The 110658-nt window shown below is 64.9% G+C and carries 107 protein-coding genes and 2 tRNA genes (2 of these 109 only partly in view); 56 read left to right on the forward strand and 53 right to left on the reverse strand.

What is annotated here, in order from left to right; translation table 11 throughout:
• From ACXAJV_RS04245 to phoB, 6 genes are all read left to right on the forward strand, one after another.
• Positions 1 to 397 carry the 3' end of a sensor histidine kinase gene (locus tag ACXAJV_RS04245; RefSeq protein ID WP_475082301.1) on the forward strand. It extends 998 nt beyond the left edge of the window, so only the last 397 of its 1395 coding nucleotides appear in the window; its start codon lies off the left edge, out of view; it ends in the stop codon at positions 395 to 397.
• A gap of 136 nt (positions 398 to 533) precedes the next feature.
• Complete coding sequence (gene pstC / locus ACXAJV_RS04250) at positions 534 to 2234, forward strand: phosphate ABC transporter permease subunit PstC (protein WP_475082303.1); 1701 nt, start codon at positions 534 to 536, stop codon at positions 2232 to 2234.
• Complete coding sequence (gene pstA / locus ACXAJV_RS04255; protein ID WP_475082305.1) at positions 2227 to 3972, forward strand: phosphate ABC transporter permease PstA; 1746 nt, start codon at positions 2227 to 2229, stop codon at positions 3970 to 3972. Before pstC ends, pstA begins: the two co-directional genes overlap by 8 nt.
• Positions 3973 to 3976: 4 nt before the next feature.
• Complete coding sequence (pstB, locus tag ACXAJV_RS04260) at positions 3977 to 4792, forward strand: phosphate ABC transporter ATP-binding protein PstB (RefSeq protein WP_475082307.1); 816 nt, start codon at positions 3977 to 3979, stop codon at positions 4790 to 4792.
• A gap of 28 nt (positions 4793 to 4820) precedes the next feature.
• On the forward strand, positions 4821 to 5507 hold the full coding sequence (gene phoU / locus ACXAJV_RS04265) for a phosphate signaling complex protein PhoU (protein WP_475082310.1): 687 nt from the start codon (positions 4821 to 4823) through the stop codon (positions 5505 to 5507).
• 25 nt (positions 5508 to 5532) lie between these two features.
• On the forward strand, positions 5533 to 6222 hold the full coding sequence (phoB, locus tag ACXAJV_RS04270; RefSeq protein ID WP_271185596.1) for a phosphate regulon transcriptional regulator PhoB: 690 nt from the start codon (positions 5533 to 5535) through the stop codon (positions 6220 to 6222).
• On the opposite strand, the gene ACXAJV_RS04275 is transcribed toward phoB, so the two are convergent.
• Positions 6198 to 7109, reverse strand: coding sequence for a LysR family transcriptional regulator (locus ACXAJV_RS04275; RefSeq protein ID WP_475082312.1), 912 nt, complete (start codon positions 7107 to 7109; stop codon positions 6198 to 6200). The two genes, phoB and ACXAJV_RS04275, sit on opposite strands and share 25 nt — an antisense overlap.
• A 110-nt stretch (positions 7110 to 7219) precedes the next feature.
• Between ACXAJV_RS04275 and ACXAJV_RS04280 the strand changes: the two genes are divergently transcribed.
• The 4 genes from ACXAJV_RS04280 (at position 7220) to ACXAJV_RS04295 (ending at position 10839) form a co-directional block, all read left to right on the forward strand.
• Positions 7220 to 8194 (forward strand): cyclase family protein, encoded by a 975-nt coding sequence (locus tag ACXAJV_RS04280; RefSeq protein ID WP_475082314.1) that lies wholly within the window; start codon positions 7220 to 7222, stop codon positions 8192 to 8194.
• Positions 8195 to 8197: 3 nt separating this feature from the next.
• Positions 8198 to 9085, forward strand: a complete 888-nt coding sequence (locus ACXAJV_RS04285) for an EamA family transporter (RefSeq protein ID WP_475082316.1) — start codon at positions 8198 to 8200, stop codon at positions 9083 to 9085.
• A complete protein-coding gene (locus ACXAJV_RS04290; protein WP_475082318.1) occupies positions 9082 to 9726 on the forward strand; it encodes an NAD(P)-dependent oxidoreductase in 645 nt (214 codons plus the stop codon). Before ACXAJV_RS04285 ends, ACXAJV_RS04290 begins: the two co-directional genes overlap by 4 nt.
• 75 nt (positions 9727 to 9801) lie before the next feature.
• Positions 9802 to 10839, forward strand: a complete 1038-nt coding sequence (locus tag ACXAJV_RS04295; protein ID WP_475082320.1) for a glycoside hydrolase family 5 protein — start codon at positions 9802 to 9804, stop codon at positions 10837 to 10839.
• An 88-nt stretch (positions 10840 to 10927) separates the two neighbouring features.
• Here the strand turns inward: ACXAJV_RS04295 and ACXAJV_RS04300 are convergent, their stop codons facing one another.
• A complete protein-coding gene (locus ACXAJV_RS04300) occupies positions 10928 to 11467 on the reverse strand; it encodes a GcrA family cell cycle regulator (RefSeq protein WP_271185607.1) in 540 nt (179 codons plus the stop codon).
• A gap of 205 nt (positions 11468 to 11672) precedes the next feature.
• Here ACXAJV_RS04300 and ACXAJV_RS04305 point away from each other — a divergent pair, with 205 nt between their 5' ends.
• The 3 genes from ACXAJV_RS04305 to ACXAJV_RS04315 all read left to right on the forward strand — a co-directional run bounded on the left by ACXAJV_RS04305 (position 11673) and on the right by ACXAJV_RS04315 (position 14689).
• Positions 11673 to 12485 carry an ABC transporter permease gene (locus ACXAJV_RS04305; RefSeq protein WP_475082324.1) on the forward strand — a complete coding sequence of 271 codons (813 nt, stop codon included), beginning with the start codon at positions 11673 to 11675 and terminating at the stop codon, positions 12483 to 12485.
• Positions 12486 to 12552: 67 nt separating this feature from the next.
• Positions 12553 to 13737: an acetylornithine transaminase gene (locus ACXAJV_RS04310; RefSeq protein WP_475082327.1), complete on the forward strand. Its 1185-nt coding sequence runs from the start codon at positions 12553 to 12555 to the stop codon at positions 13735 to 13737.
• Between the two features lie 28 nt (positions 13738 to 13765).
• Positions 13766 to 14689: an Hsp33 family molecular chaperone gene (locus ACXAJV_RS04315; protein WP_475082329.1), complete on the forward strand. Its 924-nt coding sequence runs from the start codon at positions 13766 to 13768 to the stop codon at positions 14687 to 14689.
• Between the two features lie 107 nt (positions 14690 to 14796).
• Here the strand turns inward: ACXAJV_RS04315 and ACXAJV_RS04320 are convergent, their stop codons facing one another.
• Entirely contained in the window at positions 14797 to 16251 is a 1455-nt protein-coding gene (locus ACXAJV_RS04320) for a TrkH family potassium uptake protein (RefSeq protein WP_475082331.1), read from the reverse strand.
• Positions 16252 to 16285: 34 nt separating this feature from the next.
• Complete coding sequence (apaG, locus tag ACXAJV_RS04325; RefSeq protein ID WP_475082334.1) at positions 16286 to 16678, reverse strand: Co2+/Mg2+ efflux protein ApaG; 393 nt, start codon at positions 16676 to 16678, stop codon at positions 16286 to 16288.
• 160 nt (positions 16679 to 16838) lie between these two features.
• On the opposite strand from apaG, the gene ACXAJV_RS04330 reads away from it, so the two are divergent.
• Entirely contained in the window at positions 16839 to 17852 is a 1014-nt protein-coding gene (locus tag ACXAJV_RS04330; RefSeq protein ID WP_475082335.1) for a 2'-deoxycytidine 5'-triphosphate deaminase, read from the forward strand.
• 6 nt (positions 17853 to 17858) lie between these two features.
• Here ACXAJV_RS04330 and ACXAJV_RS04335 read toward each other — a convergent pair whose 3' ends face one another.
• Complete coding sequence (locus ACXAJV_RS04335) at positions 17859 to 19175, reverse strand: dicarboxylate/amino acid:cation symporter (protein ID WP_475082337.1); 1317 nt, start codon at positions 19173 to 19175, stop codon at positions 17859 to 17861.
• A 153-nt stretch (positions 19176 to 19328) separates the two neighbouring features.
• Here ACXAJV_RS04335 and ACXAJV_RS04340 point away from each other — a divergent pair.
• A tRNA-Gly gene (locus ACXAJV_RS04340) sits at positions 19329 to 19402 on the forward strand.
• 354 nt (positions 19403 to 19756) lie between these two features.
• Here ACXAJV_RS04340 and ACXAJV_RS04345 read toward each other — a convergent pair.
• Entirely contained in the window at positions 19757 to 21331 is a 1575-nt protein-coding gene (locus tag ACXAJV_RS04345; RefSeq protein WP_475082339.1) for a glycosyltransferase, read from the reverse strand.
• Positions 21332 to 21494: 163 nt separating this feature from the next.
• On the reverse strand, positions 21495 to 21983 hold the full coding sequence (locus ACXAJV_RS04350) for a SixA phosphatase family protein (protein ID WP_475082341.1): 489 nt from the start codon (positions 21981 to 21983) through the stop codon (positions 21495 to 21497).
• A gap of 127 nt (positions 21984 to 22110) precedes the next feature.
• Here ACXAJV_RS04350 and ACXAJV_RS04355 point away from each other — a divergent pair, with 127 nt between their 5' ends.
• From ACXAJV_RS04355 to ACXAJV_RS04370, 4 genes are all read left to right on the forward strand, one after another.
• A complete protein-coding gene (locus tag ACXAJV_RS04355; RefSeq protein ID WP_475082343.1) occupies positions 22111 to 22746 on the forward strand; it encodes a peroxiredoxin in 636 nt (211 codons plus the stop codon).
• A 140-nt stretch (positions 22747 to 22886) separates the two neighbouring features.
• Complete coding sequence (locus ACXAJV_RS04360) at positions 22887 to 23147, forward strand: hypothetical protein (protein ID WP_475082345.1); 261 nt, start codon at positions 22887 to 22889, stop codon at positions 23145 to 23147.
• Positions 23144 to 23536, forward strand: coding sequence for a hypothetical protein (locus ACXAJV_RS04365; RefSeq protein ID WP_475082347.1), 393 nt, complete (start codon positions 23144 to 23146; stop codon positions 23534 to 23536). Before ACXAJV_RS04360 ends, ACXAJV_RS04365 begins: the two co-directional genes overlap by 4 nt.
• Positions 23533 to 23733, forward strand: a complete 201-nt coding sequence (locus tag ACXAJV_RS04370) for a helix-turn-helix transcriptional regulator (protein ID WP_475082349.1) — start codon at positions 23533 to 23535, stop codon at positions 23731 to 23733. The genes ACXAJV_RS04365 and ACXAJV_RS04370 overlap by 4 nt, the downstream gene beginning before the upstream one ends.
• A gap of 252 nt (positions 23734 to 23985) precedes the next feature.
• Here ACXAJV_RS04370 and ACXAJV_RS04375 read toward each other — a convergent pair whose 3' ends face one another.
• The 5 genes from ACXAJV_RS04375 to ACXAJV_RS04395 form a co-directional block, all read right to left on the reverse strand.
• Positions 23986 to 25092: an ABC transporter permease gene (locus ACXAJV_RS04375; protein ID WP_475082351.1), complete on the reverse strand. Its 1107-nt coding sequence runs from the start codon at positions 25090 to 25092 to the stop codon at positions 23986 to 23988.
• A complete protein-coding gene (locus ACXAJV_RS04380; protein ID WP_475082353.1) occupies positions 25089 to 26015 on the reverse strand; it encodes an ABC transporter ATP-binding protein in 927 nt (308 codons plus the stop codon). The genes ACXAJV_RS04375 and ACXAJV_RS04380 overlap by 4 nt, the downstream gene beginning before the upstream one ends.
• On the reverse strand, positions 26012 to 26953 hold the full coding sequence (locus ACXAJV_RS04385; RefSeq protein WP_475082355.1) for an HlyD family secretion protein: 942 nt from the start codon (positions 26951 to 26953) through the stop codon (positions 26012 to 26014). The genes ACXAJV_RS04380 and ACXAJV_RS04385 overlap by 4 nt, the downstream gene beginning before the upstream one ends.
• Positions 26954 to 26958: 5 nt before the next feature.
• Positions 26959 to 27591 (reverse strand): TetR/AcrR family transcriptional regulator, encoded by a 633-nt coding sequence (locus ACXAJV_RS04390; protein ID WP_475082357.1) that lies wholly within the window; start codon positions 27589 to 27591, stop codon positions 26959 to 26961.
• A gap of 69 nt (positions 27592 to 27660) precedes the next feature.
• Entirely contained in the window at positions 27661 to 28011 is a 351-nt protein-coding gene (locus ACXAJV_RS04395) for a winged helix-turn-helix transcriptional regulator (protein ID WP_475082359.1), read from the reverse strand.
• 73 nt (positions 28012 to 28084) lie between these two features.
• Between ACXAJV_RS04395 and ACXAJV_RS04400 the strand changes: the two genes are divergently transcribed.
• Complete coding sequence (locus ACXAJV_RS04400) at positions 28085 to 28642, forward strand: carboxymuconolactone decarboxylase family protein (protein WP_475082362.1); 558 nt, start codon at positions 28085 to 28087, stop codon at positions 28640 to 28642.
• A 70-nt stretch (positions 28643 to 28712) separates the two neighbouring features.
• On the forward strand, positions 28713 to 29168 hold the full coding sequence (locus tag ACXAJV_RS04405) for an ABA4-like family protein (protein WP_475082364.1): 456 nt from the start codon (positions 28713 to 28715) through the stop codon (positions 29166 to 29168).
• Here the strand turns inward: ACXAJV_RS04405 and ACXAJV_RS04410 are convergent.
• Positions 29165 to 29647 carry a hypothetical protein gene (locus tag ACXAJV_RS04410; RefSeq protein WP_475082366.1) on the reverse strand — a complete coding sequence of 161 codons (483 nt, stop codon included), beginning with the start codon at positions 29645 to 29647 and terminating at the stop codon, positions 29165 to 29167. The two genes, ACXAJV_RS04405 and ACXAJV_RS04410, sit on opposite strands and share 4 nt — an antisense overlap.
• 508 nt (positions 29648 to 30155) lie before the next feature.
• Between ACXAJV_RS04410 and ACXAJV_RS04415 the strand changes: the two genes are divergently transcribed.
• The 5 genes from ACXAJV_RS04415 (at position 30156) to ACXAJV_RS04435 (ending at position 35007) form a co-directional block, all read left to right on the forward strand.
• Complete coding sequence (locus ACXAJV_RS04415; protein WP_475082368.1) at positions 30156 to 30572, forward strand: MAPEG family protein; 417 nt, start codon at positions 30156 to 30158, stop codon at positions 30570 to 30572.
• An 80-nt stretch (positions 30573 to 30652) separates the two neighbouring features.
• Entirely contained in the window at positions 30653 to 31723 is a 1071-nt protein-coding gene (prfA, locus tag ACXAJV_RS04420; RefSeq protein ID WP_475082370.1) for a peptide chain release factor 1, read from the forward strand.
• 70 nt (positions 31724 to 31793) lie between these two features.
• Positions 31794 to 33149 carry an alpha/beta hydrolase family protein gene (locus ACXAJV_RS04425; protein ID WP_475082372.1) on the forward strand — a complete coding sequence of 452 codons (1356 nt, stop codon included), beginning with the start codon at positions 31794 to 31796 and terminating at the stop codon, positions 33147 to 33149.
• The gene (gene prmC / locus ACXAJV_RS04430) at positions 33146 to 34105 is read left to right on the forward strand and encodes a peptide chain release factor N(5)-glutamine methyltransferase (RefSeq protein ID WP_475082373.1); all 960 of its coding nucleotides are present in this window, start codon (positions 33146 to 33148) and stop codon (positions 34103 to 34105) included. Before ACXAJV_RS04425 ends, prmC begins: the two co-directional genes overlap by 4 nt.
• Positions 34106 to 34320: 215 nt before the next feature.
• A complete protein-coding gene (locus ACXAJV_RS04435) occupies positions 34321 to 35007 on the forward strand; it encodes a DUF4167 domain-containing protein (RefSeq protein ID WP_475082376.1) in 687 nt (228 codons plus the stop codon).
• 283 nt (positions 35008 to 35290) lie between these two features.
• Here the strand turns inward: ACXAJV_RS04435 and ACXAJV_RS04440 are convergent, their stop codons facing one another.
• Positions 35291 to 36694 carry an MATE family efflux transporter gene (locus ACXAJV_RS04440; RefSeq protein WP_475082377.1) on the reverse strand — a complete coding sequence of 468 codons (1404 nt, stop codon included), beginning with the start codon at positions 36692 to 36694 and terminating at the stop codon, positions 35291 to 35293.
• Positions 36695 to 36872: 178 nt separating this feature from the next.
• Entirely contained in the window at positions 36873 to 37646 is a 774-nt protein-coding gene (locus ACXAJV_RS04445) for an MOSC domain-containing protein (RefSeq protein ID WP_475082379.1), read from the reverse strand.
• Between the two features lie 155 nt (positions 37647 to 37801).
• Here ACXAJV_RS04445 and clpB point away from each other — a divergent pair, with 155 nt between their 5' ends.
• Positions 37802 to 40414 carry an ATP-dependent chaperone ClpB gene (gene clpB / locus ACXAJV_RS04450; RefSeq protein ID WP_475082381.1) on the forward strand — a complete coding sequence of 871 codons (2613 nt, stop codon included), beginning with the start codon at positions 37802 to 37804 and terminating at the stop codon, positions 40412 to 40414.
• Positions 40415 to 40456: 42 nt separating this feature from the next.
• On the opposite strand, the gene ACXAJV_RS04455 is transcribed toward clpB, so the two are convergent.
• Both ACXAJV_RS04455 and ACXAJV_RS04460 read right to left on the reverse strand, forming a co-directional pair.
• Positions 40457 to 40891 carry a glyoxalase superfamily protein gene (locus ACXAJV_RS04455; protein ID WP_475082384.1) on the reverse strand — a complete coding sequence of 145 codons (435 nt, stop codon included), beginning with the start codon at positions 40889 to 40891 and terminating at the stop codon, positions 40457 to 40459.
• Between the two features lie 238 nt (positions 40892 to 41129).
• Positions 41130 to 42614 (reverse strand): peptidoglycan DD-metalloendopeptidase family protein, encoded by a 1485-nt coding sequence (locus tag ACXAJV_RS04460; protein WP_475082387.1) that lies wholly within the window; start codon positions 42612 to 42614, stop codon positions 41130 to 41132.
• A 232-nt stretch (positions 42615 to 42846) separates the two neighbouring features.
• On the opposite strand from ACXAJV_RS04460, the gene chpT reads away from it, so the two are divergent.
• The 6 genes from chpT to ACXAJV_RS04490 all read left to right on the forward strand — a co-directional run bounded on the left by chpT (position 42847) and on the right by ACXAJV_RS04490 (position 49336).
• Positions 42847 to 43518: a histidine phosphotransferase ChpT gene (chpT, locus tag ACXAJV_RS04465; protein ID WP_475082389.1), complete on the forward strand. Its 672-nt coding sequence runs from the start codon at positions 42847 to 42849 to the stop codon at positions 43516 to 43518.
• Positions 43519 to 43650: 132 nt separating this feature from the next.
• Positions 43651 to 46437: a hybrid sensor histidine kinase/response regulator gene (locus ACXAJV_RS04470; RefSeq protein ID WP_475082391.1), complete on the forward strand. Its 2787-nt coding sequence runs from the start codon at positions 43651 to 43653 to the stop codon at positions 46435 to 46437.
• The gene (locus ACXAJV_RS04475; RefSeq protein WP_291883243.1) at positions 46434 to 46919 is read left to right on the forward strand and encodes a chemotaxis protein CheW; all 486 of its coding nucleotides are present in this window, start codon (positions 46434 to 46436) and stop codon (positions 46917 to 46919) included. The genes ACXAJV_RS04470 and ACXAJV_RS04475 overlap by 4 nt, the downstream gene beginning before the upstream one ends.
• A 13-nt stretch (positions 46920 to 46932) precedes the next feature.
• Positions 46933 to 47307 carry a response regulator gene (locus ACXAJV_RS04480; protein ID WP_291883240.1) on the forward strand — a complete coding sequence of 125 codons (375 nt, stop codon included), beginning with the start codon at positions 46933 to 46935 and terminating at the stop codon, positions 47305 to 47307.
• Positions 47308 to 47318: 11 nt separating this feature from the next.
• A complete protein-coding gene (locus tag ACXAJV_RS04485; protein ID WP_475082396.1) occupies positions 47319 to 48497 on the forward strand; it encodes a protein-glutamate methylesterase/protein-glutamine glutaminase in 1179 nt (392 codons plus the stop codon).
• A gap of 2 nt (positions 48498 to 48499) precedes the next feature.
• The gene (locus ACXAJV_RS04490) at positions 48500 to 49336 is read left to right on the forward strand and encodes a CheR family methyltransferase (RefSeq protein WP_475082398.1); all 837 of its coding nucleotides are present in this window, start codon (positions 48500 to 48502) and stop codon (positions 49334 to 49336) included.
• Positions 49337 to 49481: 145 nt separating this feature from the next.
• Here the strand turns inward: ACXAJV_RS04490 and ctrA are convergent, their stop codons facing one another.
• A complete protein-coding gene (gene ctrA, locus ACXAJV_RS04495) occupies positions 49482 to 50177 on the reverse strand; it encodes a response regulator transcription factor CtrA (RefSeq protein ID WP_475082400.1) in 696 nt (231 codons plus the stop codon).
• A 527-nt stretch (positions 50178 to 50704) separates the two neighbouring features.
• On the opposite strand from ctrA, the gene fliI reads away from it, so the two are divergent.
• Together fliI and fliJ are read left to right on the forward strand one after the other, a co-directional pair.
• Entirely contained in the window at positions 50705 to 52048 is a 1344-nt protein-coding gene (gene fliI / locus ACXAJV_RS04500; protein ID WP_475083285.1) for a flagellar protein export ATPase FliI, read from the forward strand.
• The gene (gene fliJ / locus ACXAJV_RS04505) at positions 52045 to 52461 is read left to right on the forward strand and encodes a flagellar export protein FliJ (protein ID WP_475082402.1); all 417 of its coding nucleotides are present in this window, start codon (positions 52045 to 52047) and stop codon (positions 52459 to 52461) included. Before fliI ends, fliJ begins: the two co-directional genes overlap by 4 nt.
• Before the next feature lie 373 nt (positions 52462 to 52834).
• On the opposite strand, the gene ACXAJV_RS04510 is transcribed toward fliJ, so the two are convergent.
• Positions 52835 to 54919, reverse strand: coding sequence for a TonB-dependent receptor domain-containing protein (locus ACXAJV_RS04510; protein WP_475082404.1), 2085 nt, complete (start codon positions 54917 to 54919; stop codon positions 52835 to 52837).
• A gap of 128 nt (positions 54920 to 55047) precedes the next feature.
• On the opposite strand from ACXAJV_RS04510, the gene ACXAJV_RS04515 reads away from it, so the two are divergent.
• Positions 55048 to 56052: a DUF6607 family protein gene (locus tag ACXAJV_RS04515; RefSeq protein WP_475082406.1), complete on the forward strand. Its 1005-nt coding sequence runs from the start codon at positions 55048 to 55050 to the stop codon at positions 56050 to 56052.
• 3 nt (positions 56053 to 56055) lie between these two features.
• Here the strand turns inward: ACXAJV_RS04515 and ACXAJV_RS04520 are convergent, their stop codons facing one another.
• The 17 genes from ACXAJV_RS04520 to ACXAJV_RS04600 all read right to left on the reverse strand — a co-directional run bounded on the left by ACXAJV_RS04520 (position 56056) and on the right by ACXAJV_RS04600 (position 76095).
• The gene (locus ACXAJV_RS04520; RefSeq protein ID WP_475082409.1) at positions 56056 to 57018 is read right to left on the reverse strand and encodes a LysR family transcriptional regulator; all 963 of its coding nucleotides are present in this window, start codon (positions 57016 to 57018) and stop codon (positions 56056 to 56058) included.
• A gap of 36 nt (positions 57019 to 57054) precedes the next feature.
• Complete coding sequence (locus tag ACXAJV_RS04525) at positions 57055 to 58284, reverse strand: hypothetical protein (RefSeq protein WP_475082410.1); 1230 nt, start codon at positions 58282 to 58284, stop codon at positions 57055 to 57057.
• A 109-nt stretch (positions 58285 to 58393) separates the two neighbouring features.
• Positions 58394 to 59251 carry an outer membrane lipoprotein-sorting protein gene (locus ACXAJV_RS04530; protein WP_475082412.1) on the reverse strand — a complete coding sequence of 286 codons (858 nt, stop codon included), beginning with the start codon at positions 59249 to 59251 and terminating at the stop codon, positions 58394 to 58396.
• The gene (locus tag ACXAJV_RS04535; RefSeq protein ID WP_475082415.1) at positions 59220 to 61571 is read right to left on the reverse strand and encodes an efflux RND transporter permease subunit; all 2352 of its coding nucleotides are present in this window, start codon (positions 61569 to 61571) and stop codon (positions 59220 to 59222) included. Before ACXAJV_RS04535 ends, ACXAJV_RS04530 begins: the two co-directional genes overlap by 32 nt.
• A gap of 307 nt (positions 61572 to 61878) precedes the next feature.
• Positions 61879 to 62202, reverse strand: coding sequence for a hypothetical protein (locus ACXAJV_RS04540; RefSeq protein WP_271185661.1), 324 nt, complete (start codon positions 62200 to 62202; stop codon positions 61879 to 61881).
• 38 nt (positions 62203 to 62240) lie between these two features.
• Positions 62241 to 63041 carry an AAA family ATPase gene (locus tag ACXAJV_RS04545; RefSeq protein WP_475082417.1) on the reverse strand — a complete coding sequence of 267 codons (801 nt, stop codon included), beginning with the start codon at positions 63039 to 63041 and terminating at the stop codon, positions 62241 to 62243.
• Positions 63038 to 64033, reverse strand: coding sequence for a flagellar biosynthesis protein FlhF (locus ACXAJV_RS04550; protein WP_475082419.1), 996 nt, complete (start codon positions 64031 to 64033; stop codon positions 63038 to 63040). Before ACXAJV_RS04550 ends, ACXAJV_RS04545 begins: the two co-directional genes overlap by 4 nt.
• Positions 64034 to 64066: 33 nt before the next feature.
• Positions 64067 to 66121 (reverse strand): flagellar biosynthesis protein FlhA, encoded by a 2055-nt coding sequence (gene flhA / locus ACXAJV_RS04555; protein WP_475083288.1) that lies wholly within the window; start codon positions 66119 to 66121, stop codon positions 64067 to 64069.
• A gap of 90 nt (positions 66122 to 66211) precedes the next feature.
• Entirely contained in the window at positions 66212 to 67582 is a 1371-nt protein-coding gene (gene flbD, locus ACXAJV_RS04560) for a sigma-54-dependent transcriptional regulator FlbD (RefSeq protein ID WP_475082422.1), read from the reverse strand.
• 24 nt (positions 67583 to 67606) lie between these two features.
• On the reverse strand, positions 67607 to 67879 hold the full coding sequence (gene fliN / locus ACXAJV_RS04565) for a flagellar motor switch protein FliN (protein ID WP_348509235.1): 273 nt from the start codon (positions 67877 to 67879) through the stop codon (positions 67607 to 67609).
• 101 nt (positions 67880 to 67980) lie between these two features.
• Positions 67981 to 68631, reverse strand: a complete 651-nt coding sequence (locus tag ACXAJV_RS04570) for a FliH/SctL family protein (protein WP_475082425.1) — start codon at positions 68629 to 68631, stop codon at positions 67981 to 67983.
• 14 nt (positions 68632 to 68645) lie between these two features.
• Positions 68646 to 69668 carry a flagellar motor switch protein FliG gene (fliG, locus tag ACXAJV_RS04575; RefSeq protein WP_475082427.1) on the reverse strand — a complete coding sequence of 341 codons (1023 nt, stop codon included), beginning with the start codon at positions 69666 to 69668 and terminating at the stop codon, positions 68646 to 68648.
• Between the two features lie 8 nt (positions 69669 to 69676).
• The gene (gene fliF / locus ACXAJV_RS04580) at positions 69677 to 71293 is read right to left on the reverse strand and encodes a flagellar basal-body MS-ring/collar protein FliF (RefSeq protein WP_475082429.1); all 1617 of its coding nucleotides are present in this window, start codon (positions 71291 to 71293) and stop codon (positions 69677 to 69679) included.
• A 214-nt stretch (positions 71294 to 71507) separates the two neighbouring features.
• Entirely contained in the window at positions 71508 to 71777 is a 270-nt protein-coding gene (gene sciP / locus ACXAJV_RS04585) for a CtrA inhibitor SciP (RefSeq protein ID WP_271185670.1), read from the reverse strand.
• Positions 71778 to 71978: 201 nt separating this feature from the next.
• Positions 71979 to 73370, reverse strand: coding sequence for a flagellar hook-basal body complex protein (locus tag ACXAJV_RS04590; protein WP_475082432.1), 1392 nt, complete (start codon positions 73368 to 73370; stop codon positions 71979 to 71981).
• A gap of 114 nt (positions 73371 to 73484) precedes the next feature.
• Positions 73485 to 74162, reverse strand: coding sequence for a flagellar hook assembly protein FlgD (locus ACXAJV_RS04595; RefSeq protein ID WP_475082435.1), 678 nt, complete (start codon positions 74160 to 74162; stop codon positions 73485 to 73487).
• Positions 74163 to 74175: 13 nt separating this feature from the next.
• The gene (locus ACXAJV_RS04600; RefSeq protein WP_475082437.1) at positions 74176 to 76095 is read right to left on the reverse strand and encodes a flagellar hook-length control protein FliK; all 1920 of its coding nucleotides are present in this window, start codon (positions 76093 to 76095) and stop codon (positions 74176 to 74178) included.
• Positions 76096 to 76600: 505 nt separating this feature from the next.
• Between ACXAJV_RS04600 and flgK the strand changes: the two genes are divergently transcribed.
• Genes flgK through mnmA form a run of 3 tightly spaced genes read left to right on the forward strand, consistent with a single transcriptional unit; the run spans position 76601 to position 80946 of the window.
• The gene (flgK, locus tag ACXAJV_RS04605; protein WP_475082440.1) at positions 76601 to 78742 is read left to right on the forward strand and encodes a flagellar hook-associated protein FlgK; all 2142 of its coding nucleotides are present in this window, start codon (positions 76601 to 76603) and stop codon (positions 78740 to 78742) included.
• 14 nt (positions 78743 to 78756) lie between these two features.
• The gene (locus ACXAJV_RS04610) at positions 78757 to 79671 is read left to right on the forward strand and encodes a flagellin (protein ID WP_475082442.1); all 915 of its coding nucleotides are present in this window, start codon (positions 78757 to 78759) and stop codon (positions 79669 to 79671) included.
• Between the two features lie 57 nt (positions 79672 to 79728).
• A complete protein-coding gene (gene mnmA, locus ACXAJV_RS04615) occupies positions 79729 to 80946 on the forward strand; it encodes a tRNA 2-thiouridine(34) synthase MnmA (protein WP_475082444.1) in 1218 nt (405 codons plus the stop codon).
• Positions 80947 to 80949: 3 nt separating this feature from the next.
• On the opposite strand, the gene ACXAJV_RS04620 is transcribed toward mnmA, so the two are convergent.
• The 3 genes from ACXAJV_RS04620 to ACXAJV_RS04630 are packed head-to-tail and all read right to left on the reverse strand — an operon-like array spanning position 80950 to position 82462.
• Positions 80950 to 81132, reverse strand: a complete 183-nt coding sequence (locus ACXAJV_RS04620) for a hypothetical protein (RefSeq protein ID WP_475082446.1) — start codon at positions 81130 to 81132, stop codon at positions 80950 to 80952.
• Between the two features lie 45 nt (positions 81133 to 81177).
• Positions 81178 to 82002 carry a hypothetical protein gene (locus ACXAJV_RS04625; RefSeq protein WP_475082449.1) on the reverse strand — a complete coding sequence of 275 codons (825 nt, stop codon included), beginning with the start codon at positions 82000 to 82002 and terminating at the stop codon, positions 81178 to 81180.
• A 31-nt stretch (positions 82003 to 82033) separates the two neighbouring features.
• Positions 82034 to 82462 carry a CPBP family glutamic-type intramembrane protease gene (locus ACXAJV_RS04630; RefSeq protein WP_475082451.1) on the reverse strand — a complete coding sequence of 143 codons (429 nt, stop codon included), beginning with the start codon at positions 82460 to 82462 and terminating at the stop codon, positions 82034 to 82036.
• A gap of 116 nt (positions 82463 to 82578) precedes the next feature.
• Between ACXAJV_RS04630 and ACXAJV_RS04635 the strand changes: the two genes are divergently transcribed.
• A complete protein-coding gene (locus tag ACXAJV_RS04635; protein ID WP_475082454.1) occupies positions 82579 to 83769 on the forward strand; it encodes a thiolase family protein in 1191 nt (396 codons plus the stop codon).
• 67 nt (positions 83770 to 83836) lie between these two features.
• Here the strand turns inward: ACXAJV_RS04635 and ACXAJV_RS04640 are convergent, their stop codons facing one another.
• Complete coding sequence (locus ACXAJV_RS04640) at positions 83837 to 84208, reverse strand: hypothetical protein (RefSeq protein WP_475082456.1); 372 nt, start codon at positions 84206 to 84208, stop codon at positions 83837 to 83839.
• Positions 84209 to 84223: 15 nt separating this feature from the next.
• Positions 84224 to 84595 carry a hypothetical protein gene (locus ACXAJV_RS04645; protein ID WP_475082458.1) on the reverse strand — a complete coding sequence of 124 codons (372 nt, stop codon included), beginning with the start codon at positions 84593 to 84595 and terminating at the stop codon, positions 84224 to 84226.
• 47 nt (positions 84596 to 84642) lie between these two features.
• Between ACXAJV_RS04645 and ACXAJV_RS04650 the strand changes: the two genes are divergently transcribed.
• Positions 84643 to 85218 carry a TetR/AcrR family transcriptional regulator gene (locus ACXAJV_RS04650; RefSeq protein WP_475082460.1) on the forward strand — a complete coding sequence of 192 codons (576 nt, stop codon included), beginning with the start codon at positions 84643 to 84645 and terminating at the stop codon, positions 85216 to 85218.
• A gap of 34 nt (positions 85219 to 85252) precedes the next feature.
• On the opposite strand, the gene ACXAJV_RS04655 is transcribed toward ACXAJV_RS04650, so the two are convergent.
• A complete protein-coding gene (locus ACXAJV_RS04655; protein ID WP_271185685.1) occupies positions 85253 to 85732 on the reverse strand; it encodes an Lrp/AsnC family transcriptional regulator in 480 nt (159 codons plus the stop codon).
• A gap of 188 nt (positions 85733 to 85920) precedes the next feature.
• On the opposite strand from ACXAJV_RS04655, the gene ACXAJV_RS04660 reads away from it, so the two are divergent.
• The 5 genes from ACXAJV_RS04660 to ACXAJV_RS04680 all read left to right on the forward strand — a co-directional run bounded on the left by ACXAJV_RS04660 (position 85921) and on the right by ACXAJV_RS04680 (position 91634).
• On the forward strand, positions 85921 to 87150 hold the full coding sequence (locus ACXAJV_RS04660) for a thiamine pyrophosphate-dependent enzyme (protein ID WP_475082462.1): 1230 nt from the start codon (positions 85921 to 85923) through the stop codon (positions 87148 to 87150).
• Between the two features lie 3 nt (positions 87151 to 87153).
• Entirely contained in the window at positions 87154 to 88167 is a 1014-nt protein-coding gene (locus ACXAJV_RS04665; protein ID WP_475082464.1) for an alpha-ketoacid dehydrogenase subunit beta, read from the forward strand.
• Between the two features lies 1 nt (position 88168).
• Positions 88169 to 89425 (forward strand): dihydrolipoamide acetyltransferase family protein, encoded by a 1257-nt coding sequence (locus ACXAJV_RS04670; protein WP_475082467.1) that lies wholly within the window; start codon positions 88169 to 88171, stop codon positions 89423 to 89425.
• Positions 89426 to 89437: 12 nt separating this feature from the next.
• Positions 89438 to 90865 carry a dihydrolipoyl dehydrogenase gene (lpdA, locus tag ACXAJV_RS04675; RefSeq protein ID WP_475082469.1) on the forward strand — a complete coding sequence of 476 codons (1428 nt, stop codon included), beginning with the start codon at positions 89438 to 89440 and terminating at the stop codon, positions 90863 to 90865.
• Positions 90866 to 91139: 274 nt separating this feature from the next.
• The gene (locus tag ACXAJV_RS04680; protein WP_475082472.1) at positions 91140 to 91634 is read left to right on the forward strand and encodes an acyl-CoA thioesterase; all 495 of its coding nucleotides are present in this window, start codon (positions 91140 to 91142) and stop codon (positions 91632 to 91634) included.
• Here ACXAJV_RS04680 and ACXAJV_RS04685 read toward each other — a convergent pair whose 3' ends face one another.
• On the reverse strand, positions 91635 to 92105 hold the full coding sequence (locus ACXAJV_RS04685) for a MarR family winged helix-turn-helix transcriptional regulator (RefSeq protein ID WP_475082475.1): 471 nt from the start codon (positions 92103 to 92105) through the stop codon (positions 91635 to 91637). It lies immediately after the preceding gene.
• 155 nt (positions 92106 to 92260) lie between these two features.
• On the opposite strand from ACXAJV_RS04685, the gene ACXAJV_RS04690 reads away from it, so the two are divergent.
• Positions 92261 to 92686 (forward strand): organic hydroperoxide resistance protein, encoded by a 426-nt coding sequence (locus ACXAJV_RS04690; protein ID WP_475082477.1) that lies wholly within the window; start codon positions 92261 to 92263, stop codon positions 92684 to 92686.
• 46 nt (positions 92687 to 92732) lie between these two features.
• On the opposite strand, the gene ACXAJV_RS04695 is transcribed toward ACXAJV_RS04690, so the two are convergent.
• Positions 92733 to 93800, reverse strand: a complete 1068-nt coding sequence (locus ACXAJV_RS04695; RefSeq protein WP_475082480.1) for a malate/lactate/ureidoglycolate dehydrogenase — start codon at positions 93798 to 93800, stop codon at positions 92733 to 92735.
• A gap of 329 nt (positions 93801 to 94129) precedes the next feature.
• Here ACXAJV_RS04695 and ACXAJV_RS04700 point away from each other — a divergent pair, with 329 nt between their 5' ends.
• From ACXAJV_RS04700 to ACXAJV_RS04720, 5 genes are all read left to right on the forward strand, one after another.
• The gene (locus ACXAJV_RS04700; RefSeq protein ID WP_475082483.1) at positions 94130 to 94465 is read left to right on the forward strand and encodes an energy transducer TonB; all 336 of its coding nucleotides are present in this window, start codon (positions 94130 to 94132) and stop codon (positions 94463 to 94465) included.
• A gap of 130 nt (positions 94466 to 94595) precedes the next feature.
• Positions 94596 to 96653: a methyl-accepting chemotaxis protein gene (locus ACXAJV_RS04705; RefSeq protein ID WP_475082486.1), complete on the forward strand. Its 2058-nt coding sequence runs from the start codon at positions 94596 to 94598 to the stop codon at positions 96651 to 96653.
• Between the two features lie 95 nt (positions 96654 to 96748).
• A tRNA-Met gene (locus ACXAJV_RS04710) sits at positions 96749 to 96825 on the forward strand.
• Between the two features lie 344 nt (positions 96826 to 97169).
• Entirely contained in the window at positions 97170 to 97601 is a 432-nt protein-coding gene (locus ACXAJV_RS04715) for a carboxymuconolactone decarboxylase family protein (protein WP_475082489.1), read from the forward strand.
• Between the two features lie 94 nt (positions 97602 to 97695).
• Positions 97696 to 97950 carry a hypothetical protein gene (locus tag ACXAJV_RS04720; RefSeq protein WP_475082492.1) on the forward strand — a complete coding sequence of 85 codons (255 nt, stop codon included), beginning with the start codon at positions 97696 to 97698 and terminating at the stop codon, positions 97948 to 97950.
• Between the two features lie 113 nt (positions 97951 to 98063).
• Here ACXAJV_RS04720 and ACXAJV_RS04725 read toward each other — a convergent pair whose 3' ends face one another.
• Positions 98064 to 99692, reverse strand: a complete 1629-nt coding sequence (locus tag ACXAJV_RS04725) for an ATP-binding protein (RefSeq protein ID WP_475082495.1) — start codon at positions 99690 to 99692, stop codon at positions 98064 to 98066.
• Positions 99693 to 99786: 94 nt separating this feature from the next.
• Entirely contained in the window at positions 99787 to 100116 is a 330-nt protein-coding gene (gene cutA, locus ACXAJV_RS04730) for a divalent-cation tolerance protein CutA (protein WP_475082497.1), read from the reverse strand.
• A gap of 35 nt (positions 100117 to 100151) precedes the next feature.
• On the opposite strand from cutA, the gene queC reads away from it, so the two are divergent.
• Together queC and queE are read left to right on the forward strand one after the other, a co-directional pair.
• Positions 100152 to 100865, forward strand: a complete 714-nt coding sequence (gene queC / locus ACXAJV_RS04735; RefSeq protein WP_475082499.1) for a 7-cyano-7-deazaguanine synthase QueC — start codon at positions 100152 to 100154, stop codon at positions 100863 to 100865.
• Positions 100862 to 101491: a 7-carboxy-7-deazaguanine synthase gene (gene queE / locus ACXAJV_RS04740; protein WP_475082502.1), complete on the forward strand. Its 630-nt coding sequence runs from the start codon at positions 100862 to 100864 to the stop codon at positions 101489 to 101491. The genes queC and queE overlap by 4 nt, the downstream gene beginning before the upstream one ends.
• Before the next feature lie 21 nt (positions 101492 to 101512).
• Here queE and ACXAJV_RS04745 read toward each other — a convergent pair whose 3' ends face one another.
• The 7 genes from ACXAJV_RS04745 to ACXAJV_RS04775 form a co-directional block, all read right to left on the reverse strand.
• On the reverse strand, positions 101513 to 102055 hold the full coding sequence (locus tag ACXAJV_RS04745) for a hypothetical protein (protein ID WP_475082504.1): 543 nt from the start codon (positions 102053 to 102055) through the stop codon (positions 101513 to 101515).
• Between the two features lie 231 nt (positions 102056 to 102286).
• Positions 102287 to 102787, reverse strand: coding sequence for a DUF3313 domain-containing protein (locus tag ACXAJV_RS04750; protein WP_475082507.1), 501 nt, complete (start codon positions 102785 to 102787; stop codon positions 102287 to 102289).
• 100 nt (positions 102788 to 102887) lie between these two features.
• The gene (locus tag ACXAJV_RS04755; RefSeq protein ID WP_475082509.1) at positions 102888 to 103070 is read right to left on the reverse strand and encodes a hypothetical protein; all 183 of its coding nucleotides are present in this window, start codon (positions 103068 to 103070) and stop codon (positions 102888 to 102890) included.
• Positions 103071 to 103140: 70 nt separating this feature from the next.
• Positions 103141 to 105201, reverse strand: a complete 2061-nt coding sequence (locus ACXAJV_RS04760; RefSeq protein WP_475082512.1) for a glutamine amidotransferase — start codon at positions 105199 to 105201, stop codon at positions 103141 to 103143.
• The gene (locus tag ACXAJV_RS04765) at positions 105198 to 107918 is read right to left on the reverse strand and encodes a DUF4159 domain-containing protein (RefSeq protein WP_475082514.1); all 2721 of its coding nucleotides are present in this window, start codon (positions 107916 to 107918) and stop codon (positions 105198 to 105200) included. Before ACXAJV_RS04765 ends, ACXAJV_RS04760 begins: the two co-directional genes overlap by 4 nt.
• A gap of 5 nt (positions 107919 to 107923) precedes the next feature.
• Positions 107924 to 108820 carry a DUF58 domain-containing protein gene (locus tag ACXAJV_RS04770; protein ID WP_475082517.1) on the reverse strand — a complete coding sequence of 299 codons (897 nt, stop codon included), beginning with the start codon at positions 108818 to 108820 and terminating at the stop codon, positions 107924 to 107926.
• A gap of 3 nt (positions 108821 to 108823) precedes the next feature.
• Positions 108824 to 109822 (reverse strand): AAA family ATPase, encoded by a 999-nt coding sequence (locus tag ACXAJV_RS04775; RefSeq protein WP_291883081.1) that lies wholly within the window; start codon positions 109820 to 109822, stop codon positions 108824 to 108826.
• Between the two features lie 84 nt (positions 109823 to 109906).
• Here ACXAJV_RS04775 and ACXAJV_RS04780 point away from each other — a divergent pair, with 84 nt between their 5' ends.
• Both ACXAJV_RS04780 and ACXAJV_RS04785 read left to right on the forward strand, forming a co-directional pair.
• A complete protein-coding gene (locus tag ACXAJV_RS04780; protein ID WP_475082519.1) occupies positions 109907 to 110470 on the forward strand; it encodes a DUF1285 domain-containing protein in 564 nt (187 codons plus the stop codon).
• On the forward strand, positions 110470 to 110658 hold the beginning of the coding sequence (locus ACXAJV_RS04785; protein WP_475082521.1) for a CoA pyrophosphatase. It continues 438 nt past the right edge of the window; only the first 189 of its 627 coding nucleotides appear in the window; the start codon lies at positions 110470 to 110472; its stop codon lies off the right edge, out of view. The genes ACXAJV_RS04780 and ACXAJV_RS04785 overlap by 1 nt, the downstream gene beginning before the upstream one ends.

Below are 110658 nucleotides of genomic sequence, written 5' to 3' on the forward strand. Positions count from 1 at the left end.
GGAAGGCTCTGCCGTGCAGATCGAGATCGCCGGACCGCTGATGCGCGACGAGGCCGAACGTCCCGAGCTGGTACTGGGCGCGCAGGCCAGTCGCCTCACACTGGCCGCTCCGGCCTCGGAGCCGCGCGAACGGTATTTTGCGATCCGTATTCGCGACGAGGGCAAGGGCATAGAACGCCGCAACCTGCCGCGTTTGTCCGAGCGATTCTATCGCGTCGATGGCCAGAAAAGCGGTCCGAAGGAGGGAACCGGGCTCGGGCTGGCCATCGTGAAGCATATCGTGAACCGCCATCGTGGCGGCTTCACGGTCGAGAGCGCGCCGGGCGAAGGGTCTGTATTCTCCGTCTTCTTGCCGGTCCCCGCCGCCATGCGCGAGCAGGCCTGCGAAAGCGTCTGAAGCTGGCGCCTGCAAACTGGCCGTGCGTTGTCACAAAACCGTAGCGACTCTGTCATAAACGGGGGTCGCGACACCCAGTATCTGTCACGCCTGCCGCGCAGCCAGCCCGAAGCCGGACGTCCGAAGGACACCTTGAATGTCAGTGATCGCCATCGTTGCTCTCATGGTCATCGTCATGCTGGCGGGCGGATTCTATGTCGGCCGGGCGCGGGCGATCGGCGCGGTGAAGGGCAATACGGTCCGTCTGCACTCGCTACCGAATTATCATGGCTATTATGTCGCGATCTGGACCGGTCTGCCGGCTTTCCTGCTGCTTGCGGCCTACAGTGTTTTCGGCGGACAGGTCGTCGAGCGCCTGACCTTCTCCGAGCTTCAGCGCGAGGCCAGCGCTCTGAACGCCCGTGTTGACGAGCGCCTTCTGTCAGATGCCGAATATGAGGAATTTCGTGGTGCCGCCCTGCAACTGCGTGAACGTGTCAACGCCATCGGCGATGACATGCAGCGTCTGCGCAGCGCCCGTGGCGATGAGCGCGACCCTGCCCGTTTCGAACAGTTACAGCAGGACCAGCGCGAGACGCTGAATGCCGCAACCGCGGCCGAAGAGGCTGCGATCGCCCGGCGCGCCGAACTGGTCGCAGCCGTTGGAAGCGAGGCCGAGGCAGCGGGCGCGTCGATGCGCCAGCTTGCCGGTTTCGAGCTCGTCCAGGCGCCGCGCGAGCAGCGCCAGCTCTTCCTCTCGGATGCCATGCAGATCGCCAACGGGGCACTGTCCAGCCGCGAGAGCGCCGAGCTGAACGCCGCCGCCCGTATCGTCGCCCGCTACCAGGACCGTATCCGCTATTTCGTGGCCGTTCTGGCGCTCGTTTTTGCTGCCGGTGGCCTGCTGCGCACGCGCAACCAGGTCATCCCCGAATTCCGTGCCCGCAATCATGTCGAGCGGCTGATCACTGGCCTGCTCCTCCTGTCGTCCGTGCTCGCAATCCTGACCACGGTGGGCATCGTCTTCTCGCTGCTGTTCGAGAGCATCCGTTTCTTCTCAACCGTTCCGATCTCTGAATTCCTGTTCGGCCTGCAGTGGTCACCGCAGATCGCACTGCGTGCCGACCAGGTTGGCCAGTCCGGCGCGTTCGGGGCTGTGCCGCTGTTTGCCGGTACGGCGCTGATCACGCTGATCGCGATGGCGGTGGCCGTGCCGATCGGTCTTCTGTCGGCCATCTACCTGTCCGAATATGCCGGTCCGCGCTTCCGCGCGACGGCCAAGCCGGTACTGGAGATCCTCGCCGGCATCCCGACCGTGGTCTACGGCTTCTTTGCGCTGCTGACGGTGGGCCCGGCGATCCGCGGCCTGTTTACCTGGATCGGTTTCGACGATGTGGTGACCCAGAGCGCGCTCTCGGCCGGACTGGTGATGGGTGTGATGATCATCCCCTTCATCTCCTCGCTGTCCGACGATGTGATCAATTCCGTGCCGCAAACACTGCGCGACGGCTCCTATGCCATGGGCGCGACGCGTTCGGAGACGATCACCCGCGTCGTGATGCCGGCCGCTCTGCCGGGTATTGTCGGCGCGATCCTGCTGGCCGTGTCGCGCGCTGTCGGCGAGACGATGATCGTCGTCATGGCGGCGGGGCAAGGCGCCAATCTGACCGCAAATCCGCTGGAATCGGTGACGACCATCACCGTGCAGATCGTCATGCTGCTGACGGGCGACCAGGAATTCGACAGCCCCAAGACCCTGTCGGCCTTTGCGCTGGGGCTCGTCCTGTTCGTCATCACCTTGATCATGAATGTCATCGCCCTGCGCGTGGTGCAGAGATACCGGGAAAAATATGACTGATACGTCCGACACCACGTCCATTCGCGATGCGGTGAGCCGTCAATTGCCGCGGCGCTACCGGGCCGAGCTGCGCTTCCGCGCGGCCGGACTGGCAGCCGTGGCGTCGGCTGTGGGCATCCTGGTAATTCTGCTGATCTCGATCCTGTCCCAGGGGCTGCCCGCTTTCACCGTCAACCAGCTGGTCCTGCCGGTGCATCTCGACCGCTCCGTGGTCGATCCGGAAGGCGATGCCAGCGAAGCCTCACTGCGTCGCGGCGCCTACAGCCGCGTCCTTCAGGACGCGATCCGGGCCGAGTTTCCCGAGGTCACGGCGCGCCGTGACCTGCGCGCCCTGTTCGGACTCTATACGCCGCTCAACGCGACCCGGTTGATGGATGCCGTGCTCGCGGATCCGTCTCTGGCAGGTGAGACTTACACGTTCCGCATGCCGATCGCCGATGATCTTGATCTCTATCTCAAGGGGCGGCTCGTCGAGGACCGGACGCTTTCGACCGACGGTCTCCTCACGATCGAAGGTGCGGCCGACGGTTTGGTGCTGCGCTCAAGCGCGCCGGACTTCTCCAGTCTGGTCGAGGACGCGATGGCGACCATGCGGGCCGAAGCCACGGCGCTGGATGCGCGGGCCGAGCGGGCGCGCAATCTGGCGGCCGAGCTCGAAGGAAGCGACGCCGAGGATGCGGTCTACGAAGCCGAGCGCCTGTCGGCCCAAGCCCAGGCGTTGCGCGAGGAGCTGGTGGAAAATGACGGCCGGATCGAGCTGAACCGGGACCTGCCCACCATCCTCGTCGAGTTGAGCGGCGTCGCCGTCCGGTTGACCGCGCTGGACGCAAACGGGCGCTCCGCCAGCGGTGAAGCGATGCTGGGGGACGCTGCAGGCATCTCCGGCGCGTCGGACTGGACACTTTACGTGATCGATACGCCGGAAAGCCGCCGCCGGGTTTCCGACCAGTCAATCGTCTGGACGCGGGCGCTGGAGGCACGCGGCCTCGTGCGTACCGACTTCAACACCTATCTCTTCAGCAATGCCGACAGCCGCGAGCCGGAACTGGCAGGTGTGAAGGGCGCGCTGTTCGGCTCGATCCTGACCATGCTGATCGTTATCTGCCTGTCGGTGCCGGTCGGTGTGTTCACCGCGATCTATCTGGAAGAATACGCGCCGAAAAACCGGCTGACCGACCTGATCGAGGTCAATATCAACAATCTGGCTGCTGTCCCCTCCATCGTGTTTGGCCTTCTGGGCCTGGCGGTCTTCATCAACGCGTTCGGATTGCCGCGTTCGGCGCCGCTGGTTGGCGGCCTGGTCCTTTCGCTGATGACGTTGCCGACCGTGATCATCGCGTCGCGCGCTGCCCTCAAGGCCGTGCCGCAATCGATCCGCCAGGCGGCGCTCGCTGTCGGTGCCTCCAAGACGCAGTCGGTGTTCCACCATGTGCTGCCGCTGGCTGCGCCGGGCATTCTCACCGGTTCCATTATCGGCTTGGCCCAGGCGCTGGGTGAAACCGCGCCGCTGCTGATGATCGGCATGGTCGCCTTTATCGCCGACGCGCCCACGCTGGGCCTTGAAGGCTTGACCCAGCCGGCGACGGTGATGCCCGTTCAGGTCTTCCTGTGGTCCGACGGTGCCGAGCGGGCCTTCGAGGCGCGCACTGCGGCCGCTATTCTTGTTCTTTTGGCGCTGATGATCGGCTTCAATGCCCTGGCGATCTATCTGCGCCGCCGTTTCGAGCGGAGATGGTAACCCCATGCCCGACAACCAGCCCCACACCCTCGACCAGAATGCCGGCTTCGGCGAAACCGAGCCGCCGATCAAGGTGGTCGCGCGGGATGTCTGTGTTGCCTATGATGGCAAGCAGGCTCTGAACGATGTCTCGATCGACATTCCGGACCGCTCGGTGACGGCCTTCATCGGTCCGTCCGGGTGCGGCAAGTCCACTTTCCTGCGCTGTCTCAACCGCATGAATGACACGATCGAGGGGGCCCGGGTGACCGGCTCGCTGAAGATTGACGGCGCCGAGGTGAACGACAAGTCGATCGACCCCGTTGTGCTGCGCGCCAGCGTCGGCATGGTGTTCCAGAAGCCCAACCCGTTTCCCAAGTCGATCTATGACAATGTCGCCTATGGTCCGCGCATTCACGGCCTGGCCCTGTCGCGTGACGATCTGGACGGGATCGTCGAGGGCAGTCTGAAGAAGGCCGGTCTGTGGGACGAGGTGGCCGATCGCCTGAATGATCCGGGCACCAGCCTGTCCGGCGGCCAGCAGCAGCGCCTGGTGATTGCCCGCGCGATCGCGATCAATCCGGAAGTCATCCTGATGGACGAGCCGTGTTCGGCGCTCGACCCGATCGCGACGGCCAAGATCGAGGAACTGATCGACGAGCTGCGCGAGAATTACTGCATCATCATCGTAACCCACTCGATGCAGCAGGCCGCCCGCGTGTCCCAGCGAACCGCCTTCTTCCACATGGGCACGCTGGTCGAATTCGGCCGCACCGAGGACATCTTCACGAACCCGCGCGATCCGCGCACGCAAGACTACATCACGGGGCGTTTCGGCTAGGGCCGACGCCAGATGAGGAGGTAGCGCAATGGCGCTGTCCAGGACCGCACATATCGTCACCGCCTATGGCGAGGAGCTCGACCAGCTGGCCGACGAACTCGCCCGCATGGGCGGCATGGTGGAAACCCAGCTGGAAACGGCGCTTGCTGCCATTGTCCGCCGTGATGCCAGCCTTGTTGCCGGCGTGCGCGAGCGCGAGAAGCAGGTCAACGCGATGCAGGACGATGTCGAAAAGCGCGTGCTGCGCCTCTTCGCCCTGCGCCAGCCGCTGGCCACAGACCTGCGCATGACGATTTCCGCGCTGAAGGTCGCCAGCGATCTCGAACGCGTCGGTGATCTCGCCAAGAATATCGCCTATCGGGCGGAGGACCTGGCCGAATACGCGCCGCTCTCCCTGCTCGACCAGGTCGAGCGGCTCGGTGCGATTGTCGTGAAACAGCTGCACGAAGTGCTCGATGCCCTGTCGTCGGCCGATGTCGAACCGGCGATCCGCGTTTGGCGCACCGATGACGAGGTCGACGAACGCTACAACGCGCTGGTGCGGCAGATGCTGATAAGCATGACCGAAGACCCGGGCCAGGTAGAGCCGGGTGTTCACATCCTTTTTGTGGCGAAGAATCTCGAACGTATCGGCGACCACGCGACGAATGTCGCCGAGGCTGTACACTTCATGGTGACAGCCGGGCCGCTCGAGCCAGACGACGCCAAATCTTGATGACCTTGATCGTGGAGATGGAACGATGAAGCCTCAAGTTCTCGTGGTTGAAGACGAAGACGCCCTCGCCACCCTGTTGCAGTATAATCTGGAAAAGGAAGGCTATCAGGTCTCCGTCGCCGGTGACGGTGAGGACGCCCTGATCCAGGCCGAGGAGACCACACCGGATCTGGTGCTCGTCGACTGGATGCTGCCCAAGGTCTCAGGGATCGAGGTCTGCCGCCGCCTGCGCGGCCGCCAGGAAACTGCCAATGTGCCGATCATCATGCTCACCGCCCGCGGCGAGGAGACCGACCGGGTGCGCGGGCTCGATACCGGCGCTGACGACTATGTCGTCAAACCCTTCTCGATGACCGAGCTCTTTGCCCGGATCCGCGCCGTGCTGCGCCGGATCCGCCCGGGCCTCGCCGAGGATGTGATCACCGCCGGTGACATCACGATGGACCGCGTTGCGCACCGCGTGAAACGCTCCGATCGCGAGATCCATCTCGGCCCGACGGAGTTCCGCCTGCTGGACTACCTCATGCAGCATCCCGGCCGGGTCTTCTCGCGCGAGCAATTGCTCGATGCGGTCTGGGGTTCGGATGTCTATGTCGAGGCGCGCACGGTGGACGTTCATGTCGGCCGCCTCCGCAAGGCGCTGAACACCAAGGAAGAGCGCGATCCCATCCGCACCGTCCGCTCCGCCGGCTACGCTTTCGACGTCAACGCCTGACCATCTGCGTATTCGGCGACCAGAAAGTCGATGAGCGCGCGCACTTTCGGCGCGCGCTCGCGATGGGCGGGATAGACGGCGTGGATATGCTGGTCGTCGACATGCCAGTCCGGCAGGATGCGCTGCAGCCTGCCGGCGGCCAATGCTCCACTGGCGACGAAGTCCGGCAGAAGGACAATCCCGCACCCGGCGATCGCTGCCGTGCACAGCGCAATTGAATTGTTGATGCGCTGATTGCCGGCGACGACAATCTCGACGGGTTCGTCGCCGCGCCGGAAGACCCAGTTGTTCGGCTGTGCCGCCATTGTGAAGACGAGACAGTTATGGCTGGTCAGCGCGTCCGGCGTTTCCGGCGTTCCGTGGCGGGCCAGATACGCGTCTGAAGCACACAAGAGCCGGTGCAGCGGGCGCAGACGCCGCGCTTTCAGGCTGGAATCGGGCAGGGAGCCGCTGCCGCGCAGCGCGACATCGAACCCGTCTTCCAGCAGGTCGGCTTGCCGGTCGTTGAACTCGACATCCAGGATCAATTCCGGATAGCGCTGCTGGAAGCGCGGAAGCCGTTCGGCCAGGTCTGTGAGGCCAAATGACATGGGGGCGGAGATGCGCAGCCGCCCGCGCGGCGACGCATCGGATCCGCTGGCGGCTTCATCCGCGTGAGCAAGCGCTTCCAGGATCTCCACCGCCCGGTCGTAATAGGCCTGCCCGGTATCGGTGAGCCGGAGTTTCCGCGTGGTGCGCACGAGGAGCTGGGCGCCGAGTTCCGCCTCCAGGGCGCTGACGGTCTTGCTGACCCCGGCATTGGACAGATCGAGATCGCGCGCCGCTGCGCTGAACCCGTTCAGCTCCACCACACGGCGGAAAACCTGCAAGGCGCGAAACTTGTCCATTCTTCACTCTCGGTAAAAAGAGTTCTCGATAATGCCATCTTTGTCTTCCCCTGTGAACGAATAAATACGGGAGCGCCGGATCGGTCCGGCGACAAATCCCGGAGGACGACATGAGACATTTCCTGATCGCCAGCCTGCTGGCCCCGCTGACAGGCCTGGCTCCGGCCCTGGGCCAGGATAGCGTCGGCACCAGCCCCTGGGGCCCCGATGACGAGCTCGGGCGCCTGAACCTGATGACCGACGGCAGCCGTGCAGCGATCCTGGGCCGGATCGCCGGCGGCCGCGCCTATGACCTGTCGGTCGAGTATTTTATCGGCATGCCCGGCTGGCACGCGGCCGGCGACCCCCGTTACCAGATCTGGATGACCCACACGCCGCGCGGCACCGCGGTCGACGATCCGCTGGGCGTTGGCGACGCACAGAACGGGCATGTGTCCTACACGGGCGCCGCGGTCTCGATGTACACCCACACCGGCACGCATATCGACGCGCTCAACCATTTCGGTGTCGACGGGCGGATCTGGAACGGCTTTTCGGCCGACGAGCATCTCGGCGACCGCGGTTGGCAGGTGACCGGCGCGGAAACCATTCCGCCCATCATCGCCCGCGGCGTGATGATCGATGTCGCCGCAGCGCTCGGCGTCGAGCGGCTGGAGGACGGCTACCGCATCACGCGTGCCGATCTGCAGCTGGCACTGGAGCGGCAGGGCACGCCGCTGCACGAAGGCGATGTGGTGCTGATCCGCACCGGCCGCATGCAGGACTATGAGACGGCGGCGCGCTATATGCACAATCCGCCGGGCCTGGGCATGGGTGCGGCGCGTTTCCTGGTCGAGGAGGGCGGTGCGATGATCGTCGGTGCCGACAATCTCAGCCTGGAAGCCTTCCCGTCCGAAGTGCCCGGAAACTATGTTCCGCTGCACACCTACCTGCTCGCCCAGCACGGTGTTCCGATCATGGAACTCGTCAATCTGGAAGGGCTCGCCCGGGACGATGTTCACGAGTTCGCATTCATCGGCGGATCGCTGAAATTGCGCGGGGCCGATGCCGCGCCGATGCGTCCCGTCGCCCTGCCGGTGGAGTAGTTCATGCCCCGTACCTTTGACATTCTCTTGACGGCGTTGGCGCCGGCGATCTGGGGCAGCACCTATCTGGTCACCACCCAGTGGCTACCGGACGGATACCCCGTCACCCTCGCCCTGCTGCGGGCCCTGCCCGCCGGGCTCCTCTTGCTGCTGTTCGTGCGCCGACTGCCGGCCGGCGTCTGGTGGGGCCGGGCCTTCGTGCTCGGTGCGCTGAACTTCACGGTGTTCTGGATCTGCCTCTTTGTGGCCGCCTACCGCCTGCCTGGCGGGATCGCCGCCACCGTCGGTGCCGTCCAGCCGCTGATCGTGCTGGGCCTGGCCCGGCTGGCACTGGGCACGGCCATCCGCCCGCTCGCCGTGATGGCGGCCGCTGGGGGGCTGGCCGGCGTGGCCCTGCTCCTGGCATCGCCGCAGGCCGGCTTCGACCCGATCGGGGTGCTTGCGGCCCTGGGCGGCGCGGGGTCGATGGCTGCAGGGACCGTGCTGACCCGGCGCTGGGGCCCGCAGGTTCCGCTGCTCACCCTGACCGCGTGGCAACTGACCGCGGGCGGGCTTCTGCTCCTGCCCCTCGCCCTCCTTGTCGAACCGCCGCTGCCCGCGCTGGACGCCGGGCATATCGCCGGTTTCGTCTATCTGGCCGTGATCGGTGCGGCGCTGACCTATGTTCTGTGGTTCCGCGGCATTGCCCGGTTAGGCCCGTCGGCCGCAACCATGCTGGGCTTTTTGAGCCCGGTCAGCGCGGTCGCACTGGGCTGGGTGGTGCTGGGCGAGCGGCTGGATGCGGTCCAGTTCGCCGGCGCCGGTCTCGTTCTGGCCAGCATCTGGCTCAGCCAGCGTGCCGCCCGTGCCCCGGCCGTGGCCTTGTCTGCAAAGCAGGGAGGCGCAGCATGAAGCGGATCGCTGTATTCGGTGCGGCCGGGTCTGTCGGGCGCTGTGTCGTGAAGGAGGCGCTCGAGCGGGGCCATGAGGTCACCGGTGCCGTACGCAACCCTCAGCGCGCGGCCGGCTTGCCGGGGCTGACAATTCCCGCCTTTGCCGAGGCGAGCGACGGGGCGGCGATCCGGGCCGTTCTGCGCTCCCAGGATGCCGCCGTCATGGCGCTGCGTCCGCCTGCCGGACGGGAAGCTGAACTGGTTGGCTATACCCGCACACTGCTCGATGCGGCTCTGGAGACCGGCGTGCCGGTGGTGATCGTGGGCGGGGCGGCAAGCCTGCGCTTTCCGGACCAGCCGGCCTGGACCGTGCTGACCCGGCCGGGCTTTCTGCCCGATGCCGTGCGGCCCATCGCGCAGGCCTGTCAGGCCCAGCGTGAGGCGGTGCTGTCGACGGGCGGTGAGGGGTGGTCCCATATCTGTCCGCCTGCCAGCCTTGAACCGGGCCGCCGTACGGGCCGCTACCGGCTGGGAACAGACATGCTGGTAACAGGAGAAGACGGCCGTTCCGCCATCTCGGTCGAGGACTTCGCCATTGCCATCGTCGACGAGGCCGAAAGCCGCGCTCATGCCGGGCGCAGCTTCACGGTCGGCTGGTAGAGGTGCCGGGCGGGCTTATCGACAGCCCGCCCGGCTGGCTCTAGGTTCGCTCCTGTGTTCGGCAAAAGGTGCGCGATGAAGGCGGGTTGGTTTTGTACTGCGGCAATCGCGATTGCGCTTTCGGCCTGTGATGGCGGTGCCGGGTCGGCCGCGCTGGAGCTTCCGGTGGGTGGGCACAGGGACGCGCTTGTTGTCGACGCACCGCCGGTCGCGCGCTGCATGAATCTGTCCGGGGCACTGGAAGCCGAATACGAGGGCGCCTGGGGTTATACGATCGAGTTCGATCATATCGACGCGATCGCCGGGGCCGGTTTCGACACGATCCGTCTGCCCGTGCGCTGGTCGGCGCATCTGGACGCAGGTAACCGGATCGATCCCGCCGTTCTGGCCCGGGTCGATGCGATTATCGATCATGCCCTCTCGCGCGGGCTGACCGTGATCGTCGATGTCCACCATTTCGACGCCCTGATGCGCGATCCCGAGGGCCGTCTGCCGCAACTGGCGGCGATCTGGCGGCAATTGGCCGAACACTATGCCGGTTATCCCGAGACGCTGATCTTCGAACTGCTCAACGAGCCGACCGACCGCGTCAGCGCGGCCCAGGTCAATGCCATCAATGCGCACCTGCTCGACCTGGTCCGTGCAGTCTCGCCGGAGCGGTGGGTGATCCTGTCCTCGGCCCGCTGGAACAATATCGAGGGCCTTGTGCAGACCGAGGTGCCTGCGGACGATCCGCGGGTCATGACGACGGTGCACTATTACTCGCCGTTCGAATTCACCCACCAGGGCGCGCCCTGGTCCAATCAGTCGCGCACGGGTGTCGAATGGGGCGGTCCGGCCGACGAGGCGGAACTTGCCCGCGATTTCGACATCGTGGCGCAGTATGCGCAGGCGCAGAACGTGCCGGTCCTGGTCGGCGAATTCGGTGTTTATTACGAAGTGCCCGAACATCTGCGCGCGCGCTGGGTGGGGGCGGTGCGCCACGCCTCGGAAGAGCGCGGCTTTGCCTGGTGTCACTGGGGTTTCGCCACCACCCTGCGGGCCTATAACCGTCGTACGGACAGCTGGATCCCCGAAATGCGCGAGGCGCTGGTGGGCGAGCGGCGCGACTGATCTTTCATTCGGGAGCGCGAAAAGAAAACGGCCGCCCCGAAAGAGGCGGCCGCATTACCGGACCCGAGGGTGAGGGCAGGGCCGGTTATCAGAAATTATAGCGCCGGGTTGCGGCGATCGCGTCGAGCGCGGCACCGGCATCGCTGGTGCGGCGGCGGCGTTTTGCGCTCGGCTGGTAGGCCATCGAGGAGTGGGCCTCGCAATAGGCATTGCCGCCGGCGGTCTTGCGGCCGCAGAAGCGGAACTCCGCCTGGGCGGGGTCGCCGATCGGCCACTTGCACATCGAGTCACGCAGGGTGAGCACGGTGGCAAACTCGCCAGACGGCAGGACGGCAGGCTCCACCGGCGCCGGCTTGGGAGCGGCCGGGGTCGGAGTCGAGGGGGAGGGACGCGACACCGGGCGCTGGGCCGGCGCGGTGGAAGCCGTTGTGGTGCGCGGACGGGAGGGTTTAACAGTGCGGCGGGCCGGGCGCGACGGGGTCGCGCGGCCTGACAAACCGAGGCGGTGGACCTTGCCAATCACGGCATTACGGGTCACACCCCCCAATTGTTTGGCAATCTGACTGGCGCTCAGGCCTTCCGACCAAAGCTTCTTGAGTTGCTCGACGCGTTCGTCAGTCCAGGCCATCGCACTCATCTCCTGAGTTGGATGCGCTTCATTGCCTTGAATGTCGGCTGGGAGCGCATATCTCAATTCATGTTTAATTACACTAGATATTGTACCCGCGCTAACTGAGGCCACAAGATCGGGGGATGACCATTCCTGTGGAAAGCTCACTTGCACGCCTAATCGTTAACGCGGATGGTTACCGGGATCTTAAGGGTAATTCGATATGAGTAACGCCAGTTTAACCGGCCTTAACGAGCCCAGAAAATTCGGCTTTATCAATTGGTTAGGTTTGTGGACGCTGTACAAGAAGGAAGTGCGGCGTTTTCTCAAGGTTTACACCCAGACGGTCGCTGCACCGGTCGCAACGACGCTGCTTTACATGACCGTCTTTGCCGTCGCGATCGGCTCGCGGCGGGGTGATGTGAACGGTATCCCCTTCATCGAATTCCTCGCGCCGGGCCTTATCCTGATGGGCCTGTTGAACAATGCCTTCGCCAATTCGGGCTCGTCTATCCTGGTGTCCAAGGTGCAGGGCAATGCGGTGGACTTCCTGATGCCGCCGCTGTCGGCGCTGGAATTGTCGATTGGCTTCATTGCTGGCGCGATGACGCGCGGCATCATGGTGGCGGGGGTGACGGCGGTGACGCTGATCCCCTTCATGAACATCATGCCGCAGCACTGGTGGGCGGTTCTCTATTTCGGGATATCGGCCTCGGCCATGCTGGGCATGGTCGGTGTGATCGGCGGTCTGTGGGCCGAGAAGTTCGATCACATGGCGGCCGTGACGACCTTCGTGATCACGCCGCTCACCTTCCTGTCGGGCACTTTCTATTCGGTCACGGCGCTGCCCGAGCCGATCGCCACGATCAGCCATTTCAATCCCTTCTTCTACATGATCGACGGCTTCCGGTACGGCTTCACGGGCCATGCCGACGGCGACCTCGCCATCGGCGCGGTGCTGGTGCTCGCGATCAACCTTGCACTGGCCGCGGCCTGTTATCTGCTCTTGCGAGCAGGCTGGCGCTTGAAGAGCTGAGCGCGGAGGCCTAGACGAGTATCAAAGGCGTCCGAAAACGGGCGCCGCGATGCTTTTGGAGGACCGTATGCCCGCCCCGATGATGGACACCTATTCGCCGCCCGATCTCGTGTTTGACCACGGTAAGGGAACCCGCCTGTATACCGAGGCTGGCGATGCCTATCTGGACTTCATTTCGGGCATTGCGGTGAACTGTCTGGGCCATGCCCATCCCAAGGCTGTCGCCGCCCTCAACGAGCAGGCCGGCAAACTCTGGCACCTGTCCAACATGTTCAAGGTGCCCAAGGGTATCGAACTGGCCGAGAAGCTGTGCGCGGCGACTTTCGCCGACCGGGTCTTCTTCACCAATTCCGGTGCCGAGGCGATGGAATGCGCGCTCAAGACGGCGCGCCGCTATCACTTCGTGAACGGCAATCCGCAGCGCTATCGCATCATCACCTTCACCGGCGCCTTCCACGGCCGCACTTTCGGCGCGATCAATGCCGGCGGCAATCCGAAATACCTCGAGGGCTTCGGCCCGGCGATGGAAGGTTTCGACCAGGTCGAATTCGGCGATCTGGATGCCGTGAAGACTGCCGTCACCGAAGAGACCGCGGCGATCTGCGTCGAACCGGTGCAGGGCGAGGGCGGTGTGCGCGCACCGGAAGACAGCTTCCTGCGCGGCCTGCGCCAGATCTGCGACGAGCACGGCCTGATGCTGATCTTTGACGAGGTCCAGTCGGGTGCCGGCCGGACCGGCAAGCTGTTCGCCCACCAATGGGTCGAAGGCGCCGAGCCGGACATCATGGCCGCAGCCAAGGGCATTGGCGGCGGTTTCCCGATGGGCGCCTGCCTGGCGACGGAAGCGGCCGCGGCCGGCATGGTTGTTGGCACACACGGCTCGACCTATGGCGGCGGCCCGCTGGCCATGGCGGTCGGCAATGTCGTGTTCGACGAGCTGACTTCCGACGGCTTCATGGATCATGTGGTCGAGGTCTCCAACTATCTGAGCCAGCAATTGCACGGCCTCATGGATCGTCATGGCGACAAGATCGCCGAGATTCGCGGCAAGGGTCTGCTGGTCGGTGTGAAACTGAAAGACGGTTTCGACCCCAAGAAGCTTGCGGGACTGGCTCGCGATCGCCATCTCCTGGTCGGCGCGGCGGGTGACAATGTCTGCCGCATGGCGCCGCCGCTGATCATCACCAAGGACGATGCCAGCGAGGCGGTGGCCGTACTCGACGAAGCGCTCGGCGCACTCGAGGCCAGCTAGTCCAACCCTTGCCGAACGGAGAAACGGCGTGAGCGATCCGCTTGGAGAGCATGATAATATCGTGGCCGGTTTCCAGGTTGAGGGACGGGCCGTGCGCGGCCGTGTCTGCCGTCTGGGCTCAACGCTGGACGCGATCCTGTCGGCGCACGCCTATCCCGAACCGGTAGCCCATCTGCTCGGCGAGGCGGTGATCATCGCCGCCCTCGTCGGCGATGCGCTGAAGTTCAACGGTCGGCTGATCGTGCAGGCGAACGGGTCGGGTCCGATCCGCTTTATCGTGGCTGAATATGTCAGCGGTGAGGGCGTGCGCGGTTTTGCCAAGATCGACCGCGAGGGCGTCGAGGCCGTGCTGGCCGAAAATCCGCCCCGCGATACGCTGATGGAGCGTCTCCTGGGCAAGGGCGCTTTCGCGATGACGCTCGACTATGGCCCCGACAAGGACCAGTACCAAGGCGTCGTTCCGCTCGAGGGCACGTCCCTGTCGCAGGTCGCGGAAGGCTATTTCGCCCAGTCCGAACAGACACCCACCCGCCTGCGGATCGCCATCGGCGAAAGCTGGAAGGAAGGCGAGGCCCGTACCTGGCGTGGCGGCGGAGCCATGCTGCAACAGGTCGCCGGCGACGACACCCGCGGCTCGGCCCAGGAAGACTGGGATCATGTCCGCGCGCTCTACGAGACTGTCGAAGACGCTGAGCTCCTCGATCCCGACCTCTCGGCCGGCAAGCTTCTCTATCGCCTGTTCAACGAAGATGGCGTGCGCCTGTTCGAACCCGCGCAGATCGCCCGGCGCTGTTCGTGCGAACGCGAGCGCCTGCTCGGCATCGTCGCCAGCTTCCCGCCGGAAGACCGCGCGGAAATGGAAACCGGCGGCGCCATCGTGATGACCTGCGAGTACTGCAACAAGGACTGGGGCTTCGGCCTCGAAGAGGTTGCGGCTGCGGCTGGTCGCTAGCGCATTTCCTAACCGCGAAACCGGTTCCCACTTTCGCTGGAAATGCCGGTCTCCAGTGGTCGCATTTCCGGATCACGAAACCGGTCCCACTTTCGCTGGAAATGCTCCTAGTTCCGCCAGAAGCGCGGGCTGAGGAAGACCAGGACCGCGATCACTTCCAGCCGGCCGATGAACATGTTGAAGGTCAGGAGCCATTTCTCCGGATCGGAGAGGGGCGCGAATGTCCCTGACGGACCGATGATCGGACCCAGGCCCGGACCGGTATTCGTCAGGCTGGTCGCGGCACCCGACAGCGCCGACACCGTGTCCATCCCCATCGCCGACAGTATTGCGGCGGTGATCGCGTAGACGGCGAAGAAGACAAAGAAGAAACCGAGCACCGAGTGGAGCGTTTTTTCATCCACTATGCGGCCGTTATAGTGCATCGGTATCACCGCATTGGGACGCAGAAGTTTCGCCAGGTAACGCCGCATCGCAGTGCCGGCGATCTGGTAGCGGAAGATCTTCACCGAACAGGTTGTTGAGCCGGCACAGCCGCCGATGAACATGAAGACGAAGAAGGCGGCCTGGGAGATCGGCCCCCAGGCGCCATAGTCCGCCGTGGCAAATCCGGTCCCCGTGATGATCGAGACCGAGTTGAAGGCCGCCTGCCGGATCGCGCCGCCTTCCTCGTGCGCGCCCGTCATCCAGAGCAGGACGGCCAGGAAAGCTGTCGCAACCGTCACCACAAGCAGAAAGCCGCGCACCTGGGCGTCGCGCCACAGGGCGACGGGCTTGCCGCGGATCGCCACGATGAAGAGGACGAAGGGCAGCGAGGCCAGGATCATGAAGACCGTGGTGATGATGTCCGCGCCCATGTGCACGTAATTGCCCATGGAATTGTCCGACGCCGAAAACCCGCCCGTCGAGATCGTCGACATGGCGTGGCAGAGCGCGTGCAGCCAGTTCATGCCAACCGCGATGAAGGCAAAGAAGCAGACAAGCGTCAGGACCAGGTAGATCAGCGAGATGCTGGCAGCGATCTGGGTTGCCCGCGGCAGGATCTTGTCGGACTTGTCGCCGGTCTCCAGCTGGAAGAGCTGCATGCCGCCAATGCCCAGCATCGGCCAGAAGGCCATCGCTGTCACAATGATACCGATCCCGCCGATCCATTGCAGGATGGCGCGCCAGAGCAGCAGGCCTTCCGGCCGGTAGTCGAGTCCGGTGATCACGGTCGCCCCGGTCGTCGTCAGGCCCGAGACCGCTTCGAAAAAGGCGTCGGTCCAGCTCAGCCCCTCGCCGGCGAGGCGCAGCGGCAACGCGGCACAGACGGACAGCGCCAGCCAGGCGCCGACTGTCAGGACAAAGGCCGTGCGGGGTGTGATCGAGTCGACCGGGCCGCGATTGACCAGCGCCGTGGCGCCGCCGATGAACATGCCCAGGATCGAGGAGATGAAGAAGGCGCTGGCGCTCTCCCCGTCGCCTTCGGCCGCATCCAGCATGGCCGGAAAGACCATCGCGGCCGCCAGCACGGCGACCATGATGCCGACCATGAACAGGACTTGTCGCAAGGATGTGGTCACGGCGAACCCCAGGAAACCGGCCGGTACTGCCGCATCAGTGCAGCTGGACCCGGTCGGTCGGCCGGTCGAGCGAGAAGCCGGGGATGATCGCGGCAAAACTCTCGCCATTGCGGCGGCGCATCTCATAACTGCCCTGCATGAAGCCCGACGGCGTGCCCAGCGGTGCGCCGGAGGTATAGCGGAAGCATTCGCCCGGCTCGATGACGGGCTGTTCGCCGACGACGCCTTCACCCTGGACATGCTCGGTACGGCCCATGGAGTCGGTGATTATCCATTTGCGGGCAAGCAGCTGCACGGCTTCATGGCCGGTATTCTCGATCTCGATCGTGTAGGCCCAGACATAGCGGCCCTCATCCGGATCGGATTCATCCTCCAGATAGTCCGGCATCACGCTGATCTTCACGCCGCTGCTCTCGTACTCGTACATGCTGCGCTTCCGCCCTCACTGCGCAGCCTTCAGGCGCGCTCCGGCGCGCATAATCCTCTTCGCGCGGGTCCGGCTCAACCCCCACGGTCAGCGCGTCTGGACAGGGCGCGGCAGATGGGGGACATGTGGTCGTCCCCGCTCGGTAACCGCACGGACGATCATGACCGCCTCCGGAATCCTGCCCGACCACCGGCTGAAAACCCTGTTCGACATTGGCGTGATTTCCGCTGACACGCCTGCGGCAGAGGGCCAGATCCAGCCCGCCAGTATCGATCTCAGACTGGGCAGCCATGCCTGGCGGCTGCGGGCGAGCTTCCTGCCCGGGCCGGGCAGGACCGTGTCGGACCGGCTCAATGAAGACGTCGTCATGCACACGGTCGATCTGACCAATGGAGCGGTGCTGGAGACAGGCTGTGTCTATCTCGCGCCCCTGCAGGAGCGGCTGAAACTGCCGCCGGGCCTCAGCGCCGCGATGAACCCGAAGAGCTCGACCGGCCGGATCGATGTCTTCACGCGGGTGATCACCGATCATGGCGTCGCCTTCGACCAGGCGCCGGCGGATTATGACGGCCCGCTGTATGCCGAGATTTGCCCCTGTACCTTCTCCATCCTTGCCCGCACGGGCGACCGGCTCAGCCAGATCCGCTTCCGTGAAGGCGCCCATGTGCCGCTGCGCGATGTGACGGTCAGCGTCGATCTGGCTGGTTTCGAGGACGGGATTGTGGGCTATCGCGCCCGCCGCCATGCCGGGCTGGTCGATCTGGCAAAGATCGGCGCGCATGAGCGCACGCGGTTCTGGGAGCCGATGTATGCGCCGGACCGCCGCTTGATCCTGGATCCGGGCGAGTTCTACATCCTGGCGTCGCGTGAAGCCGTGTCGATCGGCGCGGAAGAGGCGGCGGAGATGGCCCCCATCGCCACCGAGATCGGCGAGTTCCGCGCTCACTATGCCGGCTTCTTCGATCCCGGCTTCGGCATTGCCGAGGCGGGCGGGACCGGCTCGCGTGCAGTGCTGGAAGTGCGCGGCCGCGACGTGCCCTTCATTCTCGAACACGGTCAGCCGATCGCCCGGCTGGTCTACGAGCCGATGCGCGAAGCGCCTGAAATCCCCTATGGCCGCGTGGCCTCGAACTATCAGGCCCAGGGACTGAAACTCTCGAAATTCTTCGTCTGAGCCGCGTCAGCCCGTTTCGGTATCGTCCAGGGCGCCGGCGAGCCAGCGGTCCATCACGACGCAGGCAACGAGATCACCGGTGACATTGATCGCCGTGCGGCACATGTCGAGGATGCGGTCGACGCCCAGCAGGATGGCGACGCCGGAAGCCGGTATGCCCAGCGAGTGCAAGATGCTGGCCAGAATGATGATGCCGACGCCTGGTGTCGAGGGGCTGCCGATCGAGGCCCCGACCACCGTCACCACCAGCATGATGAAGCCCGGCGCGCTGAGTTCGACCTGGTAGATCTGGGCGATGAACAAGGCGGCGATCACCTGGTAGAGCGCGCTCCCGTCCATGTTCACCGTCGCGCCCAGGGGAATGACGAAGCGGGCGACGGCGGGGTGGACTTTCAGCCCCTGCTCGGCGGTTTTCAGCGAGAGCGGCATGGTGGCCGCCGAGCTGGAGGTCGAGAAGGCCAGCAGCTGGGCGCTTGCGACCGTGCCGACAAAGGCCAGCGGCGAGCGGCGGCCGAATATCGCCACGATCAGCAGATAGACGCCCAGCAACGCCAGCAGTCCGCCGACGACACAGAGTATGTAGACCGACATGCCCAGAAGGGCGGAAATGCCGATCCGCATGACAAAGTCCGAGATCAGGCCGAACACGGCAAATGGCGCCAGCCGCATGGCCCAGCCGACGATCGTCAAGGAGGCATCCTGTACCAGCTGGATGATCTGGATCAGCGGGGCGGCGCGACCAAGGCCAAGAGAGGCGAGCGCGGTACCGCCGATCAGGCTCGCCACCACGATCTGGAACATGTTCGCGTTCAGCGTCGCTTCGGCGAGGCTGGCCGGAATGATGTCGGCGATTGAGCCAGCCAGGGTGGGCGCCGGTGTCGCGGCAAGATCGACATCGCCGGCCGGCTCGGCGGCCGGTGCAACGTCGCTCAGGCTGATGAAACTACCGGGCTCGACCAGTGTTGCGATGACATAGCCGATCAGCACGGCAATGGTCGTCGTCATCAGGAAATAGGGTGCGATACGCCCGGCGACGCGTGCCAGCATGTTGGCGTCGCCGCTGGAGGTGATGCCCAGAATGATTGATGTCGAGACCAGGCCGATCACCACCATCTGGATCAGGTTCAGAAAAATCTGGCCCGGCAGGCGCAGCCATTCGCCGACCACGGCGACGGTATCGTCCGGTACGGCGAGGGGGGAGCCGAGATCCGGCGATAGCAGGAGGCCGGTGCCGATCGCCAGCAGCATGGCTGCAAGTATCTGCGCCCAGAGCTGGCTGCGCATCAAACCGCGTACGCGGATCATGTAAAGCCGCTGGACCATAATTCCCCCACCCCGATACCGGCCCGGAGGGGATAGCGGATCGGCGCAGAGAACGCGACAGCGACAGATTGTCCGGGCCAGCAAGGCTGCTCGCCTGCCGTCGAGACCGCTTGCGTGCGTGGTGCGGGTCGCGGTATTCAGGTGATACAGAGTGCGGGTGTAGCTCAATGGTAGAGCAGAAGCTTCCCAAGCTTACGACGAGGGTTCGATTCCCTTCACCCGCTCCACTGGATTTGTTGCCTCCAGACCGGGCGTAGTTGCGGTTCAGCTCGGGATCATTGCGGGTCAGCGTTGAGGCGCAAATTCGACTTGAGGCCTTTACCAAGCTCGTCCCCCTTCCGCCTGGAACTTCTTGTTTTCACAGCAGGCGTGACAGAGAATGTGCAGTGCAGGAAGGCGGGATAGCGGCTTATCGCTTTCCGGGCATTTGGGGGAGCCAACAGACCTGATCCTCGCAATTCGGCTGCCGGACCGCTAGATCCTCGTCCGCTGGCCCATGTCAAAGCCACCCAGCTCGGCGAGATGGACGAGGAAGATCACGGCGAGGCCGCCCATCACGATGGCGATCAGCGTCCAGGGGATCATCCGCGGGCCGCGTTCCGGTCTGACGGGTTGTCCGGCCCGCCAGCGGGCGAGAAAAAATCCTGCGATGCAGATGGCAAGGGCGATGAGGGTTGCGGGCAGGGAGAGGTACATGGGGGTTCTGCCAGCGCGCTGACACCGTGTTCTGTCTTTTCCCAGAGATAGGGGTTTTGCACGAGCTGCACCAGAGCGCGAACAGCAGGCACGACCTGGACTGACCAGTAGACCGGCAGCAGGACCAGATCGGCGATCCGGACCGGCAGACCGGCGCGGGCCATGCCCGAGATCGCGCCCATGAAGCCACCGGCATATCCCGCGCCGAGGATGGACAGACAGGCCAGGACCGGCAGTGACACGCCTTGCTCCATGACAGCTGCCGCCAGCGCCGCGGCGAGGGTCGGGCCGTGGATGAGTGCCGACAGGACCGCGCCCCCCAGAGTCATCACAAGTGGCAGGCTGAGGCGCCGGCGTTCGGCGTCCAGTCCGAAATGCACCCCGAGTGTCTGCCAGTAGCCTTTCAGCCAGCGTGTTCTTTGCGGCGTCCAGCCGTGCAGGCTCACCGGGGCCTCTTCCAGCGTTGGGGGTGCGATGAGACCGCAACGATAGCCCAGGCGGTGAAGCCGCACGCCCAGGTCGGCATCTTCGGTGACATTCCAGGAATCCCAGCCGCCACTGCGCCGCAGGGCCTTCACGCGGAAATAATTGCTGGTTCCGCCAAGTGGCAGTGGCCAGCCGAACCGCTGGTAAAGCGGCAGCATGACGTGAAAATGGGCGGCGTACTCCATCGCAAACTGGCGTGTCAGCCAGGTCTCGTCCCGGTTGTACCAGTTGAGCGGGGCCTGCAGGCACACCAGACGCGGCGGGGCGCGGCTGAAGCTTTCCGCGGCATGGCGCAGCTGTTTGGGATGTGGCCGGTCCTCGGCGTCGTGCACCGCAACGATTTCGCCGCTGCAAAAGCGCAGAGCGTAGTTCAGCGCCCGCGGCTTGGTCCGCGGGTGTCCGGCCGGCGCGATGATGACACTGAAACGGGCGTCCGGCCGGCACCGCTCGATGGCGGCGCGCGTTTCGCTGTCATCTGCTTCCAAAACCAGACGCACCTCCAGCTTGTCGGCCGGATAGTCGATCGCCGCGAGCGTCTTGATGAGCTGGGGGATGACCGCGGCTTCGCGATAGAGCGCCACGATGATGCTGGCTTTCGGCAGGGCGGCCTCGGACAGGTCGCGGCGTGGTGCGTAGCGGGGCCGGGTCAGCGCGCCGGCCATGCGCAACAGGGCGAGCGACAGGCAGGTCGGTGCAAGTATCGCCAGCAGCAGGGCGGATGTGGAGAAGGGCAATGCCGGCGCCGCAAGGATGTTTGCCAGGACAAGGCCGCAGAGCAGGCTGACCAGGTGCGGGAAGCTCCGGTTCCGGGCACTCAGTTCCGGGGAGCGGCGCGACAGGCCGATCGCGGCTTCGTCCGTCCACAGCTGTTCCAGAATGCCCGGCGGCCTGTGCAGCTGGCCGCTCGTCTCCGGAGTGTCGTGTTCCGGAGCCACGCGCAGTGAAGCGCCGCGTGGGCCTGCTCTGCGCGCCATACCGCGTGCAAGAGTCCCGACCCCGTCGATGCCCTGCGCGTCAATTCGCTGTGCGCCAACCCCTTTTGCGCCAATCCCTTTTGCGCCATCCATCTTGCGCTCCGGTTTCACCGTCCGGACGCATAAAAGCAGATATGCACGCAAAACGCGAGTCGCAGAGAAATCAAGCCTTGGGGTTGATGACGAAGTCGAGGCGGGGCCGGGCCAGGTCGTCGTCGTCGAGCACAAAGATGCTGGCCGTCGCCGTGGGGTATCCCAGCGGCATGCGGGCCGTCTGGCCGCTCATCTGCGCCAGCTTGTGGGCGAAACCGCCAATGCCCGGATTGTGTCCGACCAGAAGGATGGTGCGGGCGGTGCCGAGGACCTGGCGGGTGGCGCGCTCCAGCATTTCCGTCGAGGCGTGATAGAGCGCCATCGGGTCGTCCATTTGCGGCTCGCCGATATCTGGCAGCATCTGGTCGAAGGTCTGCCGGGTGCGCCACGCCGGCGAGACAAGTGCGAGATCGACGCGAATTCCCCGTCCGGCCAGAAGCTCTGCGGCGGCGGCACTGTCGTCGCGCCCGCGCGCGGTCAGTCCGCGCTGGAAATCATCTTCCGCTTCCAGCCGGTCGACGGCCTTGGCATGGCGCATGAGGATCAGGGTGGTCGTCATCGTGTCTAGTTGCAGTCCGGATGCTGGTGCGGATGTAGGCTGTCCGGCGGCGGTCTTGCAATCGTGCCGCCGGAAGCGCACCTAGTCCTAAGGTGTTTTTGCCGCCAATTGAACCGAGGAGGACGACATGGGTCTGCTGTTGGGTGATATCGCCCCGAATTTCGACGTCGAGACGAGTGAAGGCGCAATCAATTTCCACGACTGGATCGGCGATAACTGGGTGATCTTCTTCTCCCACCCGGCCGATTACACGCCCGTCTGCACGACCGAGCTGGGCTTCACCGCCAAGCTGAAGGACGAGTTCGCCAAGCGTAATGCCAAGGCAATCGCGCTTTCCGTCGACAGCGTCGAGGACCACAAGGGCTGGATCAAGGATATCGAGGAAACGCAGAATTGTGCGGTCGACTTCCCGATCATCGCCGACACCGAGCGCACGGTTTCCGAGCTCTATTCGATGATCCATCCGAATGCCGACCCCAAGGTCACGGTCCGCTCGGTCTACATCATCGACCCGAACAAGAAGATCCGCGCCACCTTCACCTATCCGCCCAGCGCCGGCCGGAACTTCAACGAGGTGCTGCGACTCATCGACAGCCTGCAGCTGACCGATGGCTACAAGGTCGCCACGCCGGTGAACTGGGAAGACGGTCAGGACGTGATCGTCGTGCCGTCGATCTCTGACGAGGAAGCCGACAAGCTCTTCCCCGCCGGCTACAACAAGATCAAGCCCTACCTCCGCGTGACCAAACAGCCCAACAAGTAAGGCTGCGCGCATCGCGAACGGTTTCGAGGCGCCCGGGGGATTCCCGGGCGCCTTTTCCCGGCCCGGCTTTGACAAGTCTCCTTGACGACAAGCTTGCTTTACATATATGACAAGTGAGCTTTACAAATAAGGAGGCCGTTATGGACAATCATGATCTGATGACCGGTGAGGGTGGTGCGCCGACCCTGGTGTCGCTGGCACTCTTCGCTGCCATCTTCTTTTCCGCCCTGCTTGTTGTTGAATTCGGCAGCGGGCTGATCGAACCCTTTCGTGCGGGCCTGGCCGGTCTGCCGGCAAGCTTGAAGGCTGGCGCGCTGGCGGCTGTTATCCTCGGCCTGATGGCCATCGCGCGGATTGCGGTGCTGCTGGGCGTCGGCGTGGACACGACGAAGAAGTCATGACCCCCGAAATGAAGCGCTACACCTGGCGCACCCTTGTCCTGATGCTGGTTTTCACCGGTCTCCTGGTGGCGATCGACAAGACGCTCGATCCGTCGCGCAATGGCTGGCCTGCGGTGCAGGCCTGGCCGCTGGTCCTGCTGACCTGCCTGCCGCTCCTGGTCTATGGCTGGGAAGTGATCCGCTATGTCCGGGCGATCGACGAAATGCTGGCGCGCTTCCAGATCCGCGCGGCAGCGGTCGCCATGCTGGCCATGCTGCTGGCGGCTGCCGTGTTCGGTGTGGCGGAGATCTATGGCGTGATGGAGCCGCTCAACATGACGATGATGCTGCCCATCGCGGCGGTGGCGCACAGCGTGGCCATCATGATCCAGCAGGTCCGGGTGCAATGAAAAACCGGCTCAAGGAGCTTCGCGGCGTGCACGGCTGGAGCCAGCAAGCCCTGGCCGACCGGCTCGATGTGTCGCGCCAGACCGTCAACGCGCTGGAGACGGGCAAGTACGACCCCTCCCTGCCGCTCGCCTTCAAGATCGCCCGCCTCTTCGGCCGGGCCATCGAGACGATCTTCGATGATGAGGTGGAGGGTTAGCGCTGGGGGCAACAAGCCGAGTGGGTTGTCATCCCGGCCGGATGCCCGGCCTCGGGCCGGGCGGAGGGCCGGGACCCATAAACATGATCATTGGCCGCCAGCAGGCGCGATATCGACGCTGCAAATGACTGGACGAGCGGCGCGCTTATGGGTCCCGGACTTCCGCCCCGCCTTTTCGGGGCATGCATCCGGGATGACAAAATCAGGGGGTTCCAACCCTAAGCGGGTAAATCCTCGCCATTGCCCGCGGCCTCAATCCAGCGTCCGGCGATACCGCAGCATGGCGACGGTCGCGATGACCGTGAAGATCACGGCCAGCGGCCAGATCTGCGGCAGGACATCGCCCAGGCTGGCGCCCTTCAGCATGATGGCCCGCACGGCGCGGATGAAGTGTGTTGTGGGCAGGGCCTGACCCAGCGTCTGCGCCCAGGCGGGCATGCCGGCAAAGGGGAACATGAAGCCGGACAGCAGGATCGAGGGCAGGAAGACGAAGAAGGTCATCTGCATGGCCTGCATCTGCGTGCGCGCCACGGTGGAGAAGAGGAAGCCCAGCGACAGGTTCACCAGGATGAAGAGCGACACGCAGACCAGGAAGGCCGGCGCCGAGCCCAGAAACGGCACGCCGAACAGGAAGCGCGCGCCGGCCAGCATGATCACGACCTGGATGAAGCCGACGAAGACGTAAGGCGTGATCTTGCCGACCATCACCTCATAGGGCCGCGTCGGCGTGGCCAGCAGGGTTTCCAGCGTGCCGCGTTCGGCCTCGCGGGTGAGCGCCATCGAGGTCATCATCGCCATCGTCATGGTGAGGATGACGCCCAGCAGGCCGGGCACGATGTTCAGCGCGGTGCGTCCGGCCGGATTGTAGCGGCGGTGGATGACCGTCTCGACCGGCGGTGTCATCTCGCCGAGCAGGGGCGCCAGGGCTTCCTGCACCAGTGTGGGGAAGGCGCCTGTGCCGGCGCCGGCGGCGACCGGGTCCGAGGCATCGGTGTCGAGCAGGATTTGCTGGCGGTCGCGGCGCAGCAGGTCGCGCTCGAAATCCGGCGGAATGGTCACCACGAACAGGGCCTCGCCGGTCTGCAACGCCGTATCGGTTTCGGCCCGCGAGTGGGTTATGCCGATCAGGTCGAAATAGTCCGACGTTTCCATTGCCTGCAGGATGGCGCGGCTGGCCGGGCCATTGTCGCCCATCTCGACGAGCGTGGGCAAGTGGCGCGGATCGGTATTGATGGCATAGCCGAACAGCAAGAGCTGCATCACCGGGATGCCGACCATCATGCCGAAGGTCAGCCGGTCGCGGAGCATCTGGATGAACTCCTTGCCGATCAGGGCGAGGATGCGGCTGAAACTGTTCATGTGAAATTGTCCTGCGAACCGGCCATCAGCCAGATGAAGGCTTCCTCCAGCCCGGTCTTGGCGAGATCGACACTGATGCCCTCGCGCCCGCGATAGGCACAAACCGTCCGCTCCAGCGCATCCGCATCGCGTCCGGACACGTGCAGGGCCGAGCCGAAGCGCGCGATCTGGTCGACGCCCTCGGCGTCGTGGAGTTCGTCATAGATGGGCTGCAGCCCCTTGCCCTCGATCCGCCAGGTCACCAGGCCGACCCGTTCGGGAATGTCGGCGGAGGGCGCGTCGATCAGCTTGCGGCCATAGGCGATGAAGGCGATGTAGTCGCACTGCACCGCCTCGTCCATGTAATGGGTCGAGACCAGAACGGTGACGCCCTTGCGGGCCAGCCCGCGGATCCGGTCCCAGAAGTCCCGCCGGGCCTTGGGATCGACACCCGCGGTCGGTTCGTCGAGCAGCAGCAGGCCGGGATTGTGCATCGAGGCCGCCGCCAGCGCGAGGCGCTGTTTCCAGCCGCCCGACAGCGTGTCGGCCAGCTGGTGCGCCCGCGGTCCCAGATCGTATTCCTCCAGCGTGTCGGCCACGATCTGTTTCGGATTCTTCAGCGCATGCAGGCGGGCCATGAAGGTCAGGTTCTCGCGCACGGTGAGATCGCCATACAGCGAGAAGCGCTGGGTCATGTAGCCGACGCGCGATTTGATGGTCCGGCTTTCCTCGATGATGTCATGGCCCAGCGCCGTGCCGCCGCCACTGTCCGGCTTCAACAGGCCGCACATCATCCGGATCGTCGTCGTCTTGCCGGACCCGTTCGGACCCAGAAAACCGTAGATCGAACCCTTGGGCACCTGCATGTCGAAATCGTCGACGACACGGGTCTCGCCGAAACTCTTGGTCAGGCCTTCCACATCGATGGCGAGCGTGTCGCTCATGGTTGCGGCCTGAAGCGCAGCGGCGTTCCCGGCGGTGGTGGTGTGCCCTCGAAGTGCGCTTCGGCGCGATAGACCAGGCGGGCGCGCTCATTGTCCGAATAAATCACGGGCGGGGTAAACTCGGCTGCGTCCGCGATTGAGGCCAGGCGGGCCGTAAGGCCCGCGGCGCAGCCATCGCAATCCACCGCGAAACGGTCGCCGGTGGCGTGGCCGCCAATCCCGGTCTCCGGAATGAACAGCACGGCATGGATCGCGCCATCGGGCAGGAGCTCATAGACGGGCTGGGCCGGACCGGCCTGTTCGCCGGCAAAGCGGATCTGGCGGTGCACGGCGGCATCGGCGGGCGCAGCGACGGTCCGGCGGTCCAGGACATCTGCGGCGCGGTCGCGCTCGGCCTGGGCGGCTGCGATCTCGGCCTGCAGGGCGCGCAACTGGTTCTCCCGCGCCGGCAATTGCACCAGGCTCAGCCGCTGGCGCATTTCCGCGACACGGGCATTGGCCGTCCGGGCCGCTGCCAGTGCCTGGTCCAGCCGGGCCTGGCTGACATGACCATCCTCGAACAATTCGCGCGTGCGGGTCAGCGCGTCATTTGCTTCTCGGGCCGCCGCATTGGCCTGCTCGAGCTGGTCCCGTGCGGCCTCGATTTCCGGCGAGCGGGCACCTGCGGCGGCATCGTCGAAACGGGCGAGAGCGGCCTCGATCCGGGCCTCGGCTGCTGCGAGCGCGATCCGCTCTGCCGTCGCATCCAGCGAGAACAGGGTATCGCCCGCGGCGATATGCGTGCCTTCGCGCGCCAGGGTCTCGACAATGCGGCCGGGCGCGTCCGGTGCGATGGCGGTGAAGTCGCCCTCGGCATAGCCGTGCAGGCTGTCATCCGGCTGGTCGCTACAGGCCGCGAGACCCAGCACCATTCCGGCCAGCAGGAGATGTCGGCTCAATCGCATCACGCGTCCTCGCGGGGTTTGAGGCCATGGAGCAGCAGGTCCGACAGCGCGTCTGCGACATCGACCGGCTCCTTGAGGTTTTTGGGATGAAAGTCGAACGCGCTCGCCAGCATCATGTGGCCGAGGCAGGGGCCGCCGATACAGCGCATCAGAATGTCGGCATCGACGGGACGGAATGTCCCGGCCTCGACGCCGTCGGCGGCCAGGGTCGCGATGGCGCGGCGCGCGGTCTCCAGAACCTGGTCGCGATAATGGGCGGCGATGTCGGGGAAGCGGTGGGCTTCGGTCAGCACCAGGCGCGGGGCGGCGGAAATGTCCGGGTCGGTCATGGCGGTGATCATCATGAAGATGACGCCGCGCAGTGCCGCTTCCGGATCGCGCGGCGCACCGACCGAGACCAGGCGTTCGGCGGCTGTGGCCAGGGCGCCGGCCGATTGTTCGACCAGCGCTTTCAGCATTGCTTCCTTGGACGGGAAATAGAGATAGACCGCGCCCTTGGAGAGGCCGGCCCGTTTGGCGATGTCTTCAACGCGCGCGGCGGTGAAGCCCTGCTCGACAAAGACGGAAAGGGCGGCGTCCAGGATTTCGTCGGGCCGGGCTTCAGGCCGGCGGCGTCGTGTTTTCGTGCTCATGCCGATTTAATAACTGACCGGTCAGTTAGTTGCAAAGGGAATTTCCGATGCGTGGGTAATCTCCCTTTTCTAGGGGGTGGGATCGCCGGTGTTCAGCGCACGCGCCCAGTCCTCTGCCCAGCCGTTCAGGGGCAGCAGGAGGTCCTGCAGGCTGCGTCCGCGGGCGGTGAGGGCATAGCCGTCATCGCTCAGTTCCACGATGCCCGCCTCGATGCATTCGGCCAGGCGCGTATTGAGCACGCTGGGGCTGATCCCGGCGGCCTCCTGCAGGGCGCGGAAGCGCAGATGCCGGTCATCCCGCAACTCCCACAGCAGGCGCAATTGCCAGCGCCGGCCCAGAAGATCGAGCAGGGCCATGACCGGGCGGCCGGACTGTGAACCGGGTGTCGGTTGGCCGGGGAGGGGTGTGGATCGGGTCATGCTATTATTTTCGTAGCGTCCGGGTGATTGTGTGCTATGAAATTCGTAGCAATGATCATCCTGGAGGTCCAGCATGTCCCGTATCGCCCCTGTCGAGCCGCCCTATTCGCAAGACGTACAGGCGGTTTTCGACCGCATCATGCCGGCGGGCGTGCCGCCGCTCCGCCTCTTCACCACGTTGGCGCGCAGCGAGCGGGTCTACCGGAAGTTCAACGCCGGCAGCCTGCTCGATCGCGGCACGCTCACCCTGCGTCAGCGCGAACTCGTGATCGACCGGACCTGCGCGCTCAATGGCTGTGCCTATGAGTGGGGCGTGCACATCGCCTTCTTCGCCGAGCGGGTGGGGCTGACGCCCTCCGGGATCGAGGCGCTCGCCGCGCCGGCGATCAATGAGGATGACTGGACGGCTGAAGAAGCCGTCCTGCTTGAAATGTGCGACGCGCTTCATGCGGCAAGCCGGATACCGGCCGCCTGCTGGGACCGGCTCATCACGCATTTCAGCGACGAGCAGATCCTCGAACTCATCGCTCTGGCCGGCTTCTATCGGACGGTGGCCTATATCGCGAACGGGCTGGAGATCGAGCCGGAAGCCTTTGGTGCGCCGCTGCCCGGCCACACGCCGGCCGCCTGACTGGCCCGGCGTGGCGAAGCGGTGTTAGATCGCACCTGCTTCAAGGGGCCGGCGGCAAGGGGAGTTGGCGATGTATGAGACGATCTATCTGGCACTGCATGCGATTGTCGCACCGGCCTGGATCCTGCTGGCCGTCGCGCCGGGCTGGCGCTGGACCCAGCGTCTCGTGCACGCGGCCCTGATCCCGCTCGTCCTGTGCGCTGTCTATCTGGCCTTCCTGACCGCCGCGATCGGCTTCGGACAGGCCGACCCGGACGCCGGGATGAACACGCTGGCCGGTGTGATGGCGTTGTTTTCGCATCCGGTCGGCGCACTGACGGGCTGGACGCACTTCCTCGTCTACGACCTCTTTGTCGGCGCCTGGATCGTGCGGGATGCCCGCCGTCACGGCATCGCCCACTGGATCATCCTGCCGGCGCTCTTCCTGTCGCTGATGTTCGGACCGCTGGGGCTTCTGCTTTACCTGCTGATCCGCAAGCTCAGCGGCAAGGGCGGCTGGTCGCTTGATGAGGCGGCGCTTTCCTAGCGTCTTCTGGGCAGCCGGCCGTCGCGCCGCGGGGCTTCGCCGGTCTTCAGCTTCCAGCGCTTCAGGAGACCGTCGACCGGGTGGACGTAGAGCCGCCCCGGTTCGGGACCGTCGGCGAGGTAATAGCGCCGGCTCCACAGCCAGTTGCCGTCACGTCCGATCGCCGGACGATCGACGAAATCATACAGGTGCTCCAGCACGTGCTGCTTCACCGTGTGGCCGGGATCGAGATGCTCGCAGATCTCGGCATGCACCTTGTCCCAGGGGCGGCCGACCTGTTTCTCCAGGAAGCGGCGCAGCGGGGCGAGGTTCTCGTTCAGCCATTTGGAATGCGTGCCGTTCTCCTGGCGCTGGCGGCACAGGCCCTGCTTTTTCGGCAGGAGGTCGCTGGCCCGGTCCAGCTTGCCGCGCGCCAGTTTCTGCGTGCGCCAGCCGGCCCGCGGCCGCTCGACGATCACCTTGAACATGTCCTTGCGCATGGGGTGCCCTCCGCGTGCGTCCGGCCCCGCAAACGGGTCCGGATCGAGCCCGAATTGGGAGGGTGCGTGTAGGGGGCACGCACCCTCCCGGGCAGGGTTCCGGCCGGCCGCTGGGGGAGAGAGCCATGGCCGGAACGAAAAAACCCTCCGCGAGCAGCGCTCGGGAGGGCGGGTCACCGGGACTGTTGGGGGTCAGTCTACCAGGTGATCGCGGACCCTTCCGCGCGCGCAAAGCCAGCCGGCCAGATGGCCGTGCTGCGGAGGCGATATGTACTCTGAACCACGTTCATCATCGTCTCATTTGCGCGCCCGTTCGCGGGCGGGTGTTGATCGGGAGGCGGCTTATGACGCCGCCCGTGTTCGCGTGCAAGGCGAAATCGACACGGTGACATTGGATCGCCGCGAGGTGTGACTTTTGAGGCACGTTTTGCACCCCGTTTGCGATTTCTGTCGCGCGGCCGGCCCGGTTCGCCCTAGTCTCGCGCAGACAAGACCGGGGAGGACGCCGATGTTTCAATCCATCATGACGCCTGTGCTCGCACTCGTCGCCTGGACGCTGGTGATGTGGCTGTGGATGTATGCCACGCGCCTGCCCGCCATGCAGAAGGCCGGGATCGACGCGACCAAGATCCAGCGCAAGGGCGATCTCGACGCCCTGCCGGTCGAGGTCCAGCGCATCGCCGACAATTACAATCACCTGCACGAGCAGCCGCTGATCTTCTACGTGCTGTGCATCTACGGCCATCTGGTCGGCGTCGCCGACGAGCTGAACATCATGCTCGCCTGGGGCTATGTCGCGCTGCGCATCCTCCACTCGCTGATCCAGACCCTGTGGAATTTCGTCCCCGTCCGCTTCGCCGTCTTCATGGCGTCCTCGATCGTGCTGGTCGTGATGACGGTCCGCAATGTGATCGCGGTGATGTGACGGTGTGGGAAGCCTGCCGGAAGGCGGCTGAACAGCCGATCAGGATTTTCTTCGCCATCGCTTGGTGATAACCGGAGCCCATGCACGCACCCGAAGCCCGACTCTCCCAGGTGATCGACCGGTTCGAACAGGTGGAAGCCCGCCTGGGCGCCGCGGGCGATCCTGATGAAATCGTCAAGCTCTCCAAGGAGCACGCCGAGCTGAAGCCGGTGGCCGAGAAGGCCAGCGAGCTGAGGGCTGCGCGCGCCGAACTCGATGATCTCGCCGAGATGATGGAGGGCGGCGACGCGGAAATGGCCGACATGGCGCGCGAGGAATACTACGCCCTCAAGGAGCGCCTGCCCGAACTCGAGCACGAGATGTCGCTGCTGCTCCTGCCCAAGGACAAGGATGACAGCGCCGACGCCCTGATCGAGATCCGCGCCGGGACCGGCGGCGACGAGGCGGCGCTGTTCGCCGGCGATCTTTACGCCATGTACCAGCGCTATGCCCAGCTGCGCGGCTGGAGCTGGGAACTGGTCTCGGCCTCGGAAGGCGAGCATGGCGGCTACAAGGAAGTCATCGCCCAGGTCTCCGGCAATGGCGTGTTCGGCCGGCTGAAATTCGAAAGCGGCGTGCACCGTGTGCAGCGCGTGCCGGCGACGGAAAGCCAGGGCCGCATCCACACTTCCGCCGCCACGGTGGCGATCATGCCGAAGCCGGAAGAGGTGGATTTCGACCTCGACATGAGCGAGGTCCGCGTCGACACGATGCGTGCCTCCGGGGCCGGTGGCCAGCACGTCAACAAGACCGAGTCCGCCGTGCGCATGACGCACCTGCCGACCGGTATCATGGTGGTGTGCGCCGAGAAGTCCCAGCACCAGAACCGCGCCCGCGCCCAGGAACTCCTCAAGGCCAAGCTCTACGACATGCAGCGCGAGGCCGCCGCGGCCGAACGCGCCGCCGAGCGCAAGGGCCAGATCGGCTCCGGCGACCGTTCCGAACGCATCCGCACCTATAATTATCCGCAGGGCCGGGTCTCCGACCACCGCATCAACCTCACCCTCTACAAGCTTGACCAGATCGTTGCCGGCGATGAGCTGGACGAGGTGATCTCCGCCCTTATTGCCGAAGATCAGGCGGCCCGCCTGGCGGCGATGGAAGATTCGTGAACCAATTTAAATTTGTGCCGCCCGCTTCCGCTCCCGATGTTAGGGACGACAACGCGGAGGGATGCGCATGATGGCTTCCAGACTTGGCCTGCTGATCTTGACCCCGGCACTGCTGTACGCCGCAGCGGCCGGAGCCGACCAGGCAGAAACCGACATCGCCTGCCATGTCGGCAGCTACCGGTTCACCGATGGACAGGTGGTCGATCTGGCCCCCCTGACGGAGACCGCCCTGCGCTGGCGGACCCTGGACGGCCGGTCCGGCACGATCAGCCAAAGCGAAGCCGGCGACTGGTCGGGCCAGGCGGGCTGGAGCGATCGGCCGCATCCGGCCCGCTTCGACCTTGGGGATTGTGGCGAAGAGCGCTTGTCTGTCACGGGGATCGCAGGGTTGGAGGGCGCGGCTGTCCGCATTGCCTACGAGACCGAGGAAACACGTTTTGCCGGCGCCGGCGAGGACCTGGCAGGGCGCCTCATCCTGCCGCCGGGCGAGGGGCCTTTCCCCCTGGTGGTACTCGTGCACGGCTCGGAAAGCTCCAGCGCCCTGACCCACGCCTACTACCAGCGCCTGCTGCCCGCACAGGGTGTCGCCAGCTTCGTCTATGACAAGCGGGGAACGGGCGGCTCCACGGGTGAATACAGCCAGGATTTCGATCTGCTGGCCGCCGATGCCGCGGCGGCCCTGGCGGAAGCCCGGCGCCTGGCGGGCGATCGGGCGGCCGCGGTCGGCTATCTCGGCGGCAGCCAGGGCGGATGGGTCGCGCCGCTGGCCGCAACGATGAGCGATCCGGATTTCGTGATGGTCGGCTTCGGCCTGGCGGAGGGGCCGCTCGCCGAAGACCGCGAAGAAGTGCAGACCAATCTCGTCGAGGCCGGCTATTCCGGCGATGTGCTGGCGATGGCGCGAGAGATTACCGATGTGACCGGCCGGGTGATGGCGTCGGGCTTCACAGAGGGGCTTGAGGAGCTTGAAGAGGTCAAGCAGGCCTATGGAAACCAGGCCTGGTTCGGCGTTGTCGAGGGCGAATTTACCGGCGAGATGCTCACCACGCCCATCGACGCGTTCGAGGCGCGCTACCGGGAGGAGGATGTCGGAACCAGCTGGAATTATGAACCGGTGCCGGTCCTGCGGCAGCTGGATGTGCCTGTGCTCTGGGTGCTGGCCGGTGCCGATCGCGAGGCTCCCGCCGGCACGACGCGGACCATTCTCACCGGGCTGCAGGGTGAGGGCCGGGCAATCGATATTGCCTGGTTCCCTGGCGTCGACCACGGCATGACACGGTTCGAGCAGGCCGGAGACGGCAGCCGGACGACGATGGGCTATGCCGACGGCTATTTCCGGCTGATCGCGGACTGGCCGCGCGGCTACGGGTTTGACGGCGCCTACGGCAATGCCGAGCTGTCGCCGCGGAGGGCGTTTGCGGAATGACGCAGTCGGACGACCCGCACGCCGATTTCGCAGCACTGACCGCGGCGGCAAAGGCCCGGGAAGGGGCTCGTCCGGGCCTGCCGCTCAGCCGGGCCTGGCAGGGTCTGAGCCTGGCCGGCATCCGGCGTGATCTCGTCCAGCGCTTGAGCCATGCCGGGATCGAGGAGGCCGAGATCGAGGCGCGGCATCTGCTCGCTCACATCCTGGCACCGGCGACGCTGGCGGAGGCCCTGGCCGATCCGGCGCTCGTCTCCTGGCAGCGTATCGCCAGCCTCGCCGATCTGGCCTGGGACCGGCTGGACCGCAAACCTTTGAGCCAGGTTCTCGGCAGTCAGCCCTTCTGGACGCTCGACCTCACCGTGACACCGGATGTGCTGACGCCGCGGGCTGACACCGAGACTTTGGTCGAGGCCGTGTTGTCGCGCAGTCAGGACGGGGATGCCGAACTCCTCGATCTGGGCACCGGCTCCGGCGCCATCCTGCTGGCGCTTCTGAGCGAGCGGCCGGGCTGGAACGGTACCGGGATCGATCTGTCCGACGCGGCGCTTGGCGTGGCACGCGGCAATGCCCGGCGCTGCGGTCTGGCGAATCGCGCCCGCTTCGCACGCGGTCAGTGGTCAGACGGTCTCGCCGACGCGGCCTTCGATATTGTGGTCTCCAATCCGCCCTACATCGTTTCCGATGTGCTGGCCGGACTGGAGCCGGAAGTGCGCGATCACGAGCCGGCACTGGCACTGGATGGCGGTGCCGACGGGCTGGACGCCTATCGCGACATCTTCCGTGACGTTCCGCGAATTCTCAAGAAAAACGGTCTCTTGGCGGTCGAGATCGGCTATGATCAGGGCGCATCCGTCAGCGCGCTGGCGCAGGCCGCCGGGCTGACCGGGATCGCCGTCCTGCCCGACCTGTCCGGCCAGGATCGCGTGGTTATCGGATACAACGGCGAAAACCGCTAAAAGGGCTTGGAATGCTGGCGCGGGGAGTCTAGGGTCCGTCCTTAAGGCAGGTGGATCGCGCCAGTACGGGGGTCTCGCGCGGCCGGATGAGCCACCTGCCATTATCCGGCCAATTCGACGATCAACGTGAATAGCGGCGCTCAGGCTTGCACCTGCAAATGCACAGCAAAGCCAGCAGTTTAGATAAGCATCGCTGTTAAACAGGGATAGGCGATATGAAGCGTCAACGCGGTCGAGGACGTAAGTCCGGCAATTCGGCTAACCGCAGCTATGAGAGCAACGGTCCGGAAGTAAAGATCCGTGGCAATGCCTCCCAGATCTACGACAAGTATCTTCAGCTGGCGCGCGACGCATCGTCGGCCGGCGACCGGGTGCGTGCGGAAAATCTGTATCAGCACGCCGAGCATTATTACCGCATCGTCCAGGCCAACCAGCCCAGACGTGAGCCGGGGCAGGACGATAATAGCGACAATGCCGAGGCCAATGGTGATGACGAGGACAATGATGACATGTCCTACGGCTCCAATGGCGGCGGCTCCAACGGTGGCCATTCCAATAATGGATCCGGCAATGACCAGGGCGGTGAGCGCGAGCCGCGCCGTGGCCGCGGCCGTCAACGCCAGCCGCGCGGGTCCGATCGGGGCGACCGGGGTGGTGACAAGGAAGATCCGCTCGGTGTCGTGACGCCGGAAGGCGAAAAGCCGGCGGCCGAAGAGGCCAAGTCCGACACCAAGGCTGAAGACGGTGAAGAGGGGACGCGCCGCCGGACCCGTCGGCCGCGCCGCACCAAGGCTGAAATTGCTGCCGACAAGGCCGCTGCAGAGGCTGCGCTGGAAAGCGCCAGCGCCTCGGCCGACGGCAAGACCGGCGGTGGTGACGATTCCGAAAGCGAAGCCGCCTGACGGGCACATCGCATTACGGACTGTGAAAGATGGGCGGCCGGTTTCCCGGCCGCCCTTTTTTATCCGAAGCGTGATCAGGTGAAGTGGGCACCGGTTCACCGGTTCGATCACGCGACCACTCAAGTTGAGCGTGATCAGGTGAAGTGGGCACCGGTTCACCGGTTCGATCACGCGACCACTCAAGTTGAGCGTGATCAGGTGAAGTGGGTACCGGTTCACCGGTTCGATCTCGCGACCGCTCAAGAATCCGGAGCAGGGGGAGTTCCGCAGGAAAAGCGCCTGTCTAGATTTCGGCCCGGCCCCGCAGACTGCGCGGCACCAGGCCGAAATCATGTCCGTCGCTGCGAGCCGCCTGGACCAGCACGGCCAGCGTCATCACGGTCAGCAAAACCTGGGCCGCCGGGCTTGCCAGCCAGATCCCCCACTCCCCGAGCCAGACCGGCAGGATCAGTGTCAGCGGGATCGCGAACAGGTAGGTGCGCGACAGGCTGAGCAGGGCGGCGCGCAATGCGTCACCGACCGCCTGGAAACAGGTGGAGATCATCACGGTCGGTCCCGCCAGCACATAGGCCGCCACGATCACCGGCAGCAAGCGGCCGACCTCGGTGATGACGGCAGGATTGTCCACAAACAGACCGGCCAGCCCGGTCGCACCAAAGCTGAAAATCGCCTGCGCCGTGCCGGCATAGACCAGCCCGCAAACAAGGCCCAGCCGCAGCGTGCGGGCGACCCGGTCGAAGCGGCCGGCGCCGAAATTATTGCCGGCGATGGCCTGCAGCGCCTGCGCCATTCCCATCAGGCCGAGAAAGCTGAACGAGAGGAGACGCGTGGCGATGCCGTAGGCAGCGACCGTGGTGTCGTAGTCTTCCAGCGCCGTGTTCTGCAGCATGACCAGGATCGCGCCCGACCCCAGTGACAGACCCAGGAAGGACAGGCTTTGCGGGGCGCCCAGCGCCAGGAAATCGCGCCAGCCGGTGCGCCAGTGCCGCCAGGGCAGGGCGAAAGCCGGCAGGTCGCCGCGTCCGCTGGCACGAAAAACCAGCGCGATAGCGAGGCCGATTGCCTGGGCGAGGGCGGTGCCGATGGCCGATCCGGCGACGCCCCAGCCCAGGACTGCGATCAGCACGAAATTGATCGCAATATTGGCGATGGTGACGAGCGCACCCGTGACCGCCATGAAGCCGACCCAGCCTTCCACGCGCAGAGCGGTGGTCTGCAGGCCGAGGGCAAAGGCCAGGGGGGCGGTGATGACGGTGATCTGCAGATAGCGATAGCCGTATTCGGACAACGTGGCCGAACCGTTTGCTGCCAGCCGCACGAGGGGCTCACCGCCCAGAAAGAAGAGCGCGAGGAGGGCGAGGCAGGTGAGCACGCTCAGCCCGTGCGCGCCGGCGAAGCTGGCCCGGGCGCCAGCATGATCGGACGCGCCCAGCTGGCGGGCCAGCACGCTGGCCATGCCGTTGGCGACGAGCGTTGCCAGCGCGATGCACATCATGACGATCGGGAACATCAGGGTGACGGCAGCGAGGGCGTCGGCCCCGACGAACACGCCGAGGAAGATCGCGTCGACGACGGTGAGAAGCCCGTTCACGCTCATCAGGAAAACGATGGGCAGGGCGGTTCGGGCAAACAGGGGACCGATCGGTCCCTCCAGGTATCCGGTCTTGCGGGCAGCAGTCTGGCTCATGGGTCACATCCCGGTCGGGCACCGCCCGGCGACCGGGTGGCGCGACGTCCTGCATTCGCAATCGGGCAGCGTTCGCTTTGCCACGACATCAAGCAGGACAAACAGAATTCGGAAAGCGGGTTTCACCGGACAGTCTCGCTGCCAGCGGCGGGCACCCAGAAGCCCGTAAGGCGAATGGCTAGGCGGTCGCTCCGGCTCCGTCAAGCGAAACCCGGTCGCCGATCGCGATGCGGCCGCCCTGTTCCACGCTGAGATAGAGGCCGCAGCGGGTGTGGCCATAGTGTTCGAACAAGGCTTTGGGCAGGTCGATATCCCGTTCACCCGTTGCCAGATTGACGCTGGTCGCCGCGCAGCGCCCGATCGGATCCTGTGCCCGCAGCACGGCGTCGCCGATGCGGACATCCTGGCCGATCCAGTCGAACTCCACCCAGGGATCGAGCCCGTCGACCAGCAGATTGCCGCGGAAACGGACCGGGTCGAGTTCGTGTCCGGTCCGGGCTGCCAGATCGCGCACCGAGGCGGCATTGATCAGCGAGATGTGCGGTTGGGGAATATCCGTCATCGCCTGGCCGGGGGCCGAGACGATGCGCAACGGCCCGCGCAGCTGGTCGCCGAGAAGCGCCGCCAGCCGGTCGAACAGGGGCGCATGCGTCGCCGCATCCTCCAGCTCGACCGTCACCGGATCCCCGGCATCAAGGGCGACGGACAGGCGGTGGCCGGCATCGTCATAGCGGCAATCCAGCCGCGCCAGTCGGGCCTGTCCGGCCAGCATCAGGAAATGCTTCTTCTTCACATGGCCGGGACTGTCCGGATCGAAGGGGCCCGGGCCGTTCTCGATCGCCCAGCGGCGATCGTCGGGCAGCACCTTGCCGGCCTGCAGCGCGACGGCATCCATGCGATCGGGCCCCAGCCCCTTTACCGGAAAGCGGGTGATGGCGGTAAGCTGGGGCATGGCAATGACCTGTTCGTGAGGCAGGGGCAGAATGTCGCGACCCGTCCACTTGTGTGACTCAATGGCCACACCTACATCAGGGTCGGAACGCGGCACCGTCGTGCTTGATCAAGGCGACAGGCCGCACGTTATCTCGCCTGATTTGGGAGATCGATATGGATTTTGAGAAATATACAGACCGTGCGCGGTCGATCGTCCAGGCTGCCCAGGGCCTGGCGCTGAAGTCGAACCACCAGCAATTTGCCCCCGAGCACCTGCTCAAGGCGCTGCTCGACGATGAGGCGGGCCTCGCCGCCAACCTCGTCGAGGCCGCCGGCGGCCGTGTCCGTCAGGTGCAGGACGGCACCGCCCAGGCGCTTGCCGCCATTCCCAAGGTGGAAGGCGGGCAGGGCAAGCTCTACCTCGCGCCCGATACCGCCAAGGTTTTCGGTACTGCCGAGGAAGCGGCTCAGAAGGCCGGTGACCAGTACATCACCGCCGAACGCCTGTTGCAGGCGATCAGCTTGACCGCCGGTAACAAGGCTTATGACGTGCTCAAGGCCTCCGGCGTCACGCCGCAGGCGCTCAATACCGCGATCAATGATCTGCGTCAGGGCCGCACCGCTGACAGCCAGTCGGCCGAGGACAGCTATGAGGCGCTGAAGAAATATGCCCGCGATCTCACCGAGGTAGCGCGCGAAGGCAAGCTCGACCCGGTGATCGGCCGCGACGAGGAAATCCGCCGCGCCATCCAGGTCCTCTCCCGCCGCACCAAGAATAATCCCGTCCTGATCGGCGAACCCGGCGTCGGCAAGACCGCCATCGCGGAGGGCCTTGCCCTGCGCATCGTCAATGGCGATGTGCCGGAAAGCCTGAAGGAAAAGAAACTCCTGGCGCTGGACATGGGCGCGCTGATCGCCGGCGCGAAGTATCGCGGCGAGTTCGAGGAACGCCTGAAATCCGTGCTGAACGAGGTGCAGTCGGCCAATGGCCAGATCATTCTCTTCATCGACGAGATGCACACGCTGGTCGGCGCCGGCAAGACCGATGGCGCGATGGACGCGTCCAACCTCCTGAAGCCGGCGCTGGCACGCGGCGAGCTCCACTGCGTGGGCGCCACGACGCTCGACGAGTACCGCAAGCATGTGGAGAAGGACGCGGCGCTGGCACGGCGCTTCCAGCCGGTCATGGTCGAGGAACCGACGGTGGAGGACACGGTCTCCATCCTGCGCGGGCTCAAGGAAAAATACGAGGTGCACCACGGCGTGCGCATCGCCGACAGCGCCATCGTCGCTGCGGCAAACCTGTCGAACCGCTACATCACCGATCGCTTCCTGCCGGACAAGGCCATCGACCTCATGGACGAGGCTGCTTCGCGCCTGCGTATGCAGGTGGACAGCAAGCCGGAGGAACTCGACGAGATCGATCGCCGGGCAATCCAGCTGAAGATCGAGGCCGAGGCGCTGAAGAAGGAAAACGACGACGCGTCGAAGGAACGCCTGAAGACGCTCGAAAAGGAGATCGCCGAGCTGGAGGGCCGCTCCGCCGAGCTGACCGCGGCCTGGCGGGCGGAGAAGGACAAGCTCGCCTCCGCGACCACGATCAAGGAAGCGCTGGAACGGGCGCGCAACGAGTTGGTCGATGCGGAACGCCGCGGCGATTTGGGCCGGGCCTCCGAGATCAAGTATGGCCGCCTGCCGGAACTGGAGCGTCAGCTCGCCGAGGCGGAGGCCGAGGGCGATGGCGCTGACGGCCAGATGGTGCAGGAAGTCGTCGATGACGAGCAGATCGCCCATGTCGTGTCGCGCTGGACCGGCGTACCGGTCGACAAGATGCTGGAGGGCGAGCGCGACAAGCTCTTGCGCATGGAAGAGGCGCTGCATGGCCGCGTTGTCGGTCAACAGGCGGCGCTGGAAGCCGTGTCCGACGCTGTGCGCCGGGCCCGGGCGGGTCTGAAGGATCCGGCGCGTCCGATCGGCTCCTTCCTCTTCCTCGGCCCCACCGGTGTCGGCAAGACCGAGCTGACCAAGGCGCTGGCGGAATTCCTGTTCGACGACGAGACCGCGGTCACCCGCATGGACATGTCGGAATACATGGAGAAACACTCGGTCGCCCGCATGATCGGCGCGCCGCCGGGCTATGTCGGCTATGAGGAGGGCGGAGCCTTGACCGAAGCCGTCCGCCGCCGGCCCTACCAGGTCGTGCTGCTGGACGAGATCGAGAAGGCGCACCCGGACGTGTTCAACGTGCTTTTGCAGGTGCTCGATGATGGCCGTCTCACCGACGGGCAGGGCCGCACGGTCGATTTCCGCAACACGATCATCATCATGACCTCCAATCTGGGCGCCGAATTCCTGCAGCAGGCCGAAGAGGCCGAGCAGGCGCGCGACGCCGTGATGGGGGCAGTGCGGGCGCATTTCCGGCCGGAATTCCTCAACCGGGTGGACGAGATCATCCTGTTCCGCAAGCTGGCCGAGGCGCATATGGGCGCCATTGTCGACATCCAGATCGAGCGTCTCGCCCACCTGCTGGAAGATCGCCGCATGACGATCGAGCTGGACGGCAGTGCCCGCGACTGGCTGGCCGCCAAGGGCTATGATCCGGCCTATGGCGCCCGTCCGCTCAAGCGGGTGATCCAGAAGGAGCTGCAGGACCCGCTGGCCCGGCTGCTGCTGGAAGGCAAGATCAAGGATGGCGACACGATCCAGGTCTCCACCGAGGCCGGCGTGCTCACCGTCAACGGTGTCGCCGTCGGTGTGAAACCACCGCTTCAGGCCGTGGTGAACTGACAGAAAGAGCGGGCCCGGGTGATATCCCCCGGGCCCGCTTTTCTACATCCGGATTTCCAGGTGCGGGCGTCCGTCCGATGTCCGCGATGCCGAGACGCCATTGCGGCCGATCGTGCCGTTCACGCGTTTACGCCAGGCCGAGAAGCTCTCGAACGTCACCACGTCGACAGCCTCGTCCAGATCCAGCGTCACATGATAGCGCGCGCCGTCATTCAGCCGGGTCAGGCTGATCACCTCGGCGGTGAAGGCCTGGCCGAGATAGCTGCCGGACACTTTCGTGCCCAGCGACAAGGGTTCGGCCGGACGATTGCCGGCAGCCGCGTGGATCGTGTTCCAGTCGCGATAGCCGTATTGCCGGGCGACAAGCTCCAGCGCTTCGGAATGGGAGATGAAATTGCCCTCCGCCTCGAGCGACTTGCGCAGGCGTTTTGCCTGGGCCTTCAGCCCGTCGAGCGCAGGGAGGAGTTGGGTCGTCATGTCTTCAGCCTCATGCAGGTGCTGCATGCGGTCTTCTCGATGGGTGCCCGCCTTGCCATCCCGCCGCACAGCAACTGTTTTGGCAAAGATCATGTGCGGGAGAATTTCACCGTGGCTTGCGCCCGCGGGCGGCGGGCATCTCCCGTGCCCGAGAGCCACACATAGTGCGACATGGGCGCAACGTCAATCTTGCCCCGATGTCGCATCTATGTGTGCGGTATGAGGGTGTTCCGTACGCCTACTGGGCGCCGTTCCCGGAGTCCGCCATCAATGGCGCATCGCCGCTCGATGCAGACGGTGCCGCATCGCGGATCGCCAGGATCCGGTCCCGCTCGGCTTCGAACAGCGCGATCTCGCTATCCGCCAGCTGCCGGCCGGTCGGCAGGTCGAGCGTCATCGGATTCACCGGATTGCCGTTATGATGCACTTCATAATGCAGGTGCGGACCGGTCGAACGGCCGGTCGTGCCGACATAGCCGATGGTCTGGCCCTGGGTCACGCGCGTCCCGGCGCGGATACCGCGGGCGATATTGTTGAGGTGCGCATAGGCGGTCTGGTAGCCATTGGCGTGGCGGATACGGATATAGTTGCCGAAGCTGCCGAACCGGTTCGCCCGCTCCACGACGCCATTGCCCGCCGCCATGATCGGCGTGCCGGTCGGAGCGGCGAAATCGGTGCCGTTGTGGCGGCGCGTATAGCCCAGGATGGGGTGGCGGCGCGCGCGCGAGAAGTGCGAGGACAGGCGGGCGCCATTGATCGGCGTGAGCATCAGCAGACGTTCCACGCTGGCGCCGTCCGCCGAGTAGTAGCCGACGATCCCGTCGGGCGTCTCGAAGCGGAAGAATTCCTTGGGCTCGCCGCGGCCAGCATAGCGGGCGTAAAGAATATCGCCGGTGCGGGCGACATCGCCCTCATCGTCGATCATGCGCTCGAAGAGGATATCGAACCCGTCGCCCGGTTGGATCGAGCGCTGGAAGTCGATCGCATAACCCAGAACGCCGGCCAGTTCGACGACCACGCGGTCGGTGGCGCCGACATTGAGGGCGTCGACATAGAGCGATGTGTTGATCTCGCCGGTCGCGCGGACGATTTCCCTGTCGAACGTCGCATGGGTTTCGCGGGCGCGGTAATCATCGTCCCAGGTCCGGGCAACGGTGATTGACCGCTCGACATCGGGCCGGAAGGACAGGCCGTTCAGACGAACTGCTGAAGCCTCGTCGCCGCCTTCGGCATCCGGCGTGGTCTCGACATAGAGCCGGATACGCTCGCCGACGGGCAGGCGGCGCAGGTCGTAGACTGTGCTGAGCGCAGAAACCGCCCGCGCGGCCTCGACGCGGTCAATGCCTGCATCGTCGAGCAGGCCGGCAAGCGTGCCGCCGCTGGGCACCACCCGCTCAACCTGGATCGTCGTGGCACAGGCCACACAATCGGTGAAAGCCGAGTCGTTCAGTTCGACCGGGTCGAGCGCGACCGCCAGCGTCATCGGCGGCGGTTGCAACACGTCCTGGCTCGACGCGACCTGGCTGGCTTCGGCCAGTAGCTGGCCGTTGTCGGCGACCGGCGTGTCGAGCGTCGTCTGGCGGTCGATCGGAGACGCATCGCTTTGCGGCTCATTGCTGGTCATGAGGGCGATAAGAAGCACCGCGGAGAGTGTCAGGCTGGCAGCAGCCACAAGGCCACGGGTGCGGTGGGTGTCGGCACGGGATACGTCAAATCCGGACATGTCGGCGTCCATACTCCGGTCAGCTCGTTAACACACGGCGTGTCACACGTGATGTCTAGCAAGTCTCGCGCCGCCCGAAGCTGTATCACCCCGGAGTGGCCGAGCGCCCCCTCAAAAGCCGTGTGAACCATGGCTTGGACCGATCCGGTTGCCAAGTCCTTTACGGCGTAGCATTGCAGATTTGACTGCGAAAAGGCGCGAGAGGCAGCGAGAATCGTGTATCGATAAAGCCATGCTCGACGAATTTCCCTCCGAACTGACCGCCGAACAGCTTGCCGCACTGCTGTGCGCCCGGCTGTGTCATGACCTTGTCAGCCCTGTGTCTGCCCTGGGCGCAGCCCTGAGCGTTCTGGACGATCAGGACTCGGCGGACATGCATGAAGATGCGATGGGTCTGGTGCGCGAAAGCGCCCGCCAGGCCCAGGCGAAGCTGGAATTCTCGCGTCTCGCATTCGGTGCCGGCGGTTCGGCTCCGGGCATCCTGGACACCCGTGAACTGCGCCGTCTGACCGAGAACATGTTCTCGGCCTTCAAGCCGGAGATTGTCTGGAAGGTCGAAGCGACGGGGCTCGAGAAGGCAGCCGCACGCCTGCTGCTCAATCTGTGCACGCTCGGCATCGACGCGGCGCCGCGCGGCGGTACGGTGACGGTCGAGGCGACGGACGCTGCCGGCGGTGCGCGTCTGCGCATTGTCACGGAAGGCCCCCGGGCTCGGCTGGAGGCGGGCACCGCGCTCGCCCTGGAAGGCCAGGCGCCGGAGCACGGTTTCGACGGACGCTCGATCCAGCCCTATTACACAGCGCTCATCGCGCGTTCGGCCGGCGGCCGCGTCAGTGCGCATGCGGATGGCGAACGGGTCGAGTTTGTAGCCTTGGTCAAGCCGCCGGAAGGCATGATCGGCTAGGCCTGCAAGGCGAGGCCAAAACCAGATAATATTCTATTCGTATCGTCGATGAGAATAGGCTTCCCCGAGCCAACAGTCCGTTAACTAAGGGCTGGCAGGTTGTGCTGGAATCAAGACCGCACGGGGCCTGCCATGGATGATCTCATCAGCGAGTTTTTGACGGAAACAGCCGAAAGCCTGGACGTCATCGACGCAGAGCTGGTGCGTTTCGAGAACAACCCGGAAGACCGGGCCATTCTCGACAACATTTTCCGTCTTCTCCACACCATCAAAGGGACTTGCGGCTTCCTGGGGCTTCCCCGACTGGAAGCTGTCGCTCACGCTGGCGAAACGCTGCTGGGCAAGTTCCGCGATGGTGAACTCGCCGTATCGCCGCCGATGGTGACCCTCGTCCTGGAGGCGATCGACCAGATCAAGGTATTGCTGGAATCGCTTGAGGAAACCGGCGCCGAGCCGGCTGGCGAAGACAGCACCCTGATTGCCAAGCTTGAAGACGCGGCCATGGGCAAGCTGGAAGGGGCCGTCCAGCCGGACGCGCCGCAGAAGCCCGAAAACTGGGACGAAGACCTTGGCCGCGAACTGCGTCCGGGCGAAGTCTCCCTGGCCGATCTGGAAGCGGCCTTCCAGAGTGCGGAAATCGATCCTGCAAGTGATCCGGGCGATGCCGCTCCGGCAGAGAGTGCGCCCGTGCAGCACCTCGGCGTCGGAGACTTCGATCCGGAGCTGGGCCGCGAACTGCGTCCGGGTGAGGTGTCGGCCGCGGAACTGGAAGCTGCCTTCATGAGCGCTGATGTCGATCCGGGCAATGAGCCGGCGGCGCCGAAGGACTTCATCACCGATGATATGAGCCATGAAGAGGCGCTGCAGTCGGCAATGGCCGAGCTGAAGGGTGTCGATCACGCATCGGGCGGCGAAGGCGGCCCGCGCGTCCAGCAGACCGTCCGCGTTACCGTGGACGTGCTGGAAGGTCTGATGACGACCGTTTCCGAGCTCGTGCTGACCCGTAACCAGCTGATGCAGACCATTCGTGGCATGGAAGACGAGGAGCTCAAGGGGCCCCTCCAGCGCCTGTCCGCCGTGACCGGCGAACTGCAGGACGGGGTCATGAAGACCCGCATGCAGCCGATCGGCGATGCCTGGCGCAAGCTGCCGCGCATCATCCGTGATGTCTCGACCGATCTCGGCAAGAAGATCGAACTGGTCATGGAAGGCCAGGACACCGAGCTGGACCGTCAGGTGCTCGAGCTGATCAAGGATCCGCTCACCCACATGGTCCGCAATTCGGCTGATCACGGCCTCGAGATGCCGGCCGACCGTGTCAAGGCTGGCAAGCCCGAGAAGGGCCGGATCAAGCTGTCCGCCTATCACGAAGGCGGTCACATCATCATCTCCATTTCCGACGACGGGAAGGGGCTGGATACCAAGCGCATCGGCGAAAAGGCCCTGGAGAAGGGCCTGACCACGCACGACGAGCTGGAGCGGATGACCGAAGCGCAGATCCACCGCTTCATCTTCGCTGCGGGCTTCTCGACGGCGGCCAAGGTGACCAACCTGTCCGGCCGCGGTGTCGGCATGGACGTGGTGCGCACCAATATCGAGCAGATCGGCGGTGTGGTGGACGTGACGTCCACGGCTGGTCGCGGCTCACATTTCTCGATCAAGATCCCGCTGACCCTCGCCATCGTGTCCGCCCTGATCGTCGGTTGCGACGAACAGCGTTTCGCGATCCCGCAGCTGGCTGTGCGCGAACTCGTGCGTGTCGGTGCCGGGTCCGAGCACACGGTTGAAAAGCTGCATGGCGCTCGCGTGATGCGTCTGCGCGATCGTCTGATGCCGATCGTCGACCTGCACGACGTGCTGGGTGTTGGCGAAGCCTATAACGGCGGTAAAGACGAAGCGGCCTTCGTGGTCGTGCTCGATGCCGGCGGACGCAATGTCGGTCTCGTCGTCGACAATGTGCTCGACACCGAGGAAATCGTCGTCAAGCCGCTTTCGGAATCGCTGCGCAATGTCTCGGCCTATTCCGGTGCGACCATTCTGGGCGATGGCTCTGTCATCATGATCCTCGATCCGAACGGTCTGGCCGGCGAGATCGTCTCGGCGATGGAAGAGGAAGCCGTGCACGACGCGGCAAGCGCTTCGGTTACCGAACTGGCGCAGCAGACCCAGCGTCTGCTCCTGGTCCGTGCCGGCGGTACGGAACCCAAGGCGGTTCCGCTGGCCCTCGTTACGCGTCTGGAAGAGTTCGAGCCGGATACCATCGAGACCACCAATGACCGTCAGGTCGTCCAGTATCGTGGCCGCCTGATGCCGATCGTGCCGCTGGGCTCGGAAATCCGCTGCACGGAAGGCCAGCGTCTGCCGGTCCTCGTCTTCGCCGAGAACCACACGGCCATCGGCCTCGCGGTCGACCAGATCGTCGACGTTGTCGAGGAGCGTGTCGACATGCAGATGTCGTCCGACAAGCAGGGCGTCATCGGGTCTGCCATCATCAAGGGCAAAGCCACGGATGTGGTCGATATCGCCTGGTATCTCGATCAGTCGCGCGCCGGCGAAATCCAGCGCCGCTCGGCCTCGCGTCGCCGCAAGGTCCTGCTCGTCGACGCCGACGCCTTTGCGCGCCGCATGATCGCGCCATTGCTCGCTGCAGCCGGCTATGACGTGACACCGGCCGGCGGCATGCACGAGGTCAAGTCGATTGCCGAAGCGGGCGAGCATTTCGATGCGCTCGTCGGCGACCCGGCGGCGCTCGACCGCATCCGTAATGACGGCATGTGGACCAATCTGCCGGCCCTGGCCGTCACGGATTGGCCTGAAGATACTCCGGCCGACGGCCTCACGGTTGTCCTGCCGCGCTCCGACCGTGGTGCCCTGATTGCCGCGCTCGACGAGGTTTCCCAAGAGGAGAAAGTGGCATGAGCTCGCAGCATAGCGACAATTCCGGCCTCGGCGCCGAAGCGATGAACGAGTACGTGTCCGTCCGTATCGGTGATCAGCTGTTCGGCGCGCCGGTCGATGCGATCCGTGAAGTGTTCGCGCCGCAATCGGTAACACATGTCCCGCTGGCTCCCGACGAGGTCGCCGGTCTGCTGAACCTGCGCGGCCGCATCGTTACGGCCATCGACGCCCGCCGTCGCCTGGGCCTGACGCCGCGCGAGAAGACCGAGACCGGCATGGCACTCGGTGTCGAACGCGGGAACGAAATCTTCGGACTTATCGTCGACAGTGTCGGTGAAGTGCTGCGTCGTCCGCGGGCGGAACTCGAACCGGTCCCGGCTCATGTCGACGCGCGCTGGCGTTCAATGGTCAAGGGCGTGCACCGGCTGGAAAAGGAACTGCTCGCAGTTCTCGATGTTTCGGCCGTCATCGGTACGGCCGGCCAGACCAACAAGGCTGCCTAGCGGAGGGTAAGGCATGAAAACCTGTCTCGTCGTGGACGACTCCCGGGTGATCCGGAAAGTCGCTCGCAAAATTCTTGAAGAGCTCGACTTCGAATGTGTCGAAGCGGCGGACGGATCCGAAGCGCTCGACGCCTGCCGCAAGCAGATGCCTGACGCGATCCTGCTCGACTGGAACATGCCGGTCATGAACGGGCTCGACTTCGTCAAGGCGCTGCGCCGCGAAGAGGGTGGTGACAAGCCGGTCGTGGTGTTCTGCACCACCGAGAATGACATGGCGCACATCACCGAAGCCCTGCGCGCGGGTGCTGACGAATACGTCATGAAGCCCTTCGACGGCGAAATCATCGAATCCAAGCTGCAGCAAACCGGATTGCTTCGCGCCTCTTGAGGGAGTTTCCCATGCCGGAACTCGCCACCACGGGCGCGGCCGCCAACCCCATTGCCAAGGTTCTCGTGATCGACGACTCCGCTGTCGCACGTGGCCTGATGACCCGTTGGATCGACGAGGATGCCGATCTCGCGCTTGTCGGCGCCGCGGTCGATGGCGAGCAGGGTCTGAAAAAGGCCGAAGAGCTCAGGCCTGATCTGATCGTGCTTGATGTCGAGATGCCCAAGATGGACGGTCTGGCCGCCCTGCCGCTGCTGCTGAAGACGGTGCCGGGCTGCAAGGTTGTGATGGCCTCCACACTGACGCGCCGCGGCGGTGAGGTGACCATCCGCGCCCTGTCCATGGGCGCCGCCGACTACGCGCCCAAGCCGCAGGCCGGCCGTCTGGCCGGGGCCGAGGAGTTCCGCCGCGATCTCCTGTCCAAGCTGAAGGCTCTGGCGCCGCGTCCGATCCCGCCGGTTCCCAGTGCGCGCGACATTCTGTCGACGCCTGCGCCAGCGATCCGCACCCTCACACCGGCACCTGCCGCACCGAGCGCACCGGTCCGCAAGGCGTTTGCTCCGACGGCACAGCCGCCGGCCGCGCGCGGGGCCGTCGCGCGTCATACGGTGCGTCCTGAAATCATCGCCATCGGGTCCTCCACCGGTGGCCCGCAGGCGCTGCGCGATGTCGTTGCCGCTTTCGGAACCGATATCCGGGTTCCGATCGTCGTGGCCCAGCACATGCCGGCCCTGTTCACCAAGATCCTGGCGGAGCACCTGTCCAAGGCCTCCTCCCTGCGCTGCAAGGAAGCCGAGGATGGCGAACGCCTCGTCGCCGGCAATCTCTATATCGCGCCGGGCGACTTTCATCTTACCGTTCGCAAGGATGCGGCCGGCTTTTACGCGGTGCTCGACCAGACGCCGCCGATCAATTTCTGCCGCCCCGCGGTCGACCCGCTGTTCCAGTCGGTGACCGAGGTGACTGGTGGCAAGGCGCTGGGCATCATCCTGACGGGGATGGGGCATGACGGCCGCGAAGGTTCGCGCATCCTGCGCAGTGCCGGCGGCACAATCCTCGCCCAGGATGAAGCAACGAGTGTGGTCTGGGGCATGCCCGGCGCTGTCGCCGCGGCAGGCCTGGCCGACGAAATCCTGCCGCTCAACCGGATCGGTTCGTCGATCGCCCAGCGCGCGAAGAACGGGATGTGACCATGATCAAGATTGAAGACATCACTTTCGTGGCGGCTGAAGCCTACAAGCGCTCCGGTCTCGTCCTGTCTACCGACAAGGGGTATCTGCTGGAAAGCCGCCTGGCGCCGCTGGCGCGGGCCGAGGGCTATCCGTCCATCGAGGCCCTGATCGGCGCGGCACGCCGCGAAAGCAATGACCGTCTGCTCTGGGCTATTACCGAGGCGCTGGCGACGCACGAGACCTTCTTCTTCCGCGACAACACGCCGTTCGACCTGTTCAAGCAGGAAATTCTGCCGGTGCTCTCGCGGGCCCGCGGCAACATGTCGACCATCCGGATCTGGTGTGCCGCCTGCTCATCGGGCCAGGAGCCCTATTCGCTGGCGATGATACTGGAAGAGGAGAAGGCTCGCCTGGGCGGTCTGCGCTTCGAGATCGTCGCGACCGATATGGCGCCGCGCGTGCTGGAAAAGGCCAAGGCCGGTGTCTACTCGCAGTTCGAGGTCCAGCGGGGCCTGGCGATCCAGCGGCTGGTGACGCACTTCGACCAGTCCGGCGACCAGTGGCGCATCAAGCCGAACCTGCGCTCGATGGTGACTTTCCAGAAGCAGAACCTGCTGGAGAACTTCTCCGGCATGGGCACGTTCGACGTCATCTTCTGCCGCAATGTGCTGATCTATTTCGATGCCGATACCAAGAAGCGTATCCTGCAGCGGCTGGCCGCACAGACCGCGAGCGACGGCTATCTGATCATGGGCGCCGCCGAGACGGTGGTCGGCCTGTCGCAGGATTTTGCGCCGGTCGAAGGCCGCCGGGGTCTTTATGGACGGGGTGGAGTGGCGCGGTCGGCAGCGGCCTGACACCGGCACGTCAGAAAAAATGTGTACGGAATAGCCTTCGCAGCCCGGCTGCGGAGGCTTTTTCATGGGCGAAGGGAATGACGGGCAAAGAAAAACCCGGACGTTGCCGCCCGGGTTTTTCAGGTTCGGTTGTGAGGCCGGTGCCTTAGGAGGCGGCTTTCTCTTCGACCGGGTCACGCAGCACATAGCCACGGCCCCAGACGGTCTCGATGAAGTGTTCGCCACTGGTGGCCGCGGCGAGCTTCTTGCGAAGCTTGCAGATGAAGACGTCGATGATCTTCAGTTCCGGCTCGTCCATGCCGCCATAAAGGTGGTTCAGGAACATTTCCTTGGTGAGCGTCGTGCCCTTGCGCAGGGAGAGCAGCTCGAGCATCTGGTATTCCTTGCCGGTCAGGTGCACGCGCTGGCCATCGACCTCGACCGTCTTGGCATCGAGGTTCACGGCGATCGAACCGGTGCGGATGATCGACTGGGAATGGCCCTTCGAGCGGCGGACGATGGCGTGGATGCGCGCGATCATCTCGTCCTTGTGGAAAGGCTTGGTCATATAGTCGTCGGCGCCGCAGCCCAGGCCGCGCACCTTGTTGTCGATGTCGGCATTGCCCGTGAGGATCAGGATGGGCGTGTCGATCTTCGCCATGCGAAGCGTCTTGAGCACATCGAAACCCGGCATGTCCGGCAGGTTCAGATCGAGCAGGATGATGTCGTAATCATACAGCTTGCCCAGGTCGACGCCTTCCTCACCGAGGTCGGTCGTATAGATGTTGAAGCCGTCGGACTTCAGCATCAGTTCGATGGACTGGGCTGTCGCCCGATCGTCCTCAATCAGAAGAACCCGCATTGGTTCGCCTCCGGTTTTCGCTATGCGGGCGAATCAGAGCCGCCCGGCCTCACGTCTGTGATTAACCTTATTTGGACGCTAGGCGGAAACCCTTAACGAAAGTTAAGCGCTGCTTGACCCTGTTTCGGAATCATCAATTCGAGAGAAAGCTGACGATCTGCTTGATTCGAGAATCCCGTTAACGATTCAGGGGTTAACGGATGTAGTGAATCCTCTGGCAGCGAAAATTTCGCGAATTTATCAAATATAACATGCATAAAGTATAGCCTCCGGGAGATGCGATCTGCCCGTTCTGGAAGGGAAATTGGGCGCCGGAGCCCGCTTTGGAGCGCCCACCGGGTTTTCCACAGGACATTGCTTCGGCAGCGAGACTCACCTGCTGGAATCGAGTCCGCGCCTTCGGGGAATCGGCTGCGTGACGCCGTGCAAAAAATGCCGGGTGTTTACGTCGGAGCAACCGCGTCGGGTGTATTGTCTCCGGGAACTGGCATTTTCGCCACAGGAAGCAGGGCGGGTTTACCCGTATGATGCAGACTCTCATCGATCGCATTGATCGCCTCGACGACCGGGTGCTGGAAGGGCGGATCACCGCCCTGAACGGCCTGCTTGTCGAAGCCGAGGGCCCCAAGGCAGGGCTCTCGCTGGGCGCGCATGCCCTGATCGAAACGGGTGAGGGCGTCGCGGAATGCGAGATCGTCGGCTTTCGCGGCGAGACGGCCCTGATGATGCCTTTCGGTCCGCTGGAAGGTGTTCGCCCCGGAGCCCGGGTCCGCCTGCAGCCCGAAGCTGCCCGCGTTCGTCCGTCACAGGCCTGGCTCGGCCGGGTGCTCGACGGTTTCGGACGACCGCTGGACAATGGCCCGCCGCTTACCGAAGGTGGCCTTCCCTATCCGCTCAAGGGTAACCCGCCGGGCGCACATGGCCGTGCGAGGCTGGGGACGAAGCTCGACCTGGGCGTCCGCGTGCTGAATGCCTTTGTGCCCATGCGGCGCGGCCAGCGCCTGGGCATCTTTGCGGGTTCCGGTGTCGGCAAGTCTGTCCTGATGTCGATGCTGGCGCGCGCCTGCGACGCCGATGTCATCGTGATCGGCCTGATCGGCGAACGGGGCCGTGAGGCCCGCGAGTTTGTCGACGACGTGCTGGGCCCGGAAGGCCGCAAGCGCTCGGTCGTGATCACCGAAACCTCCGATGCGCCGGCCCTGGCGCGCCGGCAGGCGGCCCACCTTACCCTGACGACCGCGGAGTATTTCCGCGACCAGGGCAAGGACGTGCTGTGCCTGATGGACAGTGTCACCCGTTTTGCCCTCGCCCAGCGCGAGATCGGACTGGCTGCCGGCGAACCGCCGACGACACGGGGCTATACCCCGTCTGTCTTCGCCGAGCTGCCGCGCCTTCTGGAGCGGGCTGGTCCCGGACCGGAACGCCGCGATGGTGGCAAGCAGGGCACGATCACCGGCCTGTTTACCGTGCTGGTCGATGGCGATGATCACAACGAGCCGATCGCCGATGCTGTGCGCGGCATCCTGGACGGCCACGTCGTGATGAGCCGGGCGATTGCCGAGCGCGGGCGCTATCCCGCGATCGACGTTCTCAAATCGGTCAGCCGGACGGCTCCGGAAGTTTACGACCCGCCGCAGCGCCCGTTCGTGGCTGAAGCGCGCAAATTGCTGTCGGCCTATGCCGACATGGAAGAATTGATCCGGCTGGGGGCTTACACCCAGGGATCGAACCCGGATGTGGACCGGGCAATTGCTCTCAACGAACCGTTGGAAGCATTCCTCGGGCAGCAAAAAGACGAAGCGGCGGACATTCCGTCGACATTCGCGCTGCTGTCCGAGATTTTGGGTGGTGGTGAAGGAGGGCGGTCATGACACGCTCACATGAACCCTTGATCCGGCTGGCCCGGTTCAAGGTTGAAGAACTCCAGAAACAGATGGCAGAGCTCGATCGCTCCCGCCAGGCTCTGATCGACCAGATCGAACGGCTCGAGGCCTCGGTGCCGGAAGAACAGGCGGTCGCGGCCGAGTCGAAAGAGGGCTTCCTGGCCTATGGCTCCTACGCCCAGGCCGTGATCAAGCGGAAGGAAAACATCCGCCTGTCGCTCGAGGAAGTGGATATCCAGGCCGACGCGCTGCGCGGCCGGTTGTCCGAAGCCTTCCAGGAGCTCAAGAAGTACGAGCTGCTCGAGGAACGGCGTCTGGCCCGGATCGAGAAAGCCGTGCGCGCGGCCGAGCAGGACGAGTTGGACGAGATCGCCCAGGTGCGTCACCGCCGCCCCAACTGACGGACAAAAAAGGTCCCGGCCTTGAAGAAGACCGGGACCAATGAGTTCGTAGTTTCCCACCTACGAGGTTCCCCTGGCCTGAACGGCCGGGAGACATTGAGAGGGCGAGCGGGGAGGCCTCCCGCCCTCTTGAGTGCTTGTGGTCACATTTCCGGACCGCGAAACCGGTCCCCACTTTCGCTGGAAATGCTCGGTCTCCAGGGGTCACATTTCCGAACCGCGAAACCGGTCCCCACTTTCGCTGGAAATGCCCGGTCTCTAGGGGGCGATTTCCGGACCGCGAAACCGGTCCCCACTTTCGCTGGAAATGCCTGGTCTCCAGTGGTCGCATTTCCGGACCGCGAAACCGGTCCCCACTTTCGCTGGAAATGTTCTAGAAGTTCTGTGTCCAGCCGATATCGAAGCGGACCGAACGGCCCGGCTCGCTGACGCCGGCGAAGACGCGGTCATAGTCGTGATCCAGCAGGTTCTCGACGCCGGCATTCAGGCTCAGCCCGTGCTCGGCAAACGGCCGCCAGCGGGCATAGACATCCGTCACCACATAGCCGGCACGGTGCTCGGCCGTATCCAGCGGCTCGTCATACTCGCCGGCGGCTTCGATGCGGCCGCCCAGGATCAGGCGGTACTGGTCAAAGCTCCAGCGGCCATCGACGAACAGGCGCGTCGGGGCCAGCGAACCGATCGGGTCGCCCGACTGGGCATCCTTGCCATCAATCCCCGTCAGAGACGCATCGAGCGAGAAGGGGCCTTCGGCGAAGCTCGCCTGGATTTCATAGCCCGACAGTTCGGCCGAACCCACATTGCTGCTCTGCGTCGTGCCGGCCGTACAGGGCAGGAAAGGCGGCGCAAAGCAGCTGCCGTCGAAGGCGAAGTCGACCGACAGGTCGATGAGGTTTTCCGCGTCGGTTTCATACCAGGAGGCGCGCAGGTCCAGCCGATCGACGCCGACACGGTCGGCCAGATCAACACCGAAGCCGATCTCCAGGGTTTCGGTCTCTTCCGGCAGCAGGTCCGGATTGGCGATAAAATCGTTCGACACGAAGATCGGGGCGCCGAGGATCGGGTGCGGGAAGGAGAAGTGCGTTCCGTCCAGATAGAGCTCGTTGATCGACGGTGCGCGGAAAGCCTCGCCCCAGCTCACAAAGACGTTGAATGTGTCGACCGGCGCATAGGTCAGGCCCAGACGCTGTGAAACGGCGTCGTTCGACACGGCGGTGCTGGACGGTGTCGAGGTCTCGAACTCGTCATAGCGCACGCCCGGCAGGACGATCATGCGGCCGGGCAGGCCGAAGGGCGCCGGGCCGTCGAGTTCCAGCTGAACCCAGCCGGCCGTGAATTGGCTGTCGGCATCCGGCGCACCGCCACGGGTTCCGGTCGGGTCATTGCTGTCGAAGCCGTCCTGGCTGTCCTCGTAGTATTCGCCGCCCACCGTCAGTCCGGCCTCGTAGGCGCCCAGATTGAATTCGAAACGCTGGTCGCCCCGGAGACCGACGGTTTCCAGATCGCGGCGCAACTGCCGGCCGGACACCGTCTCGCGCTCATCGACGCCGGTCTCGTTGCGGTAGACCGTCAGTTCCAGGTCCAGCCAGTCGATCGAGCTCGGTGCGATCGCGGCAGTGAGGGTCAGATTGTCGGCCGTGATGTCCTTGTCGGCGAGAGCGTTCAGCGGATCCACGCCGGCATTGCCCTGGCCGTTATTGGGTTCGGTCACATCGCCGGAAAAGCTTTGCCAGCTCAGCTCGGCGCGCAGGCCGTCGCCGAAATCATTGCCGATCTTGATCAGGCTGGAGAAGGATTCGTCATCGGCCGGAAGGTCATTGCCGGACCCCAGGCTGATGTCGCCGGAGGAACGGGCGGAGATGGAGGCCAGGAAGTCAGCCGTGCCGGCCCGGCCGTACACGCTGGCAGAACCGCGGGTTTCCTCGTCCACCGACCGGTAGCCGGCGCCGAGGGAGTAGCCCCAGCTTTCACCGTCGTCCAGCAGATCGTGGGCGCTGGCCGTGCGGAAGGAGACGACACCGCCGGACGCACCGGATCCGTAGATCGCCGAGGCCGGGCCGCGCACGGCTTCGACACCGACCAGCAGGGCCGGGTCTATAAAGAACACGCCGTCATGGCCGGAAGAATAATTCTGGCGGGCGCCGTCGAGCAGCAGGGTGGTGTTTTCCCGCCCCTGACCGCGCAGCGCAATCGTCTGGCCGGTGCGGCGCGGACCGCCGGCAACCTCGAGGCCCGGCATGGAGCGCAGCAGATCGTCAAGATCGGCCGGGCGTCGCAGGTCCAGGGCTTCCGCATCGATCGTCGCCGTCATGCCCGGATAAACAAAAGCGTCCAGCTCGGTATAGGTGGCCTCGACAACGATGACGTCGGCAGTGTCGTCAGTGTCTGCGACATCCTGCGCCAGCCCGGGCGTGGACAGGGCAAGGGCGGCAACGCCGGCAAGCAACACGGTTCTCATTTGGAAGCCTCTGAGTGCGAATGATTATCAACCGCGAGGTTCTGCCCCTTGCTTTTTGCAAATGCAAGTGAGAATTCTTTCCAGGAATGCAGACAGGTCCCCCGGGCCAATCCATGGATGAGGGTTTCATGAAGATCGCCTATCTCGCCGCCGCCACCGCCGTCGCTCTTGCCGCGGGCGGTTGTACGACCACCGCAGATACGGGCGCGGCTGCCGCTGCCACTGCTGAAATGCCGGCCGCCGTGCGCTCGCAAGCGCTTTACGAACAGGACCGCGAGGCCATCCTCGCCATGCGCGGTCAGTATGAAGTGACGTTCGATTTCCGCGAGACCGTTCCGATCGCGGACGGCTATGAGCTCGCCGAACCGAAACACACGCCGGCCCGTGAAGTCGTGCTGGTCGTCGAGGATACCGGCGACTTCATCATGCTGCAGCACCTGCTGATCGCGGGATCGGACGGCGAATACTTCATCATCAAGCACTGGCGCCAGGACTGGCGCTACGAGCCGGAAACCGTGCTGGCCTTCCAGGGCCATGACGACTGGACGGTGGACGACGTGCCGGCTGCCGAACGCACCGGTGCTTGGTCGCAGACTGTCTACCAGGTCGATGACAGCCCGCGCTATGCGGCGGTGGCACCCTGGACGCATGACGAGACCGGCGTGTCGACCTGGGAGCCGCCGGTTTCCTGGCGTCCGCTGCCGCGCCGCGACGACACGACCCGGGACGATTACGACGTGATCGCCGCGGTCAACCGCCACACCATCACGCCCTGGGGCTGGACCCACGAGCAGGACAATTCCAAGCTGGTCGTCGAGACCGACGGCACGACGCGCGAACTCGTCCGCGAGATCGGCGTGAACACCTATCGCAATGCCGAGCTCGGCGGGCACCAGGCGGCGCATGACTACTGGGATGCGACCCAGGAGTACTGGGCCCTGGTCCGCGCCTATTTCGACGAGCTGGAAAACTCTGCACAGCGCTTCCACATCGAGGACGATGCGGAAGGCACATTGCTCTACGGCCCGGTGCTCGAGGCCGGCCAGCGTGTCCTGTTCGGCATGGCGACGGCCGACGAGGCCTATGCCGACGCCCAGACCTATCTGGACAGCCAGATCACGGTTATCGAGTAAGTCCTACCGGGCGGCGGCGACCTCGCGCGGGCGTCCCTGCTCGAAAGGCAGGGCGGCCGGCGGTGCCGACTGACAGAGCCGGGCGAGCGCGTCACGCATCCAGCGTGTCGCGCCGTCCAGTTCGAAGCGGCGGTTCCAGTAGAGCGCGATCGGCACGCAGTCGATCTCGAAGGGCAGGGGGTAGGCGGTGACACCGCCGTCCTGCACCATCTTGCTGGCGAGCCGGCCGGGCACGGTGGCGACCAGATCGGTCGTCCGCACCAGGTGCGCGAGCGTGCCCATATGCTGTGTAGTCACGGCGACGCGGCGGCGATAGCCCAGCCGGGCCAGGGTTTCGTCTACATGCGACTCCGAGTCGCCGCGCTGCGAGAAATTCACGTGCACGAGATCCGCAAAAAGTCCGATGTCCGGCATGGCGCGGACCCGGGGGTGGTTTGAGCGCACCGTGAAAGCATGCTGGTCCTGCATCACCGTCTCGACGCCGAAGCGTTTGGCCGCCGGCGCTTCCTTGTGCAGCAGGAAGTCGAGCTCGCCGGCATCGAGCATGTCCAGCCCCTCATCGAGATCGGGTGAGCGCAGGCGCAGGTCGATCTGCGGCGCTTCTACCGCCATGTGGGCGATAAGGCCGGGCAGGATGAACAGGTCGAAATAGTCCGCACTGCCGATCCGGAACTCCCGCCGGCACAGGCGCGGATCGAAGGCCGGGCCGCTGTCCAGTGCCTGTTCGATATGGCGCAGCGCCTCGCGGACATCCTTGATGATCTCGACACAGCGTTCCGTGGGTTCGATACCCCGCGGCGAGCGCATGAAGAGCTGGTCGCCGAATGAGGACCGCAGGCGCGCCAGCGCATTGGACACGGTCGGCTGTGACACGTTCAGCCGCCGGGCGGCGCGCGTCACATTGCGTTCGTGCCAGAGCGCTTCGAAGGTGATCAGCAGATTCAGATCGACATGCTTGAGCGACATGATGGCCATCCTTTGCGCGTCTCGCTTCGCCCGGCCTCAGAAATGCCGGGTCAGGCGAAGGGTGAGCGCATCGTCGCGGTCGGCCGGAAAAAGGGCGTCCCGTTCGTCCACATTGAGCGTAAACCGCCCTTCGAGTTCCAGGAATATATAGGAGCCGAAACGGCGCTCCGCTTCGATCAGGGCCGCGGTGGAGCCATTTTCCGTATCGATCACCGCCCCGCCGAGGATGGCGGTGTCGTTGATATCGTTCAGCGCCAGCCGTCCGCCCAGGAAGATATCATTGTCGAAAGCGGTCGGCGGCGCGATGGCCGGATCGCTGTCGCGGCCATCGAGATGATACTCGGCCAGCACACCGAAATCGGCGCCGGACGCCGTGATGCCGTAGAATGTGTACTCCAGCCCGCCGGAAAAGGCGCCGAACGTATCGCCCTGCCCCTCGCGGACAATCGCTTCGCCCTTCCACAGCCAGGGGCCCCGGGTCAGCTGCACATCGGCCGACACCTGGGTGATGATGCGGTAGAGCGGATGCAGGCTGTCGCCGCTGTCCGACCCCACGAAGACGGGCTCGCGGTCGGTGCCGTGAAAGGCCGCCAGACCGACATCCCAGTCTCCCAGGAAATGGCTCCACCGCGCCGCCAGATCGACATGGCGTTCCTCGTCGGCATGTTCATAGAGCGGGGCTTGCGTCACCGGCAGCGGACCGCGCAGCCGTCCGTCGCGGCCGGGAAAAGTCCGTTCGCGGAAGCCGGGCAGGAGGAAGAATTCCAGCCGCCCCCAGTCACGCTGGCTCGTCAGGCGAAGGGCCGGCTGGCCCAGCTTGTCCTCGCCGTCGGAATCCTCGACGAGGTCGGTCTGGTTGATGATGTCCACCAGATGACGTGACTCAGTGACACCCCAGAACACCTTTATGAGGCCGGTTTCGAGCGTGAATGTGTCACCTATGTAGCGGTAAAATCCCTCCCGCAGATCGGCATGGGTGCGTTCCTCGTCTGTGCTGTCGATCCGGGCCCAGGGCACCACGACCAGCTGATGCCGGCGATCCTCGCTGCGCCAGCGGAAATCACCTTCCAGGATGATTGATGACTGCACATCGTCCGCCTGTCCGGGCCAGGCCGGGTCGTCCAGGAAGATGCGGGTCTCGACACCGGCCGAACCGCCCGCATCCCATCCCTGGGCGTGGGCTGTCGACTGGGCCAGGACCACTACGGCTGCAAGGATCAGCGCAGGAAGAGCAAGCGAGCGCAAGGTTCGCAGGGAAGAAAGCATCAGAAAGTCTCGTCAACTGGAAAGCGCCGCAGCTGCGCCGGCAGGGAAGGGGCGCAGCTGCGGCAGGGCACGGGCTCAGGCGGGGCGGCAGGAGCCCGCGCAGACGGGGTCAGTACTGGCGTTCCAGAACGCCGCGCACGAAGTCATTGTCGGAAAGGCCGACGCCGAATTCGTAGTCGCTGTAGACAAGCTCGGTGGACTTGCCGGTCTGGTGATTGGTCATCGTCAGGGCGTGTGCCCGCCAGATACCGTCGCCGTATTCGCGGTAGTCAGTCAGGTCGAGCGTCTTGAGGAGATCGCCGCGGCGGTCGAAAAACTCGATCCGCCGGATCTGGTAGATGTCCTGGTCGATATAGGAGACCTGGCGCGAATAGCCGGAATTCTCATAGCGTGGGAAGCGCTCGACGATATCGACCGCCATCGTTTCGCCGCCGATCTCGACATCACCGGACGAGACGTAGTTGTGCTCGTATTTGTTCAGCTCGACCGCCGTGAAATCCTCGAATGCGAACTCGGAGCCGACAAACGGGCCGGACTTGTTGGCCGAAGAGATGCGGCGCACGCGTGCCAGGGCCGGCAGGTAGAGCCATTGATCGTCCGGCTCGAGAATACGAGCATGCGAGAGAAGCGCGGTTCCTTCCACGTCCGCCGGCGTGTGGAACACAACGACCGACTTGTCGCCGACTGTATTGTCCGCGCGCTCCAGCGTCTGGAAGCTCAGCTCGCGGCTGGTTTCCTGGCCGGCGGCGTTGCGCAGCACCATGCGGGCCTCCACGCGGCTGTCGCCGAAACCATTGTCGGAATTGTCCGAGCGCATGGCGATCTCATAGCCCTGGCGCTCGCTGTCGCTGTCGACCCAGTCGGGCAGGTCGATATCTTGCGCGATCGCGGAAGGGGTGGCGATGGCGGCGAAGGCCGCCGTCGCCAGAAGGGCGTTACGCCACAGGTTGGTAGTCACGGTCTTCATTGGACTTTTCTCCGGATTGGGTCTTGGGGGCGGTCAGCTTTGACAGCTCGACCAGCAGGGCCGGCAGGAGCAGGAAATCGAGCAACAGGGCGAAGACGATCGCCAGGGCGGTCAAAAGGCCCATGTCGGCATTGAGTTTGAAGGTGGACATGGCGAGCACGGCGAAGCCGGCTGCCAGGATGATGGTGTTGATCACCACCGCCATGCCGACGGTCTCGAAGGCATAGCGAATGGCCTCGGCGGTCGAGGCCCCGCGCTCCATGCGCGCCCGCCGGTATTTGGTGAGGAAGTGGACGGTGTCGTCGACGACGATGCCGAGCGAGACGGCACCGACCGCGGCGACGGAGAAGCCCACCGTGCCCACCAGCAGCGCCCAGGTCCCGAATGTCGTGAGAATGGGCAGTGTGTTGGGGATGAGGCTCAGCAGGCCGAGGCGGAAGGAGCGCAGCGCCATCACCATGACCAGGCCGATGGCCAGTATGGCGATGATATTGCCTGAGATCATCGAGTTGACGTTGCGCTCGGCGACATAGGCGAACATCACCTGCGCGCCGGTCGCGGACGTGTGCATATAGTCCGGCGTGTTCTCGGCAAGCCAGGCTTCGGCCGCGTCGAGGAAATCCTTGGTCTCCCGCGTCGTGACATTGTCCAGCGTCACCGTCATGCGGGTGGCCGACTTGTCGATATTGATGCGGTCGTTGAGATCCAGGCCGTAGGGCAGGGAGAGTTCGTAGAGCAGCAGGTATTGCGCTGCGAGACTGCGGTCTTCCGGAATGCGGAAATAGGCCGGATCGTCCTCGTGCATGTTGCGGTTCAGGCGCCGCATGATGTCGGTGATGGAGTAGACGTGGGTCACGCCGTCCTGCTGCCGCGCCCAGCTGGCGAAAGCGTCGAGTCTCTCCAGATAAACGGGATCCGATACACCGCCGGCGCCGTCGGCCGGGACCGAGAACTCGATCGGATAGAGGCCGAAATACTCCAGCGCCGTGTCGTTGTCCTGACGGACCTCAAGCGAGGGCGAGAAGTAGTTCACCCACTGATCGTTGAACTCGATCGTCGGGATCAGGGCGATCAGAGCCGCGCTGGCGGCCGCCGAAGCGATCAGCACGCCCCGGCTGTGCCGGGTCACGAAGCCGGCCAGCAGCCCCATGCGCGCGGTCGCGTCCTTGCCGTCGGACTTGCGCGGTGCGGCCTTCATCGGCAGCACGCTGACAACGGCCGGCAGGAAGGTGATCGAGAGCAGCCAGGCGGCGGCGATACCGATCGCCGTCATCGTGCCGAGATGTCCGAAGGGCGGTGAATCGGACAGATTCAGCGCCATGAAGCCGATGATGGTCGTCAGCGAGGTGATCGTGACGGCGAGGAAGTTGATCCGCACGGCGTCCACGATGGCGTCACGCTTGGGCAGACCGTCGCGCATGCGCTGGCGCATCGACATGAGAATGTGGATCGAGTCCGCGATCGCGAGCGTCAGGACGATGGTTGGCGCGGATGCCGAGACCGGTGTCAGGCCGATCGCGAGGAAGCCGCCCGATCCCATCGATACGATCGATGAGAACAGGATCAGGAATAGTGTCGCGATGGTGCCGCTGACCGAGCGGATTGCGACCATCATGATGGCGAGCAGGACGAGGTACATCAGCGGGATCAGCTTCGCCATGTCGCCCATCCCGGACTCCATGAAAGCGTTGTTCATCATGGAGACGCCTGACAGGGCGATATCGATGTCCGGATAATCCGCCTCGATCCGGTCGCGTAGTGCGCGAACGACGGCGACGGCCTCGGGGACTTCCATCGCACTCTCTTCGGGGTATTGGAGCACGATGTTGATTGCGGTGACGCTGGCGTCCTCGGTGATCAGCTGGTTGCGCAGAAGCGGCTCATTGAGTGCGACCGCGCTGCGCTCGGACAGTTCTGCGTCGCTGAGCGTACGGGCATCGCGAACCAGGTCCTCGACAATCAGATTGTCGCCGTCGGCCCAGGTGTGTTGGAAGTTGGTGATGGAATCGACGCGGATCGCGTAGGGAACCTGCCAGCCTGCTTGGGTGATCTCTTCGACTGCGGCGAGGGTTGTCTGGCTGAAGACATTGCCGTCGGACGGCCGGACCACGATCAGGAAATTGTCGTTCTTGGTATAGGTGGCCTGGAAGGTCTCGAAGGCCGCCAGCTCCGGATTCTCGTCCGAGAAGAAGGCCCGGTAATTGGTGTCGAAGGCCAGGCGCGGCATGCCCATGGCAAAGCCGACCGTGGCCAGGATTGTGGCGAGGATGACAATCCAGCGCCAGCGGAGCATGGCTTCGGCGAGGGCCGTCGCAAACATGTCCGTTCGGTTTCTGATAGCGCCCATTTCGGGTCCTTTCGCGCATGCGGTCTCATGCCGGGGTCGCGCAAGACGATCCGGCGGGACGCCCGGGCGTCCGTTGTCCTGTGTTTCGATTTGAAGGGGGTGGCCCGCAGGGGCCGGGGCCGTCAGGCCGGTTTCGCAGAACTCATCCCATTTCCCTCGTCTTGGCGGCCAGGCGGCTGGCTGCTGGACAGGTGGGACAGGCGACGGCATTCCGCCAATCGATGAGGCGAATATCGCTTATCGGGTATTTGAATAATGGTGCGCGAATGTGCGGGGCGGCTTACTTGCGGCCGTACTTACGCTTCACCCAGAAAATGCCGCCGATGGCGATCATGTACAGGGCAAGGCGGAGCAGGACGACGATACCGCCGCGCTCGTCGAGCCGGGAAATCGCGAAATCAAAAGCGAAGTCAGGCGGAACGCCGGTTGCCCAGCGGTAGAAAAAGGGCGCTGCCGCGTCCGCGAAGAAGGCAATGGCTGCTGCCGCCGGCCATTGCGGCCATTTGCGCATGATCAGCGCCGCCACCAGCGACAGGACAATCAGCAGCCACCAGTCAAAACCGGTAAAGCCGGAGGCCAGCCGGTCTCCAAACGTCTCGTACATCCCCGAGCGCTCCCCTACGCTTACGTCCGGGAGGCAGTTTAGGCCGCTTCTTTGCCGCGCGCGAGTGATCCTGCAAGCGCCTGCAGATCCTTGGCAGCATCGCAGGCCGGAGCGCGAACGGATACGCAGGTCTGGTTACGGATTGCTGCGGGCACGTTGACGTCCCGCCGCACGATGCCGGCCAGTGTCGGAGTAAAGCTCAGGAAAGCCTCGCAGGTCTTCTTGAAGGCACCGAAGGCCTCGCGCGCGCTGATCAGGTCGGGCGCGTTGTTGACGACGACCAGCGGCGCGGCGCCGTCGTCATGCAGGCGCAGCGTTTTCACAAAGGCGTAGGCATCGGTGAGCGAGGTGGGCTCGTCATTGATGACGATCACCACATCGTCTGCCGTCAGCGCCAGTCGTACCGTCGCGCGGTCGGCGCCGGCGGCCAGATCCAGGATGGCGCGATCATAGGAGAGGGCGAGCGCTGCGACGCCCGAGGCCAGCTTGGTCAGGCCCGGGCCGGCGAGATTGGCCAGGGCGCCGGAGCCGGAGCGGCCAGAGATGACATCGAAACCGCCGCGCTTCTGGGAACCGCCGAAGGCCGGACCCACCGCGTCGGTCAGGGAAACCTTGCCGTTGAGCACGCTGGTGATGTCCGCGGCGGGCTGGAGGCCCAGCTGGACGTCGATATTTGCCATGCCCAGATCGCCGTCGACGAGCAAGACCCTTTCGCCCATCTGAGAGAAAGCATGGGCCATGCCGATCGCGGACGCGGTCTTGCCGACCCCGCCCTTGCCGGAGGCGATGGCCAGAATGCGGCCTGCGGAGCGGTCTTGCGGCGCGGATGCGAGCTTCATTGGTCCGCCTCTTCGAACGGGGTGTCACGGTCTTCGATGAGAACCCGGGCCAGCCGCAGCGGTGTGGCCGGGGCCAGCCCGCCCCCGATGAAGGGGGTGGAGGAAATCTGGGCAAAGGCCAGCCCGGTTTCACCCACGCCCAGGATTGCACCAAGGCGTCGGCTGGTATCAAGCTTGACGGGGATGCAACGGCTGGCGCCGATCGAGGCGAACAGCGATGCGGCATCCTCGGCGTCTTCCGGGGTCAGCCCGGCGTCGAAAACATAGATGATTTCAGCCCTCGCAGAGTCGGCGAAAGCGAGTGTCATGTCCAGATCGTCCAGCTCGAACGGGTTCACTGCCGGGCTGTCAATCAGAATAGGGCCGTCAATTTCAGCGACCGCATCGATCATCTCACGCGGGTCGTCGGCCGTGCGGAATTCGGCGCCCATGCGCTTGGCCAGAGCCCGAAGCCGCTCGTCGGCGCCGGCGCGCTCACCGTCGCATGAGATCAGGGTGGGTTTGGCGCCGGCGGTGATCGCACGTGCCGCTATTTTCGCGAGCGCGGAAGTCTTGCCGACACCCGGCGTGCCCGCGAACAAGAGGGCGTGCTCGGGTACGGCCGGCAGCGGCTGGAAGGTGTAGCGGCTCTCGATCGCGTGGGCGAGACGGGCCACGGCCTGGCCGTCTGACAGATCGTGGGCCGCGCGGATCAGGGCCTGAGCAGCGCTACCGGGCGTGCGGTGAAACCCGAGCGCCCGGATAACGCGGTCCAGATCGCTGTCTTCACGCATCCCGCGTTCGATCTCGGCCTCGGCATGCAGTCGCTCGGAGCGTTCACGCACCGGTTCGGCCGGTTCGCGCACATAGGCCGTCTCGGCGGCGGCACGCACCTGCACACCGCCGCCAGGCGCGTCGGACGTCGCGATGATTACCGCATCCGGGCCCATTTCACGGCGCACATCGGCCATGGCCTGGGTCAGGGACGGGGCAGAGAAGGTTTTCAGGCGCATGATTGGTTCAATTCACAAGGGGGTTCCGGCCGGTCAGCCGACATGGCCCAGAGTCTTCAGACGTGCGCTGGGGTGGATCTCGTTCTGCGAAATCACCACCGTCTGCGGGCGGAAACGTTCCACCAGAGAGCGCACATACGGACGAATCATCGGGCTCGTCAGCAGTACAGGAACCTGACCCTGTGCTGATGCGGTTTCAAAAGAGTTTCTGATCGCGGCGACGAAATCGTGCAGTTTTGAGGGCGCGAGCGCGAGCTGCTTGCGGTCCCCCTCGCCGATCAGCGACTCGATGAAGGCCTGTTCCCATTGCGGCCCGAGAGCCAGAACCGGCAGGTTGCCGTCGAAGGACTTGTTGGCGTGGCAGATCTGCCGTGCCAGACGCGTGCGGACGTGTTCGACGATCGCATCGAGATGCTGGGTCGTGGCGCTCGCTTCGGCGATGCCTTCCATGATCGTAGACAGGTCGCGAATGGAGACACGCTCGCGGATCAGCGACTGCAGGACGCGCTGGATGCCGGCGCGGCTGATCTGTGCCGGCGCAATATCGTCGACCAGCTTCTTGTGTTCCTTCGACAGCTTGTCGATCAGCTTCTCGACTTCGGCATAGGACAGCAGGTCCGCCATATTCTCGCGCAGCTGCTCGGTCAGATGCGTCACCAGGACGGCGGCCGGTTCGACGATCGTATAACCGCGGAAGGTCGCCTCCTCGCGCGTGCCTTCGTCGATCCAGGTTGCGGGCAGGCCGAAAGTCGGCTCCTTCACATGGTCGCCGGGCATGTCGATCGGCAGGCCGGCCGGATCCATGACCAGGAGCTTGTGCAGGCGCAGCTCGCCGCGGCCGGCTTCCAGTTCCTTGATGCGGATCGTGTACTCGTTATTGCCCAGCGCCATGTTGTCGACGATGCGGACAGCCGGCGTGACAAAGCCCATTTCCTCGGCCAGCGAGCGGCGCAGCGCCTTGATCTGGTCGGTCAGCTTGCGGCCGTCGACATCATTGATCAGCGGTAGCAGGCCATAGCCCAGTTCGATCTTGAGCTCGTCGATGGCCAGGCTTTCCTCGATCGGCGCGTCGCCGCTGGACTTGCTGGCGGTCTCTTCGGCGATCTTGTCGGCTTTTGCCTCTTCCTCTTCGCGCGCCTTGCGTTCGGCGACATCGCGATTCATCCAGGCCAGAGAACCAGCGCCGGCCGCCATCAGGGCGAAGGGCAGGAAGGGCATCCCGGGCAGGATGCCGACCATCAGGGCAACGCCGGAAACCAGGCCCAGGCCTTGCGGGTTGGCTGTCAGCTGACCGAACACGGCCTTGTCAGCTTCGCCGTCGACACCGGCCTTGGAGACGAGCAGGCCCGCAGCCACGGAAATGATCAGGGCGGGGATCTGGGAGACCAGGCCGTCGCCGATCGTCAGGGTGGAGTAGGCGCTGGCGGCGTCCGGGAAGGACATGCCCGACTGCACGACACCGATGATGATACCCCCGATCAGGTTGATCGCCGTGATCATCAGGCCGGCCATGGCGTCACCGCGCACGAACTTGGAAGCACCGTCCATGGCGCCGAAGAAATTGCTTTCGCCTTCCAGCTCGGAGCGCCGCTTGCGCGCTTCGTCTTCATTGATCAGACCGGCCGACAGATCGGCATCGATGGCCATCTGCTTGCCGGGCATGGCATCGAGGGTGAAGCGGGCTGCGACTTCCGCGATCCGGCCGGAACCTTTTGTAATAACGACGAAGTTCACGATCACCAGGATCGAGAACACGATCACGCCGATCACGACATTGCCCTGCATGACGAAGGCGCCGAAGGCCTCGATGACCTCGCCGGCCGCGTTGGTGCCTTCATGGCCGCGCGACAGGATGAGGCGCGTCGAGGCGATATTCAGGCCCAGACGCAGAAGGGTGGTAATCAGCAGCACCGCCGGAAAGGCCGAGAATTCCAGCGGTTTCTTGATGAAGAGCGCGGTCATCAACACCAGAACCGACACCGAGATGGAGATGGCCAGCGAGAAGTCCAGCAGCATGCGGGGCATGGGCAGGAGCAGCATCACCAGGATGGCGAGAATGCCCACGGCCAGCGCCACGTCGCCGCGCATGACGCGGTTCAGGAAGGCGCGGGTATCAAATCCGCCCGCATTGGATGCGGCGGTTTCGGATGCTGCGGTGTCGACCACGATCTAGTCCAATCAGGCTACGGAGGCGCCGGTTACAGGCTGGTTGGGTGCGGGAATGTCCACGCCCTGGTCCGAGTAGAGTTTCAGCTTGTTGCGCAGGGTGCGGATCGAGATGCCGAGAATGTTGGCGGCATGGGTCCGATTGCCCAGGCAATGGTCGAGCGTGTTCAGGATCAGGTCCTGTTCCACCTCGGCCACGGTGCGGCCGATCATGTCGGTCTGCACAGATTGCGCGGCATCGGCGGCCTGGCGGGCGACGCTGTTACCCGAACCGGTGAAAGCGGAACCATCCGGCATGCGGATCGCGTCCGGCGTGATCTCGCGGCCGGATGCCAGCAGCACCGCGCGGTGCATGGCGTTTTCCAGTTCGCGGACGTTGCCGGTCCATTCGCGGGCCAGGAGCTGTGTCTTGGCAGCCTCGGAGATAGGCCGCTCCTCGATCGCATTGGCGGTGGCATACTTCTTCGTGAAGTGTTCGGCTAGGGCCAGGATGTCGGCCGGGCGCTCGCGCAGCGGCGGCAGCGCCAGGTTGACGACGTTCAGGCGGAACAGCAGGTCTTCGCGGAAGATGCCTTCGGCCACGGCCTTGCGCAGGTCGCGGTTCGACGTCGCCAGGATGCGGATGTTCACCTTGACCGGCCTGGTGCCGCCGACCCGGTCGATCTCGCGTTCCTGGATGGCGCGCAGCAGCTTGGCTTGCAGGCGGATGTCCATTTCCGAGATTTCGTCCAGCAGCAATGTGCCGCCATCGGCTTCCTCGAACTTGCCCACGCGGCGGGCAATTGCGCCGGTGAAGGCGCCTTTCTCGTGACCGAAGAGTTCCGATTCCAGGAGGTTTTCCGGGATCGCGGCGCAGTTGACGGAGACGAAGGGGGCCGAAGCGCGCTTGGACTTGGAGTGGACGTAGCGCGCCATCACTTCCTTACCGGAGCCGCTTTCACCCGTGATGAGGACGGAGGCGTCGGAGGCGGCGATACGGTCGGCGAGCTGGATGACGGCCTGCATGGACGGGTCGCGGGCGATCATCGGACGTTCGTCATCGGCGATGGCTTGCAGGACAGCGGCGATCAGGTCGGCGTCCGGCGGCATTGGAATGAATTCCTTGGCGCCGGCGCGGATCGCGGCCGCGGCAGCTTCCGGACGGACATTCACGCCACAGGCAACGACCGGCACGGAGATGCGCTCGGCCTCGTTGGCGGCGATCAGGGCCTCAACGTCCAGCGACAGGTCGACCATGAGCAGGTCGGCGCCGCGGCCGGCACGCAAGTGCGCGGTGGCCTGTTCGATCGTATCGACCTGCGAGACCTTGGCGCCCCGGTCCAGGGCAATCTTGGTGGCGGTGTGCAATTGTCCGCCGAGGCTGCCAACTATCAGAATGCGCATGGTGTTACTCCGTCCTCCGGCGGCCTAGGCCGCGTCCCCGTCCTTGATGATTTCCGTCATGGTTACGCCCAGCCGGTCATCAACCACGACGACTTCGCCGCGGGCCACCAGCCGGTTGTTGACGTAAATGTCGATCGCTTCACCGATCTTGCGGTCCAGCTCGACCACCGATCCGGAGGTGAGCTTGAGAAGCGAGTTCACGTCGATATGAGCCTTGCCCAGCACAGCCGAGATGTTGACCGGGACATCGAAAACCGGCGCCAGATCGGCGGCGTTCTTCGCATCGTCTTCCAGCATCTGCTCGGCCTTCGGCGCGGGTGCCGTCGCCGGTACCTGCTGCGCGTCATTGCCCAGATCGGGCAGGTCAAAATTATTTTCGTCAGCCATTCTGGCCTCCTTCAAGCAGCAGACGCGCCGGCCGATTGGCCGGTAACGCCGTCGGTGCTGTCATCTTCACTGGGACCGGCCGCGAGCCAGCGGGCCACGACATCATTGAGCCGCGCTTCGATTTCCTCGGCGCTGCGCTGCACTGCGCCGGCGCCCCATTCCATGCGGACATCGGCGCCGCGCATGCCGGCGTCGCCGCGCACCGAGATCGCGCCTTCAAAGCCCGCATCTCGGGCGGTCGCTTCGAGGCGGTCCGACAGGTCTTCGACGAGTTCTGCGGCGCAGCGCACGGACAGGCGCGGCTCGGACCGCAGGTCCTGCACCGTTTCGCGCGCCAAGCTGTCGATGGTCTCCAGCGGGTAGGCCGAGAGGGCTTCACCAGCGATCTTGCGGGCGGCAGCGACAGCTAGGCCGGCGGCTTCGTGGCGCAGGGCCTCCGATTCATTGGCCAGGCGAGCCAGGATCAGCTGCATCTGGGAGGCGATGGCCTGCAGCGCGTCGGCGCAGCGGCCCTCCTCCATCTCACGCCCTTCCTCGACACCCCACATGCGTGCGGCTTCGACATCGTCCTGTGTGAAGAAGCGCTTATAGCTTTCGCCTTCGCGCAGGATTTCACCATTGCGGTCGAACTCGGTATCGAAGTCGAATTTGACAGGATTCATCGTTCGTCCGCTCCCTAGTAGATCAGTTCATCGTCGGCGCCGCCATCGGCGAGCATGATCTCGCCCTTGGCCGCCAAGTCCTTGGCCACCGAGACGATGGCCTGCTGTGCCTGGTCGACGTCTTTCAGACGCACCGGACCCAGTGCTCCCATATCTTCGCGCATGATTTTCGCGGCGCGTTCGGACATGTTGGAGAAGAACAGGTCGCGCAGGCTGTCGGAGGCGCCCTTGAGCGCCAGGCCCATCTGGTCCTTGTCGATGCCGCGCATCAGCGTCTGGATGCCGCCCGGGTCCAGCTTGGACAGGTCTTCGAAGACAAACATCAAAGAGCGGATCTTCTCGGCGCTCTCGCGATTGCGCTCTTCCAGCGCCGCAAGGAAACGGTTCTCCGTCTGCCGGTCGAAATTGTTGAAGATCGACGCCATCATCTCATGGCTGTCATGCTTGGACGTGCGCGCCAGATTGGACATGAATTCGGTGCGCAGCGTTTCCTCGATCCGGTCGAGGATTTCGCGTTGCACCGGTTCCATGCGCAGCATCCGCGTGACCACTTCCAAGGCAAAATCTTCGGGCAGGGCCGCCAGAACGCGCGATGCGTGCTCGGACTTCACCTTGGACAGAACCACGGCGACGGTCTGCGGGTATTCATTCTTCAGGTAGTTCGCCAGAACCACCTCGTTCACATTGCCCAGCTTGTCCCACATGGTCCGGCCGGCCGGACCACGCAGCTCTTCCATGATCGCCTCGACCTTTTCGCCGGGCAGGAAGGAGGTCAGCAGCCGCTGGGTGGCCTCGAACGAACCCATCAGCGAGCCGGTCGAGGACATCTGGCCGACGAAGTCGACGATCAGCTTTTCCACTGCGCTCGACGTGACGGTGCCCAGATTGGACATTGCCTGGGAAACCTCGCGGATTTCCTCTTCGTCGAGGTGTTGCCACATCGACTCGCCTTCATCGCCGAGCGCCAGCAACATCACGGCGGCCTTTTCCGGGCCGGTGAGTCTGGCGGGATCTTCTATGGCGCGCTTCTCAGACATGGCCGGGATTACCCTTCATGCAGCCAGGAGCGGAGGATCGCGATCGATTCCTCTGGGTGGGATTCAACGATGTTGGCGACTTTTTTCAGCGACGAGGCTTTCACCTGGCCGTCGATTTTCTCGATGTCGATCGAGTCGTTGCTGTTGCCGCCCGGCAGAGCCGCAGGGCGGTCGCCCTGGGCCGGCAGTGCCATCGGGGCCGGCCCGGCATCAGCGCCGGCCGCAGCCAGGGCCAGGCCTTGCGGCATTGCCGCGCCGCTGGCGCCTTTGACCAAGGGACGGGCGACCAGGAAGATGATCAGCAGGGCGGTCACGAACAGGACAATGATTTCAGCGACCCGCATGATATCGGCTTTCGACAAGGATAGCGGGCTGCTCGCGGGCGTGCCCAGCAGCGGGTCGGCGCGGGCGAACTCGATCTGACGGACCGTCAGGGCATCGCCACGATCATCGCTGAAACCCATGGCCGACCGGACGAGCGCCTCGATCTGCTCGATCTGGGCCTGCGGGCGTTCACGCCAGACCGTGGCGCCATCCTCCTGGACTTCGACAAATCCGTCGACGGCGACGGCAACAGACAGGCGCTCGATGGCACCGGCTTCGACAACTTCGGTCCGCGTGGTGCTGGACAGGGCGTAGTTGACGGTTTCGCTGGACGTCTCACGATTGGCGATATTGCTCGCGCCGTCGGCCTCGCCATTGGCGCCGTCGGGCAGGTTTTCGGAGGCGGAGACGCGGTTGCCGGAGCCCTCGCGATCGCTGGAAACATCTTCGGAGCGCTCACGCGACAGCAGGACAGAGCCTTCCGGGTCATAGGTTTCCGAGCTTTGGGTGACACTCTGACGGTTCAGATCGGCTGTTACCTGGACGCGCGCGGCACCGGAACCGACGACACCCTCGACAATATCCAGAATATTGCGGCGCAGTTCGGCTTCGACCTCGCCGCGGCGCTCATCCATCAGGACTGCACTGGCATTCTCACCGTCGATCATGCTCGCCAGCTGGCGGCCGCGATCATCGGCGAGGGCGACCCGGCCCGGCTCGAGGCCAGCGCCGGAGGCGACGATATTGCGAATCACGCGGATCTGTTCGGCATTGAGGCGCTGACCGGTCGAGACGGTAACAGCTGCGGTCGGCTCCTGCTGATCGCGGGCAAACAGGCGGCGTTCGGGCAGGTTCAGGTGCACCCGCGCGCTGTCGACAAAGGCCATGGATTGGATAGTGCGTGCCAGCTCGCCTTCCAGGGCGCGCTTGGCATTCAGATTCTGGACGAAGCTGGTCTGGCCGAAATTGTCCTGGCGATCGAAAATCTCGTAGCCGACCGAAGCGCCGGACAGCGGGCCGGACGACGCGACGCGCACACGGGCTTCGTCAACCTGCGCCGTGTCGACATAGATCGCCGTACCACCTTCGCGAATCTCATAGGCGATATTTGCCTGGTCGAGCAGCTGGCTGGTGGATGCCGCTTCGGCCGGGTCGAGGCCCGAATACAGGAGCGACTGGTTGCCACCACCTACAGCACCGGAAAAATACACGAGCGCCGCGGCCACGCCCACGGCGAGACCGAAGATGGCGGTCAGTCGCCCGGCGCCAAAAGCCTTGAACTGGTCGAGTAGAGCGTTCACGGAGAATCCTGCCTTACGTCCCTGCTTCATCAGCGAAGCACTGGGCAGAATTTTCCTACCGGTCTCGTAAACGAGGGTTTAATGACGCTTAATAGGAAATGCACTCCACCCGTCGAGACCAGGCAGAGCACACAAACACGATGTGCGATTGACATGTTGAACGGCGACCCGGGGGGAGGGCCGCCGTTCGGAAACGCTAGTTAAGGGGGGACAACTAGCGATACTGTTGCAGGCGCGTCGTCCGCAGCCCGGCCAGCCCATGCTTGTCGATGGAGCGCTGCCAGCCCAGGAATTCCTCGACCGTCAGCGAATAGCGTGCACATGCGTCCTCGAGCGAAAGCAGGCCACCTCTCACCGCCGCGACCACTTCAGCCTTTCGACGAACAACCCAGCGCTGGGTGCTCGGCTTGGGCAGGTCCGCCAAGGTGAGAGGGCTACCATCCGGTCCAATGACGTAATTTTCTTTTTTAAGGCGCGGCTGCATGTCCGACCCCCGTTGTTCTTGTTTGTAGGGTCACCCTACACAGCGGCCTTTAACATCCACCTAAACCGCTGGGTAAATTTACGTTTAAGCGGCTTGATAGAATTTGTGACGAATTGGAAGCCCGCAGCATGCCCTGCAGGCGGCAAAAAAAGGGGGCGCTCAAGGCGCCCCCTTCGGATCACTAAGGCTTCAGCGCCAACCCTAGCGCTTCATGCGGATCGCTTCATCGAGCATCTCGTCAGCCGTGGTGATGATCTTTGACGAGGCGGAGTAGGCGCGCTGCGTCGTAATCAGGCTGGTGAACTCGGACGCCAGATCGACATTCGAGCTTTCCAGCGTCGACGAGGCGATATTCCCGGCTGTTCCCATGCCCGGACGGGTCAGCGTGTAGGCGCCGGATTCCGGGGTCACGGTGAATGTACCGCCGGCCTGTGCTTCCAGACCGTCCGGGTTGGTGAAGGTCGCAACCGGAATCTGGTAGATCTTGCGGACGATACCGTTTGTGAACTTGGCGAAGACGAAGCCGTCTTCATCCACATCGACGCTGGCGAAATTGCCGAATGCCGAGCCGTTCACATTGGTTGAGCCCAAATTGGACGGGCTGTCATACTGGGTGAAGCCGCCGGCCGAGTTCGCGCCACCGAAATCCAGAGTGATGGACTGGGCGTCGATACCGGTCGAACTCGCCCACTGGAACTGGTTGGCGCCGAGTGGTGCAGCATTGCTCGATGCCAGAAAGTCGAGCGAGGTCGGCAGCGTGGTGTTGGCCATGTCGAGGCGGCCGTTCTCGTCAAAGGCAACCGTACCTGTGAGCAGCTGACCGTCGACCAGGCCGGCGCCGGTTGTCACGTCGGTGGCCGGCGACATGTGAACCTCGGCATGCCACTCGTTCGTCGTCGCGCTCTTCAGCATCGAGATGGTGAGCGTGCGCACGCCGCCGACACTGTCGTAGAAGGGAATCGAGCGCTGGAAGTCCGGTGTGACATTGCCCGATGCCATATTGTTGGCGCTGAGGGTCGGATCGTACGTCGCTTCGTCGGCCGAAACGGCCTGGCGCTGGTAAAGATTGGCATTGAACGACATCGCTGTGGAAGCTTCCGCCGCCCCGCCGATGGATGACAGGTTGATCGTTTCCAGATTATTCAGGTCCGACGGATTGGTTGTCACCGAGCCATCCGACGCGACGGGCCAGCCAGCCAGATACATGCCGGCATCGTTCTTCAGGTAACCGTTCTCGTCCGGCAGGAAGCGGCCGGAACGGGTGAAGGCGACAGTGTCGTTGGAGTCGGCATTCGGCGTTTCGCGGACCACAAAGAAACCGCGGCCTGCGATCGCCAGATCCGTGCTGGTCGAGCCGGGCTGAAGCAAACCGCCTTCGGAGATCGCGAGTCTCGCAACCGAATTCACGCCTGCAGCAGTATAGCGGGAACCGGAGGAACTGCCGCCGCCATCATAGAGAGGCGTGAACACGGAGTTGGCGCGCTTGTAGCCGATCGTGTTGACGTTGGAGATGTTGTCCGAGATCGCGGCGAGCGCGCTCGAATTGGCAATGAGGCCGGAAGCGCCGGCCAAAAGCGCGGAATTGATGCTCATAATGCATGCTCCTTGCGTATTTGGTTCTTGTTTGGAGCTTTCTGCTGCGTTGGTTGAGGCTGCCTTCTGGCGGCCCGTCAGGCCGGCGGGCCTGCTCAATTATGTTCTGCCTGATCAGATTATGTCGTCGACCGTCGCCGACCCGTCTTCGCGAACAGCCAGGATGGAGGATAGCGGCACGCTGATATTGCCCATCTGGACAATCACCTCGCTGCCGGACATGTCGACGCCCGTTACCCGGCCCGAGGCGCGGATTTCGGCCGGGACAGTCTCGTCATCTGCATTCGTGGCGATCACGTCCAGCGTGTAGACGCCATCTTCCAGATCGGCACCGCTTTCACTCTTGCCGTCCCATTCGAACTCGTGAGAACCGGCCGTCACTTCGCCGGTCGAGCGAGCAACGATACGCTCGCCCTGTTTGATGACCAGCGTCACGGATTCGGCGTCGTCGGGCAGGATGTATTCCCAGTTGGCGCTACCATTTTCCATATAGGCCATGGGCGTGTCGGCCATGGCGACCCGGCCGATATAGCCGACCGAGTTTGCTTGGGCGGCGGCCGATTGCAGGATCAGCAGGCTCTCCAGATTCTGGTTCTGGGCGATCTGCTGTTCCACGCTCGAGAAGTCGACCAGCTGGTTCACGAACTGGGTTGAATCCAGCGGGTTCAGCGGATCCTGGTTCTTCATCTGCTCGGTGAGCAGGGTGAGGAACATCTCGAAATTGTCGGCGAGGCCCGTCTGCGAGTTGACAAGCGACGGGCTTGCCTGGGTCGCACTCGTGACTTCGGTCATTCTCGTGTCTCCCTTAGACCCGCATGTCCACGCCGCTCCGGCGTGATAGCAGGAAACCGTATTTCGATTGCTGGACCACCGGCGCAGTGGCCTCTTCGGTCAGCCCGATCTCGCCGCCCTCGGCAAAGATCGGCATGTTGGTTGCCGACGGGTCGCGCTGCGAACCCGGGGTGTCGCCGCCTTCGTCACGCATCTGGAAGGTCAGCCCTTCTTCGGCCAGCTCCAGGCCAGCCTCGTTGAGGCTGCGCTCCAGATCCCGGGCGGCGCGCTGCAATTCCGCAAGCGTTTCAGGACGTTCCGCCGAGAGAACGGCGTGGACCCGATTATCAGCACGCAGCTCGAGGCGCACATCCACCTTGCCCAGCTCGGCCGGGTCGAGACGGATATCGAAGACACGCTGGCCATTGTTGAACTGGCGCGTGATCTGTCCGGCCAGGTGCTGGGCTGTATGCGGCGCAAAGCGCGGCAGATTGGCGCCGGCGCGATCCGCGGGCGCGCGGACATCGCCCGCCCGGTTCAGCTGGATCTCGGCATCGGATTGCGCGGCATCGGCGTTGATCTCGAGCGGCTGCACCGGGGCCGGGTCAGCGGTTCCCGCAGGCTGTGCAAGAGCCTGCATCAGCGGTGACATAGCGGGTGCGTTCGGGTCGCGTTGCGCCGACATTGGGGTGACATTGGCGCTACCGGCTGTGGTACTCGACTGAGCGGAACCCCGCTCGGCCGGCGTGACCGAAACGCGCTGGCCAGCCGGAGCCTCGGTCTTGCCGTTCGACGATCTGGCGGATGCCGGATTGCCGCCGGTCTCCAGGATCGCCGGACGGTGCGATGTTTCGCGCAGCGGAGCGGGGGGCTGTCCGGGCTGCGGCGTCGCATTGGCCGTTGCAACTGTGGTGGCCGCTGCGGGGGATTGGGTGGCTGTAGCCTGGTTTTGCGTGCCTGCCGGCATGCCGGGCCTCGTGGCTGCTGCCGCTTCGGCATTCTTGGATGTCGATGCAGATGTGGCAGCCGGCTGGGCGGGCGTGGCTGATTGCAGGCCGGCCTTGGCGGTCTGGACCGGCTTGCCCGGGGTGGTGCCGGATGTGTCCGGAGCGGACGGAGCGGACGGAGCGGACGGAGCGGACGGAGCGGACGGAGCGGACGAAACCGTGCTGGCGGGCTTGCTGACAGCGTCCGCCTCCGGGGCCGAGGCGGTGGAGACCTGCCTGGCCGGCTCGGGTGCGGGGTCAGCCGCCGCGGTGTCCGGCTGCGACTCCGATGCGCTGTTCGGGGCCGGGTTTGTCACGGTAGACGAGGACATCTGGCCGGCGCTCTTCGCCGGTGCTGCGGTCGTGGACGTTTCGGCTGCGCCGTCCTGCACCTTTGTGGATGCGGCTGCAGCGCGGGTGGCCGCGGCTGTTGCTCCGTCCGGTGCTTGTGCTGTGACGTCTGCTGCCCGTGCGGGCGCAACCGTGCCGCCCGATACTGCTGCCGATGCTGCTGCCGGCGCGGTTCCGGCGGTCCCGGTCGAAGCCGCTTGTGCACCCTGAGCCACCGGCTGAGCGGCAGTTTTTTGCGGGGCGGGCTGCGGCGCTGCGGACTTGCCCTGCGCCGGTTTCTGGCTGGCCGCTATCATGTCCTGAACATCAGATGGTGCATCGGTCGCAGATGCGGGAGCAGGCTGACGCGAGGCAGGCGCATTGCCGACGCTGGCGGTGTCGCCGGGAATGGTGTGCGTGCCGGTTTTTGCAAGACCGGCGGGCTTGCGGGCCGGGGTCTCTTCCGTGCTGCGTGCCGTCTCGACCATGTCGGAGAAGGCACTGTCGCGGGGGGCGTCGGCATCATCAAGACGGCGGCCTGCATCGCCGGCCGGCCGGCCGGCCGCGTTGGGGCGATCGACCGCGGCCGCCGTGTCGGCGCTCCGGGGGAGGTTGGCAGTGGGGAAACCCGATTGCATGTCCGGTCCATCTTGTTCTTGCGGCGCCATCCGCGCCTGGCTTGCTGATCCGGTCGCAAGGGGTGTGCCAGTTTCGATTTGCCCTAACTATTAGAAAATATGCATTAATTTCCCGGTAACCGGTCGTCCGGACCGCTTCTGCCCGGCGAAACTTTCCCGGTGGTGGGCCGAAGCTGCCGGTCTGCGCCTCACATACCCGCCCGGCCTCGCGCGCGGGCGCGTTCCTGTTCTCCCGACACGGTTTCCCGAGTGCCGGACAGGCCCCGGTCAGGCAATCCGAAAACTGGCCCGCCGCTTGCGACGTCGGGGGCAGGCCGATCCGTCTCGCGGATGGCCGCTGAAGAGATCGAATGCGTAAAGGTCGAAATATCGCAATGGGTTACGTGATGGCAGCTTGGCTTGAACACGGTGTGCGCCGCCCCCGGCGACCCGGCAAGGCTTGCCGTGCCGGCGGCAGAATTGACCGCCCGGCCCACTGGATCGGCCTGCGCGCAGGGAGCGGAACATGTCGCTGAACGGAATTCTCGGAAATGCGCTGTCAGGCCTCGCGGCCAGCCAGGCCGGCCTGCGCGCCACGTCCAACAATGTCGCCAATGTCAACACGCCCGGCTATGCCCGCACGGAAGCGCTGCTGCAGGCGCGCAATGTCGGCGGCGTGGCCATGGGCGTGGAAGTTGTCGGCATCCACCGGATCGTCGACCGCCACCTCCAGACCGCATCCCTGCGGGCGATCAGCGATGCCGGTGCGGCCGAGCTGAGCGCGAAAATGCTGGACCGGGTGCAGGCGCAGTTCGGCAAGCTGGACGATGCCGGCTCTCTGTTTTCGCGTATGAATGCGGCTTTCTCGGGCCTGTCGCAGGCGAGTGTCGACCCGACCCTGGCCGTGGCACGACTGTCGGCCGCTTCCGACCTGCAATCCTTCTTCGACGAGGCCAAGCGCCTGTCCGGTGAAATCCGGAGCTACCGTCTGGAGTCGGACTCGAAGATCAATGCCAATGTTACGCGGGTCAACGAGATCATCAACGAGCTCTACGAGCTCAACTCCAGCGTCCAGAGTCTCGCCACATCCGGCGGCGACACCTCCGGCGCGGAGAACCGTCAGTCCGAACTGCTCGACGAGCTGTCGCAATATATGGATGTGCGCGCCGACTATCAGCCCGACGGCCGGGTCGTGGTGCGCACCGGCGATGGTGTGCTGCTGCTCGACAATTACCCGGCCAAGCTGAGCTATGATGCCGGCGGCACGGGTGCCTATGGCATCGACTACGGCAATATTTTCGTTCAGCCGCCCAATGGCGGCACGGCGCAACAGCTGGACAGCCATATCACCAGCGGCGAGCTGCGCGCGCTCATCGACATGCGGGACAAGGAATTGCCCGCCATGGCCGAAGAGCTGGCCGAACTGACCTCGGGCGCGGCCGACGCGCTGAACGCGGCGCACAACAATGCCACTGCCTATCCGCCGCCGCAGACGCTGAGCGGTCGCAATACCGGTCTGGAAGGCACGGATCTGCACAATTTCTCAGGTGCGACCACGCTGGCCGTGACGGACAATACCGGCACGCTGGTGCGGCGCGTCGATATCGATTTCGACGCCGGCACGCTGTCGGTCGATGGCGGGCCGGCCGCACCGATCGGTGCCACGGTGGCCAGCCTGACCACGGCGATCGACACGGCGCTGGGCGGTGTCGGCTCGGCCAGTTTTGCCAATGGCCAGCTGACCATCGCCGCGGATGCCGCGGCCAACGGCATCGCCACCCTGCAGGACGACGCCAATCCCAGCGATCGCGGCGGCCGCGGCTTTGCACACTTCTTCGGTCTCAATGATGTCGTGCGGTCGAATGAGCCCGGCTTTTTCGAGACCGGCTTGACCGGCGCCGAACTGCACGGGTTTGTCGGCGGTTCCACGATCAGTTTCGAAGTGAAGACGGCGGCGGGAGACCGGGTTTCCACAGTCGATATCCCGATGGTCGCCGGCCAGAGCTTCAACGACATCATCACGGCGCTGAACAACACCACGACGGGTGTCGGCCGCTATGTCACCTTCAGCCTCGACACCAATGGCGAACTGACCTCGACGCCGAATGCCGGCTATGAGGCCTTCGACGTCAATCTGACCGGCGACAGCACGTCGCGGCCGGGGTCGGGGCACGCCTTCTCGGAAATCTTCGGCGTCGGACTGGAAGCCCGTGCCGGACGTTCGGAAAGCTTCGAGGTCGATCCGGCGATCCGGTCGGATGCCTCGCGCCTCGCCCTGGCCCAGCTGGATATCGATGGTGCGACGGTTGTCGGCGATGTCGTCGTGACGGCGGGCGACAATCGCGGCGGGATCGCGCTGCAGAGCGCGCTGACCAATCCCCGCGTCTTCGATGCGGCCGGTTCGCTGAACCGCACGACGGTGAGCCTGCAGGACTATGCCTCCCGCATGGCCGGCGCAGTCGGCTCGCGCGCCTCGCGCGCCGAGAGTGTCGCCGGATCGGCGGCCGTTCTGCGTGAAACCGCGGCCCAGAAACGCACCGATGTGGAAGGCGTCAATCTCGACGAGGAACTCGCCGCGATGACGCGCTTCCAGACGTCTTACAACGCATCGGCCCGCATGCTGCAGGCCGCCAAGGAAATGACCGATATTCTCCTGAATATCGTCTAGGAGGTTTTGAACCCATGACGCGGATTTCCACCTATGCCGCCAACCAGTCGGCGCTGATGGACCTGATGAAGGCCCAGAAGCAGATGTTCGAGGCGCAGCAGCAGCTGACGACCGGCAAGCTGGTTCAAGACCTCAAGGGGGTCGGCTACCAGGCCGAAATGCTGTCGGCCGCCCGCGCCGCGGAAACCCAGGCCAAGAGCTATGAGGAAGCCGCGACGCGCACCGAGACCCGGCTGGCCGCCCAGGACACGGCGCTGGAACACATCGCCGATGCCGCCAACAGCCTGCGCCTTGCGATCACCACCAAGGAAGGCGACTACATCATGCAGCAGACGCGCGAGGCCTTCTATGAGGTCACCAACGCGCTCAACACGCAGCATGCCGGCACCTATCTGTTCAGCGGTACGCGCGCCGATGTGCCGTCGGTCGGGATTTCGGACCTGTCGGACCTTGTGCCCATGGGCAATGCCGACGAGGCCTTCCAGAACAATGACCGCAAGCCGCAGGTCCAGCTCGACCAGAATTATTCGATCGAGGTGGGCATGCTGGCCAGCGATGTCGGCGGCGATGTGATGGCGTCCTTCAAGCGGATCGCCGATTTCGACGCCGGACCGAATGGTCCCTTCGCCAGCCCGCTTTCTGCGGCGCAGGAAGCCTTCCTGCAGACCGAGATCCAGAATGTCGTGTCTGCGCTGGACAATCTGCATGCCCGCGTCGGCGAGAACGGCACGCGGCAGGCGCATGTGGAGAATCTGAAGACCAATCATGTGGAGCGCCAGGACTTCATCACCCTGATGATTTCCGACATCGAGGACGCCGACATGGCCGAGGCGGCGACCCGTTTCCAGCAGGCCCAGACGGCCGTGCAGGTCTCCGCAGCGACCTTCTCCTCGCTGAGCCAGGTTTCGCTGCTGAACTATCTGCGATAAACAGCGTGCCATCGATAACCGTTTGCTCCGGGCCTTGACCCCGTTGGAGGCGCAAGAATGACCACGCTGGTTTCCGGCGACGCCCTGGCGCGCGCCGATGCACTGCTTTTTGAATTCAACCTGTCCGGCGATCCGCTGGGACTGGGCGGCAACCCGGCAGACCATCGCGTCGTGGTGGCCATGTCCGGCGGCGTCGACAGTTCCGTCACGGCCGCCGTGCTGCACCGCGCCGGCTATGACGTCGTCGGCGTGACGCTGCAGCTCTACGATCATGGCGCCGCGATCCAGAAGAAGGGCGCCTGCTGTGCCGGTCAGGACATTTACGACGCCAAGCGCGTCGCCGAAGCCTGCGGCTTTCCGCATTATGTTCTCGATTATGAAAGCCGGTTCCGCGAGGCGGTGATCGAGGAGTTCGCCGATACCTATCTGGCCGGCTACACGCCGATCCCCTGCGTGCGCTGCAACCAGACGGTCAAGTTTGCCGACCTCCTGGACACCGCCCGCCAGCTGGGTGCGGCCTGCATGGCGACCGGGCATTACATCCAGCGCGTGGCCGGCCCGAACGGGCCGGAGCTGCGCCGGGCTGCCGATGCCGGCAAGGACCAGTCCTACTTCCTGTTCGCGACCACGCACGAGCAGCTGGACTTCCTGCGCTTCCCGCTGGGTCATCTCAACAAGGACCAGACGCGCCAGCTGGCTGAGGCCTTCGGCCTCGTCGTCGCCGACAAGCCGGACAGCCAGGACATCTGCTTTGTCCCCCAGGGCCGTTATGTCGACATTGTCGAGAAAGTGCGTCCCGGCGCCTCGCGTCCGGGCGAGATCGTGCATGTCGACGGCCGGGTGCTGGGCACGCATGACGGGGTGATCCGCTACACGGTCGGTCAGCGCCGCGGGCTGAACATTGCCTTGGGCGACCCGCTCTATGTCGTGCGGCTGGACGCTGAAAAGGCGCAGGTGATCGTCGGCCCGCGCGAGGCGCTGGAAGTCGACACGATCGGCCTGAAGGAGATCAACTGGCTGGGCGATGACGCCCTGTCGGATGGCGCGCCCGTGCGCGTGAAGGTCCGCTCGACGCGGCCGCCCGTACCGGCCGCCCTGGCGGTCGATGGCGACACCGTCAGCGTTGTCCTTGCCAAGGGCGAGGAGGGCGTGGCGCCGGGCCAGGCCTGCGTCTTCTATTCCAGCGATGACGAGGACCGCGTGCTGGGCGGCGGCTGGATTGCATCGACGAGCGGGCGGGGGAATGCCGGGACGGGTGTGCGGTTGATCGGGTGAGGTCTAGGCGAGGAGTTTTACCCGATCGCCGAAGCGTATCTTGAGCACGAGATCGCGTGTCTGCTTTTTCAAGCCCAGCCCCACGAAGAGCGCTTCTATTTCGCGTGCAATATCCGACCGCGGCTGTTTGAGCTGGGTCTGAATGTGGTTTTCCCAAGAAGGGTCGGAATTGGGTTTTTCGACCATCGATCTTTCTCCGATGACTAATTATGAGCTGATCCGGGCTCCTGCTCAATCTTCTTTGGCGCTCTCCAGATGGTATATGAGGATACCCAGAATGGGGGTGAAGAGACGTTTAAGGAAAACCGCATTCTTGCTACCGCGGAGGAAGTGTTGGGCGTTGGTGGAATCGATTGAAAGCACACCCAGAATTTCGCTGTCGTGGTGGGCTGGCGAGGGGATGGGAACTGCGAAGTAGGATTTGTCCTCGTCACGGTGCCCGGGAGGTCTTGCTACATAGTATCGCGGGTCTTTCAGCACGAGCCAGCGTGCTCGACCGTTGCCCGATTGTGGGGCCATCTCATACCAAGCTGTGCCACAATAGCCCTCGCCCTTTTGAAACTTGCGGCCTTGCGTGAATGAAATCATCTGCCCACCGTCAGAGCGGCACGCATATCCGATTTCCAGCGTGCTCTCCTCGGTTCTGCTGGGCACCATGATGGAAAGTTGGAAGTCGGCTCCGGGTAGCCCCTTGTCTAAAGTGCGCCCGATAGATCGTAGCAATTCCTCGATCATTTTCTGGTGAAATTTCTGGGTCTTTCGCTGTTTTGGGCGAAGAAGGTCGTCTCGCCAGTGTGAGAGGATCAGATGAATATCCTCTCGGATGAGCCGGTATTTGCGATAGGGGTCACGCTCGAAGCGTGTTTCGAGAACATGGATGAGAATGGCCGCGATCATCGTGCCAGAGAGTATCAGTGCAAAGCTGATCAAGGCATTGGTCGAGATGCCGAATAGGACGGTATCGTCAGACGCCGCCGGAACGAAGACGTCGACTTGCCCGATCCAGACGATGATACCGGCCAGTGCTGAAAGGAAGAATGCAAGTGTACGCGACATTGTTCGGCAATAGCAACCAGGGGTAGATTCGTCAAACTGCGCCCCCTTTCCACGCCACCACGGTCAGCCAGTGGATCAAGACGGCGGGCCAGACCGATCTGCTGGTTCGCCAGGCCACCGTACACACCAGTCCCAGCAGCGCCACGATCGCCAAGAAGCCCGGCTCCAGAAAAACCGGCTGGGCCATAGGCAGGCCGAGCCAGACCTGCACGGGGTGCCAGAGCACGAAAGCGGCGATGGCAATTCCAGCTCTCAGCCAGCCGGTCCGGCCGCCCAGCAGGACCCGGAAAACCATCTCTTCGGCGAGTGACGGAACGAGGATTGCCGCTGCTGCAACGGCGATGAATGGCGCCCATTCATCGGTCAGGGAAAACTTGAACAGTGATTCATGTTGCCCCACATAGGCAGCGATGAGCGCGAAAACGCCAAACAGCAGAAGGGATTGTCCCCAGTCGGACAATCGCGGCCAGGTCCGGACTGCCGATGTTGCATCTGCGAAAATGCTTGACGCTGTGCCGCATCTTTCGATCATGCGCGCCAGACTAGAGACGAAACCAACCCCTGAGGAGACACGAAATGAGTGCTAGCGACGATCCCATTGTCATCGTCGGCATGGCCCGCACCCCGATGGGCGGCCTGCTGGGTGAGCTGGCGCCGCTTTCGGCCAACGAACTCGGTGCGATTGCCGTCAAGGCGGCGATGGAAGAGGCCGGTCTCGCCGGCGACGATGTCGACCAGATCCTGATGGGCAATGTGCTGATGGCCGGCCAGGGTCAGGCCCCGGGGCGCCAGGCCGCGATCAAGGCCGGCCTGCCCAAATCCGTCGAGGCGACCACGCTGAACAAGATGTGCGGTTCGGGCATGCAGGCGGCGATCATGGGCCGGTCTGCGATTGCCTCGGGCGATGCCGAGATCATCATCGCCGGCGGCATGGAATCGATGACCAACGCCCCGCACATGCTGCCCACGCATCGCGGCGGCTTCAAATACGGTCATGACACGATCAAGGACCACATGGCCCAGGACGGTCTCGAGGACGCCTACGAGAAGAAGCCGATGGGCGTCTATGCCGACATGATCGCGGAAGAACACCAGTTCACCCGCGAACAGCAGGATGCCTACGCTCTGGAAACCCTGGCCCGCGCCCAGCGCGCGACCAAGGACGGCGACTTCAAGCGCGAGATCACGCCGGTAACGATCCAGACCCGCAAGGGCGATGTGACGGTCGATACCGACGAGCTGCCGCGCAAGGCGATGCCGGAGAAAATCCCGTCCCTGCGTCCGGCCTTCTCCAAGGACGGTACGGTGACGGCGGCCAATGCGTCGGCCATCTCCGACGGTGCGGCAGCCCTGGTGATGATGCGCCAGTCCGAAGCCGAGCGCCGCGGCATCAAGCCGATCGCCCGTATCGTCGCGACGGCGGCCCACGCCCACGAGCCGGCCTATTTCACCACCGCGCCGGTGCCTGCCATGCGCAAGGTCGTCGAGCGGGCCGGCTGGCAGGTCGAGGATGTCGATCTGTGGGAGATCAATGAGGCTTTCGCCGTCGTGCCGATGATCGCGATGAAGGAGCTGGGCATTTCCCACGACATCATCAACGTCAATGGCGGCGCCTGCGCCCTGGGTCACCCGATCGGCGCCTCCGGCGCCCGCATCATGGTGACGCTGCTGGCGGCGCTGGAAAAGGCCGGCAAGACGAAGGGCGTTGCCTCGCTCTGCATCGGTGGCGGTGAAGCAACCGCCATGGCCGTCGAGCGTATGGTGTAAGCGTTTCGAGAGACTGGAACGAAGAAGGGCGCGGCCGGCTGGCTGCGCCCTTTCTTTTTGGGGCGGGTCAGCCCTGAAGGGCGGCGAAGCCCGACAGGCCGGCGATCGGCAGGAAGGCCAGCCAGGCCGGGTGCCGCCCGCGTCCGAGAGCCAGGGCCGCTACTCCGCTGACAGCAAACACCGCCGCGATAATGCCCAGAACGGCGGTCCGTCCGGCGCCGCTCTGCCCGTCCATCACCACGAGAATGCCCGCCAGTCCGAACCAGGCGAGGGTGGTGATATGCCAGGCGGTGCGGATCAGCGCCCGTGTGAAGTCGGTACCGCCACGCAGGCGCGGCAGGGTGTCCAGTGCCAGGAGGGGCCGGACAAGGCGCTGCTCACCGGCGATGGAGTGATAGAGACCGATCAGCACGGTCAGCGCGGCGGCGATCAGAAGCATTGTTTGTGGCCCCCGCTAAAATGCCAGGCCGGCCGCGCCAAGCGCGGCCGTGGCGGCGAAGAGGCTGGTGGAGGGCAGTTTGAGCGGTGCGATGCCGCCCTTCATGGCGACGGCCGCACTCAGCACACACAGCGCGGCGCACAGTGGCGTCAGGAAAAGCGCGATCGGCCGGTAGTCCGCATCCCAGGCAGCGAGGGCATAGCCGGCGGCCATGAAGGCGAGCAGGACGGTGGTGATGTGCCAGCAATAATAGTTCAGCCATTTCGAGGCTGGCGGCAGGGCGTTGCTGTCGAGCAGCGGTCGCGCGACTTCCCGGCCGCCAGCGAATGTGTGAATCAGGGTGGTGAGCAGGGCCGTGGCGGCCGCTAGCCAGAGCAGGAGGGGCATGATAGTGACTCGCATTGGAAAAATTGTTCTAGAAATATTGTTCTAATATGGGCCGGCGGTCAACATTCTCCGACGATGATGTGTTTGCGGCGGTTGGCCGCATGCTGGTGCGTGACGGTGAGATGCGCATGCAGAGTGTGGTGGAGGAGGCCGGCGTGTCGATCGGCTCGCTCTATCACCGTTTCGGTTCGCGCGAGGGTCTGCTGGCGCGCGCCTGGCTGGACACGCTGGCCGCGTTCCATGCGCGCTTTCTCGCCGCGCTCGACCAGCCCGGCGATGTGCCGGGGCTGGCAGCGGCGCTGGAGACGCCGCGCTTTTGCCGCGACGAGCCGGACAAGGCGGTCATCCTTGTGTGCTGCCGGCGCAGCGAGCTGATGTCGGACGACACGCCGGAGGCGCTGCAGGCCGAGCTCGCCTCGGTCAATGACCGGGTGATGGCGGCGATCGGCGCTTTCTGTCGCCACACCGGCTTGCCCATGGACATCGCGCGGCTCGGCCTGATCGGCTTTCCCCTGGGCGCCGTGAAGCTTTACATGCCGGGCGAGCCTGTTCCCGACGCGCTGGACGCGGAGATCGAACGCGCCTACCGCGCCGTTGTCCTGCCACACCTGGCCCGGCGCTGACCCTCAGGGCCATGCTGCGCTGGCGAAGGCCGGCTCAGTCCTCGATATGGTTGAGGGGCAGGCCGCGGCCTTCCTTCACATTGCGGATCTGCACGGAGGTGCGGAAATCGCCGACCACGTCGAGCGGGATCATCTTCTCGTACATGAAGTCGTTATAGCTATCGATGTCCGGCGTAACGACCTTGAGCAGGTAGTCATAGGGGCCGGTCATGGTGGCGGCCTCGGTGACTTCCTTGAAGGACTGGATGGCGCTTTCGAACTTTTCGTAATTCGCCTTGCGGGCCGGCTGGATCTTCACTTCCAGATAGGCGGTGAACATCAGGCCGATGGCGCGGCGGTCGAGCTGGACCGAGCGGCGCTTGATGATGCCCTCGGTCTCCAGCCGCCGGATCCGGCGCCAGCAAGGGGAGGGTGTCAGGCCGACGATTTCGGCGATATCGGCGACCGAGCGGCCGGCGTCTTCCTGCAGGGCTTCCAGAATGCGGACATCAATCGTGTCGAGAGTGGCAGTCATTATTTCCTCAAACCATGGATTTCTGCGAAATTAATCCAATATATTGCACTTGCGAACCCCGAAATGGCGCCGCATTCCAACGGTAGACAAGACCTGTCCATCCGCGTTAGACGCCGTCTCGCGCTCGCGAGCCAGTATATCGCGGCGATTGCCGGGGCCCAGACGCCCCATCAGTTCAGCGAGAGCCCATGGCACAAGACGAACCCCGCTTCCATGTTCCGGCGCCTCATGTCCGGCCCGGCGACACGCCCGACTTCTCCCATCTCGACCTGCAGGCTGCCGGTGAGGCGCCGCGTCCCGACCCGTCCGTCGCGGGCATGGAGACGCGCGACCTGGCGCTCGGCCTGATCGGTGTGCTCGATCACAACCACCAGGCCGTCGGCGACTGGGATCCCAAGCTGCAGCCGGACGTGCTGCGCGAGGGGTTGCGCCACATGATGCTCACCCGCGCCTATGACGACCGCATGCTGAAGCTGCAGCGCCAGGGCAAGATGAGCTTCTACATGAAGTCGACGGGCGAGGAGGCGGTGGCTGTCGCCGGCGCGATGGCGCTGGACAAGGGCGACATGGTGTTTCCGTCCTACCGTCAGCAGGGCATCCTGTTTGCGCGCGGCCGCGACATTGTCGACATGATGTGCCACTGCATCTCCAACAGCCGGGACAATCTGAAGGGCCGGCAATTGCCGGTGCACTACACCTGGGCCGAGGGCAATTTCTTCTCGATCTCCGGCAATCTGGCGACGCAATTCCCGCAGGCCGTGGGCTATGCGATGGCGTGCCAGTACAAGGGTGACAAGCAGATCGCCGCGAGCTGGATCGGCGAGGGTTCGACCGCCGAGGGCGACTTCCACGGCGCGCTGGTGCTGGCCTCGACCTATAAGGCGCCGGTTATCCTCAATGTCGTCAACAATCAGTGGGCCATCTCGACCTTCCAGGGCATCGCCGCCGGTCAGTCGCCCAGCTTTGCGCTGAAGGGGCTGGGCTATGGCCTGGCCTCGCTGCGGGTCGACGGCAATGATTTCCTCGCCGTCTATGCCGCCACGCAATGGGCTGCCGAGCGCGCCCGTGCCGGTCATGGCGCCACGGTGATCGAGACCTTCACCTATCGCGCCGACGCGCACTCCACTTCGGACGACCCGTCCGGCTACCGCCCCAAGGGCGAGAACGAGATCTGGCCGCTGGGCGATCCGATCGCGCGTCTGAAGAACCATCTCATCGGTCTGGGCGAGTGGGACGAGGAGCGTCACACCGCGCTGGAGAAGGAACAGAACGAGCTGGTGATCGCCTCCTACAAGGAAGCGGAAAGCCATGGCACGCTGCATGACGGCCCGCTATCGCCGGTCAATTCCATCTTCGAGGATGTTTACGCCGAACAGGACTGGCGCCTGCGCCGCCAGCGCCAGGATCTGGGAGTCTAGGACATGGCCACGATGAACATGATCCAGGCCCTCAACTCGGCCCTGGACGTGATGATGGAACGCGATGGCGACGTCGTCAGCTTTGGCGAGGATGCCGGCTATTTCGGCGGCGTGTTCCGCGTCACGGCGAACCTGCAGAAGAAATACGGTCTCGACCGCTCCTTCGACGCACCGATCAACGAGGCAGCCATCGTCGCCATGGCGATCGGCATGGCCGCGCGCGGCCTCAAGCCTGTCGCGGAAATCCAGTTTGCCGACTATATCTTCCCCGGCCTCGACCAGATCGTGTCGGAACTGTCGCGCCTGCGCTATCGTACGGCCGGCACGTTCACCGCACCGGTCGTGATCCGCACGCCCTGCGGCGGCGGTATCCGCGGCGGCCAGACCCACTCGATGAGCCCGGAAGCCTTCTTTACCCACATCCCCGGTGTGCAGGTGATGATGCCGTCCAACCCGTATGACGCGAAGGGCATGCTGATCTCGGCCATCGAAAGCCCGGATCCGGTGATCTTCTTCGAGCCCAAGCGTCTTTATAACGGTCCGTTCGACGGGCATTCCGGCGGCGCGCTGTCGTCCTGGGGCAAACATCCCAAGGGCGAGGTGCCCGAGGGCCACTACACCGTGCCGATCGGCAAGGCGGATGTGGTTCGCGAAGGCAATGCCGTGACCATCGTCACCTATGGTACGCTCGTGCTCGTCGCCCAGGCGGCAGCCGAAAAGGCCGGTGTCGATGCGGAAGTCATCGATCTGCGCACCCTGGTCCCCTACGACATCGAGACGATCGCGCGTTCGGTCAACAAGACCGGCCGCTGCATCGTTGCCCAGGAAGCGCCGCGCACCTCCGGCTTCGCAGCCGAGCTGGCCGCGCAGATCCAGGAAGAATGCTTCTATGCCCTCGAGGCGCCGATCCAGCGCGTTGCCGGCTGGGACACGCCTTACCCGCACGCGCATGAATGGTCCTACTTCCCGGGCCCGGAGCGTTTCATCCATGCGATGAACGCCGTTCTGGAGGCTTAAGATGAGCGAATACCGCTACAAGATGCCCGATGTCGGCGAAGGGATCGTCGAGGCCGAGATCGTCGAATGGCACGTCAAGGAAGGTGACACCGTCTCCGAGGACCAGCACGTGCTCGATGTGATGACCGACAAGGCGACGGTGGAAATCCCCTGCGCCGTGAACGGCACGGTCACCAAGCTGGTCGGGGCACCGGGCGATGTTATCGCCGTCGGCACCGAGATCATGTTCATCGCCACCGAAGGCGCGGCTCCGGCCGAGGACGAGGCGAAAGAGCCGGAACCGGAAGCCCCGGCCCGGCCCGAGCCGAAAAAGCCGGTCGAGCCGGAACAGGCCGCTGCGGCGCCCTCCGTGGCTGCCCGCATGACCGGCGAGCGTCCGCTGGCCAGCCCGGCCGTGCGCAAGCGCGCCCTGGACAAGGATATCGATCTCGGCCTGGTGCCGGGCACGGGGCCGGCCGGCCGCATCACGCACGAGGATCTGGACGATTTCATCAAGTCCGGCGGGCGTCTGGCGTCCAAGTCCGGCGGGGGCGGCACGGCGATCCGTGCGCCGCAGACCGGTGTCACCGAGGAGAAGGTGATCGGCTTGCGCCGGCGCATCTCCGACAATATGTCGCGCGCCCAGCGCACCATCCCCGACATCGCCTATGTCGAGGAGATGGACGTTACCGCGCTGGAAGAGCTGCGGGCGCATCTCAACAATACCCGCCGCGAAGACCAGCCCAAGCTGACCTTCATCCCCTTCCTCGTGATGGCGCTGACGCGGGCCCTGCCGCACACGCCCCAGGCCAATGCCCATTTCGATGGCGAGGCCATGGTGCTGACCAAGTATGACGCCATCCATTGCGGCATCGCCGCGGCGACGCCGAACGGTCTGATGGTGCCGGTGATCAAGCACGCGGAAAGCCTGGACATCTGGCAGATCGCGAGCGAGCTCGGCCGTCTCGGCCAGGCGGCCAAGGACGGCAAGGCAACCAAGGACGAGCTGACCGGTTCGACCATCACCATCACCTCGCTGGGGGCGATCGGCGGTCTGGTCACCACGCCGATCCTGAATGCGCCGGAAACCGCCATCATCGGCGTCAACAAGATGCAGACCCTGCCGCGCTATGACGCAGACGGCCAGGTCGTGCCGCGCAAGGTGATGAACCTGTCATCCTGTTTCGACCACCGTATCGTCGACGGCTATGACGCCGCCATGCTGATCCAGCGGGTCAAAGGGTTCCTGGAGAACCCGGCCACCCTGTTCATGGGCTAGGGAGCGCACGCCATGCAACAACGCACTTGCCAGGTCCTCGTCGTCGGTGGTGGCCCGGGCGGCTATCCGGCTGCGATCCGCGCCGGCCAGCTGGGCCTCGAGACGATCATTGTCGACAAGCACGGTCTGGGCGGGACCTGCCTCAATCGCGGCTGCATCCCCTCCAAGGCGATGATCCATGCGGCGACCGAGTTCGAGCATATGTCCGAAGCCGCCAAGGGCGACCGTTTCGGCATCTCGCTTTCCGAGGCGCCCAAGCTGGACATGGGCAAGCTGGTGGGCTGGAAGGACGGTATCGTCTCCAAGCTGACCGGCGGCGTGGCGCAGCTGATCAAGGCCGCCGGTGCCGAGCACATCGCCGGCTGGGCCGAATTCTCCAACGCCAAGACCTGCATCGTCACGCAGGAGGATGGCGAAAAGGTCGAGATCACGGCCGAAAATGTGATCCTGGCCACCGGTTCGGTGGAAGTGGAACTGCCCTTCATGCCGTTCGGCAAGTCGGTGATCGGTTCGACCCAGGCGCTGGATCTGACCGAGCGTCCGGAAAAGCTTGTCGTTGTCGGTGCGGGCTATATCGGCCTGGAACTGGGCATCGCCTATCGCAAGCTGGGCACCGAAGTGACCTTCATCGAGGCGCTGGACCGCATCCTGCCGCTCTATGACAAGGAAATCACCCGCCCGATCACGATGTGGCTGAAGAAGCACAAGGTGGATGTCCACCTGTCGTGCAAGGCCAAGGGCGTGACCGAGACAAAGGGCGGCAAGGCCGTTCTGGAATATGAGGACGCCAAGGGCGAGACCCGGTCGATCGAGGCCGACAAGATCCTCGTCGCCGTCGGCCGCAAGGCGTGCCTCGATGGTTGGGGCCTTGAGAATATGGGTCTCGACATGGACGGCAAGTTCATCAAGGTCGACGCCCAGTGCCGTACCGGCATGCGCGGCGTCTATGCCATCGGCGATGTCGTCGGCGAGCCGCTGCTGGCGCACAAGGCGACGGCCCAGGGCGAAATGGTCGCCGAGATCATCGCCGGCCAGCGCCGGGTCCATGACCCGGTAGCGATCGCTGCCGTCTGCTTCACCGAGCCGGAAGTCGTCGGTGTCGGCCTGACGCCGGACGAAGCCAAGGCGAAGGGCGAAGAGGTGATCACGGGCAAATTCCCGCTGGCCGCCTCGGGCCGCTATCTCTCCATGGATGCCGGCACGGATGGCGGTTTCGTCCGCGTCACCGCGCGCAAGGACGATCATGTCATCCTGGGCATTCATGCCGTGGGCACGCACGTCTCCGAGCTGTCGGGCGAGTTCGCGCTGGCGGTCGAGATGGGCGCACGCCTGGAAGACATTTCCGGCACGATCCACGTCCACCCGACCCTGACCGAAGGCTTCGCCGAGGCCGCCCTGACCGCGCTGGGGCATCCGATCCATATTTCCGCACCGAAATAGGTTCGCACTCTCTTCCCCACGCCAGTGGGGAAGAGGGCCGATGCGCAGCATCGGGTCGAAGGGGCGGCGCGAAGCGCCGGAGGGCAGCGATCGAGCTTGGCTCCGCCATTCCGCCGCGTGCCGCGGCGGCCCCTCCCCCGTGAAGCCTGTCCTCGGGTTGGCCTACGGCCAAGCCCGGGGGCGGGTCCCCCTCCCCATGAAATGGGGAGGAAACGCACCCCCTTCACCTGCCACGCCGCCATCCATATATTGTGCGCCTGCGAAGGAGGGCGGGATGGATGACAGCAGGATTTCGCTGGCCGGGGTGATCGGTCCGGAACAGGCGGTCGAGGGTGAAGGCCTGGGCTGTGTCTCCTTCGAGACGGCGCTGATGCGCCGCGTCGTGCCCGGTCCGGGCGATATCGACGAGCTGGGCCATGTGAACAATGTCGTCTATCTGCGCTGGGTGCAGGACATTGCCATCACCCACTGGCACCGCGTCGCCATGCCCGAGATGATCGAGAACGATATCTGGATCGCGCTGAAGCACACGATCGAATACCGCGACGCCATCCAGCCCGGCGAGACGGCCGAGATCCGCACCTGGCTGGGCCGCATCCACGGGCCGCGCTTCGACCGCCATGTCGATATCCGCAAACCCGGCGCGAAACGCTTCTCCGCCCGCGCAACGACGGAATGGTGCCTGATCGATCGCGACACCCGCCGTCCCAAACGGATCGGTGAGGACATTCTCGACACCTTCGCCCTGCACGGGCTGGAGCGCAGCTGATCAGTCGCTGTCGCGGGCGCAGGCGAGATTGTCGCGCAGGCGTTCGACCGCCGATCTGAGTTCAACCAGCTCGTCCCTGGTCATGCCGGTCGATTCCGGAACGCAAGCGAGGAGGGCGCCGGCCTTGGCTTCCAGATCCCGGCCGGACGGCGTCAGCTGTACGGTGACGCGGCGCTCGTCGGTCTTGTCGCGGCGGCGTTCGATGACGCCGGCGGCTTCCATGCGTTTGAGCAGCGGGGTGAGTGTGTTGGATTCCAGGCCGAGCCGTTCGCCCAGCTGGCCGACGCCCTGGCCGTCTTCTTCCCACAGCGTCGTCAGCACCAGGAATTGAGGATAGGTCAGACCCAGCTCGGCCATGATCGGCTTGTAGAAACGGTTGAAGGCATTGTTCGCCGAATAGACGGCGAAACAGACCAGATCATTCAGCCGGATCTTTTCCGGGAAGATGGCGGGGGCAGGGGTTTGGGGCATTGCGGGTCTCGCTGGAATAACCACACTAATTTAGTCGTGCGCGATATGATCGCAAGCGCTTGACGACGGGGCATCGGCTTCCCATTTACATCGTGCACGATTTAATCGTGTAAAAATTGCCTGGCCGCGAGGCCGCTCATCAGGAAGGACGCACAATGTCTGTAAAGGTTGCATACAAGACGACGGCCCGGGCCACCGGCGGCCGCGACGGTACGGCGGAAACCCTCGACGGGACGCTGAAGTTCAAGCTGGCGACGCCGAAGGCGCTCGGTGGTGCGGGTGGCGAGGGCGCCAATCCGGAGCAATTGTTCGCAGCGGGTTATTCGGCCTGCTTCATCGGCGCCATGAAAGCCGTGGCTGGCAAGGTCGGCACGAAAGTCCCCGCCGAGGCGACGGTCGAGACGACGGTGGGCATCGGTCCGCGAGATGAGGGCGGGTTCGGCCTCGACATCGATCTCAAGGTCGACCTGCCGGGCCTGGAGCGCGACACGGCGCAGGCGCTGGTCGACGCCGCACACCAAGTCTGCCCCTATTCCAACGCCACCCGCAATAATGTGGACGTCCGGCTGAGCCTGGCCTGACCGGCATGCTCCTTCGCGCCTTGCAGGGCGCGGAGGAGCATTTGTCCTAGAGCCGCTCCGGGCAGCCGGCGATCTCGGCCGACTTGTTCAGCTGGGCAATCGTGGTGTCGTCCACGGGAATGCCCTCGCGGCGGCGCTTGCCCTCGGCGGCGCGCTCGGGATCGCCGGGATAGAGAACCGGGCTGTCCCAGTCCATCGGCGGCGAGGCGAGGACATAATCGGCCAGCGCCTCGATCTCGTCCTCCATCCAGGACGTGTCGCCGAAGGCGGCCGGATCGATCAGGATGGAGAAGAGGCCGTTCCGCAGCCCGCCGCGCCGCTCGCGCCCCGGCTGGATCGTACCCGAACCCGAAAGCACACCGCCCAGGATCTCGCAGGCAAAGGCGAGCCCGTATCCCTTATGGCGGCCCATTGGCGTCAGCGCGCCTTTCAGCTCGAAACCGGCCATGCCGCTGGGATCGGTCGTCGGACGCCCCGTCTCGTCGATCAGATTGCCCGGGGCCAGTGCGACGCCCTTGTTGGCCGCCACCCGGACCTTGCCCAGCGCGATCCGGCTCGTCGCCATGTCCAGTACAAAGGCAGGACGGTTCTCGGTCGCCGGGAAGGCGATGCAGACCGGGTTGGTGCCGAACCGGGCGTCGGAGCCGCGGAAGGGGGCGACCAGCGGCGCGTGGTCGCCGACACTGACAAAATGGATCGAGGCCAGCCCGGCCGCCGCGGCGCGTTCGCCATAGGCGCCGATGCGGCCGAGATGATGCACATTTCCGAGCGTCGCCGCCGCCAGCCCGCCGGCCTTGGCCTTCTGTCCGGCCTGCTCGATCAGATCGAAGCCGGCCGGTGCGCCCCAGCTGCCATTCCCGTCGACGCGCAGAAGGACCGGCGTGTCGGTCAGCGTGGCGGGGCGGGCTTCGGTGTCGACCTGGCCCTTGCGGATATGGTGGACATAGACCGGCAGCAGGCCGGCACCATGACTGTCATGGCCCTTCAGATTGGCATCGGCCAGATGTGCCGCGACGCAATCGGCGTCGGGTTTGCGGGCTCCGGCTGCCGTCAGTACGGCCGCCAGAAATCCGGTCAGCGTGTCGGCGTCGATGCGGCGGTCGGTGGGGGTCATGCAAGGGGTCCTGTTCAGGCGGCCAGGAAGGATCGAATTGTGTCTTTGCGGTTAATCCGATGTTTACGAAGAATCCGGCGAAGACATGTCGCGTTTTGGCACAAGTAACCAAGTCTTCAAATTTACAACACATAAGTCTCTGAATTAAATAGATAAAAAAATTTCCCAACCACTCAAAAAATCGAATCGCACTTAAGCGTTTGGCAACCGGTTTCAGTCATTCTGCATCCCGTCGGACAGAACGGGTCCGCACGAAATCAACAGGCGTTCGAACACGGGGAAAATCCCGGGCAACGCCTCGAACCAAGAACTGGATGAAGGGTATGTCGATGAAAAAGACGGGAACCATGTTTCTGGCGGCGGCAATGACGGCGATGGCTTTCACGGCGGCTCCGGCACTGGCACAGGACGATCGCGAGCGCACCCAGGTCGAGGCACCGGAATATCCGCGTGGTGCCGAACGCCGCGGGATCGAGGGCTATGCGGTTGTCGAATACACGGTTTCGGCCGAAGGCGCCGTCGAGAACGCCACGGTCGTCGAGGCAAGCCCGGAAGGCGTGTTTGACCGCGCCGTTCTGCGCGCCATCGAAGGCTGGGCCTATGCGCCGTCTGCGGCCGCTTCCGAAGGCGTGCAGCAGCGCTTCGACTTCAACCTGGGCGGTTGAGCATAAAGAAATACTGCGCCATCCGGCGGTAGAACCGGAGAGCGCTCACAAGAATAAGAATTCATTTACGGCGGCGCTGTAGCGTCGCCGTATCTTTTTATCGGGGGCATTAACCGTAAGGGGCCGTCCAATGAATTCTGTATTCGCCAACTTCCTCGACAAGACGTCGAGTATCCGGGTCCGGCTCTTGGCTGCATTTGGCCTGACGTCGGCCATGACGCTGATCGCAGCGGTGGTCGGTGTGACAGGCTTCAATTCGGCGAACTACGCCGTGCAGCAGATCGCCGAGCGCGCCATTCCGGAAACCCAGGCCGTCGATTCGCTGAGCGAGGACAGCCAGGCCCTGTCCGAGGCGCTGTCCAGCTTTGCCCTGTCCCCGACGGTGGATGCACGTCTGGCCAACTACAATCGCGTCGTCGACTACCGCGAACAGCTGACTGCCGAACTGGAAAACCTCCAGGCTATCGGCGGCGAGGCGGAAACCGCGGCGCTCGCATCGGCCGTCGCGGATCTTTCCGATCTCGTTGAAAGCATGAACGAGGTGGTGGATCGCCGGCTGCAAATCCGCGACGAGCGCTATGACGCAACCGCGCAGGCCCGTACGGCACGCGCCCAGTTTGCTTCCAGCGTAGAAAATGCCCTCGACACCAGCACCGACGCAGACATCGAAAGTCTGCTGCGTTCGCTGCTCGCGGCCAACCAGATGATGATCCAGTACACCGAAGTCGATATCGCTTCGACGAATCCGGATGTCGACGCCGTGTTCGACCGCTGGGACGAAGCCGTCGGCGAACTCGATGTGAACCTCGCCATCCTCGGACCGGTCGTGTCCGACGTGATGCGCGGCCAGGCTGACACCCTGATCGCCTTCGGCGAGGGCGACACCGGGATTTTCGAACTGCGCAAGGCGGAGCTCGCCGCTGTTGTCGCCGCTGAAGTGGTCGCCGAGGAAGCTCGCCTGTCGGCAGAGACGCTTTTGGCCAGTGTTGAAGGCTATAAACAGCAGGTCGATGGCCGTGTCGACGGTGCAACCGAAGCCGCAAACAGTGCCGTGACGGCCGGCCGGATCCTGTTGATCGCGATTGCGGCGGTCGGGCTGGTCGTGGCGCTCGCGATTGCCTGGTTCTACGTCAACAGCACGCTGCTTGCCCGCCTGACAGCCATGGCCCGCACGATGCGCGCGCTGGCTGAAGGCGATAATGACGTCAATCTGGGCTTCACGCCCGGGAAGGACGAGATCGGCGACATGGCGCGCTCGGTGGACGTGTTCCGCCAGAACGCCAAGGAGCGCGTGCGTCTGGAAGCGGAGACCGAGCAGGAACGCCGTATGAAGGAAAAGCGCTCGGCGGCTGTGGAAAGCCTGATCCAGGCCTTCGAACAGGCTTCCTCGGATGCGCTCAGCCAGGTCGGCGAAGCAGCCCACCGCATGGAAGCCGCCGCCCGCGCCATGAGCTCGACGGCAGCATCCACTACCGGCAAGTCTGCCGCTGTGGCCCAGGCCTCCGAAGGCGCGTCGCAGAATGTGCAGACCGTGGCCGCCGCGGCTGAGGAAATGGTCTCTTCCATTGGCGAGATCTCGCAGCAGATCGCCCGCTCCACCGAAATCGCCGGTTCTGCCGTCGACCAGGTCGAGCGCACCAATGAGGACGTGCAGCGTCTCGATGATGCCGCCAAGTCGATCGACAATATCGTCAGCCTCATCAACGACATCGCCGAGCAGACCAACCTCCTGGCCCTGAACGCCACCATCGAGGCGGCGCGCGCGGGCGAGGCCGGCAAGGGTTTCGCGGTGGTGGCCTCGGAAGTGAAGGCGCTGGCCAGCCAGACCGGCGCGGCCACGCAGAACATCTCCGAGCACATCTCCGGCATCCAGGGCGCGACCGCCAAGGCGGTCGAGGCGATGTCCTCGATCGGCGGCACGATCCACGAAATGTCGGAAATCGCGACCGCCATCGCCGCTGCCATGGAAGAGCAGCGGGCGGCCGCGGGCGAGATCACCCGCTCGGCCCAGGAAGCCGCCGACGGCACGCGCGACGTGTTCTCCAACATCCAGGAAGTCGACCAGTCGACCTCGGAAACCGGCGAAAGCGCGGGCGAGGTGCTCGAGGCTTCGCTGGCCGTCTCGCGCCAGTCCGACTCGCTGAAATCGGCGGTCGAGCAATTCCTCAACGAGGTGCGTGCCGCGTAAAGCAGGCACAACTGAAATCGGGGTCCGTTCGCGGCTTGCCAGCCGCGGGCGGGCCGCGTATATGGCGTCCCTCTCCCGAACGGGACAGACCTCGTGGCGAGGTAGCTCAGCTGGTTAGAGCGCACGACTCATAATCGTGAGGTCGAGAGTTCAAGTCTCTCCCTCGCCACCACCCTTCGCCCTGCGGGCTTCGGGTGGCAAGCCACCCGCAGCGCGCACCTGGGGCGAAGCGGTGCCCTCCGGAGCCTTGGCGCAGGAGGGCATGTTTGCGACACGCGCGACTCTCCCTTTGCCGTCGAGTTTCAAGCCACCCGCAGCGCGCACTTGGGGCGACGAGGCTTGTCATCCGGAGCTTGAGCGAAGGAGGATGCCCCGCCGAAGCCTTGGCGAAGCCGGGCTGTCGCGACACGCGTCATCCACGCCTTTCCCGGCATTCCGCAGCGCATCTGTCACACGCCGCACGAGCCGTGCGTCTTGGGTTCTGAAGCCTTTGCTTCACCAACCCAGGAGACTGAGATGACTGCCCATACCGAAATCCGTGCCGATCGCGACCTGCCGGACGTCTTCAACGCCTTCATCGCGGCTCAGACCGCGATCGTCGAGGCTGGTCTCGAGCCCGCCTTGCGTCACCTCGTCGTGCTGCGGGCCTCGCAGATCAATGGCTGCGCCTTCTGTGTGAAGATGCACACGCGCGAGGCGCGCGAGGACGGCGAGACGAACGACCGTCTCGACCGGCTTGTTGCCTGGCGTCACATGTCCGACTTCACCGCGCGCGAAAAGGCGGCCTTCGCCTGGACCGAGGCGCTGACGACCGTGGATCCGGCCGCCAATCTGGAGCCCTTGCGCGCCGAGCTGGCGCGTCATTTCGAGGCGCGCGAGATCGCCGCGCTGACGGCGCTGATCGCGATGATCAATCTTTGGAACCGCATGCAGGTCGCCCAGCACTAGGCTGCCGCGACGGCCCGGTTCGCCCGGTGCGGCGAAGCGTCACGCGGGCCGGGCCCGCCATGGCCCTGCGTCACGGGAACAGGTAAAAGAGCGCATGAACAGAACCAACATCCCCCTCATCGCCGTCGCGGTCGCCGCGATCCTGCTCTGCCTCGCCTTCATCGTCTGGGGACTGGGTAATCTGCCCGAGGTCTCGATGGGTATTCACGGCTGGATCGCGCTCGGCCTGGGCACGGTCGTCAGTATCGCTGTCGGCGGCGGGTTGGCAGCCATCCTCATCATCTCGCGCCGCAATGGCTATGACGAAGCCGCGCACCAGGTGTTCAAGGACAGCGAGCCGGATCTCTAGCAGGGTTGCGCCGATCGACGAGACGCAACCGTTTACGGTCCGTCCGGCGCGGCATCTGATCGGCTTCCAGGCCGCGCGGTCAGCATTGTCTGAGATACTGTTTTCAACCCGGATCAGGCCGCAGCGCTGGTCCGCTGCTTCGCCGGATCGCCGAGGCAGGCATCGATGGCGCCAAAGAACTCGGCCTGGTTGATCGGCTTGGTGACGACATCATTCATGCCGGCTTCGCGGCAGCGTGCCTGGGCGCTCGACAGGGCGTTTGCGGTCAGGGCGACAATCGGGACCTGACCGGCCGTGCCGGTCAGCGCGCGGATGGCGGCAGTCGCCTGCAACCCGTCCATCACCGGCATTTCCATATCCATCAGCACGAGATCGTAGTGTTTCGTCTTAACGGCCTCGAGCGCTGCGGCTCCGTTCTCGACGAAGTCGGCCTCATAGCCGCGCAGGTTCAGGAAACCCTTGGCGACGGCGCGGTTCACCGCAATATCCTCGGCGACGAGGACGCGCACACCGCCTGCCGGCGCCGTGGCCAAGACAGCTTCGGTCGCCTCAGCGACAGGCGCCGGGCCGGCGATGTCTCGCTTGAGCGGCACCTCAAACCAGAAGACCGAACCCTGGCCGGCCGTGGTGCGGAAGCCGATCGTGCCGCCCATCAGCTCGACCAGACGTTTGCAGATCGTGAGGCCCAGTCCGGTGCCACCATGGGCCCGCGTGGTCTCGGCATCAGCTTGGGTGAAAGCGGAGAAGAGTTTTGGCTGTGCCGCCTCCGGTACACCGCAGCCCGTATCGCGAACCTCGACCCGCATGACATGACGGCGCCTGCCGATGGCGTGAAAACCCATTTCCACGTCGACCGAGCCGGTCTCGGTGAACTTGATGGCATTGCTCACCAGGTTGAACAGGACCTGTTTCAGCCGCACCGGGTCGCCCTCAAACCGGTCGTCTTCGCCAGCATGAACCTCGATCGAGAAGTCGATATTGTTTTCACGAGCCCTTGCCTGCCAGAGTGTCAGGGCGTCCGCGGCCATGAGATGTGGATCGAAGACCTGGATGTCGAGGTCCATCTTGCCGGCCTCGATCTTCGACAGATCCAGAATATCGTTGAGAAGGCGCAGGAGAATCTGGCCGCTATCATTGATCACGCGCACGAATTCGGACTGTTCGGTATCCAGCTCGGTCGACATCAACAATTGCGCGACGCCGAGCACACCATTGAGCGGCGTGCGGATCTCGTGGCTCATCGTGGCCAGGAATTCCGACTTGGCCTTTGATGCCGCCAGCGCCTCGATGCGTGCATGGCCGAGCTGTTCGGCGAGGGCGGAGAGCTTGTGGCTGCGCTCCGCGCTTTCCCGCGAGGTTTCACGGAACAGGTCCAGGGCCGTGCCGACCCCGCAAAATTCGCCATTGCGGGTGATCAGGAAGCCTTCCATCAGCGCCGACGGCCGGTCGCGCACGATCAGCATGTTCAGCTCGGCAATCGGCGTCGCGGCCTCGACCAGCAGCGGATCCTTGTTCATCAGGAAGGTGATCGGCCGTTTTGAAAACAGAGCGCGGCCATGACGGTCCGCCATCTTCAGGAAAAACCGGTCCCGTGACACCATGCCTACAGGCTGGCCATTCTGCACGACAGCAACGACCAGCAGATCCTTGTCATCGGAGAACAGATCGTAGACGAACTCACCCGAAGTGTCCGGTGATACGACCGGCGCATCTGTCATCACATCGCGTACGAGGCGGCTCATCCCGTTTCCCCTTGAAATCTGCGGGGGAGATTGTCCGGCCCTGCTTTCCAAGGCTTAAACGCTTGGCGGGTTTCATGGAAACTTCACCGAACCGTCACGAAGGCGGGCGCGTTTCCTGATCGATCCAGTCAAGAAAACTTGCGGCACTTCCGGCCGTGTCGACCGGCAGGGAGAGCACGCACGGTTCGTCATAGGGATGCAGCGCGATGATGCGCTCGCACAGGGCGGGCGCCAGATCGCTCCGTGTTTTCAGAACCATGACGGTCTCCTGGGCCGTCTCCACCTTGCCCTGCCAGCGATAGACGCTCAGCATGCCACGGAACACGTTCGCGCAGGCGCACAGCCTCTCTTCGATCAGCCGCTCTGCGGCCGCCTCGGCGCTGTCCGGATCAGGCCAGGTGGTGTAGGTCCAGCTATGGCTCATGGTCATCCTCGCTGTCTTCATTATATAAGCCGCGCATGACGAACCCAAAGCCTGCAACTTCGGCCCTGGTCCTCTTCTCCGGCGGCCAGGATTCCGCCACCTGCCTTGCCTGGGCGCTCGACCGGTATGACCGGGTCGAGACGGTCGGTTTCGACTATGGCCAGCGCCACGCTGTTGAGATGAGCGCGCGGCAGGATGTGCGCAAGGCGATGCAAGTCCTGCCCGGCGGTGACCGGCTGGGCGAGGATTTCGTCATCGACCTCGCCGGCTATGGCGCTATCGCGGAAAGCGCACTGACAGCCGAGCGCGAGATCGAGATGCAGGCCAACGGCCTGCCCTCCACCTTCGTGCCGGGCCGCAATCTGGTGTTTCTCACCGTGGCGTCGGCCCTGGCCTATCGCCGCGGGCACAGCGTCCTTGTCGGCGGCATGTGCGAGACCGACTATTCCGGCTATCCGGATTGCCGGCGCGCCACCATCGACGCGACGCAGCAGGCGCTGGCGCTGGGCCTGGACGTGCCGATGCGTGTCGAGACGCCGTTGATGCATCTGGACAAGGGCCAGACCTGGGCGCTGGCAGCGCAGCTGGGCGGTGCAGACCTGGTCGAACTGATCCGCGTCCAGTCCCACACCTGCTACCGCGGCGAGCGCGGCGCGCTGCACGACTGGGGTCATGGATGTGGCACGTGCCCGGCGTGCGAGCTGCGGGCCGCGGGCTGGCAAGCCTGGCAGGAGGCGCAAACGGCATGAGCTATTCGGTGAAGGAAGCCTTCCTGACGGTGCAGGGCGAGGGCGCCCAGGCCGGGCGCCCGGCGGTCTTCCTGCGCTTTGCCGGCTGCAATCTGTGGAGCGGGCGGGAGCAGGACCGGGCCAAGGCGGTCTGCAATTTCTGCGACACGGATTTCGTCGGCATGGATGGGCCGGGCGGCGGGCGTTTTGCAACACCGCAGGATATCGCCGATCATGTCCGCAGCTTCTGGCCCGGCGGCGGCAAGCCGCTGGTCGTTTGCACGGGCGGGGAGCCCTTGCTGCAGCTCGATCCGCCGCTGATCGAGGCATTGCACGCAGCCGGGTTCGAGATCGCCGTGGAGACCAATGGCACGCTGCCGGCGCCTGACGGGATCGACTGGATCACGGTCAGCCCGAAGGGCGCGGCGCAGGTCGTCCAGCGCTCAGGTCACGAGCTCAAGCTCGTCTATCCGCAGCCCGGGCTCGATCCGGCAGCGTTCACAGGCTGGGACTTCCGGCGTTTTTCCCTGCAGCCGATGGATGGCGCACACATGATGGAGAACGCCCAGGCAGCATTCGAATACTGCCTGGCGCATCCGCAATGGTCCTTGAGCCTGCAGACCCATAAATGGATCGGCGCGCCCTGACGCCCTTACCGGGCTGGCGAACTAGCGGCTTTCCGACAGGCGGCGCGGCAGCGGGGCTTCGCCGAGGCTTTCTGTCAGCTCGCGCGCGAACTGGCTGAAGGCCCGGCGGGTATCGCTCCAGATACCGGTATCGTGCCCGGTCGGTTCCAGATTGTACCAGCGATAGGCATATTGCCCGATCGGACGGCCACTGGCGTCGACCAGTTCCGCGGTCAGCTCGGCCCCGCCGGACGCCTCACTTGTATAGTGCGCGATGTCCATCTGCTGGATCTGAGACAGGGTCGGGCGGCTGGGCACGACATCGACCAGGGTCACGTTCAGCACGGTCTCATGCGCCGAGACGCCATGCCAGTCGGCCGCGACCAGCGTGTTCTGCAACACTTCGCGCAGATAGCCGGTCAACCGTCCCAGCTCGGCTTCACCGAGAAACTCCGCCTTCTCGCGCAGCGCCGGGGCGACGTCGATCCGGCCGATCTCGATCGAGCCGGTCGCCTCGCTGCGATAACTGGACTGGAAGCCGCCGGTCTGCACCATGTTCGGCCCGGCCATGCCTGTCTGGGCCATGGCCGGTGACGCGGCTGTGCTTCCTGCAAACGCACCTACAAGGACTAAAGCGAGCACACGCATCGTGTCTCTCCTCGCATCAGGTCCCCCTTGTGGCACGGAGTTTAACACAGCGCCGGATGTGTGCGTGAGCGAAGGATGTTGTGCGCCCGCGAACGAGGGGCGTGAACAAAAAAAAGGGGCGCACCCGCCGGATGCGCCCCGCTCAAACTGGATGGAAAAGGGTCCGGATCAGGAGCCGGAACCGCTCCGCTCGCTCAGGCTCTCGCCGATATCGTCGGCGAACCGGTCCATGGCGCGGCGTGCGTCGGTCCAGCGGGAATAGCCGACCACGTCCCGGATGTTATGCGAGCGCCAGGAATAGCTGAACGTCTCCAGCTCGGTGCCGCTGGCATCGAGAAGACGGGCTTCCAGGCTCGCCCCGCCGATGCTGATCGACGAATGGTGCAGGCCGCGGGCGGTCATCTGTTCCATGGTCGGCCGGTTGGGCGTGGCGTCGAGAATGGTGACGTCCAGGCGAAGCCCGTTCTCGCCGAGCATGCCGGACAGTTCGCGCTCGAGATCCTCGCGCATCTCATTGGCCAGATAGTCCAGCTCGCGCTGGCCATATTCATCGGCCTTCCCGGTCAGCTCCGGTCCGAAGCCGATCGGGGAAATGGAAACGGGATCCTGTGCCAGAGCCGGAACCGCCAAGGCTCCGATCGCCAGCAGCGCGGTCATGGTGCGTCTCATTGTGCGCCTCCTGTCAAAGTTGGCAAACGAGTCCCTCGCAGCCAGCCTAACAGATAGGAATTGCCGATGAAAATGAAACCGCGGACAGGCGGGGAGGCGCTCAGTCCTCGTCGTCATCGTCTCCGGGCGTGACGACGTCGATTGCAGCGCCGCCCACCGCGCCTGCGGCACCGACCGCAGCGCCGACCGTGCCGACGGCGACATCGGTTGCGGCAATGACCAGGCATCCCGACAAGAGCGGGCTGAGGAACAGCATGGCGAGCAGGATGCGGATGCGGCGCATGGATCGGTCTCCGGTTGAACGCTTCCGTCCTCGCACCGCCATGGTTTCCACAAGATGAAGACGTGGCGTTTTAGCGGCCCTCGCGCCACCAGCCCAGGCCCAGGAAGGCTGCCAGCAGCAGTACGGCCAGGAGGCCCGGCAGAAGCGGTGTGCGGGTCGAGGCCTCGACCACATAGCGCTCATTCCGGGTCAGGCCCAGCCAGCTCCGTCCGGCCTGATCGGCCCCGGCGCGGGTCCGGCGCAGCGCCGGCAGGTCCGCATCGGCGCCGTCACCGACCGGATACCAGCCGCCTCCGGTCGCCTCGATAAAGGGATCGAGCGCCTCGCCGGTGGGACGCAGGTCGGCATATTCCACAGGATTGATCGGACCCAGCGCGGCCACCGTCGTCAGATCGCCCGAGCGCAGCCGCACCAGTCCGGACCCTTCCGCCGGCATGACCGCGGCAAAACGGCCATCCTCGGTCCGGCTCATCGACACGGTATCCTCCCGGCCGTCCGGCCAGGTGATCTCCAGCGGCGGGGCGTCGTCGGCCAGCGTGACGCGGTCGACATGCAGCTCGCCCTCGGTGGCGTAGGCGGTGAGGCGTTCCTCGTCCAGTTCGGGTTCGCGCATCAGCCAGTGGGCAACACGGCGGAACATTTCCGCATAAGGGCCACCGCCCTCGAAGCCGCGCGCCCACAGCCAGGTCTGGTCGCTCATCACGATCGCGGCCCGGCCTTCACCGGAGCGTTGCAGGACGAGAAGCGGATGGCCGTCCGGCGTTTCCAGCAACGTGTCACCGCCCAGCGCCGTGCCGTGGATATGACGCAGCCAGCGGCCCCATTGCGGGGCCTCGCCGCCCCCGGCCAGACCGGCCGTCACGGGATGGCGCAGACCGGTATCCGTGGTCTCCGGAGTAAAGCCCCCATCGGTGATATAGCCCGTCGGACGCACCGGCAGGACCGCGGCCAGCGGCGTGCGGTAGAGGCTTGGTGCCCCGGCAAAGGGCGGGCCGGCCGTCACCAGCAGCGCGCCGCCATTGTCCACATAACGGGCGATATAGTCGAAATAGAGCGGCGGCATGATATTGCGCCGGCGATAGCGGTCGAAGATCACCAGATCGAATTCTTCCAGGCGCTCCACGAACAATTCCTGAACCGGGAAGCCGATCAGGGCCAGCTCGTCGACCGGGGTCGAGTCGCGCCGGTCTGGCGGCCGCAGGATGGTGAAGTGGACGAGATCGACCGAGGGGTCGGACTTCAGGAGGTCACGCCAGGCGCGCGCGCCATTGTGCGGCTCGCCGGTGACCAGCAGCACGCGTAGCCGGTCACGCACTCCGTTTACCGACACAGCGGCGCGGTTGTTGATCAGGGAGAGTTCTTCCGGTCCCGCCACCACCTCGGCCTCGATGACATTCTGGCCGCGGCGCTCCACAGGCACTTCCACCCGGGTCGAGCGGCCGATCGGGATGGTGAAGCGCTGGGGCTCTCCGCCCTCGAAACGGAAGTCCACCGCGGCTGTGCCCTGCATCGCGTCGTCCTCGACGCGGATCATGAACTGCACGGTCTGGCCGACAATGCCGTAACGCGGGGCTTCCTCGATCACCAGGCGACGGTCGCCGGCCTCGCGGTCGCCGGGCATGACGTGATGGATCGGCGCATCGACATTGATCGCATCCAGACTGGCCGGTGCGTCGTGAACCTGGCCGTCAGTAACCAGAACGACGCCGGCGATGCGGTCCGGCGGTGCGCTGGCGAGGGCCGCATTGACGCCGTCGAACAGCATGGTGCCGTCGGCGCTCTCACCGGCTTCCACCTCGACCAGATCGAGCAGCGGATCATTCTCGGCCTCGCGGCGCAGCGCCTCGGCCATGGCGTTGGCGGCCTCGTTGCGCTCGCCGATATCCATGCTGGACGAGGTATCGGTCACCAGGATGGCGACGTCGGACAGCGGATCGCGTTCTTCCTCGACCAGCGAGGGATTGGCCAGCACCAGGGCGATGCCCAGAACGGCGAGTGTGCGCCAGATCCAGCCGGACAGGCGCATCACGCCGCCGGCCAGTGTGGCGACAAGGGCGAGCCCGGTGAGGGCCGCAATCACGCTCCAGGGCAGGAGCGGCGCAAAGTCGAGCGCAGTGACGGTCGCGTTCATTGGCCCAGCCTCTCGAGAATTTCCGGTACATGGACCTGGTCGGCCTTGTAGTTCCCGGTGAGCGCATACATCGCGATATTCACCCCGAAACGATAGGCCATCTCGCGCTGGCGATCGCCGCCCTCGACGGGCACCACGGCCTCGCCATTCTCATTGCGGGCCCAGGCCGAAGCCCAGTCATTGGCGCCGATGATCACGCCGGACGTGCCGTCGCGTGAAGCGCCGTCGGGATTGGCTTCCACCCAGACCGGGCGGCCCGAGAACCGTCCCGGGAAATCCTGCAGCAGGTAGAAGGTGCGGGTGAGCACATGATCCGGCGGGATCTGGGCGAGCGGCGGAATGTCGATGCTTTCCAGCAGGGTGACGAGGCCGGGGTGCGGCGCGCCTGTGCGCAGCATCGCGACGTCGGCATCCTGGGTGTCGAACACGATCAGCCCGCCGGACTGGAGGTAGGCACTCACGCGTTCGGCCGTCTCCGGCGCCAGCGGCTGCTCATTGCTGGAGACCGGCCAGTAGATCATCGGGAAGAAGAGCAGCGGATCATTGTCGATATCGATGCCCATCGGTGTGTCCGGCTCGATGGCACTGCGACGGGTGATCTCGCGGCTCAGCCCGGACAGGCCCGCTTCGCTGCGGCCGTCGGTCTGGGCGTTGCCGGTGCGGACATAGGCAAAGCGCAGGCTCAGCGCGGCTTCCAGGGCGAACGCGTCGGGATCGCTCTCCTGGGCGTCCGCCGTCGGGGCGCCGGGCAGTATGGCCAGCGCAATGAGGACAGCGGCAGCCGAGCCGCCCAGCCGCAGCGGCAGACGGCCGGCCAGCGCCAGGGCGATCAGGATGTCCATGGCCAGCAGGATCAGCGCGGCGGCCAGAAGCGGCGCGTCGAAATGCGAGACCCGCGGACCGTCCAGCCCGGCAAATTCAGCGCCGGGCAGATTGCGCGGCAGCGGCACCATCCGCGTGTCGCGGGCGATCACGTTGAGGGCGGCCGAGGCCGAACCAAGACGGTAGAGGCCGGGCGGTGAAACCGGGCTGGGCGTCGTCGTCTCGAATGCCTGGGCCGGGATCGGCCGGGCCGAGGCGGGTGCTGTGGCCAACTGGCCCTCGGCATCGAGTGCCCGGTCGAGCACCCAGGCGCCATTGGCGGGTGAAGAGGTATTGCCGCTGCGGGCGAGCCCCATCAGGCGCTGCAGCATGCGCGGGAAAAGCCCGGTCAGCGGCAGGTCCGACCATTCCGGGCTCGCCGTGACGTGGAACAGCACGATCCAGCCGCGGGCGCGGCGTTCGGCGGTGACCAGCGGCGTGCCATCGTCCAGACGGGCCCAGACGCGATCCGGGGTCGCCGAACCCGGTTGGGCGAGAACCTGCCGGTCGACAGTCGCATTGCGGTGCACCGGCAGGCCGGCGAAGGGCGATGTGTCGGGGAAGGGCGCCAGCGTCTGCGGTTCCTCCCAATTCAGTGCCCCGCCGAACAGACGGCCGCCCTGGCGCAGGTCGACGGGCAGCAGCGCGTCGCCGCGGGCCGCCAGGCGCGGGCCGGCAAAGCGGATCAGCACGCCGCCATTGTCGATGAAGTCGGCAATGCGCGGATCATCGCTGCGCGCATCATCGGTCATCACCAGGATGGAGGGCTCGGCAGCCAGAAGGTCGTCCAGCGTGCCGCGGATCAGCTCGGCCCGTGGTGCCAGGGCGCTCTGGATATAGTGGATACCCGACAGCAGGGGCTGGCCCTCGCTGGCGGTCAGTTCAATCAGGCCGACGCGCGGCCGTTGCCAGCTATCGCCCAGCAGATGCACCGACCCAGCGGTCGATGTGCCGTCGAGACGCAGGCTGGCGATGCGATTGCGCAGGTCGAGCGGCAGGGACAGCGTTGCCGAGGCGATGCCCGAACCGGCCTCAAAGGTGACGTCGCGGCGGGCGATGGCGCGGCCGTCCGAACCCAGCGCCGTGACCCCGGCGGTACGGGGCAGGTCGGTCGCGGCGCGGCGGACTTCCACCGTCAGCCCGTCAGCCGCGGCTTCCGGCGGCGCAAGGCCAAGCGCGGCGCGGCCGCTGTCCGGTTCGATCACCCGCAACCGGCCCAGGCCCGACAATGTCTGGGCCAGGCGGGCCGCATCGCCGGAATTCAGGCCGTCGCTCAACCAGGTCACGGCCAGCGGGCCGTCCAGCTGACCGGCTTCGCGCGCATTGCGCAGACGTTCGGCCGCGGCGTCGCGATCGGCCGGCCAGGGCTGGGGTGACAGGGTTTCCAGCTGGCGGCGGGCGGCATCGGCATTGCCAAGGCGCACGGGCAGGGGCGGGGTGCCGCTGCTCGCAGTGCCAGTGACGGCAATCGCACGGCCGTCGCGATCAGCCTGGTCGATCAGGCGTTCGGCCTCCCGGCGCATATCGTCCCAGGCCGAAGCGGCCGTCCAGCCATTGTCCAGCACCAGGAGGGAGGGGCGTGTCTCTGTCTCGACCGCGGCCGGCGTCCAGACCGGGCGGGCCAGGGCGATGATGATCAGGGCCGCGATCAGAAGGCGGAACAGGATCAGCCACCAAGGCGCGTGCTGCGGCGTCTCGGCATCGTCCGGTGCGCCCATAAGGAGGCGCAGCGGCGGGAAGACGGCCCGGCGCGGTGCGGGCGGGGTCGCGCGCAGCAAGAACCACAACGCGGGCAGTGCCAGAAGACCGGCCAGCGCCAGCGGAGCTGCGAAAGAAAAAGGGCCCAGGGCGAACATATGCGTCAGACGTCTCGTGCCAGGGTTTTGAACAAGGATAGCACGGCGCTGGTCGCCGGGCGGTCGGTGCGGTGTGTGATCATCGTCCAGCCGAACTGCCGGGCGAGCGCCGCCAGCTGTTCGCCATGCTGGGTCCAGCGGGCGCGATAAGCGTTGCGGGCTTCTTCGGCGCGGCCGAACAGCAGGGTTTCGCCGCTGCCGGGCGCTTCAAAGCGGGTGCGGCCGGAATAGGGGAAGTCTTCCTCTGCCGGATCGACGACGCGCAGCAGGACGCCATTGGCCTCCTGGGCGGCAAAGCGCGACAGGCGGGCAGCCCAGGTCTCCGACGGATCGAGGAAGTCACTCGACAGCACGATGCGGCTGAAGCGGGAAATATGCGGCGCCTCGACCGATTGGGCGGCACCGGGGCCCAGCGCCAGGCGGCGCGAGGCACGTTCGAGACCCAGCGCGCCGGTGCGGGCTATCGCCGATTCGCCCAGCACGGAGACCCGCTCCCCGCCCTGGGTGAGCAGGGCGGCAACGGCGATCAGGCAGACGGCAGCCCGGTCGGCCTTGGTCGGGACGTTGCGGCTGGAGGCAAACTGCATCGAGGCCGAGCCGTCGCGCCACAGCGAGACGGTGTTGGCAGCCTCCCACTCGTTCTGGCGCACGAAGAGCTGGTCGGACTTCGCCGACTGGCGCCAGTCGACCGCGGCGCGGCCGTCTTCTGGGCGGTGGTGACGATACTGCCAGAAAGTCTCGCCAATGCCCGAGCGGCGTCGGCCATGCACACCCTGGGCAACCGTCGCAGCGATGCGATCGGCCTCGGCCAGCAGGGCCGGCAGGCGCGCAGCCGCATCCTCACCCTCGTGACGCAGGGCGACGACGCGGCGCTCGGTATTGCGGTCTGCGCCCTGGGCCATGGATCAGGCCGCCTGGTCTGCGAGCGTCTTGATCAGGCCTTCCAGCGTATGACCGTCGGCGCGGGCCGCGAAGGACAGCGCCATGCGGTGTTTCAGCACCGGTTCGGCCAGTGCGGCAACGTCTTCGGTCGACGGCGCCAGGCGGCCGCGCAGCAGCGCGCGGGCGCGGCAGGCCAGCATCAGCGCCTGGCCGGCGCGCGGGCCGGGCCCCCAGGACACGCCGTCGCGCACGGCGGGGACATCGCTCTCGTCCGGACGGGCCGAACGCAGCAGGTCGAGGATCGCATCGAGCACGCGCTCGCCGACCGGCAGGCGGCGCACGAGCGATTGCAGTTTGAGGATCTCGTCCGGGTTCAGCACTTCAATTGCTTCGGCCTGTTCGGCGCCCGTCGTTGCCAGCAGCACGGCGCGTTCGGCCTCGCGCTTGGGATAGGGGATGTCGACGCGCAGCAGGAAGCGGTCGAGCTGGGCTTCGGGCAGCGGATAGGTGCCTTCCTGCTCGATCGGGTTCTGGGTCGCCAGAACGTGGAAGGGTTTGGGCAGGTCGTGGCGCTCGCCGGCGACGGTAACATGGCCTTCCTGCATCGCCTGCAGCAGGGCGGCCTGGGTGCGCGGGCTGGCGCGGTTGATCTCGTCGGCCATCAAGAGGCGGCAGAAGACCGGGCCCGGCAGGAAGCGGAAATGCCGCTTGCCGTCATCGCTCTCTTCCAGGATTTCCGAGCCCAGGATATCGGCGGGCATAAGGTCCGGCGTGAACTGGATACGCTTGGTATCCAGACCAGTGGCCGTGGCGATCGTCTGCACCAGGCGCGTCTTGGCGAGACCTGGCGCGCCGACCAGCAGGGTGTGACCGCCGGCGAGGACAGCGGCGAGGCACAGCTCGATCTCGTCCTCGAGCCCGAAGATCACCCGGCCGATGCTCTCTTTCACCGCCTTGAGACGTTCCGTCGCGGCATCCGCCTCGGCAATCAGTTCTGCACCGGGTTCATTCGTCTCGGTCATCGTCCTACATTCCTTTGCGATACAGATACGATCCATTGGCCATATTGCTCTTTACGAGCATGGCGTTGCACACGAAAGCTGTCCATGCCCTCCACACCTCCGACGCGCGATCCGATGCAGTCGCTACTCGACGCCGCCCGCCAGGCTGGTGACGGGCTGCCGCCGGTAGACAAGTGGCATCCCGACTATTGCGGCGAGATGGACATGGTCATCAAACGTGACGGGTCTTGGTGGCACGAAGGCACGCGCATTACACGTGACCGTCTTGTAAGACTGTTTTCCACGATCTTGCGGAAAGATGACGATGGCATTCACTACCTTGTGACCCCGGTCGAGAAGATCGGCATCGAGGTGGAGGTCGCGCCCTTCATCGCCACACGGGTCGACGCGGTCGGCGGGGGCCGGGACCAGTCGCTTGTCTTCACCACCAATGTCGGCGATCTCGCCGAGGCCGGACAGGATCATCCGATCACGGTCGAAGTCGATGAAGAGACCGGCGAGCCGACGCCGCTGGTGCGGGTGCGCGGCCGGCTGGACGCGCTGATGGCACGTCCTGTCTTCTACGAGCTCGCCGAACGGGCGGTGGAGCATGAGGGTGTGATGGGCGTATGGAGTGGCGGTGAATTCTATCCGCTGGGGGCGGTGTGATGGAGAGCGCCGACCGGCTGCTGGCCCGGTTGCGCGAAAGGCTGGACCCGGTCGATGCGCCGGCCATGCCGCCGCGATTCGGCGATGGCGATCTCAATGGCGGCGTGCCGCTGCGCGAGACGGCGACGACGGCGCTGCGCAATGCTGCCGTGCTGGCCCCGCTGATCGTGCATGACGGACCGCCGCGC

The organism is Maricaulis sp. ABE4_448 (assembly GCF_056160825.1).

Excerpts from the sequence above, each read along its gene's own strand:
- ACXAJV_RS04780 (WP_475082519.1), top strand. The coding sequence starts at position 109,907 with ATGCCCTCCACACCTCCGACGCGCGATCCGATGCAGTCGCTACTCGAC.
- ctrA (WP_475082400.1), bottom strand. The coding sequence starts at position 50,177 with ATGCGGGTTCTTCTGATTGAGGACGATCGGGCGACAGCCCAGTCCATC.
- ACXAJV_RS04470 (WP_475082391.1), top strand. The coding sequence starts at position 43,651 with ATGGATGATCTCATCAGCGAGTTTTTGACGGAAACAGCCGAAAGCCTG.
- ACXAJV_RS04745 (WP_475082504.1), bottom strand. The coding sequence starts at position 102,055 with ATGGCCCAGACAGGCATGGCCGGGCCGAACATGGTGCAGACCGGCGGC.
- ACXAJV_RS04540 (WP_271185661.1), bottom strand. The coding sequence starts at position 62,202 with ATGTACGAGACGTTTGGAGACCGGCTGGCCTCCGGCTTTACCGGTTTT.
- fliI (WP_475083285.1), top strand. The coding sequence starts at position 50,705 with ATGCAGACTCTCATCGATCGCATTGATCGCCTCGACGACCGGGTGCTG.
- ACXAJV_RS04760 (WP_475082512.1), bottom strand. The coding sequence starts at position 105,201 with ATGAACGCGACCGTCACTGCGCTCGACTTTGCGCCGCTCCTGCCCTGG.
- ACXAJV_RS04355 (WP_475082343.1), top strand. The coding sequence starts at position 22,111 with ATGGGTCTGCTGTTGGGTGATATCGCCCCGAATTTCGACGTCGAGACG.
- pstA (WP_475082305.1), top strand. The coding sequence starts at position 2,227 with ATGACTGATACGTCCGACACCACGTCCATTCGCGATGCGGTGAGCCGT.
- pstB (WP_475082307.1), top strand. The coding sequence starts at position 3,977 with ATGCCCGACAACCAGCCCCACACCCTCGACCAGAATGCCGGCTTCGGC.
- clpB (WP_475082381.1), top strand. The coding sequence starts at position 37,802 with ATGGATTTTGAGAAATATACAGACCGTGCGCGGTCGATCGTCCAGGCT.
- ACXAJV_RS04365 (WP_475082347.1), top strand. The coding sequence starts at position 23,144 with ATGACCCCCGAAATGAAGCGCTACACCTGGCGCACCCTTGTCCTGATG.
- ACXAJV_RS04525 (WP_475082410.1), bottom strand. The coding sequence starts at position 58,284 with ATGCTTTCTTCCCTGCGAACCTTGCGCTCGCTTGCTCTTCCTGCGCTG.
- ACXAJV_RS04455 (WP_475082384.1), bottom strand. The coding sequence starts at position 40,891 with ATGACGACCCAACTCCTCCCTGCGCTCGACGGGCTGAAGGCCCAGGCA.
- ACXAJV_RS04490 (WP_475082398.1), top strand. The coding sequence starts at position 48,500 with ATGATCAAGATTGAAGACATCACTTTCGTGGCGGCTGAAGCCTACAAG.
- ACXAJV_RS04435 (WP_475082376.1), top strand. The coding sequence starts at position 34,321 with ATGAAGCGTCAACGCGGTCGAGGACGTAAGTCCGGCAATTCGGCTAAC.
- ACXAJV_RS04720 (WP_475082492.1), top strand. The coding sequence starts at position 97,696 with ATGAACAGAACCAACATCCCCCTCATCGCCGTCGCGGTCGCCGCGATC.
- pstC (WP_475082303.1), top strand. The coding sequence starts at position 534 with ATGTCAGTGATCGCCATCGTTGCTCTCATGGTCATCGTCATGCTGGCG.
- ACXAJV_RS04695 (WP_475082480.1), bottom strand. The coding sequence starts at position 93,800 with ATGACCCCCACCGACCGCCGCATCGACGCCGACACGCTGACCGGATTT.
- ACXAJV_RS04570 (WP_475082425.1), bottom strand. The coding sequence starts at position 68,631 with ATGAATCCTGTCAAATTCGACTTCGATACCGAGTTCGACCGCAATGGT.
- ACXAJV_RS04535 (WP_475082415.1), bottom strand. The coding sequence starts at position 61,571 with ATGTTTGCGACGGCCCTCGCCGAAGCCATGCTCCGCTGGCGCTGGATT.
- ACXAJV_RS04600 (WP_475082437.1), bottom strand. The coding sequence starts at position 76,095 with ATGCAATCGGGTTTCCCCACTGCCAACCTCCCCCGGAGCGCCGACACG.
- apaG (WP_475082334.1), bottom strand. The coding sequence starts at position 16,678 with ATGTACGAGTACGAGAGCAGCGGCGTGAAGATCAGCGTGATGCCGGAC.
- prmC (WP_475082373.1), top strand. The coding sequence starts at position 33,146 with ATGACGCAGTCGGACGACCCGCACGCCGATTTCGCAGCACTGACCGCG.
- ACXAJV_RS04640 (WP_475082456.1), bottom strand. The coding sequence starts at position 84,208 with ATGCTTCTGATCGCCGCCGCGCTGACCGTGCTGATCGGTCTCTATCAC.
- ACXAJV_RS04290 (WP_475082318.1), top strand. The coding sequence starts at position 9,082 with ATGAAGCGGATCGCTGTATTCGGTGCGGCCGGGTCTGTCGGGCGCTGT.
- ACXAJV_RS04530 (WP_475082412.1), bottom strand. The coding sequence starts at position 59,251 with ATGAAGACCGTGACTACCAACCTGTGGCGTAACGCCCTTCTGGCGACG.
- flhA (WP_475083288.1), bottom strand. The coding sequence starts at position 66,121 with ATGCGCGGCGACGTGGCGCTGGCCGTGGGCATTCTCGCCATCCTGGTG.
- ACXAJV_RS04280 (WP_475082314.1), top strand. The coding sequence starts at position 7,220 with ATGAGACATTTCCTGATCGCCAGCCTGCTGGCCCCGCTGACAGGCCTG.
- ACXAJV_RS04405 (WP_475082364.1), top strand. The coding sequence starts at position 28,713 with ATGTATGAGACGATCTATCTGGCACTGCATGCGATTGTCGCACCGGCC.
- ACXAJV_RS04520 (WP_475082409.1), bottom strand. The coding sequence starts at position 57,018 with ATGTCGCTCAAGCATGTCGATCTGAATCTGCTGATCACCTTCGAAGCG.
- ACXAJV_RS04410 (WP_475082366.1), bottom strand. The coding sequence starts at position 29,647 with ATGCGCAAGGACATGTTCAAGGTGATCGTCGAGCGGCCGCGGGCCGGC.
- ACXAJV_RS04415 (WP_475082368.1), top strand. The coding sequence starts at position 30,156 with ATGTTTCAATCCATCATGACGCCTGTGCTCGCACTCGTCGCCTGGACG.
- ACXAJV_RS04300 (WP_271185607.1), bottom strand. The coding sequence starts at position 11,467 with ATGGCCTGGACTGACGAACGCGTCGAGCAACTCAAGAAGCTTTGGTCG.
- ACXAJV_RS04375 (WP_475082351.1), bottom strand. The coding sequence starts at position 25,092 with ATGAACAGTTTCAGCCGCATCCTCGCCCTGATCGGCAAGGAGTTCATC.
- ACXAJV_RS04645 (WP_475082458.1), bottom strand. The coding sequence starts at position 84,595 with ATGCCCCTCCTGCTCTGGCTAGCGGCCGCCACGGCCCTGCTCACCACC.
- ACXAJV_RS04480 (WP_291883240.1), top strand. The coding sequence starts at position 46,933 with ATGAAAACCTGTCTCGTCGTGGACGACTCCCGGGTGATCCGGAAAGTC.
- ACXAJV_RS04685 (WP_475082475.1), bottom strand. The coding sequence starts at position 92,105 with ATGCCCCAAACCCCTGCCCCCGCCATCTTCCCGGAAAAGATCCGGCTG.
- prfA (WP_475082370.1), top strand. The coding sequence starts at position 30,653 with ATGCACGCACCCGAAGCCCGACTCTCCCAGGTGATCGACCGGTTCGAA.
- fliJ (WP_475082402.1), top strand. The coding sequence starts at position 52,045 with ATGACACGCTCACATGAACCCTTGATCCGGCTGGCCCGGTTCAAGGTT.
- lpdA (WP_475082469.1), top strand. The coding sequence starts at position 89,438 with ATGCAACAACGCACTTGCCAGGTCCTCGTCGTCGGTGGTGGCCCGGGC.
- ACXAJV_RS04275 (WP_475082312.1), bottom strand. The coding sequence starts at position 7,109 with ATGGACAAGTTTCGCGCCTTGCAGGTTTTCCGCCGTGTGGTGGAGCTG.
- ACXAJV_RS04360 (WP_475082345.1), top strand. The coding sequence starts at position 22,887 with ATGGACAATCATGATCTGATGACCGGTGAGGGTGGTGCGCCGACCCTG.
- ACXAJV_RS04770 (WP_475082517.1), bottom strand. The coding sequence starts at position 108,820 with ATGGCCCAGGGCGCAGACCGCAATACCGAGCGCCGCGTCGTCGCCCTG.
- sciP (WP_271185670.1), bottom strand. The coding sequence starts at position 71,777 with ATGCAGCCGCGCCTTAAAAAAGAAAATTACGTCATTGGACCGGATGGT.
- ACXAJV_RS04445 (WP_475082379.1), bottom strand. The coding sequence starts at position 37,646 with ATGCCCCAGCTTACCGCCATCACCCGCTTTCCGGTAAAGGGGCTGGGG.
- ACXAJV_RS04690 (WP_475082477.1), top strand. The coding sequence starts at position 92,261 with ATGTCTGTAAAGGTTGCATACAAGACGACGGCCCGGGCCACCGGCGGC.
- phoU (WP_475082310.1), top strand. The coding sequence starts at position 4,821 with ATGGCGCTGTCCAGGACCGCACATATCGTCACCGCCTATGGCGAGGAG.
- ACXAJV_RS04400 (WP_475082362.1), top strand. The coding sequence starts at position 28,085 with ATGTCCCGTATCGCCCCTGTCGAGCCGCCCTATTCGCAAGACGTACAG.
- ACXAJV_RS04425 (WP_475082372.1), top strand. The coding sequence starts at position 31,794 with ATGGCTTCCAGACTTGGCCTGCTGATCTTGACCCCGGCACTGCTGTAC.
- ACXAJV_RS04310 (WP_475082327.1), top strand. The coding sequence starts at position 12,553 with ATGCCCGCCCCGATGATGGACACCTATTCGCCGCCCGATCTCGTGTTT.
- ACXAJV_RS04635 (WP_475082454.1), top strand. The coding sequence starts at position 82,579 with ATGAGTGCTAGCGACGATCCCATTGTCATCGTCGGCATGGCCCGCACC.
- phoB (WP_271185596.1), top strand. The coding sequence starts at position 5,533 with ATGAAGCCTCAAGTTCTCGTGGTTGAAGACGAAGACGCCCTCGCCACC.
- ACXAJV_RS04335 (WP_475082337.1), bottom strand. The coding sequence starts at position 19,175 with ATGGTCCAGCGGCTTTACATGATCCGCGTACGCGGTTTGATGCGCAGC.
- ACXAJV_RS04670 (WP_475082467.1), top strand. The coding sequence starts at position 88,169 with ATGAGCGAATACCGCTACAAGATGCCCGATGTCGGCGAAGGGATCGTC.
- ACXAJV_RS04625 (WP_475082449.1), bottom strand. The coding sequence starts at position 82,002 with ATGTCGCGTACACTTGCATTCTTCCTTTCAGCACTGGCCGGTATCATC.
- ACXAJV_RS04545 (WP_475082417.1), bottom strand. The coding sequence starts at position 63,041 with ATGAAGCTCGCATCCGCGCCGCAAGACCGCTCCGCAGGCCGCATTCTG.
- ACXAJV_RS04460 (WP_475082387.1), bottom strand. The coding sequence starts at position 42,614 with ATGTCCGGATTTGACGTATCCCGTGCCGACACCCACCGCACCCGTGGC.
- ACXAJV_RS04750 (WP_475082507.1), bottom strand. The coding sequence starts at position 102,787 with ATGAGACGCACCATGACCGCGCTGCTGGCGATCGGAGCCTTGGCGGTT.
- fliN (WP_348509235.1), bottom strand. The coding sequence starts at position 67,879 with ATGCTGGAAGACGATGCGAAGAACGCCGCCGATCTGGCGCCGGTTTTC.
- ACXAJV_RS04370 (WP_475082349.1), top strand. The coding sequence starts at position 23,533 with ATGAAAAACCGGCTCAAGGAGCTTCGCGGCGTGCACGGCTGGAGCCAG.
- flbD (WP_475082422.1), bottom strand. The coding sequence starts at position 67,582 with ATGCGCATTCTGATAGTTGGCAGCCTCGGCGGACAATTGCACACCGCC.
- ACXAJV_RS04665 (WP_475082464.1), top strand. The coding sequence starts at position 87,154 with ATGGCCACGATGAACATGATCCAGGCCCTCAACTCGGCCCTGGACGTG.
- chpT (WP_475082389.1), top strand. The coding sequence starts at position 42,847 with ATGCTCGACGAATTTCCCTCCGAACTGACCGCCGAACAGCTTGCCGCA.
- ACXAJV_RS04650 (WP_475082460.1), top strand. The coding sequence starts at position 84,643 with ATGGGCCGGCGGTCAACATTCTCCGACGATGATGTGTTTGCGGCGGTT.
- ACXAJV_RS04765 (WP_475082514.1), bottom strand. The coding sequence starts at position 107,918 with ATGTTCGCCCTGGGCCCTTTTTCTTTCGCAGCTCCGCTGGCGCTGGCC.
- ACXAJV_RS04715 (WP_475082489.1), top strand. The coding sequence starts at position 97,170 with ATGACTGCCCATACCGAAATCCGTGCCGATCGCGACCTGCCGGACGTC.
- ACXAJV_RS04620 (WP_475082446.1), bottom strand. The coding sequence starts at position 81,132 with ATGGTCGAAAAACCCAATTCCGACCCTTCTTGGGAAAACCACATTCAG.
- ACXAJV_RS04440 (WP_475082377.1), bottom strand. The coding sequence starts at position 36,694 with ATGAGCCAGACTGCTGCCCGCAAGACCGGATACCTGGAGGGACCGATC.
- queE (WP_475082502.1), top strand. The coding sequence starts at position 100,862 with ATGAGCTATTCGGTGAAGGAAGCCTTCCTGACGGTGCAGGGCGAGGGC.
- ACXAJV_RS04725 (WP_475082495.1), bottom strand. The coding sequence starts at position 99,692 with ATGAGCCGCCTCGTACGCGATGTGATGACAGATGCGCCGGTCGTATCA.
- ACXAJV_RS04655 (WP_271185685.1), bottom strand. The coding sequence starts at position 85,732 with ATGACTGCCACTCTCGACACGATTGATGTCCGCATTCTGGAAGCCCTG.
- fliG (WP_475082427.1), bottom strand. The coding sequence starts at position 69,668 with ATGTCTGAGAAGCGCGCCATAGAAGATCCCGCCAGACTCACCGGCCCG.
- ACXAJV_RS04660 (WP_475082462.1), top strand. The coding sequence starts at position 85,921 with ATGGCACAAGACGAACCCCGCTTCCATGTTCCGGCGCCTCATGTCCGG.
- mnmA (WP_475082444.1), top strand. The coding sequence starts at position 79,729 with ATGACCACGCTGGTTTCCGGCGACGCCCTGGCGCGCGCCGATGCACTG.
- queC (WP_475082499.1), top strand. The coding sequence starts at position 100,152 with ATGACGAACCCAAAGCCTGCAACTTCGGCCCTGGTCCTCTTCTCCGGC.
- ACXAJV_RS04345 (WP_475082339.1), bottom strand. The coding sequence starts at position 21,331 with ATGGCGCGCAGAGCAGGCCCACGCGGCGCTTCACTGCGCGTGGCTCCG.
- ACXAJV_RS04350 (WP_475082341.1), bottom strand. The coding sequence starts at position 21,983 with ATGACGACCACCCTGATCCTCATGCGCCATGCCAAGGCCGTCGACCGG.
- ACXAJV_RS04700 (WP_475082483.1), top strand. The coding sequence starts at position 94,130 with ATGAAAAAGACGGGAACCATGTTTCTGGCGGCGGCAATGACGGCGATG.
- ACXAJV_RS04330 (WP_475082335.1), top strand. The coding sequence starts at position 16,839 with ATGACCGCCTCCGGAATCCTGCCCGACCACCGGCTGAAAACCCTGTTC.
- ACXAJV_RS04680 (WP_475082472.1), top strand. The coding sequence starts at position 91,140 with ATGGATGACAGCAGGATTTCGCTGGCCGGGGTGATCGGTCCGGAACAG.
- ACXAJV_RS04705 (WP_475082486.1), top strand. The coding sequence starts at position 94,596 with ATGAATTCTGTATTCGCCAACTTCCTCGACAAGACGTCGAGTATCCGG.
- ACXAJV_RS04485 (WP_475082396.1), top strand. The coding sequence starts at position 47,319 with ATGCCGGAACTCGCCACCACGGGCGCGGCCGCCAACCCCATTGCCAAG.
- ACXAJV_RS04305 (WP_475082324.1), top strand. The coding sequence starts at position 11,673 with ATGAGTAACGCCAGTTTAACCGGCCTTAACGAGCCCAGAAAATTCGGC.
- ACXAJV_RS04390 (WP_475082357.1), bottom strand. The coding sequence starts at position 27,591 with ATGAGCACGAAAACACGACGCCGCCGGCCTGAAGCCCGGCCCGACGAA.
- ACXAJV_RS04395 (WP_475082359.1), bottom strand. The coding sequence starts at position 28,011 with ATGACCCGATCCACACCCCTCCCCGGCCAACCGACACCCGGTTCACAG.
- ACXAJV_RS04285 (WP_475082316.1), top strand. The coding sequence starts at position 8,198 with ATGCCCCGTACCTTTGACATTCTCTTGACGGCGTTGGCGCCGGCGATC.
- flgK (WP_475082440.1), top strand. The coding sequence starts at position 76,601 with ATGTCGCTGAACGGAATTCTCGGAAATGCGCTGTCAGGCCTCGCGGCC.
- ACXAJV_RS04295 (WP_475082320.1), top strand. The coding sequence starts at position 9,802 with ATGAAGGCGGGTTGGTTTTGTACTGCGGCAATCGCGATTGCGCTTTCG.
- ACXAJV_RS04510 (WP_475082404.1), bottom strand. The coding sequence starts at position 54,919 with ATGAGAACCGTGTTGCTTGCCGGCGTTGCCGCCCTTGCCCTGTCCACG.
- ACXAJV_RS04775 (WP_291883081.1), bottom strand. The coding sequence starts at position 109,822 with ATGACCGAGACGAATGAACCCGGTGCAGAACTGATTGCCGAGGCGGAT.
- ACXAJV_RS04380 (WP_475082353.1), bottom strand. The coding sequence starts at position 26,015 with ATGAGCGACACGCTCGCCATCGATGTGGAAGGCCTGACCAAGAGTTTC.
- ACXAJV_RS04595 (WP_475082435.1), bottom strand. The coding sequence starts at position 74,162 with ATGACCGAAGTCACGAGTGCGACCCAGGCAAGCCCGTCGCTTGTCAAC.
- ACXAJV_RS04610 (WP_475082442.1), top strand. The coding sequence starts at position 78,757 with ATGACGCGGATTTCCACCTATGCCGCCAACCAGTCGGCGCTGATGGAC.
- ACXAJV_RS04550 (WP_475082419.1), bottom strand. The coding sequence starts at position 64,033 with ATGCGCCTGAAAACCTTCTCTGCCCCGTCCCTGACCCAGGCCATGGCC.
- ACXAJV_RS04475 (WP_291883243.1), top strand. The coding sequence starts at position 46,434 with ATGAGCTCGCAGCATAGCGACAATTCCGGCCTCGGCGCCGAAGCGATG.
- ACXAJV_RS04515 (WP_475082406.1), top strand. The coding sequence starts at position 55,048 with ATGAAGATCGCCTATCTCGCCGCCGCCACCGCCGTCGCTCTTGCCGCG.
- ACXAJV_RS04755 (WP_475082509.1), bottom strand. The coding sequence starts at position 103,070 with ATGCGCCGCATCCGCATCCTGCTCGCCATGCTGTTCCTCAGCCCGCTC.
- ACXAJV_RS04590 (WP_475082432.1), bottom strand. The coding sequence starts at position 73,370 with ATGAGCATCAATTCCGCGCTTTTGGCCGGCGCTTCCGGCCTCATTGCC.
- cutA (WP_475082497.1), bottom strand. The coding sequence starts at position 100,116 with ATGAGCCATAGCTGGACCTACACCACCTGGCCTGATCCGGACAGCGCC.